Below are 89,546 nucleotides of genomic sequence, written 5' to 3'. Positions count from 1 at the left end.
CTTCTCCACCCGCCCGTGCCGGGCGGGCACGGCGAGCTGGATGACGTCGGCGAGGGACCCCGCGTACCGGTCGGCGACCGCGCGGCAGAGCCGGAGCAGGGCGGGGCCGAGCACCGGCTCGGGGGACACCACCTGGGCGATGGCGGCCAGCGGGCCGGCGTAGTCGGACTCGGTGAGCCGGGCGACGACGAAGCCGTCGATCAGGCCGCCGCCCTCGCGGCGACCGCTGACGACGTTGTGCGCCCCGGCACCGAACCGGACCCGCACCCGGACCCCGGGCTGCGCGTCGGCGTCCATCGCGGCGGGCACCGCGTAGTCGAAGTACTTGTCGAGGTGCAGCACGCCCTTGTCGACCAGCACGCGGGCGACGGGCAGCCCCTCGGCGAGGTCCGCCCCGCGCCAGGTGCCGCGCCTGGCCTTGGGCTCCTTCGCCTTGCGCACGGACTCGCGGATGAGCGCCAGCTGCTCCCCCGCCGGTGGATTCGTCCGCTCGTCCTCGCTGCTCACAGCCCCAGTCCTACCAGACGACTCGGACAGCGCGGACAGCGCGACGGCCCCGGACCACGAAGGTCCGGGGCCGTGCGCGTGGTGCGGATGTGTCTGCTGCCAGGTCCTACAGACCGACGGCGGCGCGCAGCGCCTCGACACGGTCGGTGCGCTCCCAGGTGAAGTCCGGCAGCGGGCGGCCGAAGTGGCCGTACGCGGCGGTCTGGGAGTAGATCGGACGCAGCAGGTCCAGGTCGCGGATGATCGCGGCCGGGCGGAGGTCGAAGACCGACGCGATGGCCTGCTCGATCTTCTCGACGTCCACGGACGCGGTGCCGAAGGTCTCGACGAACAGACCCACCGGCTCGGCCTTGCCGATCGCGTAGGCGACCTGGACCTCGCAGCGCGAGGCGAGACCCGCGGCCACGACGTTCTTGGCGACCCAGCGCATGGCGTACGCGGCGGAGCGGTCGACCTTGGACGGGTCCTTGCCCGAGAAGGCGCCGCCGCCGTGGCGGGCCATGCCGCCGTAGGTGTCGATGATGATCTTGCGGCCGGTGAGGCCGGCGTCACCCATCGGGCCGCCGATCTCGAAGCGCCCGGTCGGGTTCACCAGCAGGCGGTAGCCCTCGGTCTCCAGCTTGATGCCGTCTTCCAGGAGCGCCTTGAGCTCGTGCTCGACGACGAACTCGCGGATGTCCGGCGCGAGCAGCGACTCCAGGTCGATGTCCGAGGCGTGCTGCGAGGAGACGACCACGGTGTCGAGGCGGACGGCCTTGTCGCCGTCGTACTCGATGGTGACCTGGGTCTTGCCGTCCGGGCGCAGGTACGGGATCGTCCCGTTCTTGCGGACCTCGGAGAGCCGACGCGCGAGCCGGTGTGCCAGGTGGATCGGCAGCGGCATCAGCTCGGGGGTCTCGTCGCAGGCGTAGCCGAACATCAGGCCCTGGTCGCCGGCGCCCTGCTTGTCGAGCTCGTCCTCGTCACCCTCGACGCGCTGCTCGTAAGCGGTGTCCACACCCTGGGCGATGTCGGGCGACTGCGCGCCGATGGACACCGAGACGCCGCACGAGGCGCCGTCGAAGCCCTTCTTCGACGAGTCGTAGCCGATGTCGAGGATCTTGTTGCGCACCAGGGTCGCGATGTCCGCGTAACCCTTGGTGGTGACCTCTCCGGCGACGTGCACCTGACCGGTGGTGATCAGCGTCTCGACCGCGACCCTGGAGGTCGGGTCCTCCTTGAGGAGGGCGTCGAGAATCGTGTCGCTGATCTGGTCAGCGATCTTGTCGGGATGTCCCTCGGTGACGGACTCCGAGGTAAACAGGCGGCGGGACACATTGCTCCCTGGGGTTGCAGCGGCTGCTGGCTGATCATGGGGTGGGACGCGCGGGGCTGCGCCCGGCGTTCCCTGACTAGTTTATCGGTCGCTTCGGCCGGACCGACAAGCCATCTCGGTAGTTGGATATGCCGTGACCTGCGACACGACTGGCGCCAGTACGACGATCCTCCGTGTTCCAGGGGCGGAATGCCGTACAGGTCCGGTTTTGATACACCCGGAAGAGCGCATTCACGTCAACCGGGCGAGCGTGAGATCCCACACCTGATCGGCGAGGGCTTCCTTCGGACCGTACGGTACCGGGGTCTCGCTGCCGTCGGCGCCGAGCACCACGGCCTCGTTCTCCTCGGAACCGAACGCCTTGTGGTCCCCGACCTCATTGACAACCAGCAGGTCACAGCCCTTGCGGAGCAGTTTGGCGCGGCCGTTCGCCAGTACGTCGTCGGTCTCGGCGGCGAAGCCGACGACGAGCTGTCCCGGATGTGAACGTTGTGTTGCGAGTTCGGCCAGGACGTCGGGGTTGCGGACGAGTTCCAGCGGCGGCTGCTCCTGGTCGTCCTTCTTCTTGATCTTGCCTTCGGCGTAGTGCGCGGGCCGGAAGTCCGCCACGGCCGCCGCCATGACGACCACGTCGGCGTCCGCGGCAGCCTTCAGCACCGCCTCGCGCAACTGCGTGGCCGTGCCGACCCGCACCACGTCGGCGCCCGCCGGGTCGGCGAGGTCGGTGTTGGCGGCCACGAGGGTGACGCGGGCGCCGCGGGCGACCGCCGTGCGGGCGAGTGCGTACCCCTGCTTGCCGGAGGAGCGGTTGCCCAGGTAGCGCACCGGGTCCAGCGGCTCGCGGGTCCCGCCGGCGCTGATCACCACGTGCCGCCCGGCGAGATCGGCCGCGAGCCCCCGCGGGCCGCGGACGAGCACCCGGCGGCAGACCTCGAAGATCTCGGCGGGGTCGGGCAGCCGGCCCTTGCCGGTGTCCACGCCGGTCAGCCGGCCGACGGCGGGCTCGATCACGATCGCGCCGCGGCGGCGCAGGGTCGCGACGTTCTCCTGGGTGGCGGGGTGCTCCCACATCTCGGTGTGCATGGCGGGTGCGAAGACCACCGGGCACCGCGCCGTGAGGAGGGTGTTGGTGAGCAGGTCGTCGGCGAGGCCGTGCGCGGCCTTGGCGAGCAGGTCGGCGGTGGCGGGGGCGACCACCACGAGGTCGGCGTGCTGGCCGATCCTGACGTGCGGGACCTCCGCGACGTCGTCCCACACCCGGGTCGACACGGGGTTGCCGGACAGCGCCGACCAGGTGGCCTCGCCGACGAAGTGCAGCGCCGACTCGGTGGGGACCACGCGTACGCCGTGCCCGGACTCGGTGAGCCGCCGCAGCAGCTCGCACGCCTTGTAGGCGGCGATACCGCCGCTCACCCCCAGGACGACCTGTGGCTGGCCCATCGTCTCTCCCGCCGAGATGCGAATGCTTCTTGCGTCCATCACACACCACGGGCCCGGCAGCGGTGCTGCCGGGCCCGTGGTGACAAGGATTCGGTTGCTGCTAGCCGGCCGACTCGATGGCCTCGGCGGTCAGCAGTCCCGCGTTGATCTCGCGCAGCGCGATCGACAGCGGCTTCTCGTGGACGTGGGTGTCCACCAGCGGGCCGACGTACTCCAGCAGGCCTTCGCCGAGCTGGGAGTAGTACGCGTTGATCTGGCGCGCGCGCTTGGCCGCGTAGATCACCAGGCTGTACTTCGAGTCCGTGGCCTCGAGCAGCTCGTCGATCGGCGGGTTGATGATGCCCTCGGGCGTGGTGATGGAAGAGGACATTCTCTACCTACCCCTACTTGCTTGTGGAAAAGAATGGAAGTGGATCATACAACTCTCATCAAGGCTAGCAGCTCACGTGCTACATCCTCGACGGAGGTATTGACAAGGGTGATGTCGAACTCGGATTCGGCAGCCAGTTCGATCGTGGCCGCGGCCAGCCGCCGCTCGATCACCTCGGGCGATTCGGTACCCCGCCCGGTGAGCCGGCGGACCAGCTCGTCCCAGCTCGGAGGGGCCAGGAAGACGAGCTGCGCCTCGGGCATGGACTGGCGGACCAGCCGGGCACCCTGCAGATCGATCTCCAGCAGCACCGGCTCACCCGCTTCGAGCCGGTCCAGCACCGCCTTGCGCGGGGTGCCGTAGTGGTTGCCCGCGAACTCGGCCCACTCCAGCAGTTCGCCATTGGCGACGAGCTTGTCGAACTCGTCGTGGTCCACGAAGAAGTAGTGCACTCCGTGCTGCTCGCCCGGCCTCGGCCGGCGAGTGGTGGCCGACACCGAGAGCCATACCTCGGGGTGGGCCTTGCGCATATGAGCGACGACCGTGCTCTTGCCGACCCCTGAGGGGCCGGAGAGCACGGTCAGCCGCGGACGTACGTCCGGGGGCACGGGGGACGTCCCCCGGGATGTTGCAGCCATAAGGCGATTATCCCGGTTCCCGGAGGTGCTGGGGACCGTCAGGCGGCGCCGCCGCCGAACTCACGCTCCAAAGATGCGATCTGGTTGGAGCCGAGCCCCCGTACACGGCGGCTTTCGGAGATGCCGAGCCGCTCCATGATCTGCTTGGCGCGGACCTTGCCCACGCCGGGCAGGGACTCAAGGAGGGCAGAGACCTTCATCTTGCCGATGACGTCGTTCTCTCGGCCCGACTTGATGACCTCGTGCAGCGAAGCGCCGGAGTGCTTCAGCCGATTCTTGACCTCGGCGCGCTCCCGGCGAGCCGCGGCGGCCTTCTCGAGCGCGGCAGCGCGCTGTTCAGGGGTAAGGGGCGGAAGAGCCACGCCTACGTCACCTCGGATATCGAACTGTCGGATACGGACCGGTAGTGGAACCCAGTTGCCCCCACCTGCAGGGCAACGAACGAAGCACTTGCGTGCTCGCTCTCGTCGGAGACTAGCGGTCACGGCGGCTCAAGTCAGCGAGAACAGACGAAAAGTCCTGGTCAGACTCGATCCGCTGGGATTTTTGGGACATATGGGCACTGGTTGACGCTGTTGCGGCTCCCGACGGGCGCCCGGAGGGAGCCCGTCGGCGCTCAACCCGCCACGGCGACACGGACCTCGTCGGCGAACCGGGCCGCCGCGTCCCGCAGTCCGGCCGCGTCGGGCCCGTGCCGCAGCACGTCGCGGCTCACGCTCGGCAGTACGTTGCCGACGACCGCGGACCCGAAGAGCCCGGGAAGCCCGGCGGGGGTCGCTCCCTGGGCGCCGATGCCGGGGGCGAGCAGCGGCCCGTTGATGTCCAGGTCCGCACCGGCCTCGCTGAGCGTGGCACCGACCACGGCGCCGACGGATCCGAGCGGCCGCTCGCCGGCGTTCTCGGCCGCGATGTGGTCGAGCATCACCTGGGCGAGCGACCTGCCGTTCGCCGCCGTGGCCCGCTGGACCTCGGCGCCCTCCGGGTTGGAGGTCAGGGCCAGGACGAAGACTCCGGCGCCGGAGATCCGCGCCGCGTCCAGCGCCGGGCGCAGCGACCCGAAGCCGAGGTACGGGCTGACGGTGACCGCGTCGGAGAAGAGCGGGGAGTCCTTGTCGAGGAACGTGGCGGCGTAGGCGGCCATGGTGGAGCCGATGTCACCGCGCTTGGCGTCCATCAGCACCAGCGCGCCGGCGGCGCGGGCGTCGGCGACGGCCCGCTCCAGGACGGCGATGCCCTTCGAGCCGAAGCGCTCGAAGAACGCGCTCTGCGGCTTGAGGACCGCGACCCGGTCGGCGAGGGCGTCGACCACGGTGCGCGTGAAGCGCTCCAGGCCGGCCACGTCGTCGTTCAGTCCCCAGGAGGTCAGCAGCGCCGCGTGCGGGTCGATGCCGACGCACAGCTGTCCCCGGGTGTCCATCGCGTGGCGCAGCCGCGCGCCGAAGGGTTCCAGGTTCTCCGCGCTCATGAGCTCGCCTTCCGGTGATCAGCGCCGATCGCGTCGGCGAGGGTGGCGTACGGGCTCGCGGCCAGCCGGGCCGCGAGGCCCCGGTGGAGGGCCCGGCACCAGAACGGACCCTCGTAGATGAAGGCGCTGTACCCCTGGACCAGGGTGGCGCCGGCCAGGATCCGCTCCCAGACGTCGTCGGCGTTGGTGACGCCGCCGACCCCGACCAGCGTGATCCGGTCGCCGACCCGGGCGTACAGCCGGCTCAGGACCTCCAGCGAGCGGGCCCGCAGGGGGGCGCCGGACAGGCCGCCGGTCTCCTGGACCAGAGCGGGGGCCGAGGTCAGCCCCAGGCCGTCACGGGCGATCGTGGTGTTGGTGGCGATGATGCCGTCGAGGCCCAGTTCGACGGCGAGGTCGGCGACGGCGTCGATGTCGTCGTCGGCCAGGTCGGGGGCGATCTTGACCAGCAGCGGCACCCGGCGCGCGGTGACGGTGCGGTCGGCGGCCTCGCGCACGGCGGTCAGCAGCGGGCGCAGCTGGTCGACGGCCTGGAGGTTCCGCAGGCCGGGGGTGTTGGGCGACGAGACGTTGACGACGAGGTAGTCCGCGTGGGCCGCGAGCCGCTCGGTGGACGTCACGTAGTCCGCGATGGCCTCGTCCTCGGGGACCACCTTGGTCTTGCCGATGTTGACGCCGACGGTCGTCCTGAAGACGGGATGGCGGGCGGCGAGGCGGGCTGCGACGGCCGCGGAGCCCTCGTTGTTGAAGCCCATGCGGTTGATCAGCGCGCGGTCCTGGACCAGCCGGAAGAGCCGCTTCTTCGGGTTGCCGGACTGCGGCTGCCCGGTGACGGTACCGATCTCGATGTGGTCGAAGCCCAGCATCGCCATGCCGTCGATCGCGACGGCGTTCTTGTCGAAGCCGGCCGCGAGGCCGAACGGGCCGTGCATGCGCAGGCCCAGGGCCTCGGTGCGCAGCTCCTCGTGGCGGGGCGCGAGCACGGCCGCCACCAGGGTCCGCAGCACCGGGACGCGGGCGGCCAACCGGATCCAGCCGAACGCCAGGTGGTGCGCCCGCTCGGGGTCCATGCGCCGGAAGAGCAGTTTGAACAGGAGGGGGTACATGCGGAGCCTTCTACGGGATTCTGCGGGGAGGCGGTCATAAAGCGAGGGGGACACCGCTCGGTGTCCCCCTCCTGGCGCTATCCCTCTTCGCGGGACGCGTTCAGGCGTTCCGCGTGCTCCTGCAGTGATCTGACCCCGATGTCGCCGCGGTTGAGCGCGTCGATGCCCTGGACGGCGGCGGCGAGCGCCTGCACCGTCGTCAGGCACGGGACGCCGCGGGAGACCGCGGCGGTCCTGATGTCGTAGCCGTCGAGGCGGCCGCCGGTGCCGAACGGGGTGTTGACGATGAGGTCGATCTTGCCGTCGTGGATCAGCTGCACCACGGTCGGCTCACCGTCCGGTCCCGTGCCCTCGCTCTGCTTGCGCACGACGGTGGCGTGGATGCCGTTGCGGCGCAGGACCTCGGCAGTGCCGGAGGTGGCGAGCAGTTCGAAGCCGTGCTCGGCGAGCGCGCGGGCCGGGAAGACCAGGTTGCGCTTGTCGCGGTTGGCGACCGAGATGAACGCGGTGCCCTTGGTGGGCAGCGCGCCGTACGCGCCGGCCTGGGACTTGGCGTAGGCGGTGCCGAAGACCGAGTCGATGCCCATGACCTCGCCGGTGGAACGCATCTCCGGGCCGAGCACGGTGTCGACGCCGCGGCCGTAGATGTCGCGGAAGCGGCTCCACGGCATCACGGCCTCCTTGACGGAGATCGGCGCGTCCAGCGGCAGGGTGCCGCCGTCGCCGGTCTTCGGGAGCATGCCCTCGGCCCGCAGCTCGGCGACGGTCGCGCCGAGCGAGATCCGGGCGGCGGCCTTGGCCAGCGGCACCGCGGTCGCCTTCGAGGTGAAGGGGACGGTCCGCGACGCGCGCGGGTTGGCCTCCAGGACGTAGAGGATGTCCCCGGCCAGCGCGAACTGGATGTTGATCAGGCCCTGGACGCCGACACCCTTGGCGATGGCCTCGGTGGAGGTCCGCAGCCGCTTGATGTCGTGGCCGCCGAGCGTCATCGGGGGCAGCGCGCACGCGGAGTCGCCCGAGTGGATGCCGGCCTCCTCGATGTGCTCCATGACGCCGCCGAGGTAGAGCTCGGTGCCGTCGTAGAGCGCGTCGACGTCGATCTCGATGGCGTCGTCGAGGAACCGGTCGACCAGCACCGGGCGGGTCGGGCTGATCTCGGTGGATTCGGCGATGTACGAGGAGAGCCGGGCCTCCTCGTAGACGATCTCCATGCCGCGGCCGCCGAGCACGTACGACGGGCGCACCAGGACCGGGTAGCCGATCTCGTCGGCGATGGCCTTGGCCTCGTCGAAGGTGGTCGCGGTGCCGTGCTTGGGGGCGGGCAGTCCGGCCTCGGCCAGGACGCGGCCGAAGGCGCCGCGGTCCTCGGCGAGGTGGATGGCCTCGGGCGAGGTGCCGACGATCGGTACCCCGTTGTCCTTGAGCGCCTGTGCCAGGCCGAGCGGGGTCTGGCCGCCGAGCTGGACGATGACGCCCGCGATCGGTCCGGCCAGCGTCTCGGCGTGCACGATCTCCAGGACGTCCTCCAGGGTGAGCGGCTCGAAGTAGAGCCGGTCGGAGGTGTCGTAGTCGGTGGAGACGGTCTCGGGGTTGCAGTTGACCATCACGGTCTCGTACCCGGCCTCGCTGAGCGCGAAGGACGCGTGGACACACGAGTAGTCGAACTCGATGCCCTGGCCGATGCGGTTGGGGCCGGAGCCGAGGATGATCACGGCGGGCTTCTCGCGCGGGGCGACCTCGGACTCCTCGTCGTAGGACGAGTAGAAGTAAGGGGTCTTGGCGGCGAACTCGGCGGCGCAGGTGTCGACGGTCTTGTAGACCGGGCGCACTCCCAGCGCGTGCCGGACCTCGCGGACGACATCCTCGCGCAGGCCCCGGATCTCACCGATCTGGACGTCGGAGAAGCCGTGCCGCTTGGCGTCGGCGAGCAGCTCGGGGCTGAGCTGGTCGGCGGCCGCCAGATCGTCGGCGACCTCCTTGATGAGGAAGAGCTGGTCGGTGAACCACGGGTCGATCTTCGTCGCGGCGAAGATCTCCTGCGGAGTCGCGCCGGCGCGGACCGCCTGCATGACCGTGTTGATCCGGCCGTCGGTCGGCACCGCCGCCGTGGCCAGCAGCGCGTCCTTGTCGCCGGGCTCACCGGTGAAGGTGAACTGGCTGCCCTTCTTCTCCAGCGAGCGCAGCGCCTTCTGCAGCGCCTCGGTGAAGTTGCGGCCGATGGCCATCGCCTCGCCGACCGACTTCATGGTGGTGGTGAGGGTCGCGTCGGCCGCCGGGAACTTCTCGAAGGCGAAGCGCGGCACCTTGACGACGACGTAGTCGAGCGTCGGCTCGAAGGACGCCGGGGTCTTCTCGGTGATGTCGTTCGGGATCTCGTCGAGCGTGTAGCCGACGGCGAGCCGGGCGGCGATCTTGGCGATCGGGAAGCCGGTGGCCTTGGAGGCGAGCGCCGAGGAGCGCGAGACCCGCGGGTTCATCTCGATGACGATGACGCGGCCGTCGTCGGGGTTGATCGCGAACTGGATGTTGCAGCCGCCGGTGTCGACCCCGACCTCGCGGATGATCGCGATGCCGACGTCCCGCAGGTTCTGGTACTCGCGGTCGGTCAGCGTCAGTGCCGGGGCGACGGTGATGGAGTCGCCGGTGTGGACGCCCATCGGGTCGAAGTTCTCGATGGAGCAGACGACCACGACGTTGTCGTTGCGGTCGCGCATCAGCTCCAGCTCGTACTCCTTCCAGCCGAGGATGGACTCCTCCAGGAGCACCTCGGTGGTCGGTGAGAGCGTCAGTCCCTGGCCGGCGATGCGGCGCAGCTCCTCCTCGTCGTGGGCGAAGCCGGAGCCGGCGCCGCCCATGGTGAAGGAGGGGCGGACGACGACGGGGTAGCCGCCGAGGGTGTCCACGCCCGCGATGACGTCGTCCATCGTGTGGCAGATGACGGACCTGGCGGACTCGCCGTAGCCGATCTTGGCGTTGACGGCCTCGACGACGCCCTTGAAGAGCTGACGGTCCTCGCCCTTGTTGATCGCCTCGACGTTGGCGCCGATCAGCTCGACGTTGTACTTGTCCAGGACGCCGTTGGCGTGCAGCGAGATCGCGGTGTTGAGGGCGGTCTGGCCGCCGAGGGTCGGCAGGAGCGCGTCGGGGCGCTCCTTGGCGATGATCTTCTCGACGTACTCCGGTGTGATCGGCTCGATGTAGGTGGCGTCGGCGATCTCGGGGTCGGTCATGATCGTGGCCGGGTTGGAGTTCACGAGGATGACCCGCAGGCCCTCGGCCTTCAGCACCCGGCAGGCCTGGGTACCGGAGTAGTCGAACTCCGCTGCCTGGCCGATGACGATCGGGCCGGAGCCGATGACCAGGACGGACTGGACATCGGTGCGCTTAGGCACGCTGGCCCTCCATCAGAGAAACGCTGTGCTGGTTGTTGTCTCGCATGAGCTCGACGAATCGGTCGAACAGGTAGGCGGCGTCGTGCGGACCGGCTGCCGCCTCGGGGTGGTACTGGACGCTGAACGCGGGCCGGTCGAGCAGGTTGAGCCCCTCGACCACATTGTCGTTCAGGCAGACGTGACTGACCTCGGCCCGGCCGTAGGGCGTGTCGGAGACCGTGTCGAGCGGCGCGTCGACGGCGAAGCCGTGGTTGTGCGCGGTGACCTCGACCTTGCCGGTGCTGCGGTCCTGGACCGGCTGGTTGATGCCGCGGTGGCCGTACTTGAGCTTGTAGGTGCCGAACCCGAGCGCGCGGCCCAGGATCTGGTTGCCGAAGCAGATGCCGAACAGCGGGGTCCTGCGCTCAAGCACCGCGCGCATCAGGGCGACCGGGTGGTCGGCGGTGGCGGGGTCGCCGGGGCCGTTGGAGAAGAACACACCGTCGGGCTCGACGGCGTACACGTCCTCGATCGTCGCGGTGGCGGGCAGCACGTGGACCTCGATGCCGCGCTCGGCCATCCGCTGCGGCGTCATCGACTTGATGCCGAGGTCGACCGCGGCCACGGTGAAGCGCTTGGTGCCGATCGCCGGGACGGTGTACGACTCCTTGGTCGCGACCTCCGCGGACAGGTCGGCGCCCTTCATCTCGGGTGCCTGGAGGACCTTGGCGACCAGCTCCGCGTCGGTGCCGACGGCGGCGCCGGAGAAGATGCCGACCCGCATGGCGCCGCGCTCGCGCAGATGGCGGGTGAGGGCGCGGGTGTCGATGCCGCTGATGCCGACGACGCCCTGGTTGACGAGTTCCTCGTCCAGGGTCCGGCGGGCGCGCCAGTTGGAGTGGACGCGGGCGGGGTCGCGGACCACGTAGCCGGCGACCCAGATGCGGGAGGACTCCGGGTCCTCGTCGTTGACGCCGGTGTTGCCGATGTGCGGGGCGGTCATGACGACCACCTGCCGGTGGTACGACGGGTCGGTCAGCGTCTCCTGGTAGCCGGACATGCCGGTGGAGAAGACGGCCTCGCCGAAGGTCTCCCCCACCGCCCCGTAGGCACGGCCGCGGAAGATCCGGCCGTCCTCCAGGACGAGTACGGCGGGGGTCCTGGCTGCCCGCTGGGTGGAGGTCGTCATCGTGGGCCTTCCTGGTGGTGCGGGGCGGCGACGGCACTGTCGCCGGGATACTGGTCGGTACCGGGGGTGTCGGCTACGGTCGCCGCGGCCCCGGATGCTGATGCTGATGCTGATGACATGGACTCGACCGCGTCGACCCAGCCCGCGTGCTCGGCCGCGTGCTCGGAGCGGAAGCCGGAGTCGATGAGCCGGCCGCCGTGCTCCCAGGTGATCACCAGCAGCCCGCCCTCGGTGAGGACCTTGCCGGCGATGCCCTTGTCGAGCCGGGCGCCGCGCAGTGCGGCGGTGGGGACGAAGAAGTCCGGCGCGCCGGTCCGCTCCGCGTGCAGGCCCTGCTCCGTCAGAGTGAGGACGGCGCTGCTGCGCACTCCCAGGCCGTGGGCGACGATGCGGTCCAGCCACTGGCCCGCGGTGGTGCTGCCGAAGTAGCGGCCCTTGAGGGTCAGCAGCGGCTCCGCGCCGTCCCCGGGGGCGGCGGGCAGGTCGGGCAGGCCGCCCTGCAGGATGCCGCGCCACTTCCAGCCTTCGCGCATCAGCCAGTAGACGAGCCCGACGAACAGCCCCAGGCCGACGATCCAGCCGATCCGTGAGGACCAGTCGGTGACCTGCTGGGACTTCTGGTCCGCCGCCAGCACAAGAGTCAGAGTTGTCACGCGAGCTTCCCGTCCACGACCGTCGCCCTGCCCCGCAGGAAGGTGGCGATCACCCGGCCCGGCAGCTCACGGCCCTCGTACGGGGTGTTGCGGCTGCGGGAGGCGAAGCCCGCGGGATTCACCACTCCACGGTAAGCCGGATCGACCAGAGTGAGGTTGGCGGGCTCGCCCGCGGCGACCGGGCGGCCGTGGCCGGCCAGCCGGCCGATGACGGCGGGCCGCGCCGACATGCGGTCGGCGACGCCGGCCCAGTCGAGCAGGCCGGTGTCGACCATCGTCTGCTGGACGACGGAGAGCGCGGTCTCCAGGCCCACCATGCCCATGGCGGCCGCGGCCCACTCGCAGTCCTTGTCCTCGTGCGGGTGCGGTGCGTGGTCGGTGGCGACGCAGTCGATGGTGCCGTCGGCCAGCGCCTCGCGCAGCGCCATGACGTCGGCCTCGGTGCGCAGCGGCGGGTTGACCTTGTAGACCGGGTTGTAGGACCGGACCAGCTCGTCGGTGAGGAGCAGGTGGTGCGGGGTGACCTCGGCGGTCACGTTCCAGCCCTTGGACTTGGCCCAGCGGACGATCTCGACGGAGCCGGCCGTGGACAGGTGGCAGATGTGCACGCGGGAGTCGACGTGCGCGGCGAGCAGCACGTCGCGGGCGATGATCGACTCCTCGGCGACGGCCGGCCAGCCGATCAGGCCCAGCTCGCCGGAGACGATGCCCTCGTTCATCTGGGCGCCCTCGGTGAGGCGGGGCTCCTGGGCGTGCTGGGCGACGACTCCGTCGAAGGCCTTCACGTACTCCAGGGCGCGGCGCATGATCACCGCGTCGTCGACGCACTTGCCGTCGTCGGAGAAGACCCGCACGCCCGCGGCGGAGTCGGCCATCGCGCCGAGCTCGGCGAGCTGCTTGCCCTCCAGGCCGACGGTGACGGCGCCGACCGGCTGCACGTCGCAGTAGCCGGACTCGCGGCCGAGCCGCCAGACCTGCTCGACGACGCCCGCGGTGTCCGCGACCGGGAAAGTGTTGGCCATCGCGTGCACGGCGGTGTAGCCGCCGATGGCCGCGGCGCGGGTGCCGGTCAGGACCGTCTCGGAGTCCTCGCGGCCCGGCTCGCGCAGATGGGTGTGCAGGTCGACGAGGCCCGGCAGCAGGATCAGGCCGTCGGCCTCGACGACGGTGGCGCCGGCCGGGACGTCCAGTCCGGTTCCGACGGCGGCGATCGTCTCACCGTCGATCAGGACGTCCTGCGGGTCGCCGCCGAGCACCTTGGCGCCTCGGAGAAGTGTCTTCTGGGGCTCACTCATGACTGGTCGTTCTCCTCGGTGCGGGCGGCGGGGGCGGCGATGGCGGGTTCGTTCCCGCCGAGCAGCAGGTACAGGACGGCCATCCGGATGCTGACGCCGTTGGCGACCTGTTCCACGACGGTGCAGCGCTTGGAGTCGGCGACCTCGGCGGTGATCTCCATGCCGCGGTTCATCGGGCCCGGGTGCATCACGATGGCGTGCTCCGGCAGCGCGGCCATCCGGGCGCCGTCGAGGCCGTAGCGGCGGGAGTACTCGCGCTCGGTGGGGAAGAACGCCGCGTTCATCCGCTCGCTCTGCACCCGCAGCATCATCACGGCGTCGGACTTGGCGAGCACCGCGTCCAGGTCGTAGGAGACGTCGCAGGGCCAGGTCTCGACGCCGATGGGCAGCAGGGTGGGCGGGGCGACCAGGGTGACCTGGGCGCCGAGCGTGTTGAGCAGCAGGACGTTGGAGCGGGCGACGCGGCTGTGCAGGATGTCGCCGACGATCGTGATCCGGCGGCCGGCGAGGTCCCGGCCCGTTCCGTCGCCCGGCCCCTGGTGGAAGGTGGGGCCGCCGTCCTTCGCGCCCGCCAGGTGGCGGCGCATGGTGAAGGTGTCGAGCAGCGCCTGGGTGGGGTGCTCGTGGGTGCCGTCGCCGGCGTTGACGACCGAGCCGCCGATCCAGCCGGAGGTCGCGAGCCGGTGCGGGGCGCCGGAGGAGCCGTGCCGGATGACGACGGCGTCGGCGCCCATCGCCTCCAGGGTCAGCGCGGTGTCCTTCAGGGACTCGCCCTTGGAGACCGAGGAGCCCTTGGCGGAGAAGTTGATGACATCGGCGGAGAGCCGCTTGGCGGCGGCCTCGAAGGAGATGCGGGTGCGGGTCGAGTCCTCGAAGAACAGGTTGACGACGGTGCGGCCGCGCAGCGTCGGCAGTTTCTTGATCGGCCGGTCGGCCACGCGGGCCATTTCCTCGGCGGTGTCGAGAACGAGGATGGCGTCGTCGCGGGTGAGGTCGGCGGCCGAGATCAGGTGGCGCTTCATCGGGTCACTCCGAAGGGGGTGCTGGGGCGGCGGAGGGCATGCTCGTGGGCCCGGTCCACGAAGGGTCCGGGCCGGTGCCTGCGCTATTCGTCCGCCGGGGAGCCCGCGCGCACGCCGAGGAGGACCGTGTCACGGCCGTCCTCTTCGGTGAGGTGGACCTTGACGGTCTCGCGCAGCGAGGTGGGGAGGTTCTTGCCGACGTAGTCGGCCCGGATCGGGAGTTCGCGGTGACCGCGGTCGACCAGAACGGCGAGCTGCACGGCGCGCGGCCGGCCGATGTCGTTCAGCGCGTCGAGGGCGGCGCGGATCGTGCGGCCGGAGAAGAGCACGTCGTCGACGAGGATCACCAGCCGGCCGTCGACGCCGTCGGCGGGGATGTCGGTACGCGCCAGCGCGCGGGCCGGGTGCAGCCGCAGGTCGTCTCGGTACATGGTGATGTCGAGCGACCCGACCGGGACCTTGCGGCCGGTGATGTCGGCGAGCTTGTCGGCCAGCCTGCGGGCGAGGAAGACGCCGCGGGTGGGAATGCCGAGGAGCACCACGTCGTCGGCACCCTTGGCGCGTTCGACGATCTCGTGCGCGATGCGGGTCAGAGCCCGTGCGATGTCCGGTGCTTCGAGCACCGGGCGTGCGGAGGTACTGCGGTCTTCAGCCATGAAGGGCTCTCCTTCCCCGCCTCACGGGACGGGTCTTAAAGGACGCCAGGGATACATCCTCACGTTACCAGGCGCGCAGGTCGCGTTCTCGGGCGGCCGCCCGCAGGATGAGCACACCGGTACGAATCGGACGCTCGCTCAGCACAGGGAGACCGGTCCGGACCATTCGGCTTGACGAAGTCAAATTACGCTGCGTAACCTCACAGTGAGTCACCGAGTTTCCGTCCGGGGAGCCTTATGTCCAGCGATTACGCCAAACAGCTCGGAGCCAAGCTCCGCGCCATCCGCACGCAGCAGGGTCTCTCCCTCCATGGGGTCGAGGAGAAGTCCCAGGGCCGCTGGAAGGCCGTCGTGGTCGGCTCGTACGAGCGTGGCGACCGCGCCGTGACCGTACAGCGACTGGCCGAGCTGGCCGACTTCTACGGAGTTCCGGTCCAGGAGCTGCTGCCCGGCACCACGCCGGGCGGGGCGGCCGAGCCGCCGCCCAAGCTCGTCCTTGACCTGGAGCGGCTGTCCCAGGTCCCGCCGGACAAGGCCGGTCCGCTGCAGCGCTACGCCGCCACCATCCAGAGCCAGCGCGGGGACTACAACGGCAAGGTGCTGTCGATCCGCCAGGACGACCTGCGCACGCTGGCCGTGATCTACGACCAGTCGCCCTCGGTCCTCACCGAGCAGCTCATCGGCTGGGGCGTCCTCGACGCGGACGCGCGCCGCGCGGTCGCACACGAGGACAACTGAACGACAGCAGTGCAGAAACGTCCCGCCCGGGGCGGTGCCCGCAAGGACACCGCCCCGGGCGGTTCTGTTTCTCCTGCTGTTCCGCCGAAGCCCTCTCCCGAGTCCCGGACGGGCCGGCGGCGGCCCGCGTCACCCGTACGGCCCAGTCCGCGCCCGGAAGAGGCGGCCGATGACCTCCGGCAGCAGTCGTTCGGTCAGCCGGGGCGGCAGCGCCTGCAGTACCGCCAGCACCGGCGCCATCCGCTGCGGGAGCGCGCCGTCCTCGGAGACGCCCGCGAGCTGCAGGGCCACGGCGATCTCCGCGGGGCCGAGCGTGTCGGGGTCGAGCTGGGCGGCGAGCCCGGCGAGCCCCTCGTCGACGACGGCGGGCCCGAGGTCGCGGGCCCGCCGGACGGCTCCGCCGAGCTCCTCCAGCAGCAGCGCGATCCGCTCGGGGGACGCCACCGCCGCGGTGACGGTCAGGTGCAGGTTGGGCGGGGAGCCGTCGAAGGCGGGCTGCGGCTGCAGGAACCAGCCGCGCAGCCGCATCTCGTCGGCGACGACGAAGGGGTCGAGGCCCGGGTCGTCGGAGGCCACGGCGACCAGTGAGGCCTCCGGTGTGCCCAGCACCCGCAGCCCGTCGATCCGGCCGATGCCCCCGACGAGGGCCTGCACCGCCTCGTGCACGCGCCCGGACAGCTCTCCGTACCCCGCGGGTCCGATCCGCTGGAGCACCGCCCAGGCGGCGGCCAGCGGACCGGCGGACTTCGTTCCCTGCAGGGTGGCGTTGACCACCGGGTAGCCGGGCCAGGAGGCGTCCGCGAACCAGCCGTGCCGGCGCAGGTCGGCGTCCCGGAAGAGCAGCACCGAGGCGCCCTTGGGCGTGTACGCGTACTTGTGCAGGTCCACCGCGAGCGAGGTGACGCCGGGGACCGCCAGGTCGAAGGCGGGCGGCCGGGGCAGCGCCGGGGGCAGGTGCGCCAGGTACCAGCCGCCGATGCAGGCGTCGACGTGGCACAGCACCCCGCGATCCGCCGCCGCGGCGGCGATCGGGACGACCGGGTCGATCACCCCATGGGCGTAGGACGGCGCCGAGACCACGACCAGGGCCGTCCGGTCGGTGAGGGCGTCCGCCATGGCCTGCGGACGGGCGCGGAACGTCGCCGGATCCACCGGGACCGTCACGACGGTCAGGCCGAAGAGGGCGGCGGCCTTGCGGAAGGCCGCGTGGGCGGTGGCCGGCAGCACCACCTCGGGCCTGGTGACGCCCCGGGTGCGGCGGGCGTGCTCGCGGGCGGTCAGCACGGCCAGCAGACAGCTCTCCGTGCCGCCGCTGGTGAAGGTGCCTGCCGTTTCGCCGTCCCCGCCGAGCAGCCGGGCGGCGCGGCCGACGATGTCGTTCTCCAGGGCCACCACGCTCGGGAAGGCCGTCATGTCCAGGCCGTTGACCCCGGCGAAGGCGGCCTGGGCGCGCTCCGCGAGGTCGTCGAGACCGTCGAGGCCGGAGTCGTAGACGTAGGCCATGGTGCGGCCGCCGCGCACCGGCAGGTCCTGGGACTGCAGCGCCGTCAGCCGGTCGACGATCTCCTGGTCGAGCTCTTGATCGGACATGCGAGCGAAACTAGGCCACCGCCCGGGAAACACACCAGGCCCAAAGCAGAAGATTGTTCAACTTCTGCTCAGGGCCTGGTCGGTGGTCGGGTGGCGCCGTGACGCTAGCGCCGGAGAGTCGGCTTGAGGTCCTTCAGCCGGGCCAGCAGCCCGTTGACGAACGCGGGCGACTCGTCGGTGGAGAACTCCTTCGCCAGCTGGACCGCCTCGTCCAGCACGACCGCGTCCGGGGTCTCGTCCTCCCAGATCAGCTCGTAGGTGCCGAGGCGCAGGACGTTCCGGTCGACGACCGGCATCCGATCCAGCGTCCAGCCCACCGAGTAGGTCGCGAGCAGCTCGTCGATGCGGGGCGCGTTGGCGGCGTACCCCTCGACCAGCTGCATGGTGTACTCGGTGACCGGCGGCTGCCGGTCGTCGGTCCGGGCGAGCCGGATCCAGTCCGCCATGGCGGTCTTCGGGTCGACACCCCGCTGATCCGCTTCGAAGAGGATCTGGAAGGCGCGCTTGCGGGCCTTGTTCCGAGCAGCCACGTTAGCTGTTCACCCGGCCGAGGTAGTCACCCGAACGGGTGTCGACCTTGATCTTCTCACCGGTGGTGATGAAGAGCGGAACGCCGATCTCGTAGCCGGTCTCGAGGCGGGCCGGCTTGGAGCCACCGGTGGACCGGTCGCCCTGGACGCCCGGCTCGGTGTACTCGATGACCAGCTCGACGGAGGCCGGGAGCTCGATGTAGAGGGGGGAACCCTCGTACATCGCCACGACGGCGTCGAAGCCCTCGAGGAGGTAGTTGGCGGCGTCGCCGACGACCTCGGGGGTGATGTACACCTGCTCGAAGGTGTCGCTGTCCATGAAGACGAAGTCGGTGCCGTCCTTGTAGGAGAACTGCATACCGCGCTTGTCGACGTTGGCCGTCTCGACCTTGATGCCGGCGTTGAAGGTCTTGTCGACGACCTTGCCGGACAGCACGTGCTTGAGCTTCGTGCGGACGAAGGCGGGGCCCTTGCCGGGCTTGACGTGCTGGAAGTCGACAACGGTCCAGAGCTGGCCGCCGTCGAGCTTGAGCACGAGGCCGTTCTTGAGGTCGTTCGTGGATGCCACGGTTGCGGAATCTCCTGAAAGTGCAGCTTCGGAGACCGAGGAACGCGCCCTTCTACAGGGCGAGCAGCTCCTTGGTCGTAATGGTGAGTAGCTCGGGCCCGCCGTCCGCCGGAGGACGTACGACGAGTGTGTCGTCGATGCGGACACCGCCGCGGCCCGGAAGGTGGACCCCCGGTTCGACGGTGACCGGCACGCAAGCGTCCAGTTTACCCATGGCCGCAGGTGACACCCGAGGGTCCTCGTCGATTTCGAGTCCCACTCCGTGTCCCGTCACCTCTCCGAGGGCCTCCCCGTAGCCCCCCGCGGCCAGCACGGAGCGTGCCGCGTGGTCCACATCACGGCAGGCCACACCCGGTGCGAGGGCCTCCCGGCCGGCCCGCTGGGCGGCGAAGACCAGCTCGTACAGCTCGATCTGCCAGTCGGCGGGAGAAGTCCCCACGACGAAGGTACGGCCGACCTCGCAGCGGTATCCGCGGTAGCAGGCGCCGAGCCGGACCGTGAGGAAGTCGCCCTCCTCCACGCGCCGGTCGGTGGGGACGTGCCGGGCGGCCCCCGAGTGCGGCCCGGTGCCCACGCAGGTGGGGAAGGCCGGGCCGTCCGCGCCGTGGTCGATCAGCCGGCGCTCCAGCTCCAGTGCGAGGTGCCGCTCGGTCCTGCCGATCAGGATCGACTCCAGCAGCTCGCCGAGCGCCTGGTCGGCGAGCTCGGCGGCGATCCGGATCGCGGCGATCTCCTGCTCGTCCTTGACCACGCGCAGCTGTTCCACGGCCCCGCCGAGGTCGCTCAGCCGCAGGCCGGGCGCGATCGAGCCGATCGCCCGGTGGCGGGCAACGGTGAGGTGGTGCTCCTCCACGGCCAGGGTGTCGCCCCGCCGGTCCAGGACCAGTCCGGCGGCGGTCACCACCGGATCGCCGTCCGACCTGGTCAGGACAACGGTCCGCACGTCGTCCGGCGGCTGCCCCTCGGAGAGGTCCCCGGCGGTGGGGCGGCGGCGGACCAGCGCGTCCTGGCCGCCGGGGCCGACGAGCAGTACCGCGCCGGGCGGCGCGCAGCCGGCCAGGTAGCGCACGTTGGCGGGGCGGGAGACCAGCGCCGCCGCCGCTCCCGCCGCCGCGCATCGGTCGCGCAGGCGTTCTCTGCGGGCTGCGTGCACGTCGGCGTCGGACATGTCGCGAGCGTACGTGCGGGCCGTCCGGGGGGCCGCCCGAGCGCGTCCGACCGGGGCCGGGGCCGCCGTGGGCACGGCGGCGGCCGGCTCCCGCCGGCTACCAGACGGGCGGGCCCTGGACGCTGCGGGCCACGACACGGTCCAGCGCGGCGGCCGCGGCGACCACGTCGAGCTGCGAGTTGTCGATGATGGGCAGCCCTGATCCGTACCAGCCGGCCATCCGGCCGTGGATCCGGGCGACCTCCTCGTCGGACAGCCGCCGGTTCCCGTTGCGGGCGGCGTTGCGGGCGAGGACCACGTCCAGGCCCGGGAGCAGGACCACGGGCAGCAGGCCGGGGCCGACGTGCCGCTTCCAGCCGCCGAGGCCGACGACCGGCCGGTCCGGGAAGACCGCGTCGTCGATGATGCACGATATGCCGTTGGCCAGGAAGTTCCGGGCGGAGAAGCCGCAGGTGCGGCGGGCCAGCCGGTACTGGGCCTCGGAGTGCTCGTTCCACCCGGCCTGCGGGTCCGCGAAGCCGGAGCGGACCCACTCGCGGACGTCGTCGAGGCTGATGTGCGCGGTCGGTACCCCGCGGTTGTCGGCCCAGTGCCGGGCGATGGTGGTCTTGCCGGCCCCGGCCGCGCCGATCAGCAGGACCGCCACGGGCCCGGGCCCGCCGGCCTGCGCGCCGGCAGCGGCGGGCAGCTGGACCGGGCCTGCCGCGGGCAGCGGGAAGTGGCCGGTGGTGCTGGGGGCCGGCTGAGGTCCCGGCCGGCCGGGCTGCGGTGCCCCCACAGCGTGCTGCATCCCGTCCCACTCCATCTCGTGCCGGAGGTTCTGCTTCCGTGACGGCCGGGAACGGGCCGTTCGAACCGAACCGTACCGTCCCCGGAGGTACTTGTGTGAACCGCCGGGGAGCGGCACAGGTGCCCGGACGGCGGTGTCAGCCGCTGATCTCCTCCGCCAGGGCGCGCAGCGCCAGCCGGTACGAGCCGATGCCGAAGCCCGCGACCGTGCCGGTGGAGACGGCCGCGATGACCGAGGTGTGGCGGAATTCCTCACGGGTGTACGGATTCGAGATGTGCACCTCGACGAGCGGGGCGGTGCGCTGGGCCGCCGCGTCCCGGATCCCGTACGAGTAGTGGGTGAACGCGCCCGGGTTGATGACGACCGGGATCCGTCCGTCGGCCGCCTCGTGCAGCCAGCGGATCAGCTCGCCCTCGTCGTTGGTCTCCCGGACCTCCACGTCGAAGCCGAGCTCCTTGCCGAGGGCGGTGCACGCCTCGACGAGGCCGCCGTACGAAGTGGCGCCGTAAACGTCGGGCTCCCGGGAGCCGAGCCGGCCGAGATTCGGCCCGTTCAGCACCAGGACGCGGCGGGTCACTTGGAGACCTCCGCGTAGGCGGCGACCAGGACCGCCGGGTCCGGACCCTCCAGGACGGTGGGCTTGGCCAGGCCGTCCAGCACGATGAAGCGCAGCAGGTCACCGCGGGACTTCTTGTCGACGCGCATGGTGTCCAGCAGCTTCGGCCACTGGTCACCGCGGTAGGTCAGCGGCAGTCCCACGGACTCCAGGACGGTGCGGTGCCGGTCGGCAGTCGCATCGTCCAGCCGGCCGGCCAGCCGGCCCAGCTCGGCGGCGAAGACCATGCCGATGGAGACGGCGGCGCCGTGCCGCCAGTTGTAACGCTCGTTCTTCTCGATGGCGTGCGCGAGGGTGTGCCCGTAGTTCAGGATCTCGCGCGGGCCGCTCTCCTTGAGGTCGGCGGAGACCACGTCGGCCTTGACCCGGATGGAGCGGACGATCAGCTCGGCGGTGTGCTCGCCCTGCGGGGTACGGGCCGCGGCCGGGTCGGACTCGATCAGGTCGAGGATGACCGGGTCGGCGATGAAGCCGGCCTTGATGATCTCGGCGAGGCCGCTGACGTAGTCGTTGGGCGGCAGCGAGTCCAGCGCCGCGAGGTCGCACAGCACCCCGGTCGGCGGGTGGAACGCTCCGACCAGGTTCTTGCCCTCGGCGGTGTTGATGCCGGTCTTCCCGCCGACCGCCGCATCCACCATGCCCAGCACGGTGGTGGGGACGGCGATCCAGCGCACCCCGCGCAGCCATGTCGCCGCCACGAAGCCCGCGATGTCCGTGGTGGCTCCGCCGCCGACGCCGACGATCACGTCGGTGCGGGTGAAGCCGGTCTGGCCCAGCGCCTTCCAGCAGTAGGCCGCGACCTCGACGGTCTTGGCCTCCTCCGCGTTCGGCAGCTGGATCGCGATGGCCTCGAAGCCCTGCTCGGCGAGGTCCGCGCGCAGCGCCTCGCCGGTGGCGGCCAGCGCCTCGGGGTGCAGCACCGCGACGCGCTTGGCGGCCGGCCCGATCAGCGCGGGCAGCTCGGCCAGCAACTGGCGTCCGACCAGCACCTCGTACGGCTCCGTGCCCGCGGTGCCGGCGATCGCGATCCGGGTGGGGTTCTCGCTCATGCGTCCTTCAACTCCAGTGCGTCGAGGACCGCTTCGGCGGCGTCCTCGGGGGTGCGGCCGTCGGTGGAGACGACCGCGCGGGCGACCTCGGTGTACAGCGGACGGCGCTTCTCCATCAGCTCGCGCCACTGCTGGCGCGGAGCGACGGCGAGCAGCGGACGCGGGGCGTCCAGGCCGACCCGCTTGACGGCGTCGTTGACTCCGACGTCCAGGAAGACCACCGGCCGGCCGCGCAGCAGGCTGCGGGCGATGGGCGACATGATCGCTCCGCCGCCGAGCGCCAGGACGCCGGTGTGCTCGGCGAGGGCGTCGGTGACCGCGGCCAGTTCGAGCTGCCGGAAGTGGTCCTCACCGTCGTTGATGAAGATCTCCGGGATCGACTTGCCCGCCGTCTGCGCGACGTCCGCGTCGGTGTCGCGGTACTCGGTGCCGAGCCGGGCCGCGAGCAGCATGCCGATGGTGGTCTTGCCCGCGCCGGGCGGGCCGACGAGGACGACCAGCGGCCCGGTCGCCCCTGCCTGATGGTCCGCTGCTCCGCCCTCCCCCACAGCCTTCGGCGTGGGAGGTACCCCCAGGCGATCCTGCGGGTCGGATTCCGGCACCTGCCCGGAGGCCTCGCGTGCGTCGCTCACCGGATCGCCAGGTTCTTCAGAAACCCCTCGACGTTGCGGCGGGTCTCGCCGACCGAGTCGCCGCCGAACTTCTCCGCGACGGCGTCGGCGAGGACCAGCGCGACCATGGCCTCCGCGACGATCCCGGCGGCCGGCACCGCGCAGACGTCCGAGCGCTGGTGGTGGGCGGCGGCGACCTCGCCGGTGGTGACGTCGACGGTGGCCAGTGCGCGCGGCACGGTCGCGATCGGCTTCATCGCGGCCCGGACCCGCAGCAGTTCCCCGGTGCTCATCCCGCCCTCGGTGCCGCCGGAGCGGCCGGTGGAGCGGCGGATGCCCTCGGGGGAGGGCACGATCTCGTCGTGCGCCTGCGAGCCGGGAACCCGGGCCAGGCCGAAGCCGTCGCCGATCTCGACGCCCTTGATCGCCTGGATGCCCATCAGGGCGGCGGCCAGCCGTGCGTCGAGCCTGCGGTCCCAGTGGACGTGGCTGCCGAGCCCGACGGGGACGCCGTACGCCAGCACCTCGACGACGCCGCCGAGGGTGTCGCCGTCCTTGTGGGCCTGGTCGATCTCGGCGACCATCGCCTCGCTCGCCCCGGGGTCCAGGCAGCGCACCGGGTTGGCGTCGAGCAGCGCCTCGTCGGAGGGGAGCGGCACGACCCCGTACGGGGCCTTGGCCGCGGCCAGCTCGACGACATGGCTGACGATCTCGATGCCCGTCGTCTCCTTGAGGTAGGAGCGGGCGACCGCGCCCAGCGCGACGCGGGCGGCGGTCTCCCGGGCGCTGGCGCGCTCCAGGATCGGCCGGGCCTCGTCGAGCGCGTACTTCTGCATGCCGGCGAGGTCCGCGTGGCCGGGCCGCGGGCGGGTCAGCGGCGCGTTGCGCCCCAGGCCGGCGAGGATCTCCGGGTCGACGGGGTCGGCCGCCATGACCTGCTCCCACTTGGGCCACTCGGTGTTGCCGACCATGACGGCGACCGGGCTGCCCATGGTCAGGCCGTGCCGCACGCCGCCGAGGAAGGTGACCTCGTCCTGCTCGAACTTCATCCGGGCACCGCGGCCGTATCCCAGCCGCCGGCGCGCCAGCGCGTCCGCCACCATCGCCGTGGTGACGGGTACGCCGGAGGGCAGCCCCTCCAGCGTCGCGACGAGTGCGGGGCCGTGCGACTCCCCCGCGGTCAGCCAGCGCAACCTGCTCAACGGTGCTCCTCTTGCTCGCGCCTCGAACGTCCGAATGTCGACGGCACGGCCGGGTGCGCGGCCCTGGCCCGCCACCACCGATCCTCCCACGCCCGGAGCCACCTCCAGCCCCCGGTCCAACTCGTGGACGCACCGCCCGAAAGCTTCGGCCCGTGCGGGCGGGCGCTGTACGTCAGGCGCTGCCCAGCGCCGCCTCGCCGGCGGCGCGCATCGCTGCCAGGGGGGCGGGGGTGCGGGCGGTCATCTGCTCCACCTGGAGCACGGCCTGGTGCACCAGGAGGTCGAGACCTCCGACGACCTCGCCGCCGCGGGCCGCCCAGGCGGCGGCGAGGGCGGTCGGCCACGGGTGGTACAGCACGTCGAAGAGCGCGCCCGGCCGCTCCGGCACGGACTCGGCGAAGGCGTCGGTGGCGCCCGCCGGGGTGGTGGCGATGACCAGTGGCGCCTCGAACGCCTTCGCCGCGTCGCCCCACTCCTCGGTGCGCACCCGCACGCCCAGCCGCTCGCCCCACTCGCGCATCTCGGCGGCGCGCGCGGCGCTGCGCACGTACACGGTGACCTCGCCTGCGCAGATCCGGGCGAGTGCGGCCAGCGCGGACGAGGCGGTGGCGCCGGCGCCGAGGATCGCGGCCGACTCGACCGCCGTCACCCCGCGCTCGCGCAGGGCGGCGACCATGCCGGGGATATCGGTGTTGTCACCGGTGCGGCGGCCGTCGGCGGTGAACACCACGGTGTTCACCGCCTCGACGGCGGCCGCGGTGTCGCTGACCTCGTCCAGCAGCGGGAAGACGGCCCGCTTGAGCGGCATGGTCAGTGACAGCCCGGCCCACTCCGGCGCGCTCAGCTGGTCGAGGAAGCCGGGCAGCGCCGCCTCGTCCACCTCGAAGGGGTCGTAGCGCCACCCGCTGAGACCGAGCTCGGCGTACGCGGCCCGGTGCAGCACCGGTGAGAGGGAGTGGGCGATCGGCGATCCCAGAACTGCTGCCCGGCGCTGCTCCACGTTCACGTTGTCCGTTTCCGTTCCGCCGGGCTCCCGCCGGCCGTCGTGCGCGCGGCGGTCGTGCCCGGTTCCGCTGATCATCCCAGGGTACGGATGCCCGGCGCCCCCCGGACGCCCCGGCTTCGCGCTCGTCGGTCGATGCCGTCCGCCGGTTCCGTGCCTACCCCTCGTACTGCTGCGCGAGCTTGTCGTGCTCCGCCTTGGTCTTGGTGAACTGGGTCCTGTTCCCGTCCAGCGAGATGAAGTAGTACCAGTCACCCGGTTCCGGGTCGGTCGCCGCCTTGAGGGCGTCGAGGCCCGGGTTGCCGATCGGACCCGGAGGCAGGCCCTTGTAGAAGTACGTGTTGTACGGGTCGTCGAGCTTCTTCAGATCCGCGAGCTTCAGCTTCGTGTCGTTCGTGTTCTTGATGTAGTTGTACGTCGAGTCGAACTGGAGGATCCCGAAGGTCTCCTTGTTCGTCGGCACCAGGCGGTTGTAGACGACCCGCGACATCTTGCGGAAGTCGTCGGTGGTCTTGCCCTCGGCCTGCACCAGGCTCGCGACGGTGATCACTTCCAACGGCGACTTGAGGCCCAGCTTCCTCGCCGCGGCCGCCAGATCGTACTGGCCGTACCGCTTGGTGGCCTCGCTGACCATCGAACGCAGTATGTCCTCGGGCTTCATGCCCTTGCCCACGCTGTAGCGCGTCGGGAAGAGGAAGCCCTCCAGCGGATCCTTGATCTTCTCGCTGGTGTCCGCCCAGGCGGGCAGGCCGAGCTTCTTCGCCTGCGTCTTGGCCACGCCCTTGGTCGTGCCCTCGGCGAGGCCCAGCTTCTTGTCGACCATCGCGTAGATCTGGGCGTCGCGCGTTCCCTCGGGAATGATGATGGCGCTCTGCTTGGACGGGTCGGTCATCATCGTGACCGCCGCCGCGGCCGACATCTCCTTGTGGAGGAGGAAGACGCCTGCCTGGATGCTCTTGCCCTTGGGGTTCTTGCCGGCTGCCGTGGTGAAGGCGTCGACGCTCTTGGTCACGCCCGCGGCCTTGAGGATGTTGCCCATGTCCGTGAGCGTCGAGCCCTTGGGGATCTCGACCTGCACGTCTCCGGTGCCCTCGCCCGCGAAGTCGGGCGCCGCGCCGAAGTGGCTCTCGTAGAACTGGTAGCCGAAGTAGCCGGCACCGCCGACGCCGCCGCCGAGGACCAGCAGGACGACCAGGCAGGCGCAGCCGCTGCGGCGCTTCTTGCCCTCTTTCTTGCCGCCCTTGCCGCCGCGCTTGCGTCCGCCGCGGCCGGCCGGGGTGTCGTCGTCCGGCTCCGCGTCGTCGTCCGCGTCATCGGCGAAGAAGGCGTGCGTCTCCGGCTCCGACTCGGCTTCCCAGTCGCCGGTGTTGTCCGGGGCGCCCCGCATCGGCTGCTGGGGCTGCTGCTCCGGTTGCTGCCGCTGCTGCTCCGGCTGCCGGTGCTGCGGCTGCTGCGGGGGCGGGTAGCCGCCCTGGCCGTAGAAGTCGGGCTGCTGGGCGCCGTAGGGATCGGCCGGCGGCTGGCCGCCGTAGGGATCGCCGGGGTTGGCGCCGTAGGGGGCGGACGAAACCCCGGAGGTGTCCCAGTCGTTGTACTGCTGCCGGCCCTGGTGCTGCTGACCTTGCTGCGGCTGGCCCTGGTGCTGGGGGTGCTGCTGCGGGTACTGCTGCTGTTGCTGCTGCTGGGGGTACCCCTGCTGCGGGTACTGCTCCTGCTGCGGGTGCTGCTGGGGATACTGCTGCTGGTTCTGGGGGTACTGCTGCTGCGGCGGGTACTGCTGCTGGGGAGCCTGCTGACCGTCGTACGGGTACTGCGGCTGCTGCCCGGTGGCATAGGGGTCCCAGTCGTCCTGCGGCTGCGGCTGGCGCGGCTGCTGCTGGTACCCCTGGTCACCGAAGAGCGGGTCCTCTGGATGCCACGGTTCGGAGCCGGAGCCCCGGCCATAGTCAGTCATCGATCCCCTTGGTACGCGTCGGTACGGGGGCGATCGCATCCTCGGAACTGGCCGCCCCTTGCGAAACGGGCGGCGCCAGTTGGCGCCGCCGTGTCGCGCGGAACGTTACCGTACCGCGATCAGATGACCACTTCGACGCTCTCCCCCGCTGGTTTCCCCGACACCCGCTCGGTCTCCAGGGCGCTCTGCAGGATGACGATCGCGGCTGCCTGGTCCACCACCGCACGGCCCTTCTTCGCCTTGACGCCCGACGCGCGCAGCCCCTGGGTCGCGGTGACCGTGGTCATCCGCTCGTCAACCAGCCGCACCGGGACGGGCGCGATGATTTTCGCCACATCCAGCGCGAACGCCCGGACCTTGACCGCCGCGGGACCCTCGTTGCCGCTCAGCGAGCGCGGCAGTCCCAGGACCACCTCGATCGGCTCGTACTCCTCGACGATCGCCGCGAGGCGGCGCAGCGCCGCCGGGACGTCCCGCCCCGGTACCGTCTCGACCGGCGTCGCGAGGACCCCGTCGGGGTCGCACGAGGCGACCCCGATCCGGGCGTCCCCGACGTCGACGGCGATACGCCTGCCCCTGCGCACCGTCAGGCCTTCTCTTCGACCAGGCGCTGGACCGCGGCGACGGCCTCGTCCACGGCGGCCGGGTTCTGGCCGCCGCCCTGCGCGACGTCGTCCTTGCCGCCGCCGCCGCCACCGAGGGTCTTGGCGGCGGCCTTGACCAGCTCACCGGCCCTGACACCGCGCTCGCGCGCGGCCTCGTTGGTGGCGATGACCGTCAGCGGACGGCCGTTGGCGACGGTGAACAGCGCGACGACGGCGGCACGGCCGGCGGTCCCGACGCGCTGGCGCACGTCCAGCACGAGCTTGCGCAGGTCGTCGGCGCCGGTGCCCTCCGGAACGGTGCCGGTCACCAGTGCCACGCCCTTGATGTCCTGGGCGCCCTGGGCCAGTCCCGCGGCGGCCTGAAGGACCTTCTCGGCGCGGAAGCGCTCGATCTCCTTCTCCGCGTCCTTGAGCTTGGCGAGCATGCCCGAGATCTTGTCGGGCAGCTCCTCGGGACGGCCCTTCACCAGTTCGGTGAGTTGCGCGACGACCGTGTGCTCGCGGGCCAGGAACTTGTACGCGTCGACGCCGACGAGTGCCTCGACCCGGCGCACCCCGGAGCCGATGGACGACTCGCCGAGCAGCTTGACCAGCCCGAGCTGGGCGGTGTTGCCGACGTGCGTGCCGCCGCACAGCTCCTTGGAGAAGTCGCCGATGGTGACCACGCGGACCCGGTCGCCGTACTTCTCGCCGAACTCGGCGATGGCGCCCTGCTTCTTGGCCTCTTCCATGCTCATGACCTCGGCGGTGACGTCGAGTTCCCGCGCGAGCACTTCGTTGATCTTCTGCTCGACGTCGGTGAGCACCGTGCCGGGGACGGCGGCGGGCGAGCCGAAGTCGAAGCGGAAGCGGCCCGGGGAGTTCTCGGAACCGGCCTGTGCGGCGGTGGGGCCGAGCGCGTCGCGCAGCGCCTGGTGCGTCAGGTGCGTCGCACTGTGGGCGCGGGCGATGGCCCGGCGGCGCACCAGGTCGATCTGGGCGAGCGCGCCGGCGCCGAGGGTGACCTCGCCGACCTGGACGACGCCCTTGTGGACGCTGACGCCGGCCACCGGCTGCTGCACGTCGCGGATCTCGATGACGGCGCCGGTGTCGATCCTGATCCGGCCGGTGTCGGCGAGCTGGCCGCCGCCCTCGGCGTAGAACGGGGTGCGGTCCAGGACGATCTCGACCTCGTCGCCCTCGTGGGCGGCCGGCGACGGGACGCCGTCGACGAGCAGCCCGACGACGGTGGCCTCGTTCTGGTTGGCGCTGTAGCCGGTGAACTCGGTGGTGCCGGAGCGGTCGGCGACCTCACGGTAGGCCGAGAGGTCCGCGTGGCCCTGCTTCTTGCCGCGGGCGTCGGCCTTGGCGCGGTCCCGCTGCTCCTTCATCAGGCGGCGGAAGCCCTCCTCGTCCACCGACAGGCCCTGCTCGGAGGCCATTTCGAGGGTGAGGTCGATCGGGAAGCCCCAGGTGTCGTGGAGCAGGAACGCCTTGTCGCCGGAGAGCACGGTGCCGCCGGCGGCCTTGGTCTCGCTGACGGCCGAGTCCAGGATGTTGGTGCCGCCGCTGATCGCCTTGAGGAAGGCGACCTCCTCGGCGAGCGCCACGGTCTCGATGCGCTTGCGGTCGGTGACCAGCTCCGGGTACTGCTCGCCCATCGTCTTGATGACGGTGTCCACGAGCTCGCCGACGACCGGGCCGGTGGCGCCCATCAGCCGCATGTTGCGGATGGCGCGGCGCATGATGCGGCGCAGCACGTAGCCGCGGCCCTCGTTGCCGGGGGTGACCCCGTCGCCGATGAGCATCACGGAGGTGCGCATGTGGTCGGCGACGACGCGCAGCGAGACGTCGGTGCCGTGCTCGGCGCCGTAGCGGACGCCGGTGAGCCCGGTGGCCGTGTCCATCACCACGCGCAGGGTGTCGGTCTCGTACATGTTCTGCACGCCCTGCAGGATCATCGCGAGGCGTTCGAGGCCGAGGCCGGTATCGATGTTCTGCGACGGCAGGTCGCCGAGGATCTCGAAGTCGTCCTTGCCCTGGCCCGGGCCGCGCTCGTACTGCATGAAGACCAGGTTCCAGATCTCCACGTAGCGCTCGTCGTTGACGGCCGGGCCGCCCTCGACGCCGAACTCCGGGCCCCGGTCGTAGTTGATCTCGGAGCAGGGGCCGCACGGTCCGGGCACGCCCATGGACCAGTAGTTGTCGGCCTTGCCCAGGCGCTGGATCCGCTCGGCGGGGACGCCCACGACCTCGCGCCAGATGCGCTCGGCCTCGTCGTCGTCCAGGTACACGGTGACCCAGAGCTTCTCGGGCTCCAGGCCGTAGCCGCCGTCCGCCACGGAGCTGGTGAGCAGCTCCCAGGCGTACTTGATGGCGCCTTCCTTGAAGTAGTCGCCGAACGAGAAGTTGCCGCACATCTGGAAGAACGTGCCGTGCCGGGTGGTCTTGCCGACCTCTTCGATGTCGGGCGTGCGCACGCACTTCTGCACGCTCGTGGCGCGCTCGAAGGGCGGTTTGACCTCACCGAGGAAGTACGGCTTGAACGGGACCATGCCCGCCGGGACCAGCAGCAGCGTCGGGTCGTCGGCGATGAGGGACGCCGAGGGCACGACCGTGTGCCCGCGCTCCTCGAAGAAGCGCAGCCAGCGGCGGCGGATTTCTGCCGACTCCATCAGTGATCGTCCTTCCGGTTGTACGACTGCTTGTGCGACTGCTTGTAGGTGGTGCGGGGCCGGGGCGCGTCGAGCGCGGCCCTCCGCTGCTCGGGAAGCTCGCCCTCGGCGGTCTCCAGGCCCAGCGCGTCCTTGAGTTCGATCTCGCGCTCGGTCATCCCGGCGCGCACGTCCTGGGCGAAGAGCCGCAGGCGGGCACCGGTTTCGAGCGCCTTGTCGGCCGCTGTCGCGGCGAGGCTGTCCGGAGAGAGCCTGCGCACCGCGCGGTTGACCTTGGTGGTGGCCCAGACGCCCGCGGCGGCGCCGGAGAAGAACCAGAACAGGCGGCGGAACATGGTGTGTCAGCCCTTCGAACGGTTGCGTCGGCTGCCGCGCCGGGCGGCCGGCAGCACCTTGCCGGCCACGACGGTCGGGGTCTTCCCCGTCTTCCCCGCATCCTTGGCCTGCAGACCTACCGCGCGCCGCACCCCGTAGCCGAAGGCGGCGACCTTCACCAGCGGCCCGCCGAAGGTGGAGGCCACGGTCGAGGAGAGCGCGGAGGCGTTGGCGGTCACCTCGGCGACGTCCGCGGTGATCGTGTCGACCCGGTCGAGCTGGGTGTGCGCGGAACGGAGCGCGGAGGTCGCCTCGCCGAGCAGCGGAACCGCCTGCTCGGTGACGCTCGAGACCAGTTCGGTGGTCTTCCTGAGCGTCTGGGACAGCCGGACGAGCGCCACCGCAAGGAACGACACCAGGATCGCCCAGAAGACGGCCACGATCAGGCCGGCCACCTCTCCACCCGACACGTTGCTGCGCTCCCTCACCGTCACCACTTCACGACTGTCAATCAGCTCCCGACCCTATCGCGCCCGGCCTCGGCGTCCGTACCGCGTTCCCGGCGCGGCGGCGGCGCCGCAGGGTAGTCCCCCGTGCCACGGGAAGAGACGGGATTGTACGTTCCGCTCACCACCCCGTACGCTCCGTAGACCATGGACACAGCGGGAAACCTCCCTGCCGAGCTGAACAGCTTCGTCGGGAGGGCCGCCGAACTCGCGGCCCTCGGCGGCCTGCTGGAGCGGGCGCGGCTGGTCACCATCACCGGGGTCGGCGGCGTCGGCAAGACCCGGCTCGCCGCGCGGACGGCACGGCAGGCCGCGGGCCGGTTCCCCGACGGAGTGTGGCTCGTGGAGCTCTCCGCCGTGCACGACGCGGAGCTGCTGGACCACACCGTGGCCGAGGCGCTGCGGCTGGCCGACCACACCGGACGCCCGCCGCGGACCGCGCTCGCCGAGGAACTGGCCGAGCGCGAACTGCTGCTGGTGCTGGACGGCTTCGAGCACGTGGTGACGGAGTGCGCGCAACTCGTCGCGGAGCTGCTGCGCCGGGCGCCGGGTCTGCGGGTGCTGGCCGCCGCGCGCCGGCCGCTGGGCATCACCGGCGAGCACACCGTCCCGCTGGCGCCGCTGCCGGTGTCGGCCGCGGACGGTGACGCCGTCCTGCTGTTCGCCGACCGGGCGGCCGCCGTGCTGCCGGGCTTCACGGTCACCGCGGCCAACCAGGACGCCGTGGTGGAGCTGTGCCGGCGGCTGGACGGTATTCCGCTGGCCCTGGAACTGGCGGCGGGCCGGCTGCGGGCCATCTCGGTCGACCAGGTGCTGCAGCGTCTCGACGACCGCTTCCGGCTGCTGACCGGCGGCGACCCCAGCGCGCCGACCCGCCACCACGCGCTGCGGACCGCGATCGGCTGGAGCCACGAACTGTGCACGCCCGCCCAGCGGCTGCTGTGGGCACGGCTCTCGGTCTTCGCCGGGCAGTTCGACCTGGAGGCCGCGGAATACGTGTGCTCCAGCCCCGATCTGCCGGCCGAGGACGTCATGGAGACGATCGCCCAGCTGGTGGCGCAGTCGGTCGTGGCCTGCGAGGAGGGCGTCGGCTACCGGATGCTGGAGACCGTCCGCGAGTACGGCGCCGGCTGGCTGGAGGCGCTGGACGACTCGGCGCGCATGCAGCGCCGGCACCGCGACTGGTACCTGGGGCTGGCGACCTGGTGCGAGCTGGACTGGTTCAGCCCACGGCAGGCCGAGGTGGCCGCCCGGGTGGAGGCGGATCTGCCCAATCTGCGGCTGGCGCTGGAGTTCAGCCTCAGCGGCTTCGAGGACCCGCACGTCGGCCAGTACCTCGCGGCCACCCTGTGGTTCTACTGGGTGGGCTGCGGGCGGCTGTCCGAGGGCCGGCTGTGGCTCGCCAGGGCGCTGGAGCTGGAGACCTCGCACGCCGAGGCGCGGGCCAAGGCGATGTGGGTGTACGGGTACGTGGCCGTACTGCAGGGCGATCCGGTGTGCGCGCTCGGCGTGCTGCAGGAGTGCCGTGACGAGGCCGTGCTGACGGGCAACGCGCCGGCCTCGGCGTACGCGGTGCACCGGCTGGGATGCCTGGCGCTGCTGTCCGACGACATCGGGCGGGCCGAGGAGCTGATCGGGGCGGCACTGGACGCCTACCGCGAGATCGGCGAACTCAACAGCAACGTGCTGATGGCGCAGGTCGAGCTGGCGATGGCGGTCGCCTTCCGGGGCGATCTGGAGCGGGCGGTGGCGCTGAGCGAGGAGGTCCGCGACATCTGCCACGACCACGGGGAGCGCTGGACGCTGGCCTACGCGCTCTACGTGCTCGGATACGCGGCCTGGCTCGCCGGGGACCCGGTCGCGGCGCGCGAACTGGTGGAGGAGTGCCTGGTCATCGACCACGTCTTCCACGACCTGGTCGGCGCGGTGCTCGCCATCGAACTGCTGGCGCTGATCACCGAGGGCGAGGGCGCGCCGTACGAGGCGGCGGTGCTGCAGGGTGCGGCGGGCCGCGTCTGGCGCTCGGTGGGCCTGCGGCTGTTCGGTTCGCAGTACTTCAACGCGCCGCACGAGCTGTGCGAGCAGCGGGCCAGGGCCGCCCTGGGCGAAACCGTCTACGAGGCCGGGCTGGCGGAGGGCGCGCGGTTCGGCCTGGACGCGGCGGTGGAGCGGGCGCTGCACGCCGTGCCGGCGGAGCAGCCGCCGGGGCGGCTCGGGACCGGGGCGCGGGTGGCCGGCCCCCGTACGCACGAACCCGCCGCCTCCCCTGCCGTGGGCGGCGGGGAGACGGCGGGCTGAGAGTACGCGGGGCCTCGCTGGATCAGCGGGCGTAGTACTCGACGACGAGCTGCTCGTCGCAGATCACCGGGATCTCGCGACGGTTCGGGTCGCGGTCCAGGCGGAAGGCCAGGGCCTGCAGGTTGACCTGCAGGTACTTCGGCGTCTCGCCCTCGCCGGCCCAGCCACCCTCGCGGGCGACCTGGAACGGGGTCTTCTCGCGGCTGCGCTCGCGGACCATGACGACGTCGTCGGGGCGCACGCGGAAGGAGGGCTTGTCGACCTTGCGGCCGTTGACCTCGATGTGGCCGTGCACGACCATCTGCCGGGACTGGTAGATGGTGCGGGCCAGACCGGCCCGCAGGACGAGCGCGTCCAGACGGCGCTCAAGCTCGATGATCAGCGCTTCGCCTGTCTTGAGGTCGACCTTCCGAGCGCGGTCGTAGGCACGGCGCATCTGCGTTTCGCTGATGTCGTACTGGGCACGCAGACGCTGCTTCTCGAGCAGACGCGTCTTGTAGTCGCTGTTCTGCTTGCGACCGCGGCCGTGCTCGCCGGGCGGGTAGGGGCGGGCCTCGAAGTACTTGACTGCCTTGGGGGTCAGCGCGATGCCGAGCGCACGCGACTTCTTGACCTTGGGACGCGACTGGTTCACGTGGAACGATCCTCCATGTAAATTAGGTAAGGCTTACCTTAGCTGAGGAGATCGCATGATTCGACCCGGGAACCCCATGCCTGCGCACGGTCAGCCGCGCCCCGACGTGGACGATGCGCTCCGGATGCCATCGGCAGCCGAACGCGCGCGAACTCTAGTCGAGGGTAACCCCTCCGCTGTACTGGTCATTCCCGGCCTGACCACCGTACTGCCCGGTCAGATGGTGCCCGAGATGCGCAGCGTCGGCCCCGAGGGCGACGTGTTCCTGCTGTTCCCCGCCGACTCCCCGGCGGTTCGGGCCGCGACCCACGCCGACGCCGACGCCGACGAGCTGACCGCTGTGTTGGAGATCACCGACGTGGCGCCGGTCTCGGTGCCGCACCGGATCCGCGGGCGGGCGTGGATCGCGGGCTGGCTGACCCCGGTGCGCGACGAGCCGGTCGTGCCCGGCACGGCACTGCTGCGCCTGGAGGTCGGCGAGGCGTCCGTCGACGACCTGTGGGGGGCGGAGCAGGTGGAACCCGACGAGTTCGCCGACGCCGTCGCCGACCCGCTGGCGCCGCATGAGTCCGAGCTGCTCCAGCACCTGGCCTCGGCGCACGAGGACCAGGTGGGGTGGCTGTGCGGGCTCGTCGGCGGCCGGGACGCCGAGTGCGCCGGCACCCGGACGGCGGTGCCGGTGGCGCTGGACCGCTTCGGGCTGCGGGTGCGCTTCACCGACGCCGACGGCACCTTCGACGCCCGCTTCGACTTCCCGGAACCGGTGCGCGGCCACGAGGAGTTGCACCGGGCGATGCACACCCTCTTCGACGCGGCCCGCGCCTCCGCGGACGATCTCCACGGCGCGTAGCCTGACCGTCATGTTCGTACTCGACATCACGTACACCGCCCCCGTGGAGCAGGTCGACGCCGTCCTCGCCGACCACGTCGGCTGGCTGGACCGGCAGTACGCGGCCGGCGTCTTCCTGGCCTCGGGCCGCAAGGAGCCGCGCGAGGGCGGGGTGATCCTCGCGGTGGCGCGGGACCGGGCGGCGATCGAGGAGGTCGTCTCCGGCGACCCCTTCGTCACCGCGGGGGTCTGCGCCTACCGGGTCACCGAGTTCCTGGCCACCAAGACCGCGCCGGCCCTGGCGGAGTTCCGGCAGGAACTGCCCGCCTGACCTGGGTTCCGGGGCGTCACTCCCCCGACAGGCGTTCCCGGACGCGGTCCAGGATGTCGGCGTAGCGGGCCTCCGCGCCGTAGCGGGTGGGCTCGTAGTAGCGGCGGCCGTGGACCTCGTCGGGGGCGTACTGCTGGGCGGCGATGGCGCCGGGCACGTCGTGCGGGTACTGATAGCCCTGGGCGTGGCCGAGCTTGGCCGCGCCCTTGTAGTGCCCATCGCGCAGATGCGGCGGCACCGGCCCCGCCAGGCCCTTGCGCACATCGGCGAGCGCCGCGTCGATCGCCATGTACGCCGCGTTGGACTTCGGCGCCAGGGCGAGGGCGATCGCGGCCTGCGCCAGGATGATCCGTGCCTCGGGGAAGCCGATCAGCGCGACGGCCTGCGCGGCGGCGACCGCGGTCTGCAGTGCGGTGGGGTCGGCCATGCCGACGTCCTCGCTGGCCGAGATCATCAGCCGGCGGGCGATGAAGCGGGGGTCCTCCCCCGCCTCGATCATGCGCGCCAGGTAGTGCAGCGTCGCGTCCACGTCCGAGCCCCGGATGGACTTGATGAGGGCACTCGCCACGTCGTAGTGCTGGTCGCCGTCCCGGTCGTACTTGACCGCGGCCCGGTCGACGGACTCCTCCAACGTGCTGAGGGTGATCTCCCCCTCGCCCTTGGCGATGGCCGAGCCGGCGCCCGCCTCGAGGGCGGTCAGGGCCCGCCGGGCGTCCCCGCCCGCGATGCGCAGCAGGTGCGCCTCGGCGTCGGCGGGGAGGGTGACGGCGCCGGCGAGACCGCGCTCGTGGGTGAGCGCCCGCCGCAGCACTCCGCGCAGGTCGTCGTCGGTCAGCGGCTCCAGCGTGAGCAGCAGCGAGCGGGACAGCAGCGGGGAGATGATCGAGAAGTACGGGTTCTCGGTGGTGGCCGCAATCAGGGTGACCCAGCGGTTCTCGACGGCGGGCAGCAGCGAGTCCTGCTGGGCCTTGCTGAAGCGGTGGATCTCATCCAGGAAGAGCACCGTCTCGCGGTCGTAGCCGCCGGACTGCCGCTTGGCGCTCTCGATGACCGCGCGGACCTCCTTGACACCCGCGGTGATCGCCGAGAGTTCGACGAAGCGCTTGTTGGTGGCCTTGCTGACCACGTACGCCAGAGTCGTCTTGCCGGTGCCGGGCGGGCCCCAGAGGATCACCGAGGACGGCCCCGCCGGGCCGCCGCTGCCCTCGCCGACGAGCCGGCGCAGCGGTGCGCCCTGCTTGAGCAGGTGCTGCTGGCCGACCACCTCGTCCAGGACACGCGGACGCATCCGCACGGCGAGCGGGCTGTTGCCCGGCTCTCTCTCCTGGCGATCCTCTGCGGCTGCGGTGAACAGGTCGGGCTCCATATCCTCCGAGCCTATGGCACGGGTGTGACAGCGCCTTCTGCCGCCGCCAGCAGGGCCAGGACCAGCCGCGGGTCGGAGCCCATCTCGGGGTGCCACTGCACGCCCAGCGCGAAGCCGGGCCCCGGCAGCTCGACCGCCTCCACCGTGCCGTCCTCGGCGTACGCGCTCACGGTCAGACCGGCGCCGAGCGTGCCGACGGCCTGGTGGTGGTAGGTCGGCACGCTCGAAGGGGCCGGGGTGATCCGGGCGAGCAGGGTGCCCGGCACCGGGGTCACGACATGGCCGGCGAAGACTCCCGGCCCGACGGCGTGGCCGTCGTGGCCGACCGTGTCCGGCAGGTGCTGGACGAGCGTGCCGCCGTACAGCACGTTCAGCAGCTGCATGCCGCGGCACACGGCGAGGACGGGCGTGCCGGAGTCGATCGCGGCCCGCAGCACCGCCAGTTCCCACTGGTCGCGCTCGCGCGCCCGGGGGCCGGTGCGCGGATGGCGCGGCTCCCCGTAGAGCGAGGGTTCGACGTCGGGGCCGCCGGCGACGATGACGGCGTCCATCCTGGCGACCGCCGCGGCCGCCACGTCCGGGTCGTCCGGCGGCAGCAGGGCGGCGATGCCGCCCCCGGCGCGGACCATGCGGGGGTAGACCTCCGGCAGGAGCACGGCGCCGGTCTCCCAGACGCCCCACCTGGCAGTGTCGAGATAGGTCGTGACGCCGACCAGCGGCCGCTCGGGCATGGACCGGTCCTCCCATAGCATGTCAATAAAGGTTCTCCTAAGTACCTTTATGGCTGCGGCGGTAATGCACAAGCCGCTGCCGGGTCAGGCGAGGAAGCCGCGCAGCAGGGCGGCGGTGCCCTCGGCGTGCTCGCGCATCACCTCAGCGGCGGCCGCTTCGTCGCCCCCGAGGACGGCTTCGACCAGCACCGCGTGCTGGCCCTGCGAGTGTTCGAGGTTGCGCACCAGGATGGGGATGCAGTCCAGGAGCTCGTTGACCTGGGCGCGCACCGCGGCGTACTGCGTGGCCAGCGACGGGGAGCCGCAGAGCTCGGCGATGGTCAGGTGCAGCAGGGTGTCCGCACGCCGGTAGTCGGCGGTGGCCGCGTCGCCGGTCTCGCGCAGCCGGCGGCGCAGCAGGTCCGCCTGCTCCCCGGTCAGTTCGGTGCGCGCGCACAGCCCGGCCGCCCCGACCTCCAGGACCTCGCGGAAGCGCAGCACGTCGTCCAGGCCGCCGGCGCCCAGTCCGGCCGCCCGGCGCCGCAGCTCGTCCTCCGCGCCGGCCCGGCCCCCACCGTGGGACGGCGGCCGGCCGCGGACGAAGGTGCCGCCGTGCCGGCCGCGGCGGGTCTCGACCAGGCCCTGCTCGTGGAGGACCTTCAGCACCTCGCGCAGGGTGACGCGGCTGATCCGCAGCCGGTCGGCCAGTTCGCGCTCGGCGGGCAGCCGCTCCCCCTCGGGCACCAGGCCGAGGCGGACGACCTGCAGCAGTTGTTCCAGCGCTTCCTCGAAACCATTGCCGCCGCGGACCGGCCGCAGGACCGGGGCCAGCGGATCGGCGGGGATTGGTCGCTCACTCATGCGCGGGCCCCTTCCCCCTCAATGGTTCCAACGCATACCTTAGTACTTCCGTCCGATCCGAGAGGAACTCCCTCGTGGCAGATCGCACACCCCCCTTGTCCGTCGACGCGCTGCGCGCCCTGGTGGAGTCGGGGAAGGTCCACACCGTCATCCTCGGCTTCGCCGATATGCAGGGGCGGCTGCAGGGCAAGCGGTTCGCCGCGCCGTTCTTCCTCGACGAGGTGCTGGCCCACGGTACCGAGGGCTGCAACTACCTGCTGGCGGTGGACGTCGACCTCAACACCGTCGACGGCTACGCGATGTCCTCCTGGGAACGCGGCTACGGCGACTTCGCCATGCACCCCGACGTCAGCACCCTGCGCCACGTGCCCTGGCAGGACGGGACGGCCCTGCTCATCGCCGACCTCGCGTGGAACGACGGCAAGCCGGTGGTCGCCGCACCGCGGCAGATCCTGCGCCGCCAACTGGGCCGGCTGGCGGACCAGGGCTGGACCGCCCACGCCGGCACCGAACTGGAGTTCATGGTCTTCCGCGACACCTACGAGCAGGCGTGGGACGGCGGCTACCGCGGCCTGACCCCCGCCAACCAGTACAACGCCGACTACTCGGTACTCGCCACCTCCCGCGTCGAACCGCTGCTGCGCCGCATCCGCAACGAGATGGCCGGGGCCGGCCTGACCCCGGAGTCCGCCAAGGGCGAGTGCAACCTCGGCCAGCACGAGATCGTCTTCCGCTACGACGAGGCGCTCACCACCTGCGACCAGCACACCGTCTACAAGACCGGCGCCAAGGAGATCGCCGCCCAGGAGGGCGCGTCGCTCACCTTCATGGCCAAGTTCAACGAGCGCGAGGGCAACTCCTGCCACATCCACCTCTCCTTGCGGGACGAGACGGGACGCCCGGTCATGGCGGGCGAGGACGGCGGGATGTCGCCCCTCATGCGGTACTTCCTGGCCGGACAGCTCGCCGCCCTGCGCGACTTCTCCCTGCTGTACGCGCCCAACATCAACTCCTACAAGCGCTTCCGGCCCGGCTCCTTCGCCCCCACCGCGGTCGCCTGGGGTGTCGACAACCGCACCTGCGCGCTGCGCGTCGTCGGGCACGGCGCCTCGCTGCGCCTGGAGAACCGCGTCCCGGGCGGCGACGTCAACCCGTACCTGGCAGTGGCGGGCATGGTCGCGGCGGGCCTGTACGGCATCGAGCACCAACTGGAGCTGCCGGAGGCCTGCACGGGCAACGCCTACACCGCCGACTACGAACAGGTGCCCGGCACCCTGCGGGAGGCCGCCGGACTGTGGGCGGCCAGCCCGATCGCGCGGGAGGCCTTCGGCCAGGACGTCGTCGACCACTACAGCAACATGGCGCGGGTCGAACAGGAAGCGTTCGACACCGCCGTCACGGACTGGGAGCGGTTCCGCTCCTTCGAGCGGATGTAAGGAAGCAGCCCGTGACCGAGCACCACCAGGTACTGAACCCCGCCACCGAGGAGGTCATCGCCACCGTCGCGGCGACCACCCCGGAAGGCGTGGACACCGCCGTCGCCGCGGCGGCCAAGGCCCAGCAGGGCTGGGCCGCGCTGGCCCCGGCCGACCGGGCGCGCGGCCTGCGCCGCTTCGCCGCCGAAGTCGACGCGCACGCCGAGGAACTCGCCGTGCTGGAGGTCCGCGAGGCCGGCCACACCCTGGGCAACGCCCGCTGGGAGGCCGGCAACGTCCGCGACCTGCTCGACTACGCCGCCGGCGGGGTGGAACGGCTCAGCGGCCGGCAGATCCCGGTAGCCGGCGGCCTCGACCTCACCTTCCACGAGCCGATCGGCGTCGTCGGCGTCATCGCCCCGTGGAACTTCCCGATGCCGATCGCCGCGTGGGGCGCCGCCCCGGCGCTCGCGGCGGGCAACGCCGTCCTGCTCAAGCCGGCCGAGACCACCCCGCTGACCGCGCTGCGGCTGGCCGAACTCGCCCTCTCCGCGGGCCTGCCCGAGGGGCTCTTCCAGGTGCTGCCCGGCGCGGGCCCGGTCACCGGGACCCGGCTCGTCGAGCACCCGGACGTGCGGAAGATCGTGTTCACCGGCTCCACCGCCGTCGGCAAGCGGATCATGGAGCAGTGCGCCCGCCAGGTGAAACGGGTCACCCTCGAACTCGGCGGCAAGAGCCCCAACATCGTCTTCGCCGACGCGGACCTGGAACGGGCCGCCGCCACCGCCCCGATGGCCTTCCTGGACAACGCGGGGCAGGACTGCTGCGCCCGCACCCGGATCCTGGTCCAGCGGGAGGTCTACGAGCGCTTCCTCGAACTGCTGGTCCCGGCGGTCGAGGCCGTCAGCGTCGGCGACCCGGCGGACCCCGCCACCGAGATGGGCCCGCTGATCTCCGCGGTCCAGCGCGAGCGGGTCCGCTCCCTCGTCACGGACGACCTGCCGGTGGCAGCCCGCGGCAGTGTCCCCAAGGGGCCGGGCTTCTGGTACCCGCCCACGGTCCTGGCCCCGGTCGGCGCCACCGCCCCCGCCGCCACCGAGGAGATCTTCGGTCCGGTCGCCGTCGTCCTGCCCTTCGAGGACGAGGCCGACGCGCTGCGGCTCGCGAACGCCACACGGTACGGGCTCTCGGGTTCGATCTGGACCCGTGACCTGGGCCGGGCCATCCGGATGTCGCGCGGGGTCGCGGCAGGCAACCTGTCGGTCAACAGCCACAGTTCGGTCCGCTACGCGACCCCGTTCGGCGGCTTCGGCGAATCCGGCCTCGGCCGGGAACTGGGACCCGACGCCCTCACCGCCTTCACCGAGACCAAGAACGTCTTCATCAGCACTGAGGAGTAGCAGCGCATGTCAGAGCCATCCAGCACCGAAGTCTGCCGCCGCCTCGTCGGCCGTACCGCGGTCATCACCGGCGCCGGCAGCGGCATCGGCCTGGCCACCGCACGCCGCTTCGCCTCCGAGGGCGCCAACGTCGTCGTCGCCGACATCGACGAGGGGTCGGGGAAGGCCGCCGCCGAGGAGGTCGGCGGGATCTTCGTGAAGGTCGACGTCACCGACCCCGAGCAGGTCGAGGCGCTGTTCAAGACGGCGTACGACACCTACGGATCGGTCGACATCGCCTTCAACAACGCCGGGATCTCACCGCCCGACGACGACTCGATCCTCACCACCGGCCTGGACGCCTGGCGCCGGGTCCAGGACGTCAACCTGACCTCCGTCTACCTCTGCTGCAAGGCCGTGCTCCCCTACATGCGGCGGCAGGGCAAGGGCTCGATCATCAACACCGCGTCCTTCGTGGCCAAGATGGGCGCGGCCACCTCCCAGATCTCCTACACCGCGTCCAAGGGCGGGGTCCTGGCCATGACCCGCGAGCTGGGCGTGCAGTTCGCCCGCGAGGGGATCCGCGTCAACGCGCTGTGCCCCGGCCCGGTCAACACCCCGCTGCTCCAGGAGCTGTTCGCCAAGGACCCGGAGCGCGCCGCCCGCCGGATCGTGCACATCCCGGTCGGCCGCTTCGCCGAGCCGACGGAGATCGCCGCCGCGGTGGCGTTCCTCGCCAGCGACGACTCCAGCTTCATGACGGCGAGCGAGTTCCTGGTGGACGGCGGCATCGGCGGCGCCTACGTCACCCCGCAGTAGCCGCCCGGTCCCGCCGCGCCCGCCGACGGGTGCGGCGGGACCGGTCAGGAGCCCCATCGGGGGAACCCTCAGACGAGCGACTTCCAGTACGACCACCAGCGGGTCAGGATCAGCATCACGATGATCCCGTACCAGAGCACCGGCACGACCCAGTGGAACTCCAGGACCGCGGAGCGCACCCCGGCAGGGACCCGGATGATGTCGTGCTTGATGTTGTGCACGGCCGTGTACCAGAAGAGGGCGATGGTGACGGCCCAGGCCAGGCAGCACCACAGGCACAGCGAGTTGATGCTGTAGAGCGACTGGTACTGCAGCCACGTCACGAACCCGACGCCGAACAGGGTGCCGGCCTGCAGGCCGAGCCAGAACCAGCCGCGGTAGCGGGCGCCCGCGAGCAGGCCCACACCGATGCAGAGCACGATCGGGTAGGCGATCATGCCGATCATCGGGTTCGGGAAGCCGAACGCGTGGGCCTGTTCACTCTTCATGATGTTGCCGCAGGAAATGATCGGATTCAGGCTGCAGGCCGGAACGAAGTTCGGGTCCTCGAGCAGCTTGAACTTGTCCTCGGTGATCACGAAGGACGCGAGCGTACCGAGCGCGCCGCAGATCATCAGCAGCCACGCGAAGGCACGTCCCGTGCCGATGGTGCCCCTGGTCTCGCGGTCACCGTCGGTGAGAGTCTGATCGAGCGCCGAAGTCGTCATATCGCCGTTCCGTAGATCCGTCGTTAGCCCGCGCGGCTTTCATTGTGCACCAGCGGCACGGCCCGCAGGTGCCCGGAGGTCCATCGAACGGTGGACACGGAAGTGTCCTCCTGGTCGTCCCCCGCGGCGCCCGCCAGGAGGAGCCTTACCGGCATGGGAAACGAAGCGGTGCGGGTACGGGGCCTTCGCAAGCGGTACGGCGAGGTCACCGCGGTTGACGGAGTGGATCTCGACATCACCCGCGGTGAGGTGTTCGGGATCCTGGGTCCCAACGGGGCGGGCAAGAGCACGACGGTCGAGATCCTGCAGGGGCACCGTTCGAGGGACGGCGGTGAGGTGGCGGTGCTGGGCGAGGATCCGGACACCGCCGGCCGCGCCTGGCGCTCGCGGGTCGGCATCGTCTGGCAGGACGAGTCGGCGCCGGCGGAACTCACCGTCCGCGAGATCGTGCGGCACTTCGCGCGGTACTACCCACGACCGCGCGACCCGGACGAGGTCGTCTCCCTGGTCGGTCTCGAGGAGAAGGCGGACAGCCGGATCAAGTCCCTCTCCGGCGGCCAGCGGCGGCGGCTCGACGTGGCACTGGGGGTGGTCGGCTCCCCCGACCTGCTGCTGCTCGACGAACCGACGACCGGTTTCGACCCGGCGGCCCGGCACCGGTTCTGGGAGCTGATCCGCATGCTGGCCCGGGAGGGCACCACGATCGTGCTGACCACGCACTATCTGGAGGAGGCGGAGGCGCTGGCGGACCGGCTGGCGGTGATCGCCGAAGGCCGGGTGGTGGCGGAGGGCGATCCGGCCACCCTGGGCGGCCGGGCCGAGGACCGGGCCACCGTGCACTGGACGGATCCGCGGGAGGGGCCGCGCCGGACCGAGACCGACACCCCGACCAGGACCGTCGCGGAGCTCATCCGGCGCTTCGACGGCGAGATACCCGCGCTGCGGGTCACCCGCACCACCCTGGAAGACGTCTACTTGCGGCTGATCGGCCAGGAGGATGCGCGATGACCACCACCACGGCCGGCGGCACCACGGCGACCCGCCAGGACCGGCTCCCCGGCGCCTGGCGGATCGGCCTGATCCGCGGCGCCCTCGAGATCAAGCAGTTCTTCCGCGTCCGCGACCAGGTGGTCTTCACCTTCGCCTTCCCCGTCGTCCTCATGGCGCTGTTCGCGTCGATCTTCCGCGACGACGTGCACGGCGCCGGTGTCAGCGCCTCCCAGCTCTACGCGTCCGCCATGATCGGCGCGGGCCTGATGTCCACCAGCTTCCAGTCGCTGGGCATCTCCATCGCCATCGAGCGCGACGAGAAGGTCCTGCGCCGGCTGCGCGGCACCCCGATGCCGAAGTCCGCGTATTTCCTCGGCAAGCTCTGGCTGGTCCTGGTCACCGGGATCGCCGAGACGGCGCTGCTGCTCGCCGCCGGCACCCTCCTGTTCGACCTGGACCTGCCGACGTCCGCGGGCAAATGGCTCACCTTCTGCTGGGTCCTGGTCCTCGGGGTGATCGGCTGCTCACTGCTCGGCATCGCGATCAGCAGCGTGCCCAAGTCCTCCCGGAGCGCGTCCTCGGTGGTCGTCCTGCCCTTCCTGGTGCTCCAGTTCATCTCCGGCGTCTACATCTCGGTCGACACGGTCCCCGACTGGATGCTCACCGTCGGCGCGTTCTTCCCCCTGAAGTGGATGTGCCAGGGGTTCCGCGGGGTGTTCCTGCCCGAGCAGGCCAAGGTGCTGGAGCAGGCCGGGGCCTGGGAGTACGGAAGGATCGCCCTGGTGCTGGGGGCCTGGTGCGTCGCAGGATTGGCGCTGTGTGTGATGACCTTCCGGTGGAAGAGCCGGGACGAGGGATGAGCGCGGGCAGCGCCCGGGGCGGCGACGAGTGGACCAACGGGTTCCTGCGCTGGGACGCCTACTTCGCGGTGGTCTACGGCTGCACCCTCGTCTTCATCCTGGGCGCGGCTGCCCCCGGCCCCGGCCCGAGGGCGGCCGCCGCCGTGCTGCTGACCGCCTCCGTGCCCTGGTACATCGCCGTCGGGCGGCCCGCGCTGATCGTCGAGGGCGAGGACGAGCGACGGTCGCTGATCTACCTGACCGGCGCGGTGGCCCTGTTCCTGCCGCCCGCCTTCCTCGTCGGGGAGACCCGGCTCGCCACGTTCGCCCTCGCCCCGCAGTGCTTCATGCTGCTGTGGATGCACATGCGCCGGGCGCTGGTCCTGATGGCGGTGATCAACCTGGTGCCGGTGGTGGGGTGGGGCCTGCTGTGGCGGCCGCAGGCAGACGACGTCTTCTTCCAGGCCGTCTTCGCCGTCGTCACCCTGGCCTTCTCCGCCGCGTTCGGCGGCTGGACGATCCGCATCATCACGCAGAGCGCCGAACGGGCCGATCTCATCGCCGAACTGAACGCCAGCCGCGAGGAGGTGGCCCGGCTCTCCGCCGAGCGCGGAGCGCTCTCCGAACGGGCCCGGATGTCCCGGGAGATCCACGACACCCTGGCCCAGGGATTCACCAGCCTGCTGATGCTGGTGCAGGCCGTCGAGTCGGAACTGGACGGCGAACCGGACGAGGCCCGCCGCCACCTCGCCCTGATGGCCCGCACCGCCCGCGAGAACCTCGCCGAGGCCCGCGCCCTGGTCGCGGGTGACGGCCCCACCGGCCTGGACGGCAGTTCCCTGCCCGACGCCGTCCGCCGGCTGGTGGCCCGCCACCACGAACAGACCGGCGCCGCCGCCTCGGTCGAGGTGACGGGCGCCGTCCGCGCCCTGCCCGCCGGCGTGGAGGTGGTGGCGCTGCGCGCCTGCCAGGAGTCCCTGTCCAACGCCCGCCGGCACGCGGGACCGGCCGCGCCGGTCACCGTATCCCTGCGGTACGCGCCCGGGGAGCTGTCCCTGCGGGTCCGCGACGAGGGCCACGGATTCGGCACCGGCGCCGGCACCGGCGGATACGGTCTGGCGGGGATCCGGGCCCGCGCCGGCGAGATCGGCGGCACGGCCGACGTGCGCAGCACGCCGGGCAACGGCACGGAAGTCGTCATCACCCTCCCCACCGCCCCGCTGCCGGCCGCCGCCCTGAGGAGTCCCGCGTGATCCGCATCCTGCTCGCCGACGACCACCCCGTGGTGCGCGAGGGCCTGCGCGGCATGCTCAACGCCGAAGCGGACCTCGAGGTCGTCGGCGAGGCGGACAGCGGCCCGCGGGCCGAGGCGCTCGCGGCCGGACTGCTCCCGGACATCGTGCTGATGGACCTGCGGATGCCCGGCGGCGACGGCGTGGCCGCGACCGCCCGCATCACGGCCGCGGGACTCCCCTGCCGGGTGATCGTGCTGACCACGTACGAGACGGACGGCGACATCCTGCGCGCGGTCGAGGCGGGCGCGGCCGGCTACCTGCTCAAGGACACCTCACGGGCCGAACTCGCCGACGCCATCCGCGCGGCCGCCCGCGGCGAGACCGTGCTCTCCCCCTCGGTGGCGTCCCGGCTCATGGACCAGCTGCGGACCAGGCCGGAACGGCCCCGGCTGACCGACCGCGAGGCGGCCGTCCTGCGGCTGGTCGCCGAGGGCTGCACGAACGCGGAGGTCGGCCGCCGGCTCTTCATCGGCGAGAGCACCGTCAAGACCCACCTGCTGCGCACGTTCGGCAAACTCGGCGTCGACGACCGCACGGCCGCGGTCACCAGCGCGATGCGGCACGGGCTGATCTGACCCGTGCCGCGGCGGGCGGCTCGCTCGTTGAACCCGCAGCGCTCCCCGCTGACGCGGGGGTGGTCCGGGCACGTACGACCTGACGCCGCCGAGTTCGGCATGCTCCCCGCCCGCGCGGGGGTGACGAGGGCCGGACACCCGCCTGGGTGCCCGGCCCCTTCCGTCATGCCAGCCGCGATCGAACGGCTTCGACGATCCCCTCGAGCGCAACCGCCGTCTGCTCCCCGGAAACCATGTCCTTGAGCTGGACGACGCCCTCGGCGAGGTCGCGCTCACCGGCGATGAGCGCGTACTTGGCGCCCGAGCGGTTGGCCGCCTTCATCGCCGCCTTGAGCCCCTTGCCGCCGAACGCGAAGTCGGCGGCGACGCCCGCCTTCCGCAGGTCGGTGACCACGCCGAAGAGCACCCGACGGGTCTCCTCTCCGAGCGGCACAGCGAACACACTGGTGGAGGAGGGCAGTTCGAGCGTGATCCCCTCGGCCTGCAGCGCCAGCACCGTGCGGTCCACACCGAGCGCCCAGCCCACCGACGGCAGCGCGGGGCCGCCGATCATCTCGGACAGGCCGTCGTAGCGACCGCCGCCGCCCACCGCGGACTGCGAGCCGAGTCCGTCGTGGACGAACTCGAACGTGGTGCGGGTGTAGTAGTCGAGGCCGCGCACCAGCTTCTCGTCGTCCTCGAACACCACGCCCGCCGCCGTCAGCAGCTCACGCACCTGCTCGTGGTACGCCTTGCACGCCTCGCACAGGTAGTCGCGGAGCGCCGGAGCACCGGCCAACTGCTTCTGCACCGCGTCACGCTTGTCGTCGAGCACGCGCAGCGGGTTGATCTCCGCCCGGCGCACGGTGTCCTCGTCCAGGTCGAGCCCGGCCAGGAACTCCTGGAGTGCGGCCCGGTAGACCGGACGGCACTCCTTGTCGCCCAGCGAGTTGAGCAGGATCCGGAAGTTCCGCAGTCCGAGTGCTCGGTACGCCTGGTCGGCGAGGATGATCAACTCGGCGTCGAGCGCCGGATCCTCCATGCCGATCGCCTCGGCGCCGACCTGCGAGAAGTGCCGGTACCGACCCTTCTGCGGGCGCTCGTAGCGGTAGTACGAGCCCGAGTACCAGAGCTTGACCGGCAGCGAACCGGCCTTGTGCAGGTTGGCCTCCAACGTCGCGCGCAGCACGGACGCGGTGCCCTCGGGGCGCAGCGCCAGCTCGTCGCCGCCCTTCGTCGTGAAGGCGTACATCTCCTTGCTGACGATGTCGGTGGACTCGCCGACACCGCGTGCGAACAGCTCCACGTTCTCGAAGCCGGGCGTCTCGATGTAGCCGTAGCCGGAATCGCGCAGCGGCGCGGAGATCGCCTCGCGCACCGCGAGGAAGGTCGCGGAGTCCGGCGGCAGCAGGTCATAGGTGCCCCGGGGGGCCTGGAAGGTACTCACAGCAAGCCTTGTCACAATCCTCGTCGCGGAGCCGGCGAACCGGCTCCGAAGCCGCGGGCCGCTTCCCCGAGGTAGGGGTTGGCGGCGCGCTCGCGGCCGATGGTCGTCTGGGGGCCGTGGCCGGAGAGCACCACGGTCGAGTCGTCGAGCGGCAGGCACACGCGGGCCAGCGACTCCATCAGTTCGTCCGCGGAACCACCGGGCAGGTCGGAGCGTCCGACGGAGCCGGCGAACAGCAGGTCGCCCGAGAAGAACACCGACGGCACGTCGGAGGACTCGGGGAGCCTGAAGGTCACCGACCCCTTCGTATGGCCCGGCGCGTGCGAGACGGTGAACTCCAGGCCGGCCAGTCCGAGGGCGGCGCCGTCGGTCAGCTCCCTGACGTCGTCGGGTTCCCCGATCGTCAGCTCGCCCAGCAGCTGCTGCCCGATGGAGCGCCCGAGGGCCTTCTCCGGGTCGCTCATCATGTAGCGGTCCCGGGGGTGGATCCAGGCCGGGACGTCATGGGCCCCGCAGACCGGCACGACGGACGCCACATGGTCGATGTGCCCATGGGTGAGGATGACGGCGACGGGCTTGAGGCGATGCTTGGCGAGCGTGTCCTCGACGCCCTGGGTCGCTTGGTGACCCGGGTCGATGATCACGCACTCCTCACCGGCGGCGGGGGCGACCACATAACAATTGGTCCCCCAGGCCCCGGCGGGGAACCCGGCAATAAGCACGTTCGTCCTTCTGTCGTCCGCGGAGGTGTCGGCAGCTCACGAGCCTACCGGCGCGGGAGCGGCCGGGGCGAACCCGTATCGTCCCCGCGGGGACGCCCGCCCGTAGCGTGCGGGTACTGGACTGCGGGCCGGGTGGGGCGCGAAGATTCGCCGCACGCGGGTTCACGTTCGAGATGACGTTTTCGAGAAGACTGAAGCAGAAGACCGGGAGACGGCGAAGTGGTCACCAAGGAACAGCGGCGGCGACAGCTCGCCCGAGAGAAGTTCGAGCGGCAGCAGCAGCGCAGGACCGCGGAGCATTCCAAGGCCCGTCGGCGCAACGCCGTGGTCGCGGCCGTGGTGGCCGTCGTGGTCGCCGCCGGCGCCACGGCGTACGCGACCGGCAGTCTGGACGGCAAGGACGGGGCGAAGACCGACGCGGCCGCCACTCCGTCGGCCACGACGCCCTCCAAGGCGCCGGACCCGTGTGCCAAGCCGGGCGCGGGGACCGCGGGGAAGCAGCAGTGGAAGAGCGCTCCCGCGATGGCGGTCGACAAGAGCGCCAAGTACGCGTTCACGCTGCAGACGACCTGCGGTGACATCGCGATCACGATGGACGCCGCGAAGACCCCGGCCACGGTGAACTCGTTCAAGTTCCTTGCCGACAAGGGCTTCTTCGACCACACCAAGTGCCACCGGCTAACCGCCGAGGGCATCTACGTGCTGCAGTGCGGTGACCCGACGGGCACCGGTCAGGGCGGCCCCGGCTACACGATCCCGGACGAGAACCTGAAGGACCCGGCCGTCGCGAAGGGCACCTACCCGGCGGGGACGCTGGCGATGGCGAACCAGTACAACGCCCAGGCGGGCACCGGCCGGAACTCCGGCAGCAGCCAGTTCTTCCTGGTCTACAAGGACAGCCCGCTGCCCGCGGACTACACCCCCTTCGGCACCATCGGCGCCGACGGCATGAAGGTGCTGCAGAAGATCGCGGCGGCGGGCGCGGCAGCCCCCGACGCCCAGCAGAACACCGCCCCGAACGCGACCGTGGTGATCAACAAGGCGGTTGTCAAGGAGTCGTGAACCCCTGATGAACCGGGCCCCGGCGGTAAATTTCGCGTGTGCTGGATGCGGACAGCCGGGGCGCCGGTCGCCTATGTTGGCGTTGGACCGGTCAGGGCGCAGCCCGACCGGAAGAAACTGTGAACGATGCCGGCGAGCCGTACAACGGCCGGGCATCACGTGGAGGAGGCGCTGTGAGCAGCGACCCATGGGGCCGCGTCGATGAGACGGGGACCGTGTACGTGCGTACGGCCGACGGGGAGCGGGAGGTCGGTTCGTGGCAGGCGGGGTCTCCGGATGAGGCGCTGGCCTACTTCGAGCGCAAGTACGAGGGGCTCGTCGTCGAGATCGGCCTCCTCGAACGGCGGGTGAGGACCACCGACCTCGCGGCCAAGGACGCGCTGACCGCGATCGAGCACCTTCGGGCGTCGGTCACCGAGGCGCACGCGGTCGGCGACCTGGCGGCACTCGCCACGCGGCTGGACGCACTCGTCGGGCTGGTCGAATCGCGCCGCGAGGAGCGCAAGATCGCCAAGGCGAAGGCGACCGACGAGGCCAAGGTGGCCAAGGAGGAGCTGGTCGCGGAGGCCGAGGGGCTGGCCGAGAGCGAGCAGTGGCGGACCGCCGGCGAGCGGCTGCGCGCGCTGGTGGACACCTGGAAGGCGCTGCCACGCCTGGACCGCAAGGCCGACGACGAGCTGTGGCACCGCTTCAGCCACGCCCGTTCGGTCTTCTCCAAGCGGCGCAAGGCGCACTTCGCTTCGCTGGACTCCCAGCGCGAGGAGGCCCGCCGCGTCAAGGAGAAGCTGGTCACGGAGGCACTGGCGCTGTCGAACTCCACGGACTGGGGTCCGACGGCCGCCCGCTACCGCGAGCTGATGACGGAGTGGAAGGCCGCGGGCCGCGCGCAGCGCGAGTCCGAGGACGACCTGTGGAACCGTTTCCGCGGCGCCCAGGACCAGTTCTTCCAGGCCCGTACCGAGGTCTTCAACGAGCGCGACTCCCAGGAGCGGGACAACCTCGCGCTCAAGGAGGAGCTCGCCATCGAGGCCGAGAAGATCCTGCCGGTGACGGACCTCAAGGCGGCCCGGGCGGCGTTCCGCGCCGTCAACGAGCGCTGGGAGGCCATCGGCCACGTGCCGCGTGACGCCCGGCCGCGCATCGAGGCCCGGATGCACGCGGTGGAGCGCGCGATCCAGGACACCGAGGAGAACGAGTGGCGCCGGACGAACCCGGAGGCGCGGGCGCGCGCCGCGGGTCTGACGGGTCAGCTCCAGGCGGCGGTCGACAAGCTGCGCACCCAGGCCGAGGCCGCCCGGGCCGCGGGCAACACGTCGAAGGCCGACAAGCTCACCCGTGAGCTGGAGGGCCGGCAGGCCCTGCTGGACCAGGCGCTGAAGGGCCTGGAGGAGTTCGGCGGCTGAGCCCGGCGCCGAACCGCACACGAAGCGGCCCCGGTACGGATTCCGTACCGGGGCCGCTCGCGTTCCGGATCAGCGCTGGCGGCCCGAGGTGACGCGGTACACGTCGTAGACGCCCTCGACGCCGCGTACGGCCTTCAGGACGTGCCCCAGGTGCTTGGGGTCGCCCATCTCGAAGGTGAAGCGCGAGGTCGCGACCCGGTCCCTCGAGGTCTGCACGGCGGCCGACAGGATGTTGACGTGCTGGTCGGAGAGGACCCGCGTCACGTCCGACAGCAGCCGCGACCGGTCCAGCGCCTCGACCTGGATGGCGACCAGGAAGACGGACGACTGGGTGGGCGCCCACTCGACCTCCAGGATCCGCTCGGGCTCCTGGGACAGCGACTCGATGTTGACGCAGTCCGTGCGGTGCACCGAGACGCCGCTGCCCCGGGTGACGAAGCCGATGATCGGGTCGCCCGGCACCGGGGTGCAGCAGCGGGACAGCTTGACCCAGACGTCGTCGACGCCCTTGACGACCACGCCGGGGTCGGCGTTGGCGCGCCGCTTGGAGCGGTTGCGCGAGGGGGTGGTGACCTCCTCGATCTCCTCGGTCGCGCCCTCCTCGCCGCCGAGCGCGTCGACCAGTTTCTGGACGACGGACTGGGCGGTGATGTGCCCCTCGCCGATCGCCGCGTACAGCGCGGAGATGTCCGGGTAGCGCATCTCGTGGGCGAGGGTGACGAGCGAGTCGCCGGTCAGGACCCGCTGGATCGGCAGGTTCTGCTTGCGCATCGCCCGCGCGATGGCGTCCTTGCCCTGCTCGACGGCCTCCTCGCGGCGCTCCTTGGAGAACCAGGCGCGGATCTTGTTCCGGGCGCGCGGGGACTTCACGAAGCCCAGCCAGTCGCGCGACGGGGCGGCGCTCGCGGCCTTGGAGGTGAAGACCTCCACCAGGTCGCCGTTGTCGAGGGTCGACTCCAGCGGCACCAGTCGGCCGTTGACCCTGGCCCCTATGGTCCGGTGCCCGACGTCGGTGTGCACCGCGTAGGCGAAGTCCACCGGGGTGGCGCCGGCCGGCAGCGCTATGACGTCGCCCTTGGGGGTGAAGACGAAGACCTCGTTCTGCGAGAGGTCGAAGCGCAGCGACTCCAGGAACTCGCTCGGGTCCTCGGTCTCCTTCTGCCAGTCCAGCAGCTGCCGCAGCCACGCCATGTCGTTGACCGCGTTGCTGCCGGTGGCACTGTCGCTCTTGCGCGGGGTGTCGGTACGCACCTTGGAGGCGCCGGAGACCGGGTCCTGCTTGTACTTCCAGTGTGCGGCGATGCCGTACTCGGCGCGGCGGTGCATGTCGAAGGTGCGGATCTGCAGCTCGACGGGTTTTCCGCTGGGCCCGATGACCGTCGTGTGCAGCGACTGGTACATGTTGAACTTGGGCATCGCGATGTAGTCCTTGAACCGCCCGGGCACCGGGTTCCACCGCGCGTGGATGGTCCCGAGCGCCGCGTAGCTGTCGCGGACGGTGTCGACGAGGACGCGGATACCCACCAGGTCGTAGATCTCGGCGAAGTCGCGGCCTCGCACGATCATCTTCTGGTAGACGCTGTAGTAGTGCTTCGGGCGGCCGGTGACGGTCGCCTTGATCCGGGCGGCGCGCAGGTCCTGCTGGACCTGGTCGGTGACGACGGCCAGGTACTCGTCGCGCTTGGGGGCGCGCTCGGCGACCAGGCGCACGATCTCGTCGTACATCTTGGGGTAGAGGATCGCGAAGGCGAGGTCCTCCAGCTCCCACTTGATGGTGTTCATGCCCAGCCGGTGCGCCAGCGGGGCGTAGATCTCCAGCGTCTCGCGGGCCTTCTTCTCCTGCTTCTCCCGCTTGAGGTACCGCATGGTGCGCATGTTGTGCAGGCGGTCGGCGAGCTTGATGACCAGGACGCGCGGGTCCTTGGCCATGGCCACGACCATCTTGCGTACCGTCTCGGCCTGAGCGGCCTCGCCGAACTTCACCTTGTCGAGCTTGGTGACACCGTCCACGAGGAGCGCGACCTGGTCGCCGAAGTCCCGGCGCAGCGCGTCGAGGCTGTAGTCGGTGTCCTCGACGGTGTCGTGCAGCAGTCCCGCCATCAGTGTGGCCGGGTCCATGCCCAGCTCAGCGAGGATCGTGGTGACGGCGAGCGGGTGCGTGATGTACGGGTCGCCGCTCTTGCGCTTCACCCCGCGGTGCCAGCGCTCGGCGACCTGGTAGGCGCGCTCGATCTGCCGCAGCTGCGCGGTGTCGCCCTTCGGGTCGTTGCCCCGGACGATGCGCAGCATCGGTTCCAGCACCGGGTTGTACGGGCTGGAACGCTGCACACCGAGCCGGGCGAGGCGGGCGCGGACGCGGTTGGAGGAGCCTGCGGCGCGCGACGGTGTCGCGCCACCGGGGGTCCGTGCGGGCCGGACGGCAGGCGTCGGCGGCTCGGGGGCGGCTCCGTTGCTCCCGGCGGGGGTTTCGTCCCCGCCTTCGGCGTCGAGCGGCTGGGCCTCGTCTGGCAAGAGCACTCCTCACGCGGGTAGGAGCACCCATGGTATCGATCTGTGGCAGAAGGCGGGCGCCCGGTGGTTCCGGGTGCCCGCCTCCTGGGTGATGCTGTGTGCCGCGGGCCCTGGGCCCGGGGTGTCAGACGATGATCAGCGCGTCCAGCGGGGCGCCCGCGAGGGCGGTGGAGAGCCGTTCGCGGCCCCCGAGGAAGCCGAGCTCCAGCAGGACCGCGACACCGGCCACCTCCGCGCCGGTCCGCCGGATGAGCTCCAGCGAGGCCTCGGCGGTACCGCCGGTGGCCAGCACGTCATCGATGACCAGGACCCGGTCGCCGGCGGCGAGGGCGTCCTGCTGCACCTCTATCTCGGCGCTGCCGTACTCCAGCTCGTACCGCTGGGAGAGCGTCGCGCCGGGCAGCTTGCCCGCCTTGCGCACGGGTACGAAGCCGAGGTGGGCCCGCGCCGCCGCGGGGGCGGCGAGGATGAACCCGCGCGCCTCCAGGCCGGCGACCTTGGTGGCACCATGGCGCGCGCAGAGCACGGCCAGGGCGTCCACCAGGGCGTTGAACGCGTCGGGGTCGGCCAGCAGCGGGGTGATGTCCTTGAACACCACACCCGGCTGCGGGTAGTCCGGGACATCCCGGATCCGGCCCAGCAGCTGCTCGCGCAGCCCTTCGGCGGCGGCCGCGGTCGCCGTCACCGCCGCTTCCCGGAAGGCCGGTTCTTGCTGCGGTTGCGGGCGGCGGCCTGCGGACGCTGGCCGACCACACCGCCGGCGGCGGCACGGTCGCCGTCCTCCGGCTCGTCGTCCTCGTCGGCGGCCTCGGCGGCCGCGACGTCCTCCCGGGCCTGCCGGTCCTCGTCCGCCGGGTCCACGCCCTTGGCGGCGTCGGCCTTGCGCTTGGCCAGCACGCGCTTCTTGAGGGCCTTCATCTCCGGGTCGCGTTCCTTGAAGTCCGCGACCAGCGGGGTCGCGATGAAGATCGAGGAGTACGCACCGGCGGTGAGGCCGACGAAGAGCGCGAGCGCGATGTCGTTGAGCACACCGGCCCCGAGGATGCCGCCACCGATGAAGAGCAGGGCGCCGACGGGGAGCAGCGCGACGACCGTGGTGTTGATCGAACGCACCAGGGTCTGGTTCAGGCTGCGGTTGGAGAGCTCGCTGTAGGTGAAGCGGGACTGCTTGGTGATGCTGCGGGTCGTCTCCTTGAGACCGTCGAAGACGACGACGGTGTCGTAGAGGGAGTAACCGAGGATCGTCAGCAGACCGATCACGGTGCCCGGAGTGACCTCGAAACCGACGATGGCGTAGACGCCGACGGTGATCGTGAGGTCGTGGATCAGGGCGATGAGGGCGGCGATGGCCATCCGCCACTCGAAGGCGATGGCGAGGTAGATCACCACCAGGATCATGAAGATGATCAGGCCGGTGAAGGCCTTCTTCGAGATCTCCTCACCCCAGCTGGGGCCGACGATCTGCGCGTCGATCTTGGTCGCGTCCAGGCCGAGGTCGGTGGCGACCTTCTCCTGGATGTTCTTCGACTCCTCCGTGGAGATGTCGCTGACCTGGATCCGCACGCCGCCGTTGCCGAGCTTCTGCACGGTGGCGACATGGCCGCCGGTGTCGCCGGCGATCTTGTTCTGCACGTCGGTGACCGAGTACGACGTCTTCGGGGTGGTGAAGACCGCACCGCCGGAGAACTCGATGCCGAGCTTGAGCCCGTTGATCGCCAGGCCGGCGATGGCCACGATCGTGATCAGGATCGAGACGCCGTACCAGAGCCTGCGCTTGCCGACGAAGTCGTAGGCGATCTCGCCACGGTGCAGCCGGTGTCCGAGCTGTCCGAGATTGCCGAGCTTGGACATCAGGCCTCCTTCGTCTCGGTGCTCGTCCTGCGGCGGACGCGGCGGATGGGGGCCTGGACGCCCAGACCCTTCGGGTCGAGGCCGGACCACTTGTGGCCGTTGGCGAAGAACGGCCGGCGGGCCAGGATCGTCATGAGCGGCTTGGTGAAGAGGAACACCACCACGACGTCGAGCAGGGTGGTCAGACCCAGGGTGAACGCGAAGCCCTGGACCTTGCCGACCGTCACCGCGAAGAGCACGGCGGCGGCGAGGAAGGACACGAAGTCCGACACCAGGATGGTGCGCCGGGCGCGCGGCCAGCCGCGGGCCACGGCGGGCTGCAGGGAGCGGCCTTCGCGCAGCTCGTCACGGATCCGTTCGAAGAAGACGATGAACGAGTCCGCGGTGATACCGATGGCGACGATCGCTCCGCAGACCGCCGGCAGGTTCAGCGCGAAGCCGATGGCCGGGCCGAGCAGGGCCATCAGCGTGTAGGTCAGCGCCGCCGACACCAGGAGGCTGACGATCGCCACGAGGCCGAGGCCCCGGTAGTACGCCAGCATGTAGAGCACGACCAGCGCGAGGCCGACGGCGCCCGCGATGAGGCCGCCTCGCAGCTGCTCCCCGCCGAGCGCGGCGGAGACCGTGGTCACGTCCTGGATCTGGAAGGACAGCGGCAGCGAACCGTACGACAGGACGTTCGACAGGTTCTGCGCGGACGTCTGGGTGAAGCTGCCGAAGATCGTCGCGCTGCCGCCGGGCAGGGCCTGCGAGACCGAGGGCGCCGAGACGACGTTGCCGTCGAGGTCGATCGCGAACTGGTTCAGCGGGGCCTGCTGGGTGGCGAGCTGGGTGGTGACCTTGGTGAACTTCTTGGCGCCGCCACCGGTGAAGCTGAGGTCGACGACCCAGCCGTTGCCGGACTGGGTGTCGAACTTCGCACTGGCCTTGGAGACGTCCTTGCCGTCGAGGACGGCCGGGCCGAGCGCGTACTTGTACCAGATCTTGTCCTTGCCATCGCCGCGCTCGCCGCAGCCGATGACCTTGTTCTCCGGCTTGACACCCTTGTTCGCCGCCGAACGCTGCTTCGGGTCGTTGCAGTCGATCGCGGTGAACCTCGCCTGCAGATCGGCCGGAATCGTACTGTCCAGCGTGCCGGCCGCGGGCGCGGGCGCGCTCGGCGTCGGCGTCGGGGTGGGCGCCTTGGCAGGCACCGCCTTCAGGCCGTCGGTGACCGCGCGGCCCTGGGTGGTGACACTCGACGAGGGCTTGGCCTGCGGCGGCGTGGTCGTCTTGCCGCTCGGGGTCGGCGTGCTGGTGGCCTTGCCCGTCGGGGTCACGGACGGGGAGGGCTTCGCCGGCGGCGTCTTCGTGGCCGGGGGGTTCGCCTGCTCGAGAAGCACCTGCCGGAAGAACAGCTGGGCGGTCTGGCCGACCTGCTCCTGCGCCTGCTTGGGGTCGGTGCCCTTGGGGATGTTGACAATGATGTTCTTGTCGCCCTGGGTCTGCACCTCGGCCTCAGAGACACCAAGACCGTTGACACGCTGGTTGATGATGCTCACAGCGGTGTTCATGTTGGTCTTGTTGATCGCGTTGGCCTGGTCGCTCTTGGCGGTCAGCGTGATGCTGACGCCGCCTGCGAGGTCGATGCCCAGTCGCGGGGTCGTGTTGTGCGAGAGGAACATCGTCCCCGTCAACGCCACGAGCGCGATCAGGATCACGGCCAGTGCGCGCCCGGGGTTCCCCTGACTCCCCGAGGACCTGCGGCCCTTCTTGGGTGCTGCCACCTTCTTGTATCTCCCTGTCCAACCAGCCCCCGGGACCTGCGCGCCCGTGGGGTGGCCACGAAGTGATGTGAGAGTCCGGACCGACCGTGCCCTACTTGGGGTCGGTGCCGTCCTTCTTCGGCTCTTCCTCCGTCTTGCTCAGGTCGATGCGCTCGTCGTCGGCGGCCTCGGCCGTCACGGCGTCGTCGTGGACCGCGTCCTCAGCGACGTCCTCGGAGCCCTCTTCCGGCTCCTCCGGCTCGATGCCGTGCACGATGCGGTCGTACTCGGCCTGGTCCAGGACGGCGCCGATGGAGTTCTTGGCGAAGTGCGCGTGCACCCCGTCGGCCAGCTCCAGGAGGACGGTGTCCTCGTTGACTTCCTTCACCACGGCGTACATGCCGCCGATGGTGCGGACACCGGAGCCCGGTTCCATCTGGTTCCGCATCGTCGCCGCCTGCCGCTGCTTGTTCTTGGCAGACCGGGTCATGAGGAACATGGCACCGATAAGGATGATGAACGGGAGGAGCAAGCCGATACTCACGATTTACAACGTTCCTTCGCACGGCCGCGGTGGCTGGCCTGATCTACGGGGGTGTATGCCGATCCGGAGGAAGGGCGTCGGCGGAGTCTAAGCGAGTCCTCGCCGGTGAAACAACGCCCAGCATGGCACTGGGGTTCCTGGGGGGCGAGTCCCCGTGCCGTCACGGTCCGAACAGGCCACCCTGGCCGGGGCCCCCGGGCTGCTGGGGCGGGACCAGTCCGAGGTGGGTCCACGCCGCCCGGGTGGCCACCCGACCACGGGGAGTACGCGCCAGCAGACCCTCGCGGACCAGAAACGGTTCGGCGACCTCCTCGACCGTCTCCCGCTCCTCACCGACCGCGACGGCGAGGGTCGACAGCCCGACCGGGCCGCCGCCGAACAGCTGGAGCAGGGCGCGCAGCACGGCCCGGTCCAGCCGGTCGAGGCCGCGGGCGTCCACCTCGTAGACCTCCAGGGCCTGGACGGCGATCTCGCGGGTGATCCGGCCGTCGGCTCTGACCTGCGCGTAGTCCCGGACCCGGCGCAGCAGCCGGTTGGCGATACGGGGCGTGCCGCGGGAGCGGCCGGCGATCTCCGCACCGCCGTCCGTCTCGATCTCGACGTCCAGCAGGCGGGCCGAGCGGTGGATGACGCGTTCCAGCTCGGCGGGGGCGTAGAACTCCATGTGACCCGTGAAGCCGAAGCGGTCGCGCAGCGGGGGCGGCAGCAGGCCGGCCCGGGTGGTGGCGCCGACCAGGGTGAAGGGCGGCAGCTCCAGCGGGATGGCGGTGGCGCCGGGGCCCTTGCCGACGATCACGTCGACCCGGAAGTCCTCCATCGCCATGTAGAGCATCTCCTCGGCGGGCCGGGACATGCGGTGGATCTCGTCGAGGAACAGCACCTCGCCCTCCTGGAGGGAGGAGAGGATCGCGGCGAGGTCGCCCGCGTGCTGGATGGCCGGGCCCGAGGTGATGCGGATCGGGGCGCCCATCTCGGCGGCGATGATCATCGACAGGGTGGTCTTGCCGAGGCCGGGGGCCCCGGAGAGCAGGACGTGGTCGGCGGTGCCGCCGCGCTTCTTGGCCGCCTTCAGCACCAGGTCCAGCTGCTGGCGCACCCGTTCCTGCCCGACGAACTCCTCGAGGTCCTTCGGCCGCAGCGCGGCCTCGACGGCCTGGTCCTCACCGTCGGCGTCGGAGCCGACCAGCCGGTCCGGCAGCTCACCGGCGGTGGGGGGTGCGGGCTCGTCCCAGTTCATTTCGGGCTTTCGGTTCGTCGGTCGGGGGTCGTCGGCGCGGGAGTGGCGTCGGGGTGCGGCCGCGGGCCGTCAGCGGGTCCGGTTCAGGGTCTGCAGGGCGGCGCGCAGCAGCGCGGAGACGTTGGGCATCCCGCCGCCCGCCAGCTCGGCCTCGGCCTGCGGCGCGACCGCGGAGACCGCTTCGTCGGCCTCGCGGGTGGCGTAGCCGAGGCCGATGAGCGCCGCGTGCAGCTGGTCGCGCCAGGAGGCGCTGACCGGGCTGCCGATTCCGCGGTGCGCCCCGGGGCCGACGGGCTCGCCGAGCCGGTCCTTCAGTTCCAGCAGGAGCCGCTGGGCGCCCTTCTTGCCCACGCCGGGCACCGCGGTGAGGGCCTTCTCGTCACCGGTGGCGACCGCGACGCGCAGCGCGTCCGGGGAGTGCACGGCGAGCATCGTCTGCGCCAGGCGCGGACCGACCCCGCTGACGGTCTGCAGCAGCTCGAAGACCAGCCGCTCGTCGTCGTCCGCGAAGCCGTACAGGGTGAGCGAGTCCTCGCGGACGATGAGCGAGGTGGAGAGTCTGGCCTGCTGGCCGGTTCTGAGGCCGGCGAGGGTGCCCGGGGTGCACAGGACGGACATGCCGATGCCGCCCACCTCGATGACCGCGGCGTCCGGGGCGAGTGCGGCGACCGGGCCGCTGACGAAGGCGATCATGCTCGGGGCTCCTGGATTCGTGCCGGCCGGTGGGCGGCGATGGCCTGTTGCAGGCGGTTGGTGGCGGTACCGCGCCAGATGTGGCAGATGGCCAGCGCCAGCGCGTCCGCGGCATCGGCCGGTTTGGGCGGGGCGTCCAGCCGCAGCAGCCGCGTCACCATGGCTCCGACCTGGGCCTTGTCCGCCCGGCCGCTGCCGGTGACGGCGGCCTTAACCTCGCTGGGGGTGTGCAGGTGGACGGGGAGTCCGCGCCGGCTGGCGCAGAGCATCGCGACGGCGCTGGCCTGGGCGGTGCCCATCACGGTGCTGACGTTGTGCTGGCTGAACACCCGCTCCACGGCGACGACTTCCGGCCGGTACTCGTCCAACCACGCCTCGATGCCACGCTCGATGAGGACGAGGCGGGGACCGATCTCCGCATCGGCGGGGGTGCGCACCACGCCGACTCCGACCATCGTCAACGGGCGTCCCGGGACGCCGTCCACGACTCCGATGCCGAGCCGGGTCAGTCCCGGGTCCACGCCGAGTACCCGCACCCCGTCACCCCTCAAGCCCTGTCGGTCAACTGTTCCTGCAGGTTAGCCGTTCCGACTGACAACGCCGCAAAAGCCGACGGGCCGGCGGGGTGTGTCCCCGCCGGCCCGTGCCGCTGACAACGCGCGATCGAAGGTCGATCAGGCGTCAACCTGCTCCATGACCTCGTCGCTCACGTCGAAGTTGGCGAAGACGTTCTGCACGTCGTCGCTGTCCTCCAGCGCGTCGATGAGCTTGAAGATCTTGCGGGCGCCGTCCTCGTCGAGTTCCACCTGCATGGTGGGGACGAAGTTGGCGTCCGCGGAGTCGTAGTCGATGCCCGCGTCCTGGAGCGCGGTACGGACCGCGACCATGTCGGTGGCCTCGCTGATGACCTCGAAGGACTCGCCGAGGTCATTGACCTCTTCGGCCCCGGCGTCCAGCACCGCGCCGAGCACGTCGTCCTCGGACAGTTCACCCTTGGGGACGAGGACGACGCCCTTGCGGTTGAACAGGTAGGAGACCGAGCCCGGGTCCGCCATGGCGCCGCCGTTGCGGGTCATCGCGACCCGGACGTCGGAGGCCGCGCGGTTGCGGTTGTCGGTGAGGCACTCGATGAGCACCGCGACCCCGTTCGGCCCGTAGCCCTCGTACATGATCGTCTGGTAGTCGGCGCCGCCGGCTTCCAGACCGGCACCGCGCTTGACCGCGCTGTCGATGTTCTTGTTCGGGACCGAGCTCTTCTTCGCCTTCTGGATGGCGTCGTAAAGGGTCGGGTTACCGGAGACGTCACCGCCACCCATGCGCGCCGCCACCTCGATGTTCTTGATCATCTTGGCGAAGAGCTTGCCGCGCTTGGCGTCAACCACGGCCTTCTTGTGCTTGGTGGTAGCCCATTTAGAGTGGCCGGACATCGCCAGCTCCTTACAACGTCGCCAGTAGAAATGAACAGAAGAGATCCTACCGGGGTCACGCGGGGTCCTGTCGTCAACGCGTCACGGTCGGCCCGCCGGAAGGCGCTGCTCCTACGGCTGGGTCCGCCCCGCGGCACGCACCATGCCGACGAAGAGCTCGTGGACCCGGTGGTCCCCGGTCAGCTCGGGGTGGAACGAGGTGGCCAGCAGGTTCCCGGAGCGCACGGCGACGACCGTGCCGTCGTCGAGCCGCGCCAGCACCTCGGTCCGCGCGCCGGTCGACTCCACCCACGGGGCGCGGATGAAGACGCCCTCGACCGGGCCGCCGCCGATGCCGGTGATCTCCACGGCCGCTTCGAAGGACTCGTTCTGCCGACCGAAGGCGTTGCGGCGCACGATCATGTCGATGCCGCCGACGGTCTCCTGGTCGTCCCGGCCGTCCAGGATCTTGTCGGCGAGCATGATCATGCCCGCGCAGGACCCGTAGGCCGGCAGGCCGGCCGCGACCCGCTCGCGCAGCGGCTCCAGCATGCCGAAGATGACCGCGAGCTTGGACATCGTGGTGGACTCGCCACCGGGGATGACCAGGCCGTCGATCTCGGTGAGCTCCGCCGGCCGGCGCACGGGCACGGCCCGTGCGCCGGCGGCGGTGAGCGCCGCGAGGTGTTCGCGTACGTCGCCCTGCAGGGCGAGTACGCCGATGGTGGGTATGGCGCTCACGGTCCGGTTACCAGCCGCGGTTGGCGTAGCGCTCGGACTCGGGGAGGGTGTCGCAGTTGATGCCGACCATGGCCTCGCCCAGGCCGCGCGAGACGTCCGCGATGACCTTGGGGTCGTCGAAGAAGGTGGTGGCCTTCACGATCGCGGCGGCGCGCTGCGCCGGGTCGCCGGACTTGAAGATGCCGGAGCCGACGAAGACGCCCTCGGCGCCGAGCTGCATCATCAGCGCGGCGTCCGCGGGGGTGGCCACACCGCCGGCGCTGAAGAGCACGACGGGCAGCTTGCCGAGGCCCGCGACCTCCTTGACCAGCTCGTACGGGGCCTGGAGGTTCTTCGCGGCGACGAACAGCTCGGTCTCGTCCAGGGTGCCGAGGCGGCGGATGTCGGTGCGGATCTGGCGCATGTGGCGCACGGCCTCGACGACGTTGCCGGTGCCGGCCTCGCCCTTGGAGCGGATCATGGCCGCGCCCTCGGCGATACGGCGCAGGGCCTCGCCCAGGTTGGTGGCGCCGCACACGAAGGGGGTGGTGAACGCCCACTTGTCGCTGTGGTTGACCTCGTCGGCCGGGGTCAGGACCTCGGACTCGTCGATGTAGTCGACACCGAGCGCCTGCAGGACCTGGGCCTCGACGAAGTGGCCGATGCGGGACTTCGCCATGACGGGGATGGACACCGCGCCGATGATGCCGTCGATCATGTCCGGGTCGGACATACGGGCCACGCCGCCGTCCTTGCGGATGTCGGCGGGCACCCGCTCCAGGGCCATGACCGCGACGGCGCCGGCGTCCTCGGCGATCTTCGCCTGCTCGGCGTTGACGACGTCCATGATCACGCCGCCCTTGAGCTGCTCGGCCATGCCGCGCTTGACGCGCGCGGTGCCGGTCTCGGGGTTCTGGGCGGTGGCGGGGGTGGTGGACACGGTATGACCTCACTCGATGACGAATGGTGCGTTGTATCCATCGTGAACCGGTCCACCTGACCGGGAAAGGGCCAATCCGGGGTCAGTGGCCTGCCGCGCCGTCCGCGGTGAACGCCGGCGGTGGCTCGTCGTCCATCTCGAAGGCCAGCGGGAAGGGTGCGTGGCCGGCCAGCCGGAACCAGCGCACCACCCGGTGCTTGCGCACCGCCCGCGCGGCCCGGACCGAGTCGTTGTGGAAACGCCGGGCCATCGGCACCCGGCGTACGGCCTGGGTCAGCTCGCCGACGGTCTCCTCGCCGCCGGGCGCGGCCAGCACCGCCTCGACGGCGACCGGCTCGGCGAAGACCGCCCGCAGCGCCTGGCTCAGCTCGCTCTCGGCCACCTCCCGGTGCTCGTCCTCCGCCTGCCGGGCGGCGTGCGCGGACTGGTAGAGCACGATGGAGGCCGCCGGGTCCAGCACCCCGGACGTGGCGAGTTCCTGCGTCACCGAGGCGCGGCGCAGCAGTTGCGCGTCCAGGGCGGCACGGGCGGCGTCGATACGGGCGTGCAGCCGATCGAGGCGGCCCGCGGTCCAGCTCAGGTACAGGCCGATGGCGACGACAGCCACCGCGACCCAGATGAAGGTGGTCACGGGCGGCAAGGCTACCGTCGCGCCGGGTGCTTCAGTCCCGCGCCAGCCCCAGGCGGGCCCGCAGGCCCACGCGTTCGTCGGCGGCGACCGCGGTGGCGCCCTCCGCCACCGTCTCGTAGACGGAGAGGATGTCGGCGCCGACCGTGCTCCAGTCGAAGCGGCGCACATGCCTGCTGCCCAGCTCCCGCAGCTCCTCCAGGCGCTTGGGATCACCGAGCAGCCGCACCGCGGCGACCGCGAGCGCGTCGGCGTCCTCGACCGGGAACAGCTCGCCGGCCGCTCCCCCGTCCAGTACCTGGCGGAAAGCGTCCAGATCGCTGGCCAGCACGGGGGCGCCCGCCGACATCGCCTCGACGAGGATGATGCCGAAGCTCTCGCCGCCGGTGTTGGGGGCCACGTACAGGTCGACGCTGCGCAGCAGCCGGGCCTTGTCCTTGTCGCTGACCATGCCGAGGAACTGCACCTGGCCGCGCAGGTGTTCCGGCAGGGCCTCGACGGCCTCCTTCTCGTCGCCCTTCCCGGCGACCAGCAGCCGGGTGTCCGGGCGTTCCGCGAGGATCTTCGGGAGGGCCCGCATCAGGCAGGGCAGGCCCTTGCGCGACTCGTCGATCCGGCCGATGAACCCGATCGTCCCGCCGGCCCGCGGCAGGCCGTCCCCGGCCGTGCTGGGCGCGCCCGCGGTCTGCCACCCGGGCTCGGCCTCGGCCGTGGCGAAGAAGTCGACGTCCACGCCGTTGGGGATGACCACCGCGTCGCCGCCGAGGTGCTCCACCAGGGTGCGCCGGGCGTACTCGCTCACCGCGATGCGCGCGCTGATCTTCTCCAGCGCGGGCTGCAGGATCGGATAGGCGGCGATCATGGCCCGCGAGCGCGGGTTGGAGGTGTGGAAGGTCGCGACGATCGGCCCCTGGGCCGCCCAGCAGGCCAGCAGGCCCAGGGACGGCGAGGTCGGTTCGTGGATGTGGATGACGTCGAAGCCGCCGTCGTGCAGCCAGCGGCGCACGCGCGCGGCGGACAGGAAGCCGAAGTTGAGCCGGGCGACCGAGCCGTTGTAGGGAACGGGGACGGCGCGGCCGGCGGAGACGACGTACGGCGGGAGCGGCGTCTCGTCGTCGGCGGGCGCGAGCACGGAGACCTCGTGGCCGAGCTTGATCAGGTGCTCCGCGAGGTCGCGGATGTGGAACTGGACGCCTCCGGGGACGTCCCAGGAGTACGGGCAGACGATCCCGATCCTCAAGGTTTCTCCGTTCCGGAACTGTTCGGGCGCGCTTCGAGGTCGGCGAGCCACAGCCGTTGCAGCATGTGCCAGTCCTCAGGGTGCTCGGCGATCCCGGAGGCGAAGGCGTCGGCCAGGTCCTGCGTCATGGCCGTGGTCTTCCCGGTCCGGTCCCCGAGCTCGGGGATGTCGACGGGCGGGTGGATCCGGCCACGCATCATGGGGCCGTCGTACCAGAGGGTGGCCGGCAGGAGCAGGGCGCCGGTCTGCTGCGCCAGCAGCGCGGGCCCGGCGGGCATCCGCGTGGTCTCGCCGAAGAACGTGACCTCGATGCCCGAGGCGGACAGGTCGCGGTCCGCGACCAGGCAGATCAGACCGCCCGCGCGCAGCCGGCGGGCGAGGGTGCCGAAGGCCGCGCCGCCGGTGTGCGGCAGCACCTCCATGCCGAGTCCCTCGCGGTAGGCCACGAAGCGGTCGTACAGGGTCTCGGGCTTGAGGCGCTCCGCGACCGTCGTGAAGGGCACCCCGAGCTTGGTGGTCACCCAGGCCCCGGCCAGGTCGTAGTTGCCCATGTGGGGCAGGGCGACGACGACGCCGCGGCCGGCCGCGAGACCCTCTTCGAGGAAGTGCGTGTCGGCGAGCTGGACATCGGTGCGGAAGCGCTCCCGGTCCCAGGCGGGCATCCGGAAGGACTCCATCCAGTACCGCAGGTAGGAGCGCATACCGGCCCGGGACAGCTCGCGCAGCCGGGCGCCGTCCGCGTCCGGGACGACCCGGGCCAGATTGGACTCCAGCCGGAGCACTCCCTTGCCGCGCCGCCGCCAGACCGTGTCGGCGATCCGTCGGCCGAGGGCGTTCGCCACCGGTTCCGGCAGCTTCTTCACCGCTCCCCAGCCCAGCCCGTACAGGCCGTCGATCAGCCGGTCCTTCACGCGGCGCCGCCCCCGTTCGCGCCGGCGACGGCGTCGGCCGCGTCGGCCTCCGCCGCCTCTCGGCGCACGGTGACGACCCGCTGGATCAGGGTCACCAGGCTGCCCGCGGCGACGACCCACAGGGCGATCGGCAGAAGCCACTCGATGTAGGGAACGCCGAACTTGTGCAGTCCGGCCAGACCGCACAGGACGAGGGTGATGACGAGCCGTTCGGCGCGCTCGACGAGCCCGTTGACGTTCACCGGCAGGCCGATGGCCTCGCCGCGGGCCTTGGTGTAGGACACCACCTGGCCGCTGGCGAGGCAGAACAGCGTCACCGAGCAGAGCACCAGGTCGTCGCCGCCCCCGGCGTACCAGAGGGCGAGCCCGCCGAAGACCGCGGAGTCGGCGACCCGGTCGAGGGTGGAGTCGAGGAAGGCACCCCATCGGCTGGAGACCCCGGACTGCCGGGCCATGTTCCCGTCGATCAGGTCCGAGAAGACGAACAGGGTGATGACGACGGTGCCCCAGAAGAACTCGCCCCTGGGGTAGAAGGCCAGCGCACCCGCCATCACTCCCCCGGTGCCGATGAGGGTCACCGCGTCGGGGGTGACCCCGATACGGAGAAGGAACGAGGCGAACGGCGTGAGGACACGCGTGAAGAATGCACGCGCGTACTTGTTCAGCATGGCCTTCCCGGATGGATCGGTGGATGTCGGCTGGCCCGGTCGGCCACTGGACGGCCCATCGTAGCCAGCCCTCGCGGCCCGTATGCGTGAGGCACCCGCCGGGACCCCGGGACGTACACGGTATGGACGCAGCGTGACCGTCGTGGGAAGGTCGAAGAACCGCGGGCGTCGCCGGAATCCCTCCCTTTGTACCCCGTCCCGGGGCACCGCCGGTGCGGGTCCCCGTGACGCTGCGCGTTCGTGCCCCCGCAGAGGGCGCGGTCTCCCATGCAGTGACGGACATGGAGGCGAGACCCGTGGGTGGAGCAGCCGGCAGGAGAGACGTACATCCAGGAGCCGCCGGAAGGGCACCGGCGGCCGGCCGTCCCGAGAAGGTGCGCAACGTGGTGCTGGTCGGCCACAGCGGAGCGGGCAAGACCACACTCGTCGAGGCACTGGCGCTGGCGACCGGCGCGGTGAACCGGGCGGGACGGGTGGAGGACGGCGGATCGATCTCCGATCACGACGAGATCGAACAGCGGCAGCAGCGGTCGGTGCAGCTGTCCCTGGTGCCGGTCCTCTGGGGCGACATCAAGATAAATCTGCTGGACACTCCCGGATACGCCGACTTCGTCGGGGAGTTGAGGGCCGGTCTGCGGGCAGCGGACGCGGCCCTCTTCGTCGTCTCGGCGGCGCAGGACGCCGCCGGTGTGGGCGGCGCGACCCGGCTGGTGTGGGACGAGTGCGCGGCCGTCGGGATGCCGCGGGCGGTGGTGGTGACGCACCTGGAGGCGGCCAGGTCCGACTTCGACGAGATGACGGCGCTGTGCGCGCGGGTCCTCGGCGGCGACTCCCCCGACGCGCTGCTGCCGCTCTACCTGCCGCTGCACGGCACGCACGGCACCCAGGTCACCGACGGGCACGCCCCCGTCACCGGGCTGATCGGGCTGCTCTCGCAGCGGGTCTTCGACTACTCATCGGGCGAGCGGACCGAACGGGCGCCGCAGGACGGGGAGTTGCCGCTGATCGAGGAGGCCCGCAACCGGCTCATCGAGGGGATCATCGCGGAGAGCGAGGACGAGACCCTGATGGACCGCTACCTCGGCGGCGAGGAGCTGGACCTCAAGACGCTCACCGAGGACCTGGAGCGGGCGGTCGCCCGCGGCAGGTTCCACCCGGTGCTCGCCGCCGCCCCGGCGGCCGAGGGCGCCCGCCAGGGGCTGGGCACCCTGGAGCTGCTGGAACTGGTCACCGGCGGCTTCCCGACCCCGCTGGAGCGCGAGGCGCCGCCGGTGAGCACCCCGCAGGGCGGCTCCTGCCCGCCGCTGACCTGCGATCCGGAGGGGCCGCTCGCCGCGGAGGTGGTGAAGACCTCCTCCGACCCGTACGTCGGGCGGATCAGCCTGGTGCGGGTCTTCTCCGGGACGCTGCGACCGGACGAGACGGTCCATGTCTCGGGTCACGGCATGGAGGACCGGGGCCATGCGGACCATGACGTGGACGAGCGGGTGGGCGCGCTCTCCTCGCCCTTCGGCAAACAGCAGCGCGGGGTGGCGAGCGTTGTCGCGGGCGACCTGGCCTGCGTCGCCAAACTGACCCGCGCCGAGACCGGCGACACGCTCTCGGCCAAGGACCGGCCGCTGCTCATGGAGCCGTGGGTGATGCCCGACCCGCTGCTCCCGGTGGCCATCCAGGCGCACAGCAAGGCCGACGAGGACAAGCTCTCGCAGGGCCTGGCGCGGCTGGTCGCCGAGGATCCCACGATGCGGCTCGAGCAGAACCCGGACACCCGGCAGGTCGTCCTGTGGTGCCTGGGCGAGGCGCATGCCGATGTGGCGCTGGAGCGGCTGCGCAGCCGCTACGGGGTCCAGGTGGACGCCGTGCCGCACCGGGTGTCGCTGCGCGAGACGTTCGGCGAGAAGATCACCGCGCGCGGCCGGCACGTCAAGCAGTCCGGCGGGCACGGCCAGTTCGCGATCTGCGAGATCCAGGTCGAGCCGATGCCGACGGGTTCCGGCATCGAGTTCGTCGACAAGGTCATCGGCGGGGCGGTACCGCGGCAGTTCATCCCATCGGTGGAGAAGGGCGTCCGCGCGCAGGCCGCCCGGGGCGTAGCCCTCGGCCACCCGGTGGTGGACATCCGGGTGACTCTCGTCGACGGCAAGGCGCACTCGGTGGACTCCTCCGACGCCGCGTTCCAGACCGCCGGCGCGCTCGCCATGCGGGAGGCGGCCGCCGGGGCCAGGATCGACCTGCTCGAACCGGTCGCCGAGGTCGGGGTGATGGTCTCCGACGACTTCGTCGGGCCGGTGATGAGCGATCTGTCCGGACGGCGCGGCCGCGTCCTGGGCACCGAACCGGCCGGTCCGGGGCGCACCCTGGTACGGGCCGAGGTGCCGGAGATCGAGATCGGCCGGTACGCGGTCGACCTCCGGTCGCTGTCGCACGGCACCGGCCGTTTCAGCCGCGCGTACGCCCGCCACGAGCCGATGCCCCCGCCGCTGGCGACCAAGCTCAGGGAAGCGGCGGACAGCGCCAAGTAACCCCGCAGGAAGGCCGGTCGGGGGGGCGCGGACCGCCGCGCCGATACTGTGGGCACTGCTCCAGAAGTGTGACGGCACCCCTGGCGGGGAAATGGGCCGGGGGAGCCGTTGTGCCCGCGGGGTCGGGTGGGGGAATGAGGGAGCGGTAGTGGCAGACGGCAAGGGGTTCGACTTCAGCCCGGGGGCGCAGGTCCCGCTGATCGGTACGGAGGGCGGCACTGCCGCGACCCAGGCCCTGTCGTCCGCGGCCTACCGGGACTCCCCGGTCGAGGACCTGAGGAAGGCCAACGAGGACGCGGTCTTCACGCCTCCCCGGCTCTCGCTGTTCGAGCCCAACCTCGGTGAGGCGTTCGCCCGTTCCGTCCAGGTGCGGATGCTCGGCGCCGCGCGCGGGGAGCTCGTCCAGTCCTTCGGCGCCGAGCCCCAGTCCGTCGTCGAGCACTGCCTCGCCGCCAACCGCATCCGCCAGGAGCGCGACAACCGGCTGACGATCGTGATGGCCGTCTTCGGGCTGCTGTTCCTGCCCGGGGTGCTGGTCTGGCTCGGCGCGTTCCAGCTGCGCAGGTCGCTGGCGAAGGTGCAGAACTCGAAGGCCGGCCCGCTGGGCGCGGTCATCCTGGTCGTCGTGGTCGCGTTCGCCGCCCTGCTCCTGCTCCGGCCGCCGCTGACCGGCTTCTGGCGCCAGTACCTGCGCGTCATGATGCTCGTGCCGGTGCTGGGCTGGTTCGTGGCCAAGCGCATCTGCGAGAAGACCGCCCAGGACCTGCGCGAGCGCTGGGCGGGCCTGGTCTCCGGCGCCGGCGTCGGCGCCAAGATCCCCGAGGCCGTGCCGCGCAACCCCAACCAGGTCCGGGCGGAGACGCTGCGGCAGAGCCTGGCCAAGCTCTCCGCCGAGCAGAACAGCAACGTGGTCTTCTACGCGGGCCCCAGGGGAATACTGGGCATGGGCACCCGCTGGGGCAGCTGGCAGATGGCCGAGGAGCTGGTACCGCGCGACGGCCTCGCCGAGATCCACCCCTTCCGCAGCTGGGACGTCATCCGTGCCATCCACGACAAACTGCGGATGCTGGAGCGCGGCCCGCTGCACACCGGGGGCTTCCCCAAGGCGTCGATACGGCACTGGGTCGTCGCGCCGACCGGGGAGAACGCCAAGGCCATCTCCCGGCCCACCGGAGCCGAGGTCGAGGCGTTCACCGTCAAGGACTTCGAGATCCAGCGGATCTGCAACACCCAGCAGTTCGGCAAGGGCAACCGGCACTACCTGGGCATCCAGTTCGTGCTGTGGGACGGCCAGTTGGTGATAACGCTGATGGTCACCGTGACCGTGCTGGCGCACACCCTGCGGGTCGAGGTGACGGGCCACGCACTGGGCCCCGTGCACCCCATCTTCACCGCGGCGCCGACCCCCAACTCCAAGACCGTCTCCCACCCGGTCAAGTTCTGGGAGACCCGCACGGTGCAGCTGCCGCTGATCCACCCCGGCGAGGTGGTCCGGCTGGCGGTCCGCGCGCCGCTCACCCGCTTCCCCAGCGTGCTGGACCACCTCGGCGGCACGCTCTCGCTGCCCGAGCCGTTCGGGCTGCGGCACACCTGGGCGGACAAGCCGTGGAAGCACCGCTTCATGGCCGACGACGCGCTGCGCGCCGCGACCCCGGTACTGCGGGCGGTGCACGCGGCGGCGATCCACGTCATGAAGGAGAACGGCGTGGACACCTCGCACTTCACCAACCGCTCGCTGATGCTGAGCGGCCTCGTCCAGGGCGCGGAACCCCGCAAGGCGGACGCCTACGACGCGTGAGCCCTTCCGGCGGATCGCAGGAGCCCGGGGCCACGCCCCGGGCGGGCTGCTAGTCGCGCGGCCAGACGTCCGCGAGCATCTTGCGGGTGTCGGCCAGCAGCTGGGGCAGGACTCGGGTGTGGCCCACGATCGGCATGAAGTTGGTGTCGCCGCCCCAGCGCGGCACGACGTGCTGGTGCAGGTGGGCCGCAATGCCCGCGCCCGCCGCCCCGCCCTGGTTCATGCCGATGTTGAAGCCGTGCGCCCCTGACGCGGTGCGCAGCGCCCGCATCGCGCGCTTCGTCAGCTCCGCCAGCTCCGCGGTCTCCGCGAGGTCCAGCTCGGTGTAGTCCGCGACGTGCCGGTACGGGACCACCATCAGGTGGCCGCCGTTGTACGGGTACAGGTTGAGCACCGCGTAGACGTGCTCGCCCCGCGCGATGATCAGGCCGTCCTCGTCGGATGTGGACGGGATCGAGCAGAACGGACATCCGTCACCGGCCTCCGGGCCGGTGGGCTTGTTCTCGCCTTGGATGTACGCCATCCGGTGCGGGGTCCACAGGCGCTGGAACGCGTCCTGCGTACCCACTCCGATCTGCTGCTCCGGCTCACTCGTCATGCCGATCAGCATAGGACTTCGGTCCGTGCCGCGTGTCGCAGGGGCGGTTACCGCGGCTGGGTCCCCGGAGCGGGACCCGGAAGCGCGGCGGGCCCCCGGAGCGTGCGCTCCGGGGGCCCGCCGTGCGTCGTGTGTCAGACCTGGACGCGGTCCTCCACGGCCTTGGCGATCTCGGCGATGGCCTCGTCGACCGGCACGCCGTTCTTCTGCGAGCCGTCGCGGTAGCGGAAGGAGACCGCGCCGGCCTCCATGTCCTCGTCACCCGCGATGATCATGAAGGGCACCTTGGCCTTCTGGGCGTTGCGGATCTTCTTCTGCATCCGGTCGGAGGACGCGTCCACGTCGACCCGCAGCCCGCGGGCCTTCGCCTGGGCGGCGAACTCCTGGAGGTACGGGACGTGCGCGTCACCGATCGGGATGCAGGTCGCCTGCACCGGCGCCAGCCAGGCCGGGAACGCGCCCGCGTAGTGCTCCAGGAGCACCGCGAAGAACCGCTCGATCGAGCCGAAGAGCGCGCGGTGGATCATCACCGGACGCTGCTTGGAACCGTCGGGCGAGGTGTACTCCAGGTCGAAGCGCTCCGGCAGGTTGAAGTCGACCTGGATGGTCGACATCTGCCAGGTCCTGCCGATGGCGTCGCGCGCCTGGACGGAGATCTTCGGGCCGTAGAAGGCGGCGCCGCCCGGGTCCATGACCAGTTCCAGGCCCTGCTTCTCGGCGGCCTTGCGCAGCGTCTCGGTGGCCTCGTCCCAGTTCTCGTCCGACCCGATGAACTTCTCCGGGTCCTTGGTCGAGAGCTCCAGGTAGAAGTCCTCCAGGCCGTAGTCGCGCAGCAGGTTCAGCACGAAGGTGAGGGTCGAGTCGAGCTCGTCCGCCATCTGCTCCTTGGTGCAGTAGATGTGCGCGTCGTCCTGGGTGAAGCCGCGGGCGCGGGTCAGGCCGTGCACGACGCCGGACTTCTCGTACCGGTACACGGTGCCGAACTCGAAGAGCCGCAGGGGCAGTTCGCGGTAGGACCGGCCCCGGGCGTCGAAGATCAGGTTGTGCATCGGGCAGTTCATGGGCTTGAGGTAGTAGTCCGTGCCCTCGTCGAGCTGCATGGGGGGGTACATGCCGTCCGCGTACCAGTCCAGGTGGCCGCTCTTCTCGAAGAGCGCGCCCTTGGTGGCGTGCGGGGTGTAGACGAACTCGTACCCCTCCTGCTCGTGCCGCTTGCGCGAGTAGTCCTCCATGACCCGGCGGATGATGCCGCCGCGCGGGTGGAAGACCGCCAGGCCCGAGCCGATCTCCTCGGGGATCGAGAAGAGGTCCAGCTCGGAGCCGAGCTTGCGGTGGTCGCGCTTCTCGGCCTCGGCGAGGAACTCCAGGTACGCCTTCAGCTCGTCCTTCGACGGCCACGCGGTGCCGTAGATGCGCTGCAGCTGCTTGTTCTTCTCGCTGCCGCGCCAGTACGCGGCGGCGCTGCGCATCAGCTTGAAGGCGGGGATGAGCCGGGTGCTGGGCAGGTGCGGACCGCGGCAGAGGTCCTTCCAGCACAGGTCGCCGGTCCTGCTGTCGATGTTGTCGTAGATGGTCAGCTCGCCCGCGCCGACCTCGACGTCCGCGCCGTCGTCGGAGGAGGCGGAGCCCTTGAGGCCGATCAGCTCCAGCTTGTACGGCTCGTCCGCGAGCTCGGCGCGGGCGTCGTCGTCGCTCACCACACGGCGCGAGAAGCGCTGGCCGCGCTTCTGGATCTCCTGCATCTTCTTCTCGATGCTCTTGAGATCCTCCGGCGTGAAGGGGGTCTCGACGTCGAAGTCGTAGTAGAAGCCGTCCTTGATGGGCGGGCCGATACCGAGCTTCGCCGACGGGAACAGCTCCTGCACGGCCTGGGCCATGACGTGCGCGGCGGAGTGCCGCAGGATGTTCAGCCCGTCCTCGCTGGCCAGGGCGACGGCTTCGACCTCGTCGCCGTCGGCGACCGGGTACGCCAGGTCCTTCAGCGCGCCGGCGACGCGCGCGGCCACGATGCTGCGGTCGCCGTCGAAGAGCTCGCCGGCGGTCGTCCCGGTCGTGACCACCCGCTCTTCCCGCTCAACGGAATCGCGAATGATGATCACTCGGACGTCAGACACCGGTTCTCTCCCATGACTCAATACCGCACGGCGGCGGATGCCGCACGGGTGAATCGTACCGAGCCCGGCGGGTGCGCCGCGAAGGGCGATCGTCGGGAGAGTGGGGGACGGCGGGCGGCGGGCGGAGCGCCCCGGCGTCAGGAGTCCCCGCCGCAGGCGTCCTCGAAGGTGTCGACGCCGCCGTGCAGCGACTTCAGCAGCCGGTCCCGCTCGGCCTCGTCCACCTGGACCGGGGTGACGCCGACGGCCTCGGTGAGCCGGCGGAAACCGCCCCGGCTCTCCAGCCGCCCGCTGACGCGGATCGGCAGGCCGACGAGGTGGGCGTGGGCGGCGATGCGGTACTCCGCCTCGTCCAGCCGGACCCGGACCTGGCGGACGTCGGCGCCGGCCAGGACGCGGAGCCGGACCGAACCGCCGCCGGACGGGGTGGGCCGGCGCAGCCGGACGACGGTGCCCGTCACCCGGACCGGGATCGACGGTTCACGGCGCAGGTAGCGGGCGCTCGCCGCCTCCAGGGCGGGCAGGTCGCCGGGCGAGAACTCCAGCGGCTCGGGGCGGCCGGCGAAGCCGCCGGGCGGCCCGGCCGCCGGTGACCAGGCGAAGGCCACCTCCATGCCCTCGGTGCCGCGCACCAGGCGGACCAGCGCCTCGGCGAGCTCGTGGCAGACCCCGAGGTCGACCGCGGCGTCGAACGCCTCCATCCCGCCGGTGGCCCGCTGGAAGTCCACGGCGTCCCTGGCCGCCTGCAGTGCGCGCAGCAGGGTCGAGGTCACCGGCCGGCCGTCGGGGACGGGGGCGTACGCGGTGAGCAGGTGCCCGCCGGTCACCGGCCCGACCAGGACCTGTTCCAGGAACCCGGCGGCGTGCGGCCCGTGCCGCTCGCCGAAGTACCCGGCGGTCTGCCGGGCGCCCCGCGCGGCGGCCAGCAGCATCGCCCGGGCGCCGGCCCGCAGCTGCTCCGCCGTGGTCCACGGCACCGCGTCGCCGATCCGCGGCACGTCGCGCCGCCAGCGGATCTCGTCGCCGGGGACGGTGAGGGCGAGCAGCACCTCGCGGGCGGACGGGGCGGCGGAGCGGGCGAGGGCGGTGAGGGCCTCGCCGATGAGGTCGACGCGGTCCGCGTACCCGGGGTCCGCGGTCCGGCCGCGGCGCGGGCTGCCCTCGGGGACGAGCAGGCTGGTGCCGGTGCCGCTCCCCGTCGCCGGGGCGGCGTCCGCCGCGGAGCCCTGGAGGTACGGGAGGCGGCCGGCGCTGTTGGGCGGGGTCCAGCGGCTGTAGCGGCCGGGGGCGCCGCCGCGCCGCTCCCAGCCGTGCCGTACGAGCAGTGCGGTCAGCACCGCCGGGTCGACCCGCTCGGGGTCGGGCAGGGCGGGCTCGCCGGTGTCGGTGGGCCGGTGCGTCACGGTCTTCCTCCTGCCCCGACCCGCGCCATGATCTGGCACAGCGCCCGGTCGTCGAAGATCCGCGCGGTCGGTATCCGCACTGTGGTCTTGCGCTTGCCGGTCACGGCGACCCCGGCCAGGTTCGTCCAGTAGCAGCAGTGCCGCAGTTCCAGCCGGTCGTGCCCGGCCGCCAGCCACTCGTCCTGCGTGCGCGGCACGAGCATCACCACCAGGATCTTGTGCACCGACGCCGGGGTTCTGGCCAGTTTCACCAGGTGCTCGTTCTCCAGCGTGAAGCCGAAGGACGGCCCCGGCGGGCGCGGAGCGACCTGGTAGGTGCACTTGAGCTGCACCTTTATCGTCACTTCGTCATCGACGGCGTGCGCGCGCGAACTGTGGCTGAGATGCCAGTCGATGCCGTTGTCCGGGAAGGGCTGGGCGAGCGAGCAGCCGGCCGCCGCCGCGACCGCGTGCAGGTAGCCCACTTGCAGGGTCTCCATGCAACTGGTGGTGGCGAGCCCTCCCCTGAGCGGTGCTACCCGCTCGGCCGTCGGCTCGCCCGGGGCGGGCTGCGTCAGCGCCATCGCACTTCCGTGCCTTCCGAGCCGTTCCTCAATCGGTGCGCACGCCGGTGCGCGCGTCCGTGCGTATCCGTCTCCTGTGTCTTCTCCACCAGCGAAGGGTCGCAAACAGTCGCGGTTCAGTGACCACGGGTTACGGGTACATACCGCACAGAGGCGGCGCACCTGACCGCCCGTCAACCTCCCCGACATCCTTGGGAGTACCCCATGCCTCGCTGGTACGACGGACCACTGGCCTCCTTCGACACCGAGACCACCGGCGTGGACGTGGAGCGCGACCGCATAGTCTCCGGGGCCCTCGTCGAGCAGGACGCTCCCGGGGCCGAACCCCGCGTCGTGCGCTGGCTGGTGGATCCCGGCGTGCCCGTGCCGGACGGCGCCCGGGCCGTACACGGACTCAGCGACGCGTTCCTGCGGCGGCACGGCCGCCGGCCCGGTCCGGTCGTGGAGGAGATGGCACGGGCACTGGCCGCCCGGGCGGCCCTGTCCGTGCCGTTGGTGGTGATGAACGCGCCGTTCGACCTCACGCTGCTGGACCGGGAGTTGAAGCGGCACCGCGGCACGACGCTGAGCAGCCGGCTGAACGGGGCGCCGCTGTGCGTCCTGGACCCCCGGGTGCTCGACAAGGCGCTGGACCGGTACCGCAAGGGCCGGCGCACCCTCACCGATCTGTGCGCGCACTACGGCGTCGAACTGGCGGACGCGCACGACGCCGCGGCGGACGCGACCGCCTCCCTGGACCTGGCCCGGGCCATAGGCCGCCGGTTCGCCGAGCGGCTCGCCGCGCTCGGCCCCGCCGAGCTGCACGAACGCCAGACGGCCTGGCACGCGGGCCAAGCCCGCGGCCTGCAGGCCTACTTCACCAGGAACGGTTCGCCGGAGCGCTGCGACCCGTCCTGGCCGCTGCGGCCGGCACCGATGATCCCCGCCCAGCGCGCCCGGCCCCCGGCCGCCTGAGCGGCAGCCCCGCCGCGGCCCGGCCCCACACGCACGAAGCCGGCCGGTCCAGAAGGACCGGCCGGCTTCAACGCTGTGGGCGATACTGGGATCGAACCAGTGACCCCTTCGGTGTGAACGAAGTGCTCTCCCGCTGAGCTAATCGCCCGGGACGTCCCGAACAATACAGGGCGCGGGGCCGTCCGTTCAAACGCCATTGCCGGCCGGGCCGGCCGCGAGCAGGTCCCGCAGCCCGCGGCGCCCCTGGCGCATCATGAGCGCGTGGTTGGCCCGGAAGAACGGCCGGCACGGCACCGCGAGGCGGCGCATCAGGGGCTTGCGGACGACGACGTCCTCCTCGAAGAGCAGCCGGGTGCCCCCGGCGTCGGGCCTCACCGTCCAGCGGACCCAGCCCTCCAGGTCACCGGTCATGGTCACCTCCAGCACCCCGGCGGCGTTGTCGTGGCGCGACTCGCGCGCGTCGACCACCAGGTCGTAGGGGAGCACGGAACGGAACCGGAGGGTCCCGGTGGTCTCGCTGGTGCCCCGCACCTCACGCACCTGCCGCCACCAGAGCGGGTACTCGTCGGGGCGTTCGAGAACGGCGAGGACGGCCTCGGGCCGGGCATCGAGGTGCCAGCCGGTGCGAAAGCGGTAGCGGCTCCAGTCCATGGGACCAGTGTGGGTTCTCCACCGCTCCGCGAGGGCCGGTTCCGGAAACGCCGAAGGCCCGGAAGCTTCTCGGCTTCCGGGCCTTCGGTCGGGGTGGGCGATACTGGGTTCGAACCAGTGACCCCTTCGGTGTGAACGAAGTGCTCTCCCACTGAGCTAATCGCCCCCGTGCGGGGACAACGTTACCGCACCTCAGACGGTGCCCGGGACCATCCGCGGATCAGCTGATCCGCCACGGCATCTCGAATCCGAAGCGCCAGAGGTAGTAGCCGAGCAGGACGCCGATGATCACGAGTCCGACGGACGTCAGGACGATGTTGCGCCGCCGCACCTCGGGGTCGAGAGCGCGCTGCGCCGCCTCGGTCACCTTGCGCCGCGTCCAGCGCAGCACCAGCTGCGCCCAGACGAATTCGGTGGCCCAGATCGCCATGCCCCCGAAGATCACCAGCCAGCCGGGGCCGGGGAGCGGCAGCATCACCACGCCGGCCGCCACGACGGCCAGCCCGACGATGAAGACGCCCACCTGCCAGCTGAGATGCAGTCCTCGGGATTTCCTGATGAATTCAGGAGCCTTGGAACCGAGCCCTCGGTCCATGGCTGCATCATCCTCCTGGATTTCATCACTCTCCGCAGTCATGGCACCAAATTTACCTGACGCCCGGAGATCACCGGAATGGCCTTCGACACTGTAAAAGTACTGGGCCGGACGAGGTACCAGAAGCCTCACAAACCAGTCAGAGGGGTTTACAACGTCCCCGCAGGTGGCATGTCGATTTCGCCGACGTGCGAATCCCCGAGCGCACACTGAGCGAAAGGCCCTGGCGCTTATGAACACCACGGTCAGCTGCGAGCTGCACCTGCGCCTCGTTGTGTCGAGCGAATCCTCACTGCCTGTACCCGCAGGCCTGCGGTACGACACGGCCGATCCCTATGCCGTGCACGCCACATTCCACACTGGTGCCGAAGAGACGGTCGAATGGGTGTTTGCCCGCGATCTGCTCGCCGAGGGCCTGCACCGGCCTACCGGCACCGGAGACGTCCGGGTCTGGCCGTCCCGCAGTCATGGCCAGGGCGTCGTGTGCATCGCCCTCAGCTCCCCAGAGGGGGAGGCGCTGCTCGAAGCCCCGGCGCGGGCACTGGAGTCGTTCCTCAAGCGGACCGACGCCGCCGTGCCCCCGGGCACCGAGCATCGTCACTTCGATCTGGACACCGAGCTCTCCCACATCCTCGCGGAGAGCTGACCCCAGCCCACCAGCCGTCCGGCGCCGTCCTACTCGGGGGCATGGCCCGGACCCGACAGCCGTACGAAGCCTGGCAAGCGCTTCGCAGAGCCACCGCCGTGGAGCACGACTCCCACGGCGGTGGCTCTCGCGCGCTAGAGTCGCCGGAACGCATCCGCCCGACCCCCTCACCGGCCAGGAGCGATTCCGTGTTGGTCAACCATGACACCAGGTACGCGCTCGACTGCGTGGTGGACCTGATCAACACTTCCCCGGAGAGCGAGGGCCGGGAGGGCCTGCACGACGTCGCCGCGCTGCGCGCGTTCGTCGAGGAGCACCGCGTCAGCGAGGTGGGACGGCTCGGCGAGAGTGACCTCGCCGCCGTGCGCCGGGTGCGTGAGCAGTTCGCGCAGGTCTTCTGTGCCCCCAGCGTCCAGGCCGCGGCCACCCTGCTCAACGCGATGGTCGCCGAGGCCGGCACCACCCCGCGGCTGACCGACCACGACGGCCACGACTGGCACGTGCACTACTTCGCGCCCGGCGCGTCGCTCTCCGACCACCTGGCCGCCGACGGCGGCATGGCGCTGACGTTCCTGGTCGTCGCCGGTGAGTGCGAGCGGCTGCGGCGCTGCGACGCCCCGGACTGCCGCCGGGCCTTCGTCGACCTGTCGCGCAACCGTTCACGGCGCTACTGCGACAGCCGCACCTGCGGGAACCGGCTGCACGTCGCCGCGTACCGGGCACGCCGGCGCGAGGCCGGCCGCTGAGCCCCACCGCCCGGCCCGCCGTTCACAGCATGACGATGTCGTAGAGCGCCCCGAACCCGATGAGTCCCGCGATCACGCACAGGAAGAGCATCAGCGGCGGCTGGGAGAGCGCGAACAGGCACCCCTTGGGTTCGGTGTCGCCGGTGTCGCCTGTGTCGGCGCCCTGGCCGGCTCCTTGGCCGGCGCCTTGTTCGACGTCATGGCCGACGTCATGGTGGACGCACGTGTCGGCGCCCGTCCTCGGCCGCGGGATGTCTCCGGGGACCGGGCTCTCGGCCTCGGATGTCGGCCATGGGCACGGGGGTGACCCCCCGGAAGATCGCAGCACACCGCGATGATGACGCAGCACCCGGCGCCGGCGCGCCCAAGACGCGAACTCTCAGGGGTGGTTCTGTGTTCCGGGGCCTCCCCGGCCGGTCAGATCCCGCGGCGTTTCAGGATCTCCTCGATGTCCGAGAAGTCGGACAGCCCGCCGTCGGCCGAGGCCTTCGGACGGGCCGCCGGCTTGCGGCCCGTGGGCAGCGAGGGCCGGTCGGCGCCGGGGGCCACCGCCGGGGCGCCCGCGGCAGCAGCGGCGGCCCTGCGCTCGCGGCGGCTGCCGCCGCCGTCGCGGCCGGCGGCGAAACGGGTCACCGTGTAGAGCACCGCGGAGACCGCGAGCACCCCGAAGCCCATCCACACCGTCGGCTTGAAGACCAGGTCCGCGGCCCAGCTCCCGGTGGCCGTGCCGACCTTCCGGCCCAGGGTCACCAGACCCGTCATGTACAGGCCCACCGGCAGCAGGGCGAACGCGGCGGTGCGGACGGCCGCGAGATAGCGACGGCGGTAAGCGGTCAGCATCGCGATCGCCAGGCCCGCCGCGGACAGGGCGACGCATACGGTCACGGTCAGCATCCAGTGCTCCTGATCCTGTACTCCTGCGGCTGTGTCCTCGGTCTCTGAGGTCCCTGCCTCCATCGTGCACCCGTCACGAAGCCGGGGGCCACGTCCCGGGGCCCGTCTCAGGGTGATCTCGGGGGAGGGCTCCTCCCCAGGTGCGAGACTGGGCCGCATGAACGACGTCACTCCCCCGGCCACCGCCCGCGCCGTCCTGGAAGTCTGGTGCGAGCTGCAGTGCCCCGACTGCCGCACCGCCCTCGACGACGTACGGGCCCTGCGCGCCCGCTACGGCGACGCGCTCGACATCCAGCTGCGGCACTTCCCGCTGGAGAAGCACCGGCACGCCCTCGCGGCCGCCCAGGCGGCCGAGGAGGCGTGGGCGCAGGGACAGGGCTGGCCGTACACCGAGGCGGTGCTCGCGCGCACCGAGGAGCTCGGCAAGCGCGGCGAGGAGGTCCTCGTCGAGGTGGCCCGCGAACTGGGGCTGGACGCGGAGGAGCTGGACACCGCGCTGATCGACGGACGGCACATGCTGATCGTCGACGCCGACGAGGCCGAGGGCCGGGCGATCGGTGTCACGGGCACGCCGACGTACGTGATCGACGGGCAGCGGCTCGACGGCGGCAAGAGCCAGGACGGGCTGCGCGCGCGGATCGAGGAGATCGCGGACCGGCTGCTCGCCGGATAGTCCCCCGGTCCGTCAGAGCAGCCGCTTGAACAGGCAGCGGCGGACAGTCGCGTACCCCAGGGACTCGTACAGCCGCAGCGCGGGGGTGTTGCCGCCGAAGACGTTCAGGCCCAGGGTGGCGACGCCGGCGTCCAGGCACTCCCGTTCCGCGACGAGCATCAGGGTTCGGCCGTGCCCCTGGCCGCGGTGCTCCTCTCCCACCTCGACGGAGTAGACCCACGCCGGTACCGCCGGGTCGGCCGCGTCCCGCAGCCGTAGCCACAGGGTGCCGACGTCCTGGCGCCGGTGGACCAGAGTCAGCAGCAGGGTGCCCGCGGTGCCGGGGCCGTCGGCCAGGAGCGCTCCGTGATCGGCCTCGGCCCGGGCGGAGGCCTGGGCGAACGGGACGCCGCGCGCCACGAGGCTCTCCACGTAGGCGATCGCCTGCTGTTCGTTCCAGACCTCGTACTCCGCCGCGGTCATCGGCCGGACCGAGCTGCCGGCGGGCAGCTCCGGCGCCGGACCGGACAGCGGCTTGGCCATGTTGCGGTTGCGCTCGGTGTAGCCGAGGCCGTCCGCGAGCCGCCGCACGGCGGCGGCGTCCCCCGGCAGGTCCACCTGCACCTCGTCGCAGCCCCAGCCGCGGAGCACCTCCTCGGCGGCGAGCGCGGCGACCGTGGCGCGACCGCGCCGCCGGTCCGCCTCGTGGATCTCCAGTCCGGTGATCCGGCCGGCCATGACGCCGAACCGCGGCGCGGCGGAGAGCTCGATCCCGCCGACCGGCCTGCTGTTGACGCATACCGTGTAGCGGCGCGACCGCGCGCCGCCCGCTCCGTGCCGCTCCGGCTGATCCGGTCGCAGGGTGGTTGTCATGGCGTCACTCCCCCGTTCAGAACTCCCCCGTTCGGGCTGAGGCCAGTTCTACCCAATCCTCGGTGCCACGTCACGGATTCGGGTCGGCTCCGGCCCGTTCCGCGAAGACCCGCATCGCCTTGGCGGTGACCGGGCCCGGCGCTCCGGGCACTTCGCCCCCGTCGACCAGGCGTACGGCCTGGACGTCGCGGAGGGTGGACGTCAGGAAGATCTCCTCGGCCTCGTCGAGCGCTTCCAGCGGCAGATCCGCCTCCTCGGCCCCGCTCCATTCGGCGACCAGTTCGCGGGTGATGCCCGCCAGGCAGCCGGAGGAGAGCGGCGGGGTCAGCAGCCGCCCGCCGAGCACGACGAAGACGTTGGAGCCGGTGCCCTCGCAGAGCCGTCCGACGGTGTTGCCGAAGAGGGCCTCGGAGGCGCCGTGCGCGTGGGCGCGGGAGAGGGCGACGACGTTCTCGCCGTACGAGGTGGTCTTCAGGCCGCTGAGCGCGCCCCGCTCGTTGCGCGTCCACGGCACCGTGACCACGGCGGTGGTGTCGGGCCGGACGGAGGCCGCACCGAGGGCGATGATCAGAGTGGGTCCCGCGTCGCCCCGGTCGGAGCCGAGCGGGGAGACCCCGCCGGTGTAGGTGATCCTGAGCCGGCCGAGCGGTACGGGATTGGCCGCCAGGACCGCCTCGCAGCCCCTGCGCACCTCGTCGAGGTCCGGGTCGGGGAGTCCGAGACCGCGCGCGGACCGGGTCAGCCGGTCCAGGTGGCGGGTGGTCGCGAAAGCCGCGCCCTCGACGGTCTTCAGCGTCTCGAAGACGCCGTCGCCCACGGTGAGCCCGTGGTCGAGCACCGACACCGTGGCGTCACCGGCGTTCCGCAGCGTGCCATCGACCCAGATCCTCAACGTGTGATCCCTTCGTGTCCCTGATGCTCCCCCGACGCTACCGCCAGCAGCCGGGACGCCTTCAGCTCGGTCTCGTCCCACTCCCGCTCGGGGTCGGAGCCCCAGGTGATGCCCGCCCCCGTGCCGAAGCGCAGCGTCGCGGCCGGGCCGGCCCGGTCGAGCCAGAACGTCCTGATCCCCACGGCCAGTTCACCGGTGCCGCGGTCGGCGTCGACCCAGCCGACGCCGCCGCAGTAGGGGCCCCGCGGCGCCGCCTCCAGCTCCGCGATGATCCGCAGCGCGCTGGACTTGGGGGCGCCGGTGACCGAGCCGGGCGGGAAGGTGGCGGCGAACAGCCCGGCCCAGCCGGTGTCCTGGCGCAGTTCGCCCCGGACGGTCGAGACGAGGTGGACCAGGCCGGGGTGCTTCTCGACGGCGCAGAGCTCGGGGACGGTGACCGAGCCGGTCGCGCAGACCCGTCCCAGGTCGTTGCGGACCAGGTCCACGATCATCACGTTCTCGGCGTGGTCCTTGGGCAGCAGGTCCGCCTCCGTGCGCCCGGTGCCCTTGATCGGGCCGGATTCGACGAGAGAACGGTCACGGCGCAGATAGAGCTCGGGGGACGCGGTGGCGATCTCCACCCCGTGCGCCGGGAGCCGGATGGTGCCGGCGTACGGGGCCGGGTTTCCGTGGGCGAGCACCGTGGCGAGCGCGTCGACGTCGGATCGGGCGGGGTCGGGCAGCGGCGCGGACAGCACCCGGCAGAGGTTGGCCTGGTAGACGTCGCCGGCCGCGATGTACTCCCGTATGCGGCGGACGCCGTCGATGTAGGCGTCCCGGTCCAGCGAGGAGGTCCACGCTCCGGCGACCGGTCCGCGCCAGCCTTCGGGCGCCGTTCGAGGCGCGGACCGGACGTCTCCGAAGCGCGCGCACAGCACCCGTCCCTCGAAGTCCGCGGAGACCGCCCAGAAGCCCGAGGAGTCCAGCGCGGAGAGATCGCTGGTGACATCTCGCAGGTCGGAGGCGACGAGGCCGCCGAAGCGGGCCATCGGGACGAGGTCTCGCACAGTGCTTCCAGGGTCGGTCCGAAGGGGTGTGGCCGAGTCTAGAGCGGCGCCCGTCGCGGCGCCCCGCTGGTCATTCGCTGGTCAGCAGCCCGGCACGCTGCGGAAACCGGTTTTTGAGCTGGCCGTGGAATCCGCTAGAGTTCAACACGTCGCCGGGACGCGGAAGCGCCCCGGAGCTACGACACCTGCGGACGTGGCTCAGTGGTAGAGCATCACCTTGCCAAGGTGAGGGTCGCGAGTTCGAATCTCGTCGTCCGCTCGGCGTGGGGGATTCCCGTCCCCCGCGATGTTGGTGGAGTGGCCGAGAGGCGAGGCAACGGCCTGCAAAGCCGTCTACACGGGTTCAAATCCCGTCTCCACCTCACGCGCGATTAGCTCAGCGGGAGAGCGCTTCCCTGACACGGAAGAGGTCACTGGTTCAATCCCAGTATCGCGCACGCAGCACAGCAGCACGTGTACGGCAGCAGATGTAGTGGTCCCGCGCGATTAGCTCAGCGGGAGAGCGCTTCCCTGACACGGAAGAGGTCACTGGTTCAATCCCAGTATCGCGCACGCAGCACAGCAGCACGTGTACGGCAGCAGTTGTAGTGGTCCCGCGCGATTAGCTCAGCGGGAGAGCGCTTCCCTGACACGGAAGAGGTCACTGGTTCAATCCCAGTATCGCGCACACGTCATGACCGAGGGCCGGAGCGATCATCGCTCCGGCCCTCGGTCGTTCCCCCGTCGTTCCCTGGGATCAGGACGAGAAGAGCATGTGCCCGAAGCTGCGGTGCTTCTGGTGATGGCCGTGGTGGCCGCCGTGCGGGGCACCCCATGCGGGACCCGCGGGGTACGCCTGCTGCGGCGCCGGGTAGGCCTGCTGGGCCGGGTAGGCCTGCTGCTGCTGCGGCGGCGCGACCGGCTGGCTCCACTGGCCTTCGACGCGGGTCAGGGCCTCCAGCTCGCCGTAGTCCAGGAAGATCCCCCGGCAGTTGCCGCATTGCTCGATCTGGACACCGTTGCGATTGAACGTCTGCATCGTGCCCTGGCACTTGGGACAGTGCATCTCCGGCTCAACTCCTCGATTGCGGTGATTCGCCGCCGGAACGCCCGTCCGGCGGAGCTGGGTTCACGATACGTCGGCCATCCGGGCGCAGGCAGCGGTGAGGTCCCGTTCGATCTCGTCCAGCGGCCGGTCCTCGCGGGCGGCGCGGACCACCGCCAGCGCGGCGGACTGGACGGTCAGCGCCCGGGCCGGTGCGTCCAGGGACGGCCAGGGGTCGCCGTCGGCGGGCACCGCCCGGCCGCCGGCCTCGCGGTAGGCGCCCAGGAAGCGCGTCCAGGCGTCCGGGTCCAGCAGGCCGGTCGCGAACCACATGGCGGGGCGGGCCAGGTCCCAGGCGGGATCGCCGATCCCCATGTCGTCGACGTCGATGAGCCGCCACGGACCGCCGGGGACGGGGTGCCGGACGAGCTGGCCGAGGTGCAGATCGCCGTGGCAGAGGGTGTCCGCACGCGGTTGCGGGGCCTCGTCGCGGGCCCAGGCCGGCAGCCGCTCCCAGGCGCGCAGCACGGTGTCCGCGGCGGGCGAGGGGGCGCCGGCCGCCATCCGCGCGACGGCGCGGGCCGCCTTGGCGGGGCCGCGCATGGGCGGCAGGGGTGACGGCAGCGCGTGCGGGGGGACGGCGTGCAGCCGGGCGAGGAGGACGGCGGCGTCCTCCCAGGGCGCACCGCCGGGCTCCTCGCGGTCCACGGGTTCGCCCAGTGGCCAGGCGGTGACCGCCCGGCCGTGCAGCAGGGAGCCGGTTCCCGGCAGGGGCAGCGGGGCGAGCAGGATGCCGTCGAGCAACGGGTGCGCGGCGACGGCCAGCCGGACCGCGAGGGCCTGGCGGTCGGTGCCGGGGGCGTGGGCCTTGGCGACGAGCGCGCCGCTGCGGACCACGGTGCCGTCGGGCCGGTGGGCGAGCACCGAGGTCTCGGGTATGCCGGTGATTCCCACGGCGAGCGCGGCGAGCTCCGCCGTCGGCTCCTCCCCCAGCACTGTCATGCGTTCAGTCAAGCACCCTCGCGGGTCCTGACGTCGCGATGCCCGGGTACCCACCACGGGTACCCGGGCATCACGGCCGTCCGTCGCACCCCCGTCCCCACGGGGTTTCGAACCGGTTCCCCCGCCCGGACCGCTCTTCCGGGCATGGGGCCGATCGATGGGGCGCTGTGTCAGCGCCCCATCAACCCGGCTACGGACGACGCTTGTGTGGCCACCGCGTCGAAGCCTCCGAAGAGCACGGCGAGGAGCACCGCGAGCGGCAGCACCATGGCCGCTGCGACCAGCGGATGGCGCGTGCCGGACGGGCGGGTACCGAAGGCGGCGGTCCTGCTGCCGCGCATGGGGCGCACCGTGCGACTCACTGTGTTCGCCATGACCCTCTCCTGAGGTGTCGGTCGTGCACGCTGGTGGCACGTCTCGGTGGTACGTCTGGTGTCGTTCAGGCAAGCGGCGGGCGTCTGACCTCGGGGGACGAGTGCTACGCCCGCCGCTTGACTTCAACACTAGGTGCGCGACGCGGCCCGGTCGTCATGCCGTCGTACCGCTTTCCGGGCCTCCGGGAGGATGACGCGGGGCCGCCCGAGGTACTCCCTTGGGTGGACACCGGGCCGCCGGTCCCAGGGTGATCCCTGAGGGGGATACCCCCAGGGGATGAGCCGCCCGGCGGGCCGCTGACCATGTCTAGGCTTCGGTGTCGTCCCTCGGAATGGGCTGTTCCACCAGGGCGAGCACCCGGGTGGACATGAAGCGGGCGGTGCGTACGACGGTGCCGTTGCGGGTGACTTCACTCACTTCCACCACGCCGCGGCGCACGGCGGTCTCGACCCGGCGGCCGGCCCGGGTGGCCACCACCTCATAGGTACGGGTGGTGTCCCCGGCATCCACGACTATCTCCACGCGATCACCTTTCACGGCGTCATTCCCCCTTGGCAGACGGTCCGTTGACGGTTAGGGCACGGCCGTTCCACCCCTTCGGAGCGGCCCGTTCCCACCTCTCAAGGATCCCACCCGGCACTGACAATCCGCCGTCCGGCGCATGCGCGGCCTTACGGCACACCGGGAGTTCAGTCCGTAAGCTGTGGACGTCCAACTGGCCAGGCAGCGGGGAAGAACATGGCGATGATGCGGCTCCGGCGCGAGGATCCGCGTGTCGTCGGCTCGTTCAGGCTGCACCGGCGGCTGGGCGCCGGCGGTATGGGTGTGGTGTACCTGGGCGCCGACAAGCGCGGCCAGCGGGTGGCGCTGAAGGTGATCCGGCCGGAACTGGCGGAGGATCAGGAGTTCCGTTCGCGGTTCGCCCGCGAGGTCTCGGCCGCGCGCAGGATCCGCGGCGGCTGCACGGCACGGCTGGTGGCGGCCGATCTGGACGCGGACCGGCCGTGGTTCGCCACCCAGTACGTGCCCGGCCCCTCGCTGCACGACAAGGTCGCCGAGGAGGGGACGCTGCAGGCGTCCGAGGTCGCCGCGATCGGCGCGGCACTCGCCGACGGCCTGGTGGCGGTGCACGAGGCCGGGGTGGTCCACCGTGACCTGAAGCCCTCGAACATCCTGCTGTCGCCGAAGGGCCCGCGGATCATCGACTTCGGGATCGCCTGGTCGACCGGCGCGAGCACCCTGACGCACGTGGGGACGGCCGTCGGCTCCCCCGGGTTCCTCGCCCCCGAGCAGGTGCGCGGCGCGGCCGTCACCCCGGCGACCGACGTCTTCGCGTTCGGCGCGACCCTCGCGTACGCGGCGACCGCGGACTCGCCGTTCGGGCAGGGCAGCTCCGAGGTGATGCTGTACCGGGTCGTGCACGAGGAGCCGGACCTGAGCGCCGTGCCGGACGCGCTCGCGCCGCTGGTCTACGCGTGCCTCGCGAAGGATCCCGCGGACCGGCCCAGCACCGTCCAGCTCTCCGAGCGGCTGGCCGAGATCGCGGCGCGCGAGGCGCGCGGGCTCGGCGCGCCCCGGCGCGAGGGGGTGCCGAAGGCGGCCGGCCCGCGCCCGGAGCGGCCCACCGGGCGGCGGGCCGAGGAGTACGCGCAGCAGCACACCGAGCGGCGTACGGGGGGCGGCACGGCGTCCACGGCGCGGCACACCGGCCGTACGCCGGTGCCGCGGCCCCCGGGGCAGCGCACGCCCGCTCCGCGCACCCCCGCGCCCCGCACGCCGACCGGACGCCGCCCCGGCCGCCCGGACCGGCGGCTGCTCCGCCAGCGACTCATCGTCTTCGTCATCGTGACGCTGCTGGCCGCGGCCTGCATCGCGGTCGCGCAGGGCGCCTGGCCGCGCTGACCCACTGGCGCACTGGGCCGCCCGGCTGCGGGCGGCCCGCTTTCCCGCGGCGCCCCCGGAGGGGTCTGGCGTCGGCACCCTCACATCGACTACGTTACCAAGCGCTTGCTTAGTAACGATGAGATCGATGAGCGGGAAGGACGTGGCGCATGACGACCGAACCGGCGGGCACCCCCGACGAGGAGGGCCTGCGCCACCGCGTGCGGGCGCTGCTCGACGAGCACGACCCCGCGTCCACCGAGCGCCTGGCGTTCCTGCGGGCGCGGTTCGACGCGGGCCTGGCCTGGGTGCACTACCCCGAGGGCCTGGGCGGGCTCGGCGCCCGCCGCTCCCTGCAAGGTGTCGTGGAAGCGGAGTTCACGGCCGCCGGAGCGCCCGACAACGAGCCGCGGCGGATCGGCATCGGCCTGGGCATGGCCGCCCCGACCGTCCTGACCTACGGCACCGACGAGCAGAAGGCACGCTTCCTGCGGCCGCTGTGGACCGGCGAGGAGGTCTGGTGCCAGCTCTTCAGCGAGCCGGGCGCCGGCTCCGACCTGGCCTCGCTCGGCACCCGCGCGGTACGTGACGGCGACGACTGGGTGGTGACGGGCCAGAAGGTCTGGACGTCCAACGCGCACAACGCGCGCTGGGCCATCCTCATCGCCCGCACCGACCCGGACCTGCCCAAGCACCGCGGTATCAGCTACTTCGTCTGCGACATGACCGACCCCGGTGTCGAGGTCCGCCCGCTGCGGCAGATCACCGGCGAGGCCGAGTTCAACGAGGTCTTCCTGACCGGCGTCCGGATCCCGGACGCGCACCGGCTCGGGGCCGTCGGCGACGGCTGGCGGGTCGCGCAGACCACCCTCATGAACGAGCGCGTCGCGATCGGCGGCGCCTCCATCCCGCGCGAGGGCGGCATGATCGGCACCGTCGCCGCCACCTGGCGGGAACGGCCCGAGCTGCGCACCCCGGACCTGCACGACCGGCTGCTGCGGCTGTGGGTGGACTCCGAGGTCTCCCGGCTCACCGCGGAACGGGTCCGCCAGCAGCTCGCCGTCGGTGCGCCGGGCCCCGAGGGCTCCGGGCTGAAGCTCGCCTTCGCCCGGCTCAACCAGCAGATCAGCGGCCTGGAGGTGGAACTCCTCGGCGAGGACGGACTGCGCTACAGCGACTGGACGATGACCCGGCCGGAGACCGTCGACTTCTTCGGACGGGACGCGGGCTACCGCTATCTGCGCGCCAAGGGCAACTCGATCGAGGGCGGCACCTCCGAGATCCTGCGCAACATCGTCTCCGAGCGGGTGCTCGGCCTGCCGTCCGAGCCCCGCACCGACAAGGACGCCGCCTGGAAGGACCTTCCCCGATGAACCAGCCTTCGCCGCAGCCGTCGTCGCAGCCCGCGACCCCCGATCTGCTGTACTCCGACGTCGAGGACGACCTGCGGTCCGCCGTTCGCGGCCTGCTGGCGGACCGCTGCCCGCCGACCGCGATCCTGGCCCGGATCGAGAGCGGCACCCCGTACGACCTGGAGCTGTGGCACACGCTGGCCGCGGAGATCGGCGTCGCGGGGCTGCTCGTACCGGAGGAGTGCGGCGGCCAGGGGGCGTCCGCCCGTGAGGCCGCGGTCGTGCTGGAGGAACTCGGCGGCACGGTCGCCCCGGTGCCGTTCCTCGGCAGCGCGGTGCTCGCCACCGCGGCGCTGCTCGCCGCGCCCGCGGCGGCGGGGCCGCTGCTGAAGCGGCTCGCCTCCGGCGAGGCGACCGCGGCGCTGGCCGTACCGCTGCCGACCGCACCCGGCGCGGCGTTCCCGGCGGGTGTCCGGGTCGCGGCCGACGGCACGCTGAGCGGCCGGATCACCAGCGTCGCCGACGTGTCGGTCGCGGACGTGCTCGTCGTGCCGGCGGTGGGCCCCGACGGGCCGGGCCTCTACGAGGTCGCGGCCGACGCCGCCGGGGTCTCCGTCGACGTGCCGGTGTCGCTGGACCTGACGCGGCCGATCGCCGACCTCACCCTGGACGCGGTCGCCGCCCGGCTGCTCGTCGGTCCCGACGCGGCCGTGGGGGCCCTGCACGCCGCGCTGCTCACCGGGGCGGGTCTGCTCGCCTCGGAGCAGCTGGGCATCGCGCAGTGGTGCCTCGACGAGACCGTGCGCTATCTGAAGGAGCGGCACCAGTTCGGCCGTCCCGTCGGGTCCTTCCAGTCGCTCAAGCACCGGCTCGCCGACCTCTGGCTGGAGATCGTCTCGGCCCGCGCCGCCGCGCGCAACGCCGCTGACGCGCTGGCGTCGGGCAGTTCCGACGCGGCTGTCGCGGTGGCCGTCGCCCAGGCGCACTGCGCCACGACCGCCGTGCACGCGGCGGAGGAGTGCGTCCAGCTGCACGGCGGCATCGGCATGACGTGGGAGCACCCCGCCCACCTCTACCTCAAGCGCGCCAAGGCGGACGAGATCGCGCTGGGCACGCCGGGGCGCCATCGGGCGGCGCTCGCGGAGTTGGTGGGCCTGCCGGGCGCCGCCGGCTAGAGCGTGGCGGTGTCGCGGTGCGCCCGCGCCTGCGGCTCCGGCTTCGGTGCGCACCGTCGGCGGTGGGTCGGGGGCGCCGGGGGGGGCCGCGGGCGCCCCGCTCGCGTAC

87 protein-coding genes, 7 tRNA genes and 1 pseudogene are annotated in these 89,546 nt (G+C 71.6%); 27 read left to right on the top strand and 68 right to left on the bottom strand.

Features of this window, described 5'->3' with window-relative positions:
• The 14 genes and pseudogenes from O3X23_RS03400 to pyrR form a co-directional block, all read right to left on the bottom strand.
• Window positions 1–507: pseudogene (locus tag O3X23_RS03400) on the bottom strand (primosome assembly protein PriA); the annotation flags it as partial.
• Window positions 508–613: 106 nt separating this feature from the next.
• Window positions 614–1,822 (bottom strand): methionine adenosyltransferase, encoded by a 1,209-nt coding sequence (metK, locus tag O3X23_RS03395; protein WP_269269553.1) that lies wholly within the window; start codon window positions 1,820–1,822, stop codon window positions 614–616.
• A 231-nt stretch (window positions 1,823–2,053) separates the two neighbouring features.
• Window positions 2,054–3,262: a bifunctional phosphopantothenoylcysteine decarboxylase/phosphopantothenate--cysteine ligase CoaBC gene (gene coaBC / locus O3X23_RS03390; RefSeq protein ID WP_269269551.1), complete on the bottom strand. Its 1,209-nt coding sequence runs from the start codon at window positions 3,260–3,262 to the stop codon at window positions 2,054–2,056.
• A 100-nt stretch (window positions 3,263–3,362) separates the two neighbouring features.
• Window positions 3,363–3,632 carry a DNA-directed RNA polymerase subunit omega gene (gene rpoZ, locus O3X23_RS03385; RefSeq protein ID WP_269269550.1) on the bottom strand — a complete coding sequence of 90 codons (270 nt, stop codon included), beginning with the start codon at window positions 3,630–3,632 and terminating at the stop codon, window positions 3,363–3,365.
• 44 nt (window positions 3,633–3,676) lie between these two features.
• Window positions 3,677–4,270 carry a guanylate kinase gene (gene gmk, locus O3X23_RS03380; protein WP_269269548.1) on the bottom strand — a complete coding sequence of 198 codons (594 nt, stop codon included), beginning with the start codon at window positions 4,268–4,270 and terminating at the stop codon, window positions 3,677–3,679.
• Window positions 4,271–4,308: 38 nt separating this feature from the next.
• Window positions 4,309–4,632, bottom strand: a complete 324-nt coding sequence (locus O3X23_RS03375; protein WP_138352594.1) for an integration host factor — start codon at window positions 4,630–4,632, stop codon at window positions 4,309–4,311.
• Between the two features lie 254 nt (window positions 4,633–4,886).
• Complete coding sequence (gene pyrF / locus O3X23_RS03370) at window positions 4,887–5,735, bottom strand: orotidine-5'-phosphate decarboxylase (RefSeq protein ID WP_269269547.1); 849 nt, start codon at window positions 5,733–5,735, stop codon at window positions 4,887–4,889.
• The gene (locus tag O3X23_RS03365) at window positions 5,732–6,841 is read right to left on the bottom strand and encodes a quinone-dependent dihydroorotate dehydrogenase (protein ID WP_269269546.1); all 1,110 of its coding nucleotides are present in this window, start codon (window positions 6,839–6,841) and stop codon (window positions 5,732–5,734) included. The genes pyrF and O3X23_RS03365 overlap by 4 nt, the downstream gene beginning before the upstream one ends.
• Before the next feature lie 77 nt (window positions 6,842–6,918).
• Window positions 6,919–10,233, bottom strand: a complete 3,315-nt coding sequence (gene carB / locus O3X23_RS03360) for a carbamoyl-phosphate synthase large subunit (protein WP_269269545.1) — start codon at window positions 10,231–10,233, stop codon at window positions 6,919–6,921.
• Window positions 10,226–11,401 (bottom strand): glutamine-hydrolyzing carbamoyl-phosphate synthase small subunit, encoded by a 1,176-nt coding sequence (gene carA, locus O3X23_RS03355; RefSeq protein WP_269269544.1) that lies wholly within the window; start codon window positions 11,399–11,401, stop codon window positions 10,226–10,228. The genes carB and carA overlap by 8 nt, the downstream gene beginning before the upstream one ends.
• Complete coding sequence (locus tag O3X23_RS03350) at window positions 11,398–12,054, bottom strand: PH-like domain-containing protein (RefSeq protein WP_269269542.1); 657 nt, start codon at window positions 12,052–12,054, stop codon at window positions 11,398–11,400. The genes carA and O3X23_RS03350 overlap by 4 nt, the downstream gene beginning before the upstream one ends.
• Window positions 12,051–13,349: a dihydroorotase gene (locus O3X23_RS03345; protein WP_269269541.1), complete on the bottom strand. Its 1,299-nt coding sequence runs from the start codon at window positions 13,347–13,349 to the stop codon at window positions 12,051–12,053. Before O3X23_RS03345 ends, O3X23_RS03350 begins: the two co-directional genes overlap by 4 nt.
• Window positions 13,346–14,371 (bottom strand): aspartate carbamoyltransferase catalytic subunit, encoded by a 1,026-nt coding sequence (locus O3X23_RS03340; RefSeq protein WP_269269540.1) that lies wholly within the window; start codon window positions 14,369–14,371, stop codon window positions 13,346–13,348. Before O3X23_RS03340 ends, O3X23_RS03345 begins: the two co-directional genes overlap by 4 nt.
• 83 nt (window positions 14,372–14,454) lie before the next feature.
• Window positions 14,455–15,027: a bifunctional pyr operon transcriptional regulator/uracil phosphoribosyltransferase PyrR gene (gene pyrR, locus O3X23_RS03335; RefSeq protein ID WP_269269539.1), complete on the bottom strand. Its 573-nt coding sequence runs from the start codon at window positions 15,025–15,027 to the stop codon at window positions 14,455–14,457.
• 237 nt (window positions 15,028–15,264) lie between these two features.
• Here pyrR and bldD point away from each other — a divergent pair, with 237 nt between their 5' ends.
• Entirely contained in the window at window positions 15,265–15,765 is a 501-nt protein-coding gene (bldD, locus tag O3X23_RS03330; RefSeq protein ID WP_269269538.1) for a transcriptional regulator BldD, read from the top strand.
• Between the two features lie 129 nt (window positions 15,766–15,894).
• On the opposite strand, the gene O3X23_RS03325 is transcribed toward bldD, so the two are convergent.
• From O3X23_RS03325 to O3X23_RS03255, 15 genes are all read right to left on the bottom strand, one after another.
• Window positions 15,895–17,355, bottom strand: a complete 1,461-nt coding sequence (locus tag O3X23_RS03325; RefSeq protein ID WP_269269537.1) for a pyridoxal phosphate-dependent decarboxylase family protein — start codon at window positions 17,353–17,355, stop codon at window positions 15,895–15,897.
• A 104-nt stretch (window positions 17,356–17,459) separates the two neighbouring features.
• Complete coding sequence (gene nusB, locus O3X23_RS03320) at window positions 17,460–17,885, bottom strand: transcription antitermination factor NusB (RefSeq protein WP_138352604.1); 426 nt, start codon at window positions 17,883–17,885, stop codon at window positions 17,460–17,462.
• Between the two features lies 1 nt (window position 17,886).
• Window positions 17,887–18,453: an elongation factor P gene (efp, locus tag O3X23_RS03315; protein ID WP_269269536.1), complete on the bottom strand. Its 567-nt coding sequence runs from the start codon at window positions 18,451–18,453 to the stop codon at window positions 17,887–17,889.
• A gap of 52 nt (window positions 18,454–18,505) precedes the next feature.
• On the bottom strand, window positions 18,506–19,621 hold the full coding sequence (locus O3X23_RS03310) for an aminopeptidase P family protein (protein WP_269269535.1): 1,116 nt from the start codon (window positions 19,619–19,621) through the stop codon (window positions 18,506–18,508).
• Between the two features lie 97 nt (window positions 19,622–19,718).
• Window positions 19,719–20,411 carry an AAA family ATPase gene (locus O3X23_RS03305; protein WP_269269534.1) on the bottom strand — a complete coding sequence of 231 codons (693 nt, stop codon included), beginning with the start codon at window positions 20,409–20,411 and terminating at the stop codon, window positions 19,719–19,721.
• A 136-nt stretch (window positions 20,412–20,547) separates the two neighbouring features.
• Window positions 20,548–20,988 (bottom strand): type II 3-dehydroquinate dehydratase, encoded by a 441-nt coding sequence (gene aroQ, locus O3X23_RS03300; protein WP_269269533.1) that lies wholly within the window; start codon window positions 20,986–20,988, stop codon window positions 20,548–20,550.
• Window positions 20,985–22,076, bottom strand: a complete 1,092-nt coding sequence (gene aroB / locus O3X23_RS03295) for a 3-dehydroquinate synthase (RefSeq protein WP_269269532.1) — start codon at window positions 22,074–22,076, stop codon at window positions 20,985–20,987. The genes aroQ and aroB overlap by 4 nt, the downstream gene beginning before the upstream one ends.
• Window positions 22,073–22,528, bottom strand: a complete 456-nt coding sequence (locus O3X23_RS03290; RefSeq protein WP_269269574.1) for a shikimate kinase — start codon at window positions 22,526–22,528, stop codon at window positions 22,073–22,075. The genes aroB and O3X23_RS03290 overlap by 4 nt, the downstream gene beginning before the upstream one ends.
• A gap of 176 nt (window positions 22,529–22,704) precedes the next feature.
• On the bottom strand, window positions 22,705–23,889 hold the full coding sequence (gene aroC, locus O3X23_RS03285) for a chorismate synthase (RefSeq protein ID WP_269269531.1): 1,185 nt from the start codon (window positions 23,887–23,889) through the stop codon (window positions 22,705–22,707).
• A gap of 172 nt (window positions 23,890–24,061) precedes the next feature.
• Window positions 24,062–24,970, bottom strand: a complete 909-nt coding sequence (locus tag O3X23_RS03280; RefSeq protein ID WP_443047709.1) for a shikimate dehydrogenase — start codon at window positions 24,968–24,970, stop codon at window positions 24,062–24,064.
• A gap of 79 nt (window positions 24,971–25,049) precedes the next feature.
• Window positions 25,050–26,846, bottom strand: coding sequence for an endolytic transglycosylase MltG (gene mltG / locus O3X23_RS03275; RefSeq protein WP_269269530.1), 1,797 nt, complete (start codon window positions 26,844–26,846; stop codon window positions 25,050–25,052).
• 119 nt (window positions 26,847–26,965) lie between these two features.
• Window positions 26,966–27,430: a Holliday junction resolvase RuvX gene (gene ruvX, locus O3X23_RS03270; RefSeq protein ID WP_269269529.1), complete on the bottom strand. Its 465-nt coding sequence runs from the start codon at window positions 27,428–27,430 to the stop codon at window positions 26,966–26,968.
• Window positions 27,431–27,432: 2 nt separating this feature from the next.
• Window positions 27,433–30,105: an alanine--tRNA ligase gene (gene alaS / locus O3X23_RS03265; protein ID WP_269269528.1), complete on the bottom strand. Its 2,673-nt coding sequence runs from the start codon at window positions 30,103–30,105 to the stop codon at window positions 27,433–27,435.
• Entirely contained in the window at window positions 30,105–30,440 is a 336-nt protein-coding gene (locus tag O3X23_RS03260; RefSeq protein WP_269269527.1) for a DUF6167 family protein, read from the bottom strand. Before O3X23_RS03260 ends, alaS begins: the two co-directional genes overlap by 1 nt.
• A 6-nt stretch (window positions 30,441–30,446) precedes the next feature.
• Window positions 30,447–30,890 carry a DUF948 domain-containing protein gene (locus tag O3X23_RS03255; RefSeq protein WP_269269572.1) on the bottom strand — a complete coding sequence of 148 codons (444 nt, stop codon included), beginning with the start codon at window positions 30,888–30,890 and terminating at the stop codon, window positions 30,447–30,449.
• Between the two features lie 183 nt (window positions 30,891–31,073).
• Between O3X23_RS03255 and O3X23_RS03250 the strand changes: the two genes are divergently transcribed.
• Window positions 31,074–33,224 carry an ATP-binding protein gene (locus O3X23_RS03250; RefSeq protein ID WP_269269526.1) on the top strand — a complete coding sequence of 717 codons (2,151 nt, stop codon included), beginning with the start codon at window positions 31,074–31,076 and terminating at the stop codon, window positions 33,222–33,224.
• 22 nt (window positions 33,225–33,246) lie between these two features.
• Here O3X23_RS03250 and rpsD read toward each other — a convergent pair whose 3' ends face one another.
• Window positions 33,247–33,858, bottom strand: coding sequence for a 30S ribosomal protein S4 (rpsD, locus tag O3X23_RS03245; protein ID WP_138352618.1), 612 nt, complete (start codon window positions 33,856–33,858; stop codon window positions 33,247–33,249).
• Between the two features lie 124 nt (window positions 33,859–33,982).
• Between rpsD and O3X23_RS03240 the strand changes: the two genes are divergently transcribed.
• Both O3X23_RS03240 and O3X23_RS03235 read left to right on the top strand, forming a co-directional pair.
• A complete protein-coding gene (locus O3X23_RS03240; RefSeq protein WP_269269570.1) occupies window positions 33,983–34,708 on the top strand; it encodes a DUF2470 domain-containing protein in 726 nt (241 codons plus the stop codon).
• A gap of 10 nt (window positions 34,709–34,718) precedes the next feature.
• Entirely contained in the window at window positions 34,719–35,018 is a 300-nt protein-coding gene (locus O3X23_RS03235; protein ID WP_269269525.1) for a YciI family protein, read from the top strand.
• 16 nt (window positions 35,019–35,034) lie between these two features.
• Here the strand turns inward: O3X23_RS03235 and O3X23_RS03230 are convergent, their stop codons facing one another.
• From O3X23_RS03230 to O3X23_RS03220, 3 genes are all read right to left on the bottom strand, one after another.
• A complete protein-coding gene (locus tag O3X23_RS03230; RefSeq protein WP_269269524.1) occupies window positions 35,035–36,384 on the bottom strand; it encodes a replication-associated recombination protein A in 1,350 nt (449 codons plus the stop codon).
• Between the two features lie 11 nt (window positions 36,385–36,395).
• Complete coding sequence (locus O3X23_RS03225) at window positions 36,396–37,115, bottom strand: gamma-glutamyl-gamma-aminobutyrate hydrolase family protein (RefSeq protein WP_269269523.1); 720 nt, start codon at window positions 37,113–37,115, stop codon at window positions 36,396–36,398.
• Window positions 37,116–37,199: 84 nt separating this feature from the next.
• Window positions 37,200–37,955, bottom strand: a complete 756-nt coding sequence (locus O3X23_RS03220; protein WP_269269522.1) for a FadR/GntR family transcriptional regulator — start codon at window positions 37,953–37,955, stop codon at window positions 37,200–37,202.
• A gap of 74 nt (window positions 37,956–38,029) precedes the next feature.
• Here O3X23_RS03220 and O3X23_RS03215 point away from each other — a divergent pair, with 74 nt between their 5' ends.
• The 3 genes from O3X23_RS03215 to O3X23_RS03205 are packed head-to-tail and all read left to right on the top strand — an operon-like array spanning window position 38,030 to window position 41,568.
• Window positions 38,030–39,391: a glutamine synthetase family protein gene (locus tag O3X23_RS03215; RefSeq protein ID WP_269269521.1), complete on the top strand. Its 1,362-nt coding sequence runs from the start codon at window positions 38,030–38,032 to the stop codon at window positions 39,389–39,391.
• Window positions 39,392–39,402: 11 nt separating this feature from the next.
• Complete coding sequence (locus tag O3X23_RS03210) at window positions 39,403–40,770, top strand: aldehyde dehydrogenase family protein (RefSeq protein ID WP_269269520.1); 1,368 nt, start codon at window positions 39,403–39,405, stop codon at window positions 40,768–40,770.
• A gap of 6 nt (window positions 40,771–40,776) precedes the next feature.
• Window positions 40,777–41,568, top strand: coding sequence for a 3-oxoacyl-ACP reductase (locus O3X23_RS03205; RefSeq protein ID WP_269269518.1), 792 nt, complete (start codon window positions 40,777–40,779; stop codon window positions 41,566–41,568).
• Window positions 41,569–41,636: 68 nt separating this feature from the next.
• Here the strand turns inward: O3X23_RS03205 and O3X23_RS03200 are convergent, their stop codons facing one another.
• Window positions 41,637–42,275: a vitamin K epoxide reductase family protein gene (locus tag O3X23_RS03200; RefSeq protein WP_269269517.1), complete on the bottom strand. Its 639-nt coding sequence runs from the start codon at window positions 42,273–42,275 to the stop codon at window positions 41,637–41,639.
• Window positions 42,276–42,428: 153 nt separating this feature from the next.
• Between O3X23_RS03200 and O3X23_RS03195 the strand changes: the two genes are divergently transcribed.
• The 4 genes from O3X23_RS03195 to O3X23_RS03180 are packed head-to-tail and all read left to right on the top strand — an operon-like array spanning window position 42,429 to window position 45,974.
• Window positions 42,429–43,283, top strand: coding sequence for an ABC transporter ATP-binding protein (locus O3X23_RS03195; RefSeq protein ID WP_269269515.1), 855 nt, complete (start codon window positions 42,429–42,431; stop codon window positions 43,281–43,283).
• Complete coding sequence (locus O3X23_RS03190; protein WP_269269514.1) at window positions 43,280–44,125, top strand: ABC transporter permease; 846 nt, start codon at window positions 43,280–43,282, stop codon at window positions 44,123–44,125. Before O3X23_RS03195 ends, O3X23_RS03190 begins: the two co-directional genes overlap by 4 nt.
• Window positions 44,122–45,357 (top strand): sensor histidine kinase, encoded by a 1,236-nt coding sequence (locus O3X23_RS03185; RefSeq protein WP_269269513.1) that lies wholly within the window; start codon window positions 44,122–44,124, stop codon window positions 45,355–45,357. The genes O3X23_RS03190 and O3X23_RS03185 overlap by 4 nt, the downstream gene beginning before the upstream one ends.
• A complete protein-coding gene (locus O3X23_RS03180) occupies window positions 45,354–45,974 on the top strand; it encodes a response regulator (protein WP_269269511.1) in 621 nt (206 codons plus the stop codon). Before O3X23_RS03185 ends, O3X23_RS03180 begins: the two co-directional genes overlap by 4 nt.
• 163 nt (window positions 45,975–46,137) lie before the next feature.
• Here O3X23_RS03180 and hisS read toward each other — a convergent pair whose 3' ends face one another.
• Window positions 46,138–47,400 (bottom strand): histidine--tRNA ligase, encoded by a 1,263-nt coding sequence (gene hisS, locus O3X23_RS03175; protein WP_269269510.1) that lies wholly within the window; start codon window positions 47,398–47,400, stop codon window positions 46,138–46,140.
• An 11-nt stretch (window positions 47,401–47,411) separates the two neighbouring features.
• Entirely contained in the window at window positions 47,412–48,122 is a 711-nt protein-coding gene (locus O3X23_RS03170) for an MBL fold metallo-hydrolase (protein ID WP_269269509.1), read from the bottom strand.
• Between the two features lie 219 nt (window positions 48,123–48,341).
• On the opposite strand from O3X23_RS03170, the gene O3X23_RS03165 reads away from it, so the two are divergent.
• Both O3X23_RS03165 and O3X23_RS03160 read left to right on the top strand, forming a co-directional pair.
• Window positions 48,342–49,184, top strand: a complete 843-nt coding sequence (locus O3X23_RS03165) for a peptidylprolyl isomerase (protein ID WP_269269508.1) — start codon at window positions 48,342–48,344, stop codon at window positions 49,182–49,184.
• Window positions 49,185–49,357: 173 nt separating this feature from the next.
• Window positions 49,358–50,587 (top strand): DUF349 domain-containing protein, encoded by a 1,230-nt coding sequence (locus tag O3X23_RS03160; RefSeq protein WP_269269507.1) that lies wholly within the window; start codon window positions 49,358–49,360, stop codon window positions 50,585–50,587.
• A gap of 69 nt (window positions 50,588–50,656) precedes the next feature.
• Here the strand turns inward: O3X23_RS03160 and O3X23_RS03155 are convergent, their stop codons facing one another.
• The 15 genes from O3X23_RS03155 to pgsA all read right to left on the bottom strand — a co-directional run bounded on the left by O3X23_RS03155 (window position 50,657) and on the right by pgsA (window position 65,681).
• Window positions 50,657–53,098 (bottom strand): RelA/SpoT family protein, encoded by a 2,442-nt coding sequence (locus O3X23_RS03155; RefSeq protein ID WP_269269506.1) that lies wholly within the window; start codon window positions 53,096–53,098, stop codon window positions 50,657–50,659.
• A gap of 124 nt (window positions 53,099–53,222) precedes the next feature.
• Entirely contained in the window at window positions 53,223–53,783 is a 561-nt protein-coding gene (locus tag O3X23_RS03150) for an adenine phosphoribosyltransferase (protein ID WP_269269505.1), read from the bottom strand.
• Entirely contained in the window at window positions 53,780–54,949 is a 1,170-nt protein-coding gene (gene secF, locus O3X23_RS03145; protein WP_269269504.1) for a protein translocase subunit SecF, read from the bottom strand. Before secF ends, O3X23_RS03150 begins: the two co-directional genes overlap by 4 nt.
• Window positions 54,949–56,715, bottom strand: a complete 1,767-nt coding sequence (gene secD / locus O3X23_RS03140; RefSeq protein ID WP_269269503.1) for a protein translocase subunit SecD — start codon at window positions 56,713–56,715, stop codon at window positions 54,949–54,951. Before secD ends, secF begins: the two co-directional genes overlap by 1 nt.
• A 91-nt stretch (window positions 56,716–56,806) precedes the next feature.
• Window positions 56,807–57,238: a preprotein translocase subunit YajC gene (gene yajC, locus O3X23_RS03135; RefSeq protein ID WP_269269502.1), complete on the bottom strand. Its 432-nt coding sequence runs from the start codon at window positions 57,236–57,238 to the stop codon at window positions 56,807–56,809.
• A gap of 160 nt (window positions 57,239–57,398) precedes the next feature.
• Window positions 57,399–58,475 (bottom strand): Holliday junction branch migration DNA helicase RuvB, encoded by a 1,077-nt coding sequence (gene ruvB, locus O3X23_RS03130; protein ID WP_269269501.1) that lies wholly within the window; start codon window positions 58,473–58,475, stop codon window positions 57,399–57,401.
• Between the two features lie 69 nt (window positions 58,476–58,544).
• Window positions 58,545–59,168: a Holliday junction branch migration protein RuvA gene (gene ruvA, locus O3X23_RS03125; RefSeq protein ID WP_269269500.1), complete on the bottom strand. Its 624-nt coding sequence runs from the start codon at window positions 59,166–59,168 to the stop codon at window positions 58,545–58,547.
• On the bottom strand, window positions 59,165–59,704 hold the full coding sequence (gene ruvC / locus O3X23_RS03120) for a crossover junction endodeoxyribonuclease RuvC (RefSeq protein WP_269269499.1): 540 nt from the start codon (window positions 59,702–59,704) through the stop codon (window positions 59,165–59,167). Before ruvC ends, ruvA begins: the two co-directional genes overlap by 4 nt.
• 138 nt (window positions 59,705–59,842) lie before the next feature.
• Window positions 59,843–60,595, bottom strand: a complete 753-nt coding sequence (locus tag O3X23_RS03115) for a YebC/PmpR family DNA-binding transcriptional regulator (RefSeq protein ID WP_269269498.1) — start codon at window positions 60,593–60,595, stop codon at window positions 59,843–59,845.
• A 111-nt stretch (window positions 60,596–60,706) separates the two neighbouring features.
• Window positions 60,707–61,315, bottom strand: coding sequence for a pyridoxal 5'-phosphate synthase glutaminase subunit PdxT (pdxT, locus tag O3X23_RS03110; protein ID WP_269269497.1), 609 nt, complete (start codon window positions 61,313–61,315; stop codon window positions 60,707–60,709).
• Between the two features lie 7 nt (window positions 61,316–61,322).
• Window positions 61,323–62,234, bottom strand: coding sequence for a pyridoxal 5'-phosphate synthase lyase subunit PdxS (gene pdxS, locus O3X23_RS03105; RefSeq protein WP_269269496.1), 912 nt, complete (start codon window positions 62,232–62,234; stop codon window positions 61,323–61,325).
• Window positions 62,235–62,316: 82 nt separating this feature from the next.
• Window positions 62,317–62,874 (bottom strand): hypothetical protein, encoded by a 558-nt coding sequence (locus tag O3X23_RS03100; RefSeq protein ID WP_269269495.1) that lies wholly within the window; start codon window positions 62,872–62,874, stop codon window positions 62,317–62,319.
• A 22-nt stretch (window positions 62,875–62,896) separates the two neighbouring features.
• Window positions 62,897–64,102 (bottom strand): glycosyltransferase family 4 protein, encoded by a 1,206-nt coding sequence (locus O3X23_RS03095; protein WP_269269494.1) that lies wholly within the window; start codon window positions 64,100–64,102, stop codon window positions 62,897–62,899.
• Window positions 64,099–65,013 carry a phosphatidylinositol mannoside acyltransferase gene (locus O3X23_RS03090; protein WP_269269493.1) on the bottom strand — a complete coding sequence of 305 codons (915 nt, stop codon included), beginning with the start codon at window positions 65,011–65,013 and terminating at the stop codon, window positions 64,099–64,101. The genes O3X23_RS03095 and O3X23_RS03090 overlap by 4 nt, the downstream gene beginning before the upstream one ends.
• The gene (pgsA, locus tag O3X23_RS03085) at window positions 65,010–65,681 is read right to left on the bottom strand and encodes a phosphatidylinositol phosphate synthase (RefSeq protein WP_269269492.1); all 672 of its coding nucleotides are present in this window, start codon (window positions 65,679–65,681) and stop codon (window positions 65,010–65,012) included. Before pgsA ends, O3X23_RS03090 begins: the two co-directional genes overlap by 4 nt.
• A 281-nt stretch (window positions 65,682–65,962) precedes the next feature.
• Between pgsA and O3X23_RS03080 the strand changes: the two genes are divergently transcribed.
• Window positions 65,963–68,203: an elongation factor G-like protein EF-G2 gene (locus O3X23_RS03080; RefSeq protein ID WP_269269491.1), complete on the top strand. Its 2,241-nt coding sequence runs from the start codon at window positions 65,963–65,965 to the stop codon at window positions 68,201–68,203.
• Window positions 68,204–68,351: 148 nt separating this feature from the next.
• Window positions 68,352–70,001: a hypothetical protein gene (locus O3X23_RS03075; RefSeq protein WP_269269490.1), complete on the top strand. Its 1,650-nt coding sequence runs from the start codon at window positions 68,352–68,354 to the stop codon at window positions 69,999–70,001.
• 49 nt (window positions 70,002–70,050) lie between these two features.
• Here O3X23_RS03075 and O3X23_RS03070 read toward each other — a convergent pair whose 3' ends face one another.
• The 4 genes from O3X23_RS03070 to O3X23_RS03055 form a co-directional block, all read right to left on the bottom strand.
• Window positions 70,051–70,611, bottom strand: a complete 561-nt coding sequence (locus O3X23_RS03070) for an HIT family protein (protein ID WP_269269489.1) — start codon at window positions 70,609–70,611, stop codon at window positions 70,051–70,053.
• Window positions 70,612–70,733: 122 nt separating this feature from the next.
• The gene (gene thrS / locus O3X23_RS03065; RefSeq protein ID WP_269269488.1) at window positions 70,734–72,713 is read right to left on the bottom strand and encodes a threonine--tRNA ligase; all 1,980 of its coding nucleotides are present in this window, start codon (window positions 72,711–72,713) and stop codon (window positions 70,734–70,736) included.
• A 137-nt stretch (window positions 72,714–72,850) separates the two neighbouring features.
• Entirely contained in the window at window positions 72,851–74,116 is a 1,266-nt protein-coding gene (locus O3X23_RS03060) for a hypothetical protein (protein ID WP_269269487.1), read from the bottom strand.
• Window positions 74,113–74,679 (bottom strand): DUF4365 domain-containing protein, encoded by a 567-nt coding sequence (locus O3X23_RS03055; protein WP_269269486.1) that lies wholly within the window; start codon window positions 74,677–74,679, stop codon window positions 74,113–74,115. The genes O3X23_RS03060 and O3X23_RS03055 overlap by 4 nt, the downstream gene beginning before the upstream one ends.
• Window positions 74,680–74,883: 204 nt before the next feature.
• Here O3X23_RS03055 and O3X23_RS03050 point away from each other — a divergent pair, with 204 nt between their 5' ends.
• Complete coding sequence (locus O3X23_RS03050; protein ID WP_269269485.1) at window positions 74,884–75,633, top strand: exonuclease domain-containing protein; 750 nt, start codon at window positions 74,884–74,886, stop codon at window positions 75,631–75,633.
• A 76-nt stretch (window positions 75,634–75,709) separates the two neighbouring features.
• Here the strand turns inward: O3X23_RS03050 and O3X23_RS03045 are convergent.
• The 4 genes from O3X23_RS03045 to O3X23_RS03030 form a co-directional block, all read right to left on the bottom strand.
• Window positions 75,710–75,781 (bottom strand) — tRNA-Val (locus tag O3X23_RS03045).
• Between the two features lie 38 nt (window positions 75,782–75,819).
• On the bottom strand, window positions 75,820–76,284 hold the full coding sequence (locus O3X23_RS03040) for an SRPBCC family protein (RefSeq protein ID WP_269269484.1): 465 nt from the start codon (window positions 76,282–76,284) through the stop codon (window positions 75,820–75,822).
• A 94-nt stretch (window positions 76,285–76,378) separates the two neighbouring features.
• Window positions 76,379–76,450: transfer RNA gene (locus O3X23_RS03035), tRNA-Val, on the bottom strand.
• 54 nt (window positions 76,451–76,504) lie between these two features.
• A complete protein-coding gene (locus O3X23_RS03030; RefSeq protein ID WP_269269483.1) occupies window positions 76,505–76,921 on the bottom strand; it encodes a TIGR02611 family protein in 417 nt (138 codons plus the stop codon).
• 190 nt (window positions 76,922–77,111) lie between these two features.
• On the opposite strand from O3X23_RS03030, the gene O3X23_RS03025 reads away from it, so the two are divergent.
• Entirely contained in the window at window positions 77,112–77,525 is a 414-nt protein-coding gene (locus O3X23_RS03025) for an SsgA family sporulation/cell division regulator (protein WP_003959770.1), read from the top strand.
• Between the two features lie 188 nt (window positions 77,526–77,713).
• Complete coding sequence (locus O3X23_RS03020) at window positions 77,714–78,271, top strand: CGNR zinc finger domain-containing protein (RefSeq protein ID WP_269269482.1); 558 nt, start codon at window positions 77,714–77,716, stop codon at window positions 78,269–78,271.
• 22 nt (window positions 78,272–78,293) lie between these two features.
• Here O3X23_RS03020 and O3X23_RS03015 read toward each other — a convergent pair whose 3' ends face one another.
• The gene (locus O3X23_RS03015) at window positions 78,294–78,599 is read right to left on the bottom strand and encodes a hypothetical protein (RefSeq protein ID WP_269269575.1); all 306 of its coding nucleotides are present in this window, start codon (window positions 78,597–78,599) and stop codon (window positions 78,294–78,296) included.
• An 89-nt stretch (window positions 78,600–78,688) separates the two neighbouring features.
• Window positions 78,689–79,165: a hypothetical protein gene (locus tag O3X23_RS03010; protein WP_269269481.1), complete on the bottom strand. Its 477-nt coding sequence runs from the start codon at window positions 79,163–79,165 to the stop codon at window positions 78,689–78,691.
• A gap of 157 nt (window positions 79,166–79,322) precedes the next feature.
• Between O3X23_RS03010 and O3X23_RS03005 the strand changes: the two genes are divergently transcribed.
• Entirely contained in the window at window positions 79,323–79,838 is a 516-nt protein-coding gene (locus O3X23_RS03005; RefSeq protein WP_269269480.1) for a DsbA family protein, read from the top strand.
• Window positions 79,839–79,850: 12 nt separating this feature from the next.
• Here the strand turns inward: O3X23_RS03005 and O3X23_RS03000 are convergent, their stop codons facing one another.
• The 3 genes from O3X23_RS03000 to O3X23_RS02990 form a co-directional block, all read right to left on the bottom strand.
• Complete coding sequence (locus tag O3X23_RS03000; RefSeq protein WP_269269478.1) at window positions 79,851–80,690, bottom strand: GNAT family N-acetyltransferase; 840 nt, start codon at window positions 80,688–80,690, stop codon at window positions 79,851–79,853.
• A gap of 70 nt (window positions 80,691–80,760) precedes the next feature.
• The gene (locus O3X23_RS02995; protein WP_269269477.1) at window positions 80,761–81,582 is read right to left on the bottom strand and encodes an aminotransferase class IV; all 822 of its coding nucleotides are present in this window, start codon (window positions 81,580–81,582) and stop codon (window positions 80,761–80,763) included.
• Complete coding sequence (locus tag O3X23_RS02990; protein WP_269269476.1) at window positions 81,579–82,628, bottom strand: chorismate-binding protein; 1,050 nt, start codon at window positions 82,626–82,628, stop codon at window positions 81,579–81,581. Before O3X23_RS02990 ends, O3X23_RS02995 begins: the two co-directional genes overlap by 4 nt.
• Window positions 82,629–82,815: 187 nt before the next feature.
• Here O3X23_RS02990 and O3X23_RS02985 point away from each other — a divergent pair.
• The 5 genes from O3X23_RS02985 to O3X23_RS02965 all read left to right on the top strand — a co-directional run bounded on the left by O3X23_RS02985 (window position 82,816) and on the right by O3X23_RS02965 (window position 83,295).
• Window positions 82,816–82,887: transfer RNA gene (locus O3X23_RS02985), tRNA-Gly, on the top strand.
• Between the two features lie 32 nt (window positions 82,888–82,919).
• A tRNA-Cys gene (locus tag O3X23_RS02980) sits at window positions 82,920–82,990 on the top strand.
• A gap of 3 nt (window positions 82,991–82,993) precedes the next feature.
• Window positions 82,994–83,065 (top strand) — tRNA-Val (locus tag O3X23_RS02975).
• Window positions 83,066–83,108: 43 nt separating this feature from the next.
• Window positions 83,109–83,180: transfer RNA gene (locus O3X23_RS02970), tRNA-Val, on the top strand.
• Window positions 83,181–83,223: 43 nt separating this feature from the next.
• Window positions 83,224–83,295: transfer RNA gene (locus tag O3X23_RS02965), tRNA-Val, on the top strand.
• A gap of 69 nt (window positions 83,296–83,364) precedes the next feature.
• On the opposite strand, the gene O3X23_RS02960 is transcribed toward O3X23_RS02965, so the two are convergent.
• The 4 genes from O3X23_RS02960 to O3X23_RS02945 all read right to left on the bottom strand — a co-directional run bounded on the left by O3X23_RS02960 (window position 83,365) and on the right by O3X23_RS02945 (window position 85,566).
• Window positions 83,365–83,673 (bottom strand): TFIIB-type zinc ribbon-containing protein, encoded by a 309-nt coding sequence (locus O3X23_RS02960; RefSeq protein ID WP_269269475.1) that lies wholly within the window; start codon window positions 83,671–83,673, stop codon window positions 83,365–83,367.
• 63 nt (window positions 83,674–83,736) lie between these two features.
• Complete coding sequence (locus O3X23_RS02955; protein ID WP_269269474.1) at window positions 83,737–84,654, bottom strand: phosphotransferase family protein; 918 nt, start codon at window positions 84,652–84,654, stop codon at window positions 83,737–83,739.
• Between the two features lie 170 nt (window positions 84,655–84,824).
• Entirely contained in the window at window positions 84,825–85,028 is a 204-nt protein-coding gene (locus O3X23_RS02950) for a hypothetical protein (protein WP_269269473.1), read from the bottom strand.
• A 307-nt stretch (window positions 85,029–85,335) separates the two neighbouring features.
• Entirely contained in the window at window positions 85,336–85,566 is a 231-nt protein-coding gene (locus O3X23_RS02945; protein WP_138352665.1) for a hypothetical protein, read from the bottom strand.
• Between the two features lie 201 nt (window positions 85,567–85,767).
• Between O3X23_RS02945 and O3X23_RS02940 the strand changes: the two genes are divergently transcribed.
• From O3X23_RS02940 to O3X23_RS02930, 3 genes are all read left to right on the top strand, one after another.
• A complete protein-coding gene (locus O3X23_RS02940; protein ID WP_269269472.1) occupies window positions 85,768–86,931 on the top strand; it encodes a serine/threonine-protein kinase in 1,164 nt (387 codons plus the stop codon).
• Between the two features lie 149 nt (window positions 86,932–87,080).
• Window positions 87,081–88,283: an acyl-CoA dehydrogenase family protein gene (locus O3X23_RS02935; RefSeq protein ID WP_269269471.1), complete on the top strand. Its 1,203-nt coding sequence runs from the start codon at window positions 87,081–87,083 to the stop codon at window positions 88,281–88,283.
• On the top strand, window positions 88,280–89,437 hold the full coding sequence (locus tag O3X23_RS02930; protein ID WP_269269470.1) for an acyl-CoA dehydrogenase family protein: 1,158 nt from the start codon (window positions 88,280–88,282) through the stop codon (window positions 89,435–89,437). The genes O3X23_RS02935 and O3X23_RS02930 overlap by 4 nt, the downstream gene beginning before the upstream one ends.
• Window positions 89,438–89,546 lie beyond the last annotated feature (109 nt).

This window comes from Streptomyces sp. H39-S7 (assembly GCF_027158205.1).
GTDB lineage: Bacteria > Actinomycetota > Actinomycetes > Streptomycetales > Streptomycetaceae > Actinacidiphila.
The sequence above is the reverse complement of the archived record's forward strand: the minus strand, read 5'-3'. Positions and strand labels throughout refer to the sequence as shown.

What these genes read in the sequence shown, in the direction of transcription:
- coaBC (WP_269269551.1), bottom strand. Translation starts at nt 3,262, where the DNA reads ATGGGCCAGCCACAGGTCGTCCTGGGGGTGAGCGGCGGTATCGCCGCC.
- rpoZ (WP_269269550.1), bottom strand. Translation starts at nt 3,632, where the DNA reads ATGTCCTCTTCCATCACCACGCCCGAGGGCATCATCAACCCGCCGATC.
- gmk (WP_269269548.1), bottom strand. Translation starts at nt 4,270, where the DNA reads ATGGCTGCAACATCCCGGGGGACGTCCCCCGTGCCCCCGGACGTACGT.
- pyrF (WP_269269547.1), bottom strand. Translation starts at nt 5,735, where the DNA reads ATGAGCGCGGAGAACCTGGAACCCTTCGGCGCGCGGCTGCGCCACGCG.
- O3X23_RS03365 (WP_269269546.1), bottom strand. Translation starts at nt 6,841, where the DNA reads ATGTACCCCCTCCTGTTCAAACTGCTCTTCCGGCGCATGGACCCCGAG.
- carA (WP_269269544.1), bottom strand. Translation starts at nt 11,401, where the DNA reads ATGACGACCTCCACCCAGCGGGCAGCCAGGACCCCCGCCGTACTCGTC.
- O3X23_RS03345 (WP_269269541.1), bottom strand. Translation starts at nt 13,349, where the DNA reads ATGAGTGAGCCCCAGAAGACACTTCTCCGAGGCGCCAAGGTGCTCGGC.
- O3X23_RS03340 (WP_269269540.1), bottom strand. Translation starts at nt 14,371, where the DNA reads ATGAAGCGCCACCTGATCTCGGCCGCCGACCTCACCCGCGACGACGCC.
- pyrR (WP_269269539.1), bottom strand. Translation starts at nt 15,027, where the DNA reads ATGGCTGAAGACCGCAGTACCTCCGCACGCCCGGTGCTCGAAGCACCG.
- bldD (WP_269269538.1), top strand. Translation starts at nt 15,265, where the DNA reads ATGTCCAGCGATTACGCCAAACAGCTCGGAGCCAAGCTCCGCGCCATC.
- O3X23_RS03325 (WP_269269537.1), bottom strand. Translation starts at nt 17,355, where the DNA reads ATGTCCGATCAAGAGCTCGACCAGGAGATCGTCGACCGGCTGACGGCG.
- O3X23_RS03310 (WP_269269535.1), bottom strand. Translation starts at nt 19,621, where the DNA reads ATGTCCGACGCCGACGTGCACGCAGCCCGCAGAGAACGCCTGCGCGAC.
- O3X23_RS03305 (WP_269269534.1), bottom strand. Translation starts at nt 20,411, where the DNA reads ATGCAGCACGCTGTGGGGGCACCGCAGCCCGGCCGGCCGGGACCTCAG.
- aroB (WP_269269532.1), bottom strand. Translation starts at nt 22,076, where the DNA reads ATGAGCGAGAACCCCACCCGGATCGCGATCGCCGGCACCGCGGGCACG.
- O3X23_RS03290 (WP_269269574.1), bottom strand. Translation starts at nt 22,528, where the DNA reads ATGCTGCTCGCGGCCCGGCTCGGCACCGAGTACCGCGACACCGACGCG.
- O3X23_RS03280 (WP_443047709.1), bottom strand. Translation starts at nt 24,970, where the DNA reads ATGATCAGCGGAACCGGGCACGACCGCCGCGCGCACGACGGCCGGCGG.
- mltG (WP_269269530.1), bottom strand. Translation starts at nt 26,846, where the DNA reads ATGACTGACTATGGCCGGGGCTCCGGCTCCGAACCGTGGCATCCAGAG.
- alaS (WP_269269528.1), bottom strand. Translation starts at nt 30,105, where the DNA reads ATGGAGTCGGCAGAAATCCGCCGCCGCTGGCTGCGCTTCTTCGAGGAG.
- O3X23_RS03260 (WP_269269527.1), bottom strand. Translation starts at nt 30,440, where the DNA reads ATGTTCCGCCGCCTGTTCTGGTTCTTCTCCGGCGCCGCCGCGGGCGTC.
- O3X23_RS03250 (WP_269269526.1), top strand. Translation starts at nt 31,074, where the DNA reads ATGGACACAGCGGGAAACCTCCCTGCCGAGCTGAACAGCTTCGTCGGG.
- O3X23_RS03240 (WP_269269570.1), top strand. Translation starts at nt 33,983, where the DNA reads ATGCCATCGGCAGCCGAACGCGCGCGAACTCTAGTCGAGGGTAACCCC.
- O3X23_RS03235 (WP_269269525.1), top strand. Translation starts at nt 34,719, where the DNA reads ATGTTCGTACTCGACATCACGTACACCGCCCCCGTGGAGCAGGTCGAC.
- O3X23_RS03230 (WP_269269524.1), bottom strand. Translation starts at nt 36,384, where the DNA reads ATGGAGCCCGACCTGTTCACCGCAGCCGCAGAGGATCGCCAGGAGAGA.
- O3X23_RS03225 (WP_269269523.1), bottom strand. Translation starts at nt 37,115, where the DNA reads ATGCCCGAGCGGCCGCTGGTCGGCGTCACGACCTATCTCGACACTGCC.
- O3X23_RS03220 (WP_269269522.1), bottom strand. Translation starts at nt 37,955, where the DNA reads ATGAGTGAGCGACCAATCCCCGCCGATCCGCTGGCCCCGGTCCTGCGG.
- O3X23_RS03205 (WP_269269518.1), top strand. Translation starts at nt 40,777, where the DNA reads ATGTCAGAGCCATCCAGCACCGAAGTCTGCCGCCGCCTCGTCGGCCGT.
- O3X23_RS03200 (WP_269269517.1), bottom strand. Translation starts at nt 42,275, where the DNA reads ATGACGACTTCGGCGCTCGATCAGACTCTCACCGACGGTGACCGCGAG.
- O3X23_RS03195 (WP_269269515.1), top strand. Translation starts at nt 42,429, where the DNA reads ATGGGAAACGAAGCGGTGCGGGTACGGGGCCTTCGCAAGCGGTACGGC.
- O3X23_RS03190 (WP_269269514.1), top strand. Translation starts at nt 43,280, where the DNA reads ATGACCACCACCACGGCCGGCGGCACCACGGCGACCCGCCAGGACCGG.
- O3X23_RS03185 (WP_269269513.1), top strand. Translation starts at nt 44,122, where the DNA reads ATGAGCGCGGGCAGCGCCCGGGGCGGCGACGAGTGGACCAACGGGTTC.
- secF (WP_269269504.1), bottom strand. Translation starts at nt 54,949, where the DNA reads ATGTCCAAGCTCGGCAATCTCGGACAGCTCGGACACCGGCTGCACCGT.
- ruvB (WP_269269501.1), bottom strand. Translation starts at nt 58,475, where the DNA reads ATGAACTGGGACGAGCCCGCACCCCCCACCGCCGGTGAGCTGCCGGAC.
- ruvA (WP_269269500.1), bottom strand. Translation starts at nt 59,168, where the DNA reads ATGATCGCCTTCGTCAGCGGCCCGGTCGCCGCACTCGCCCCGGACGCC.
- O3X23_RS03115 (WP_269269498.1), bottom strand. Translation starts at nt 60,595, where the DNA reads ATGTCCGGCCACTCTAAATGGGCTACCACCAAGCACAAGAAGGCCGTG.
- pgsA (WP_269269492.1), bottom strand. Translation starts at nt 65,681, where the DNA reads ATGCTGAACAAGTACGCGCGTGCATTCTTCACGCGTGTCCTCACGCCG.
- O3X23_RS03080 (WP_269269491.1), top strand. Translation starts at nt 65,963, where the DNA reads ATGGAGGCGAGACCCGTGGGTGGAGCAGCCGGCAGGAGAGACGTACAT.
- O3X23_RS03070 (WP_269269489.1), bottom strand. Translation starts at nt 70,611, where the DNA reads ATGCTGATCGGCATGACGAGTGAGCCGGAGCAGCAGATCGGAGTGGGT.
- O3X23_RS03055 (WP_269269486.1), bottom strand. Translation starts at nt 74,679, where the DNA reads ATGGCGCTGACGCAGCCCGCCCCGGGCGAGCCGACGGCCGAGCGGGTA.
- O3X23_RS03050 (WP_269269485.1), top strand. Translation starts at nt 74,884, where the DNA reads ATGCCTCGCTGGTACGACGGACCACTGGCCTCCTTCGACACCGAGACC.
- O3X23_RS03040 (WP_269269484.1), bottom strand. Translation starts at nt 76,284, where the DNA reads ATGGACTGGAGCCGCTACCGCTTTCGCACCGGCTGGCACCTCGATGCC.
- O3X23_RS03030 (WP_269269483.1), bottom strand. Translation starts at nt 76,921, where the DNA reads ATGACTGCGGAGAGTGATGAAATCCAGGAGGATGATGCAGCCATGGAC.
- O3X23_RS03025 (WP_003959770.1), top strand. Translation starts at nt 77,112, where the DNA reads ATGAACACCACGGTCAGCTGCGAGCTGCACCTGCGCCTCGTTGTGTCG.
- O3X23_RS03010 (WP_269269481.1), bottom strand. Translation starts at nt 79,165, where the DNA reads ATGCTGACCGTGACCGTATGCGTCGCCCTGTCCGCGGCGGGCCTGGCG.
- O3X23_RS03005 (WP_269269480.1), top strand. Translation starts at nt 79,323, where the DNA reads ATGAACGACGTCACTCCCCCGGCCACCGCCCGCGCCGTCCTGGAAGTC.
- O3X23_RS03000 (WP_269269478.1), bottom strand. Translation starts at nt 80,690, where the DNA reads ATGACAACCACCCTGCGACCGGATCAGCCGGAGCGGCACGGAGCGGGC.
- O3X23_RS02960 (WP_269269475.1), bottom strand. Translation starts at nt 83,673, where the DNA reads ATGCACTGTCCCAAGTGCCAGGGCACGATGCAGACGTTCAATCGCAAC.
- O3X23_RS02955 (WP_269269474.1), bottom strand. Translation starts at nt 84,654, where the DNA reads ATGACAGTGCTGGGGGAGGAGCCGACGGCGGAGCTCGCCGCGCTCGCC.
- O3X23_RS02950 (WP_269269473.1), bottom strand. Translation starts at nt 85,028, where the DNA reads ATGGCGAACACAGTGAGTCGCACGGTGCGCCCCATGCGCGGCAGCAGG.
- O3X23_RS02940 (WP_269269472.1), top strand. Translation starts at nt 85,768, where the DNA reads ATGGCGATGATGCGGCTCCGGCGCGAGGATCCGCGTGTCGTCGGCTCG.
- O3X23_RS02935 (WP_269269471.1), top strand. Translation starts at nt 87,081, where the DNA reads ATGACGACCGAACCGGCGGGCACCCCCGACGAGGAGGGCCTGCGCCAC.
- O3X23_RS02930 (WP_269269470.1), top strand. Translation starts at nt 88,280, where the DNA reads ATGAACCAGCCTTCGCCGCAGCCGTCGTCGCAGCCCGCGACCCCCGAT.